This is a genomic window from Streptomyces sp. NPDC002092 (assembly GCF_053593775.1).
Map to the genome: position 1 here is coordinate 460,845 of NZ_JBSFDG010000002.1, position 113,354 is coordinate 574,198.

106 protein-coding genes, 3 tRNA genes and 2 pseudogenes (2 of these 111 cut by a window edge) are annotated in these 113,354 nt (G+C 70.0%); 54 read left to right on the forward strand and 57 right to left on the reverse strand.

The window, feature by feature from the left end; translation table 11 throughout:
• Positions 1-317, reverse strand: partial view of a threonine--tRNA ligase gene (gene thrS, locus ACWCRD_RS06190; RefSeq protein ID WP_450964761.1) — the 5' portion only. Its footprint begins 904 nt before the window's first position; the window shows 317 of its 1,221 coding nt (coding positions 1-317); it begins with the start codon at positions 315-317; its stop codon lies off the left edge, out of view.
• Between the two features lie 291 nt (positions 318-608).
• Between thrS and ACWCRD_RS06195 the strand changes: the two genes are divergently transcribed.
• On the forward strand, positions 609-1,412 hold the full coding sequence (locus tag ACWCRD_RS06195) for a hypothetical protein (protein ID WP_450964762.1): 804 nt from the start codon (positions 609-611) through the stop codon (positions 1,410-1,412).
• A gap of 26 nt (positions 1,413-1,438) precedes the next feature.
• Here ACWCRD_RS06195 and ACWCRD_RS06200 read toward each other — a convergent pair whose 3' ends face one another.
• The 3 genes from ACWCRD_RS06200 to ACWCRD_RS06210 all read right to left on the reverse strand — a co-directional run bounded on the left by ACWCRD_RS06200 (position 1,439) and on the right by ACWCRD_RS06210 (position 3,925).
• Positions 1,439-1,717, reverse strand: coding sequence for a ribosomal protein L7/L12 (locus ACWCRD_RS06200; protein ID WP_450964763.1), 279 nt, complete (start codon positions 1,715-1,717; stop codon positions 1,439-1,441).
• Between the two features lie 46 nt (positions 1,718-1,763).
• Positions 1,764-2,477 (reverse strand): GAF and ANTAR domain-containing protein, encoded by a 714-nt coding sequence (locus ACWCRD_RS06205; protein ID WP_450964764.1) that lies wholly within the window; start codon positions 2,475-2,477, stop codon positions 1,764-1,766.
• Positions 2,478-2,578: 101 nt separating this feature from the next.
• The gene (locus tag ACWCRD_RS06210; RefSeq protein ID WP_450964765.1) at positions 2,579-3,925 is read right to left on the reverse strand and encodes a tetratricopeptide repeat protein; all 1,347 of its coding nucleotides are present in this window, start codon (positions 3,923-3,925) and stop codon (positions 2,579-2,581) included.
• Positions 3,926-4,032: 107 nt separating this feature from the next.
• Here ACWCRD_RS06210 and ACWCRD_RS06215 point away from each other — a divergent pair, with 107 nt between their 5' ends.
• From ACWCRD_RS06215 to ACWCRD_RS06235, 5 genes are all read left to right on the forward strand, one after another.
• Complete coding sequence (locus tag ACWCRD_RS06215; protein WP_450964766.1) at positions 4,033-4,191, forward strand: hypothetical protein; 159 nt, start codon at positions 4,033-4,035, stop codon at positions 4,189-4,191.
• On the forward strand, positions 4,188-4,334 hold the full coding sequence (locus tag ACWCRD_RS06220; protein ID WP_450964767.1) for a hypothetical protein: 147 nt from the start codon (positions 4,188-4,190) through the stop codon (positions 4,332-4,334). The genes ACWCRD_RS06215 and ACWCRD_RS06220 overlap by 4 nt, the downstream gene beginning before the upstream one ends.
• A 174-nt stretch (positions 4,335-4,508) precedes the next feature.
• On the forward strand, positions 4,509-5,285 hold the full coding sequence (locus ACWCRD_RS06225) for an NPP1 family protein (RefSeq protein ID WP_450964768.1): 777 nt from the start codon (positions 4,509-4,511) through the stop codon (positions 5,283-5,285).
• Positions 5,286-5,509: 224 nt separating this feature from the next.
• The gene (locus ACWCRD_RS06230; protein ID WP_450964769.1) at positions 5,510-6,748 is read left to right on the forward strand and encodes an amidohydrolase; all 1,239 of its coding nucleotides are present in this window, start codon (positions 5,510-5,512) and stop codon (positions 6,746-6,748) included.
• A gap of 30 nt (positions 6,749-6,778) precedes the next feature.
• Positions 6,779-7,003: a hypothetical protein gene (locus ACWCRD_RS06235; RefSeq protein WP_450964770.1), complete on the forward strand. Its 225-nt coding sequence runs from the start codon at positions 6,779-6,781 to the stop codon at positions 7,001-7,003.
• Between the two features lie 7 nt (positions 7,004-7,010).
• On the opposite strand, the gene ACWCRD_RS06240 is transcribed toward ACWCRD_RS06235, so the two are convergent.
• Positions 7,011-8,213: a hypothetical protein gene (locus tag ACWCRD_RS06240; RefSeq protein WP_450964771.1), complete on the reverse strand. Its 1,203-nt coding sequence runs from the start codon at positions 8,211-8,213 to the stop codon at positions 7,011-7,013.
• A 193-nt stretch (positions 8,214-8,406) separates the two neighbouring features.
• On the opposite strand from ACWCRD_RS06240, the gene ACWCRD_RS06245 reads away from it, so the two are divergent.
• Both ACWCRD_RS06245 and ACWCRD_RS06250 read left to right on the forward strand, forming a co-directional pair.
• Complete coding sequence (locus tag ACWCRD_RS06245; RefSeq protein ID WP_450964772.1) at positions 8,407-8,871, forward strand: hypothetical protein; 465 nt, start codon at positions 8,407-8,409, stop codon at positions 8,869-8,871.
• Between the two features lie 87 nt (positions 8,872-8,958).
• Positions 8,959-9,945 carry a hypothetical protein gene (locus ACWCRD_RS06250; RefSeq protein WP_450964773.1) on the forward strand — a complete coding sequence of 329 codons (987 nt, stop codon included), beginning with the start codon at positions 8,959-8,961 and terminating at the stop codon, positions 9,943-9,945.
• Here ACWCRD_RS06250 and ACWCRD_RS06255 read toward each other — a convergent pair.
• The gene (locus ACWCRD_RS06255) at positions 9,928-11,265 is read right to left on the reverse strand and encodes an aminotransferase-like domain-containing protein (protein ID WP_450964774.1); all 1,338 of its coding nucleotides are present in this window, start codon (positions 11,263-11,265) and stop codon (positions 9,928-9,930) included. The two genes, ACWCRD_RS06250 and ACWCRD_RS06255, sit on opposite strands and share 18 nt — an antisense overlap.
• 91 nt (positions 11,266-11,356) lie before the next feature.
• On the opposite strand from ACWCRD_RS06255, the gene ACWCRD_RS06260 reads away from it, so the two are divergent.
• The 6 genes and pseudogenes from ACWCRD_RS06260 to ACWCRD_RS06285 all read left to right on the forward strand — a co-directional run bounded on the left by ACWCRD_RS06260 (position 11,357) and on the right by ACWCRD_RS06285 (position 18,635).
• Positions 11,357-12,103, forward strand: a complete 747-nt coding sequence (locus ACWCRD_RS06260) for an alpha/beta fold hydrolase (protein ID WP_450964775.1) — start codon at positions 11,357-11,359, stop codon at positions 12,101-12,103.
• A 35-nt stretch (positions 12,104-12,138) separates the two neighbouring features.
• A complete protein-coding gene (locus tag ACWCRD_RS06265) occupies positions 12,139-13,137 on the forward strand; it encodes an endonuclease/exonuclease/phosphatase family protein (protein ID WP_450964776.1) in 999 nt (332 codons plus the stop codon).
• Between the two features lie 81 nt (positions 13,138-13,218).
• Positions 13,219-13,984: pseudogene (locus ACWCRD_RS06270) on the forward strand (FUSC family protein); the annotation flags it as partial.
• Positions 13,985-14,507: 523 nt separating this feature from the next.
• Positions 14,508-16,148 (forward strand): VWA domain-containing protein, encoded by a 1,641-nt coding sequence (locus tag ACWCRD_RS06275; RefSeq protein WP_450964777.1) that lies wholly within the window; start codon positions 14,508-14,510, stop codon positions 16,146-16,148.
• A gap of 120 nt (positions 16,149-16,268) precedes the next feature.
• A complete protein-coding gene (metG, locus tag ACWCRD_RS06280; protein ID WP_450964778.1) occupies positions 16,269-17,984 on the forward strand; it encodes a methionine--tRNA ligase in 1,716 nt (571 codons plus the stop codon).
• A gap of 174 nt (positions 17,985-18,158) precedes the next feature.
• Positions 18,159-18,635: a hypothetical protein gene (locus tag ACWCRD_RS06285; protein WP_450964779.1), complete on the forward strand. Its 477-nt coding sequence runs from the start codon at positions 18,159-18,161 to the stop codon at positions 18,633-18,635.
• 127 nt (positions 18,636-18,762) lie between these two features.
• Here ACWCRD_RS06285 and aspS read toward each other — a convergent pair whose 3' ends face one another.
• Entirely contained in the window at positions 18,763-20,526 is a 1,764-nt protein-coding gene (gene aspS / locus ACWCRD_RS06290; protein ID WP_450964780.1) for an aspartate--tRNA ligase, read from the reverse strand.
• A gap of 155 nt (positions 20,527-20,681) precedes the next feature.
• Here aspS and ACWCRD_RS06295 point away from each other — a divergent pair, with 155 nt between their 5' ends.
• Positions 20,682-22,823, forward strand: a complete 2,142-nt coding sequence (locus ACWCRD_RS06295; protein WP_450964781.1) for a SpoIIE family protein phosphatase — start codon at positions 20,682-20,684, stop codon at positions 22,821-22,823.
• Here ACWCRD_RS06295 and ACWCRD_RS06300 read toward each other — a convergent pair.
• From ACWCRD_RS06300 to ACWCRD_RS06310, 3 genes are all read right to left on the reverse strand, one after another.
• The gene (locus ACWCRD_RS06300) at positions 22,796-23,842 is read right to left on the reverse strand and encodes an AI-2E family transporter (protein WP_450964782.1); all 1,047 of its coding nucleotides are present in this window, start codon (positions 23,840-23,842) and stop codon (positions 22,796-22,798) included. The genes ACWCRD_RS06295 and ACWCRD_RS06300 overlap by 28 nt on opposite strands.
• Before the next feature lie 97 nt (positions 23,843-23,939).
• Positions 23,940-24,911: a pirin family protein gene (locus tag ACWCRD_RS06305; RefSeq protein ID WP_450964783.1), complete on the reverse strand. Its 972-nt coding sequence runs from the start codon at positions 24,909-24,911 to the stop codon at positions 23,940-23,942.
• Positions 24,912-25,016: 105 nt separating this feature from the next.
• Entirely contained in the window at positions 25,017-25,484 is a 468-nt protein-coding gene (locus ACWCRD_RS06310) for an SseB family protein (protein WP_030939169.1), read from the reverse strand.
• Between the two features lie 149 nt (positions 25,485-25,633).
• On the opposite strand from ACWCRD_RS06310, the gene ACWCRD_RS06315 reads away from it, so the two are divergent.
• The 5 genes from ACWCRD_RS06315 to ACWCRD_RS06335 all read left to right on the forward strand — a co-directional run bounded on the left by ACWCRD_RS06315 (position 25,634) and on the right by ACWCRD_RS06335 (position 30,781).
• The gene (locus ACWCRD_RS06315; protein WP_450964784.1) at positions 25,634-27,460 is read left to right on the forward strand and encodes an acyl-CoA dehydrogenase; all 1,827 of its coding nucleotides are present in this window, start codon (positions 25,634-25,636) and stop codon (positions 27,458-27,460) included.
• Positions 27,461-27,559: 99 nt separating this feature from the next.
• On the forward strand, positions 27,560-28,858 hold the full coding sequence (locus ACWCRD_RS06320) for a M18 family aminopeptidase (RefSeq protein WP_450964785.1): 1,299 nt from the start codon (positions 27,560-27,562) through the stop codon (positions 28,856-28,858).
• Between the two features lie 81 nt (positions 28,859-28,939).
• The gene (locus tag ACWCRD_RS06325; RefSeq protein ID WP_232651033.1) at positions 28,940-29,191 is read left to right on the forward strand and encodes a DUF6458 family protein; all 252 of its coding nucleotides are present in this window, start codon (positions 28,940-28,942) and stop codon (positions 29,189-29,191) included.
• Positions 29,192-29,395: 204 nt separating this feature from the next.
• The gene (locus ACWCRD_RS06330; protein WP_450964786.1) at positions 29,396-30,556 is read left to right on the forward strand and encodes a glycosyltransferase family 2 protein; all 1,161 of its coding nucleotides are present in this window, start codon (positions 29,396-29,398) and stop codon (positions 30,554-30,556) included.
• 60 nt (positions 30,557-30,616) lie between these two features.
• A complete protein-coding gene (locus tag ACWCRD_RS06335) occupies positions 30,617-30,781 on the forward strand; it encodes a hypothetical protein (RefSeq protein ID WP_165954846.1) in 165 nt (54 codons plus the stop codon).
• A 6-nt stretch (positions 30,782-30,787) separates the two neighbouring features.
• Here ACWCRD_RS06335 and ACWCRD_RS06340 read toward each other — a convergent pair whose 3' ends face one another.
• Both ACWCRD_RS06340 and ACWCRD_RS06345 read right to left on the reverse strand, forming a co-directional pair.
• A complete protein-coding gene (locus ACWCRD_RS06340) occupies positions 30,788-32,644 on the reverse strand; it encodes an NHL domain-containing thioredoxin family protein (protein ID WP_450964787.1) in 1,857 nt (618 codons plus the stop codon).
• 29 nt (positions 32,645-32,673) lie between these two features.
• Positions 32,674-33,066, reverse strand: a complete 393-nt coding sequence (locus tag ACWCRD_RS06345) for a cupin domain-containing protein (protein WP_450964788.1) — start codon at positions 33,064-33,066, stop codon at positions 32,674-32,676.
• Between the two features lie 52 nt (positions 33,067-33,118).
• Here ACWCRD_RS06345 and ACWCRD_RS06350 point away from each other — a divergent pair, with 52 nt between their 5' ends.
• Entirely contained in the window at positions 33,119-34,120 is a 1,002-nt protein-coding gene (locus tag ACWCRD_RS06350; RefSeq protein ID WP_450964789.1) for a helix-turn-helix domain-containing protein, read from the forward strand.
• On the forward strand, positions 34,117-34,611 hold the full coding sequence (locus ACWCRD_RS06355; protein WP_450964790.1) for an LURP-one-related/scramblase family protein: 495 nt from the start codon (positions 34,117-34,119) through the stop codon (positions 34,609-34,611). The genes ACWCRD_RS06350 and ACWCRD_RS06355 overlap by 4 nt, the downstream gene beginning before the upstream one ends.
• A gap of 23 nt (positions 34,612-34,634) precedes the next feature.
• Here the strand turns inward: ACWCRD_RS06355 and ACWCRD_RS06360 are convergent, their stop codons facing one another.
• Positions 34,635-35,456, reverse strand: coding sequence for a carbon-nitrogen family hydrolase (locus tag ACWCRD_RS06360; protein WP_450964791.1), 822 nt, complete (start codon positions 35,454-35,456; stop codon positions 34,635-34,637).
• A gap of 179 nt (positions 35,457-35,635) precedes the next feature.
• Here ACWCRD_RS06360 and ACWCRD_RS06365 point away from each other — a divergent pair, with 179 nt between their 5' ends.
• Complete coding sequence (locus tag ACWCRD_RS06365; RefSeq protein ID WP_450964792.1) at positions 35,636-36,460, forward strand: maleylpyruvate isomerase family mycothiol-dependent enzyme; 825 nt, start codon at positions 35,636-35,638, stop codon at positions 36,458-36,460.
• Between the two features lie 19 nt (positions 36,461-36,479).
• On the opposite strand, the gene ACWCRD_RS06370 is transcribed toward ACWCRD_RS06365, so the two are convergent.
• The 3 genes from ACWCRD_RS06370 to ACWCRD_RS06380 form a co-directional block, all read right to left on the reverse strand.
• Positions 36,480-37,238: a hypothetical protein gene (locus ACWCRD_RS06370; protein ID WP_450964793.1), complete on the reverse strand. Its 759-nt coding sequence runs from the start codon at positions 37,236-37,238 to the stop codon at positions 36,480-36,482.
• A 176-nt stretch (positions 37,239-37,414) separates the two neighbouring features.
• On the reverse strand, positions 37,415-38,722 hold the full coding sequence (locus ACWCRD_RS06375; protein WP_450964794.1) for an MFS transporter: 1,308 nt from the start codon (positions 38,720-38,722) through the stop codon (positions 37,415-37,417).
• Positions 38,719-39,381, reverse strand: coding sequence for a GntR family transcriptional regulator (locus ACWCRD_RS06380; protein WP_450964795.1), 663 nt, complete (start codon positions 39,379-39,381; stop codon positions 38,719-38,721). The genes ACWCRD_RS06375 and ACWCRD_RS06380 overlap by 4 nt, the downstream gene beginning before the upstream one ends.
• A gap of 210 nt (positions 39,382-39,591) precedes the next feature.
• Here ACWCRD_RS06380 and ACWCRD_RS06385 point away from each other — a divergent pair, with 210 nt between their 5' ends.
• The 3 genes from ACWCRD_RS06385 to ACWCRD_RS06395 all read left to right on the forward strand — a co-directional run bounded on the left by ACWCRD_RS06385 (position 39,592) and on the right by ACWCRD_RS06395 (position 41,736).
• Positions 39,592-40,494 carry a D-alanyl-D-alanine carboxypeptidase family protein gene (locus tag ACWCRD_RS06385; protein WP_450964796.1) on the forward strand — a complete coding sequence of 301 codons (903 nt, stop codon included), beginning with the start codon at positions 39,592-39,594 and terminating at the stop codon, positions 40,492-40,494.
• A 76-nt stretch (positions 40,495-40,570) separates the two neighbouring features.
• Positions 40,571-41,224: a class I SAM-dependent methyltransferase gene (locus ACWCRD_RS06390; RefSeq protein ID WP_450964797.1), complete on the forward strand. Its 654-nt coding sequence runs from the start codon at positions 40,571-40,573 to the stop codon at positions 41,222-41,224.
• An 11-nt stretch (positions 41,225-41,235) separates the two neighbouring features.
• Positions 41,236-41,736 (forward strand): hypothetical protein, encoded by a 501-nt coding sequence (locus ACWCRD_RS06395; RefSeq protein WP_450964798.1) that lies wholly within the window; start codon positions 41,236-41,238, stop codon positions 41,734-41,736.
• A gap of 79 nt (positions 41,737-41,815) precedes the next feature.
• Here ACWCRD_RS06395 and ACWCRD_RS06400 read toward each other — a convergent pair whose 3' ends face one another.
• The 4 genes from ACWCRD_RS06400 to ACWCRD_RS06415 form a co-directional block, all read right to left on the reverse strand.
• Positions 41,816-43,219 (reverse strand): dihydrolipoamide acetyltransferase family protein, encoded by a 1,404-nt coding sequence (locus ACWCRD_RS06400; RefSeq protein WP_450964799.1) that lies wholly within the window; start codon positions 43,217-43,219, stop codon positions 41,816-41,818.
• Positions 43,220-43,229: 10 nt separating this feature from the next.
• Positions 43,230-44,207, reverse strand: coding sequence for an alpha-ketoacid dehydrogenase subunit beta (locus tag ACWCRD_RS06405; RefSeq protein WP_450964800.1), 978 nt, complete (start codon positions 44,205-44,207; stop codon positions 43,230-43,232).
• A gap of 1 nt (position 44,208) precedes the next feature.
• Positions 44,209-45,387 (reverse strand): pyruvate dehydrogenase (acetyl-transferring) E1 component subunit alpha, encoded by a 1,179-nt coding sequence (gene pdhA, locus ACWCRD_RS06410; RefSeq protein WP_450964801.1) that lies wholly within the window; start codon positions 45,385-45,387, stop codon positions 44,209-44,211.
• A gap of 330 nt (positions 45,388-45,717) precedes the next feature.
• Complete coding sequence (locus tag ACWCRD_RS06415; RefSeq protein ID WP_450964802.1) at positions 45,718-47,322, reverse strand: protein kinase domain-containing protein; 1,605 nt, start codon at positions 47,320-47,322, stop codon at positions 45,718-45,720.
• Positions 47,323-47,656: 334 nt separating this feature from the next.
• Between ACWCRD_RS06415 and ACWCRD_RS06420 the strand changes: the two genes are divergently transcribed.
• Positions 47,657-49,297: a protein kinase domain-containing protein gene (locus tag ACWCRD_RS06420; protein ID WP_450964803.1), complete on the forward strand. Its 1,641-nt coding sequence runs from the start codon at positions 47,657-47,659 to the stop codon at positions 49,295-49,297.
• Positions 49,298-49,388: 91 nt separating this feature from the next.
• Here ACWCRD_RS06420 and ACWCRD_RS06425 read toward each other — a convergent pair whose 3' ends face one another.
• Positions 49,389-49,925 carry a bacterial proteasome activator family protein gene (locus tag ACWCRD_RS06425; RefSeq protein WP_450964804.1) on the reverse strand — a complete coding sequence of 179 codons (537 nt, stop codon included), beginning with the start codon at positions 49,923-49,925 and terminating at the stop codon, positions 49,389-49,391.
• A 392-nt stretch (positions 49,926-50,317) separates the two neighbouring features.
• Here ACWCRD_RS06425 and ACWCRD_RS06430 point away from each other — a divergent pair, with 392 nt between their 5' ends.
• Positions 50,318-50,872: a hypothetical protein gene (locus ACWCRD_RS06430; protein WP_450964805.1), complete on the forward strand. Its 555-nt coding sequence runs from the start codon at positions 50,318-50,320 to the stop codon at positions 50,870-50,872.
• A 45-nt stretch (positions 50,873-50,917) separates the two neighbouring features.
• On the opposite strand, the gene ACWCRD_RS06435 is transcribed toward ACWCRD_RS06430, so the two are convergent.
• The 7 genes and pseudogenes from ACWCRD_RS06435 to pdhA (ACWCRD_RS06465) all read right to left on the reverse strand — a co-directional run bounded on the left by ACWCRD_RS06435 (position 50,918) and on the right by pdhA (ACWCRD_RS06465) (position 58,252).
• Positions 50,918-51,898 carry an NAD(P)H-quinone oxidoreductase gene (locus ACWCRD_RS06435; RefSeq protein WP_450964806.1) on the reverse strand — a complete coding sequence of 327 codons (981 nt, stop codon included), beginning with the start codon at positions 51,896-51,898 and terminating at the stop codon, positions 50,918-50,920.
• An 87-nt stretch (positions 51,899-51,985) separates the two neighbouring features.
• Positions 51,986-52,210: pseudogene (locus ACWCRD_RS06440) on the reverse strand (Ion channel protein); the annotation flags it as partial.
• Positions 52,211-52,396: 186 nt separating this feature from the next.
• Complete coding sequence (locus tag ACWCRD_RS06445) at positions 52,397-53,788, reverse strand: molybdopterin molybdotransferase MoeA (protein ID WP_450964807.1); 1,392 nt, start codon at positions 53,786-53,788, stop codon at positions 52,397-52,399.
• Complete coding sequence (locus tag ACWCRD_RS06450) at positions 53,785-54,735, reverse strand: NTP transferase domain-containing protein (RefSeq protein WP_450964808.1); 951 nt, start codon at positions 54,733-54,735, stop codon at positions 53,785-53,787. Before ACWCRD_RS06450 ends, ACWCRD_RS06445 begins: the two co-directional genes overlap by 4 nt.
• Positions 54,736-54,810: 75 nt before the next feature.
• Positions 54,811-56,115 (reverse strand): dihydrolipoamide acetyltransferase family protein, encoded by a 1,305-nt coding sequence (locus tag ACWCRD_RS06455; RefSeq protein ID WP_450964809.1) that lies wholly within the window; start codon positions 56,113-56,115, stop codon positions 54,811-54,813.
• Positions 56,115-57,119 (reverse strand): alpha-ketoacid dehydrogenase subunit beta, encoded by a 1,005-nt coding sequence (locus ACWCRD_RS06460; protein WP_344403137.1) that lies wholly within the window; start codon positions 57,117-57,119, stop codon positions 56,115-56,117. The genes ACWCRD_RS06455 and ACWCRD_RS06460 overlap by 1 nt, the downstream gene beginning before the upstream one ends.
• Complete coding sequence (gene pdhA / locus ACWCRD_RS06465; protein ID WP_450964810.1) at positions 57,119-58,252, reverse strand: pyruvate dehydrogenase (acetyl-transferring) E1 component subunit alpha; 1,134 nt, start codon at positions 58,250-58,252, stop codon at positions 57,119-57,121. The genes ACWCRD_RS06460 and pdhA (ACWCRD_RS06465) overlap by 1 nt, the downstream gene beginning before the upstream one ends.
• Positions 58,253-58,426: 174 nt before the next feature.
• On the opposite strand from pdhA (ACWCRD_RS06465), the gene ACWCRD_RS06470 reads away from it, so the two are divergent.
• Positions 58,427-58,927, forward strand: a complete 501-nt coding sequence (locus ACWCRD_RS06470; protein WP_450964811.1) for an Lrp/AsnC family transcriptional regulator — start codon at positions 58,427-58,429, stop codon at positions 58,925-58,927.
• A 15-nt stretch (positions 58,928-58,942) separates the two neighbouring features.
• On the opposite strand, the gene ACWCRD_RS06475 is transcribed toward ACWCRD_RS06470, so the two are convergent.
• The gene (locus tag ACWCRD_RS06475) at positions 58,943-59,533 is read right to left on the reverse strand and encodes a TetR/AcrR family transcriptional regulator (RefSeq protein WP_450964812.1); all 591 of its coding nucleotides are present in this window, start codon (positions 59,531-59,533) and stop codon (positions 58,943-58,945) included.
• A complete protein-coding gene (locus ACWCRD_RS06480) occupies positions 59,530-61,047 on the reverse strand; it encodes a 3-hydroxyacyl-CoA dehydrogenase (RefSeq protein WP_450964813.1) in 1,518 nt (505 codons plus the stop codon). The genes ACWCRD_RS06475 and ACWCRD_RS06480 overlap by 4 nt, the downstream gene beginning before the upstream one ends.
• 159 nt (positions 61,048-61,206) lie before the next feature.
• Between ACWCRD_RS06480 and paaN the strand changes: the two genes are divergently transcribed.
• Positions 61,207-62,898: a phenylacetic acid degradation protein PaaN gene (gene paaN / locus ACWCRD_RS06485; protein ID WP_450964814.1), complete on the forward strand. Its 1,692-nt coding sequence runs from the start codon at positions 61,207-61,209 to the stop codon at positions 62,896-62,898.
• On the opposite strand, the gene ACWCRD_RS06490 is transcribed toward paaN, so the two are convergent.
• Genes ACWCRD_RS06490 through ACWCRD_RS06500 form a run of 3 tightly spaced genes read right to left on the reverse strand, consistent with a single transcriptional unit; the run spans position 62,895 to position 65,814 of the window.
• The gene (locus ACWCRD_RS06490; RefSeq protein ID WP_450964815.1) at positions 62,895-63,659 is read right to left on the reverse strand and encodes a TrmH family RNA methyltransferase; all 765 of its coding nucleotides are present in this window, start codon (positions 63,657-63,659) and stop codon (positions 62,895-62,897) included. The two genes, paaN and ACWCRD_RS06490, sit on opposite strands and share 4 nt — an antisense overlap.
• Positions 63,660-63,718: 59 nt before the next feature.
• Positions 63,719-64,933, reverse strand: coding sequence for an HTTM domain-containing protein (locus tag ACWCRD_RS06495; protein ID WP_450964816.1), 1,215 nt, complete (start codon positions 64,931-64,933; stop codon positions 63,719-63,721).
• A complete protein-coding gene (locus ACWCRD_RS06500; protein WP_450964817.1) occupies positions 64,930-65,814 on the reverse strand; it encodes a DUF5819 family protein in 885 nt (294 codons plus the stop codon). Before ACWCRD_RS06500 ends, ACWCRD_RS06495 begins: the two co-directional genes overlap by 4 nt.
• Before the next feature lie 250 nt (positions 65,815-66,064).
• Between ACWCRD_RS06500 and paaA the strand changes: the two genes are divergently transcribed.
• The 6 genes from paaA to ACWCRD_RS06530 all read left to right on the forward strand — a co-directional run bounded on the left by paaA (position 66,065) and on the right by ACWCRD_RS06530 (position 70,909).
• Entirely contained in the window at positions 66,065-67,087 is a 1,023-nt protein-coding gene (gene paaA / locus ACWCRD_RS06505) for a 1,2-phenylacetyl-CoA epoxidase subunit PaaA (protein WP_450964818.1), read from the forward strand.
• Positions 67,084-67,371, forward strand: coding sequence for a 1,2-phenylacetyl-CoA epoxidase subunit PaaB (gene paaB, locus ACWCRD_RS06510; protein ID WP_450964819.1), 288 nt, complete (start codon positions 67,084-67,086; stop codon positions 67,369-67,371). The genes paaA and paaB overlap by 4 nt, the downstream gene beginning before the upstream one ends.
• Positions 67,368-68,099 (forward strand): 1,2-phenylacetyl-CoA epoxidase subunit PaaC, encoded by a 732-nt coding sequence (gene paaC / locus ACWCRD_RS06515; protein WP_450964820.1) that lies wholly within the window; start codon positions 67,368-67,370, stop codon positions 68,097-68,099. Before paaB ends, paaC begins: the two co-directional genes overlap by 4 nt.
• Positions 68,096-68,611: a 1,2-phenylacetyl-CoA epoxidase subunit PaaD gene (paaD, locus tag ACWCRD_RS06520; RefSeq protein ID WP_450964949.1), complete on the forward strand. Its 516-nt coding sequence runs from the start codon at positions 68,096-68,098 to the stop codon at positions 68,609-68,611. The genes paaC and paaD overlap by 4 nt, the downstream gene beginning before the upstream one ends.
• Positions 68,611-69,672 carry a 2Fe-2S iron-sulfur cluster-binding protein gene (locus ACWCRD_RS06525; RefSeq protein ID WP_450964821.1) on the forward strand — a complete coding sequence of 354 codons (1,062 nt, stop codon included), beginning with the start codon at positions 68,611-68,613 and terminating at the stop codon, positions 69,670-69,672. Before paaD ends, ACWCRD_RS06525 begins: the two co-directional genes overlap by 1 nt.
• A 103-nt stretch (positions 69,673-69,775) precedes the next feature.
• Entirely contained in the window at positions 69,776-70,909 is a 1,134-nt protein-coding gene (locus tag ACWCRD_RS06530) for an acyl-CoA dehydrogenase family protein (protein ID WP_450964822.1), read from the forward strand.
• Positions 70,910-70,928: 19 nt separating this feature from the next.
• On the opposite strand, the gene ACWCRD_RS06535 is transcribed toward ACWCRD_RS06530, so the two are convergent.
• The 4 genes from ACWCRD_RS06535 to ACWCRD_RS06550 all read right to left on the reverse strand — a co-directional run bounded on the left by ACWCRD_RS06535 (position 70,929) and on the right by ACWCRD_RS06550 (position 74,005).
• On the reverse strand, positions 70,929-71,258 hold the full coding sequence (locus ACWCRD_RS06535; RefSeq protein ID WP_450964950.1) for a rhodanese-like domain-containing protein: 330 nt from the start codon (positions 71,256-71,258) through the stop codon (positions 70,929-70,931).
• Positions 71,259-71,332: 74 nt separating this feature from the next.
• Positions 71,333-72,175: a J domain-containing protein gene (locus tag ACWCRD_RS06540; RefSeq protein WP_450964823.1), complete on the reverse strand. Its 843-nt coding sequence runs from the start codon at positions 72,173-72,175 to the stop codon at positions 71,333-71,335.
• A 105-nt stretch (positions 72,176-72,280) separates the two neighbouring features.
• Entirely contained in the window at positions 72,281-73,702 is a 1,422-nt protein-coding gene (locus ACWCRD_RS06545; protein ID WP_450964824.1) for a DUF2252 domain-containing protein, read from the reverse strand.
• A 216-nt stretch (positions 73,703-73,918) separates the two neighbouring features.
• A tRNA-Leu gene (locus ACWCRD_RS06550) sits at positions 73,919-74,005 on the reverse strand.
• A gap of 551 nt (positions 74,006-74,556) precedes the next feature.
• Here ACWCRD_RS06550 and ACWCRD_RS06555 point away from each other — a divergent pair.
• The 7 genes from ACWCRD_RS06555 to ACWCRD_RS06585 all read left to right on the forward strand — a co-directional run bounded on the left by ACWCRD_RS06555 (position 74,557) and on the right by ACWCRD_RS06585 (position 84,008).
• Complete coding sequence (locus tag ACWCRD_RS06555) at positions 74,557-75,408, forward strand: FhaA domain-containing protein (RefSeq protein ID WP_450964825.1); 852 nt, start codon at positions 74,557-74,559, stop codon at positions 75,406-75,408.
• A 10-nt stretch (positions 75,409-75,418) separates the two neighbouring features.
• Complete coding sequence (locus ACWCRD_RS06560) at positions 75,419-75,934, forward strand: FHA domain-containing protein FhaB/FipA (RefSeq protein ID WP_266957641.1); 516 nt, start codon at positions 75,419-75,421, stop codon at positions 75,932-75,934.
• A 90-nt stretch (positions 75,935-76,024) separates the two neighbouring features.
• Positions 76,025-77,581 (forward strand): Stp1/IreP family PP2C-type Ser/Thr phosphatase, encoded by a 1,557-nt coding sequence (locus ACWCRD_RS06565; RefSeq protein WP_450964951.1) that lies wholly within the window; start codon positions 76,025-76,027, stop codon positions 77,579-77,581.
• Between the two features lie 27 nt (positions 77,582-77,608).
• Entirely contained in the window at positions 77,609-79,057 is a 1,449-nt protein-coding gene (locus ACWCRD_RS06570) for an FtsW/RodA/SpoVE family cell cycle protein (RefSeq protein ID WP_450964826.1), read from the forward strand.
• Positions 79,054-80,544, forward strand: a complete 1,491-nt coding sequence (locus tag ACWCRD_RS06575) for a penicillin-binding transpeptidase domain-containing protein (protein WP_450964827.1) — start codon at positions 79,054-79,056, stop codon at positions 80,542-80,544. The genes ACWCRD_RS06570 and ACWCRD_RS06575 overlap by 4 nt, the downstream gene beginning before the upstream one ends.
• A 168-nt stretch (positions 80,545-80,712) precedes the next feature.
• A complete protein-coding gene (gene pknB, locus ACWCRD_RS06580; protein ID WP_450964828.1) occupies positions 80,713-82,698 on the forward strand; it encodes a Stk1 family PASTA domain-containing Ser/Thr kinase in 1,986 nt (661 codons plus the stop codon).
• 206 nt (positions 82,699-82,904) lie between these two features.
• Positions 82,905-84,008, forward strand: a complete 1,104-nt coding sequence (locus tag ACWCRD_RS06585; RefSeq protein WP_450964829.1) for a restriction endonuclease — start codon at positions 82,905-82,907, stop codon at positions 84,006-84,008.
• A gap of 27 nt (positions 84,009-84,035) precedes the next feature.
• On the opposite strand, the gene ACWCRD_RS06590 is transcribed toward ACWCRD_RS06585, so the two are convergent.
• Genes ACWCRD_RS06590 through ACWCRD_RS06615 form a run of 6 tightly spaced genes read right to left on the reverse strand, consistent with a single transcriptional unit; the run spans position 84,036 to position 88,355 of the window.
• Positions 84,036-84,794 (reverse strand): class E sortase, encoded by a 759-nt coding sequence (locus ACWCRD_RS06590; RefSeq protein ID WP_450964830.1) that lies wholly within the window; start codon positions 84,792-84,794, stop codon positions 84,036-84,038.
• Between the two features lie 6 nt (positions 84,795-84,800).
• The gene (locus ACWCRD_RS06595; RefSeq protein WP_450964831.1) at positions 84,801-86,012 is read right to left on the reverse strand and encodes a class E sortase; all 1,212 of its coding nucleotides are present in this window, start codon (positions 86,010-86,012) and stop codon (positions 84,801-84,803) included.
• Positions 86,009-86,647, reverse strand: a complete 639-nt coding sequence (locus tag ACWCRD_RS06600; RefSeq protein WP_450964832.1) for an aminodeoxychorismate/anthranilate synthase component II — start codon at positions 86,645-86,647, stop codon at positions 86,009-86,011. The genes ACWCRD_RS06595 and ACWCRD_RS06600 overlap by 4 nt, the downstream gene beginning before the upstream one ends.
• Entirely contained in the window at positions 86,644-86,832 is a 189-nt protein-coding gene (locus tag ACWCRD_RS06605) for a hypothetical protein (protein ID WP_450964952.1), read from the reverse strand. Before ACWCRD_RS06605 ends, ACWCRD_RS06600 begins: the two co-directional genes overlap by 4 nt.
• Before the next feature lie 26 nt (positions 86,833-86,858).
• On the reverse strand, positions 86,859-87,551 hold the full coding sequence (locus ACWCRD_RS06610; RefSeq protein ID WP_450964833.1) for a class E sortase: 693 nt from the start codon (positions 87,549-87,551) through the stop codon (positions 86,859-86,861).
• A 24-nt stretch (positions 87,552-87,575) separates the two neighbouring features.
• The gene (locus ACWCRD_RS06615) at positions 87,576-88,355 is read right to left on the reverse strand and encodes a DUF881 domain-containing protein (protein ID WP_450964834.1); all 780 of its coding nucleotides are present in this window, start codon (positions 88,353-88,355) and stop codon (positions 87,576-87,578) included.
• Between the two features lie 142 nt (positions 88,356-88,497).
• Here ACWCRD_RS06615 and crgA point away from each other — a divergent pair, with 142 nt between their 5' ends.
• Entirely contained in the window at positions 88,498-88,752 is a 255-nt protein-coding gene (gene crgA / locus ACWCRD_RS06620; RefSeq protein ID WP_389072781.1) for a cell division protein CrgA, read from the forward strand.
• Positions 88,753-89,019: 267 nt separating this feature from the next.
• On the opposite strand, the gene ACWCRD_RS06625 is transcribed toward crgA, so the two are convergent.
• Together ACWCRD_RS06625 and ACWCRD_RS06630 are read right to left on the reverse strand one after the other, a co-directional pair.
• On the reverse strand, positions 89,020-89,934 hold the full coding sequence (locus tag ACWCRD_RS06625) for a rhomboid family intramembrane serine protease (protein ID WP_450964835.1): 915 nt from the start codon (positions 89,932-89,934) through the stop codon (positions 89,020-89,022).
• A 128-nt stretch (positions 89,935-90,062) separates the two neighbouring features.
• A complete protein-coding gene (locus tag ACWCRD_RS06630; RefSeq protein ID WP_450964836.1) occupies positions 90,063-90,596 on the reverse strand; it encodes a peptidylprolyl isomerase in 534 nt (177 codons plus the stop codon).
• Positions 90,597-90,956: 360 nt separating this feature from the next.
• On the opposite strand from ACWCRD_RS06630, the gene ACWCRD_RS06635 reads away from it, so the two are divergent.
• Complete coding sequence (locus ACWCRD_RS06635) at positions 90,957-91,658, forward strand: DUF5324 family protein (protein ID WP_450964837.1); 702 nt, start codon at positions 90,957-90,959, stop codon at positions 91,656-91,658.
• A 282-nt stretch (positions 91,659-91,940) separates the two neighbouring features.
• On the opposite strand, the gene ACWCRD_RS06640 is transcribed toward ACWCRD_RS06635, so the two are convergent.
• Positions 91,941-92,013 (reverse strand) — tRNA-Ala (locus ACWCRD_RS06640).
• 181 nt (positions 92,014-92,194) lie between these two features.
• Between ACWCRD_RS06640 and ACWCRD_RS06645 the strand changes: the two genes are divergently transcribed.
• Both ACWCRD_RS06645 and ACWCRD_RS06650 read left to right on the forward strand, forming a co-directional pair.
• Entirely contained in the window at positions 92,195-92,743 is a 549-nt protein-coding gene (locus ACWCRD_RS06645; protein ID WP_030938997.1) for a helix-turn-helix domain-containing protein, read from the forward strand.
• A gap of 181 nt (positions 92,744-92,924) precedes the next feature.
• A complete protein-coding gene (locus ACWCRD_RS06650) occupies positions 92,925-94,463 on the forward strand; it encodes a protein kinase domain-containing protein (RefSeq protein WP_450964838.1) in 1,539 nt (512 codons plus the stop codon).
• A gap of 75 nt (positions 94,464-94,538) precedes the next feature.
• Here the strand turns inward: ACWCRD_RS06650 and ACWCRD_RS06655 are convergent, their stop codons facing one another.
• A complete protein-coding gene (locus ACWCRD_RS06655) occupies positions 94,539-95,810 on the reverse strand; it encodes a hypothetical protein (protein ID WP_450964839.1) in 1,272 nt (423 codons plus the stop codon).
• Between the two features lie 211 nt (positions 95,811-96,021).
• Positions 96,022-96,150: a DLW-39 family protein gene (locus ACWCRD_RS06660; protein ID WP_003999697.1), complete on the reverse strand. Its 129-nt coding sequence runs from the start codon at positions 96,148-96,150 to the stop codon at positions 96,022-96,024.
• Between the two features lie 327 nt (positions 96,151-96,477).
• Between ACWCRD_RS06660 and ACWCRD_RS06665 the strand changes: the two genes are divergently transcribed.
• Both ACWCRD_RS06665 and ACWCRD_RS06670 read left to right on the forward strand, forming a co-directional pair.
• Entirely contained in the window at positions 96,478-96,798 is a 321-nt protein-coding gene (locus ACWCRD_RS06665; protein ID WP_450964840.1) for a DUF6344 domain-containing protein, read from the forward strand.
• Positions 96,799-97,008: 210 nt separating this feature from the next.
• Positions 97,009-97,224 (forward strand): hypothetical protein, encoded by a 216-nt coding sequence (locus ACWCRD_RS06670; RefSeq protein WP_450964841.1) that lies wholly within the window; start codon positions 97,009-97,011, stop codon positions 97,222-97,224.
• Between the two features lie 151 nt (positions 97,225-97,375).
• Here ACWCRD_RS06670 and ACWCRD_RS06675 read toward each other — a convergent pair.
• The 9 genes from ACWCRD_RS06675 to dnaA form a co-directional block, all read right to left on the reverse strand.
• Positions 97,376-97,452, reverse strand: a tRNA-Ile gene (locus ACWCRD_RS06675).
• A gap of 136 nt (positions 97,453-97,588) precedes the next feature.
• Entirely contained in the window at positions 97,589-98,392 is an 804-nt protein-coding gene (locus ACWCRD_RS06680; protein WP_450964842.1) for a DUF3566 domain-containing protein, read from the reverse strand.
• An 18-nt stretch (positions 98,393-98,410) separates the two neighbouring features.
• Positions 98,411-101,005, reverse strand: a complete 2,595-nt coding sequence (gyrA, locus tag ACWCRD_RS06685) for a DNA gyrase subunit A (RefSeq protein WP_450964843.1) — start codon at positions 101,003-101,005, stop codon at positions 98,411-98,413.
• A gap of 42 nt (positions 101,006-101,047) precedes the next feature.
• Positions 101,048-103,132, reverse strand: a complete 2,085-nt coding sequence (gene gyrB, locus ACWCRD_RS06690) for a DNA topoisomerase (ATP-hydrolyzing) subunit B (RefSeq protein ID WP_365834075.1) — start codon at positions 103,130-103,132, stop codon at positions 101,048-101,050.
• A gap of 373 nt (positions 103,133-103,505) precedes the next feature.
• Positions 103,506-104,039 (reverse strand): DUF721 domain-containing protein, encoded by a 534-nt coding sequence (locus tag ACWCRD_RS06695; protein WP_450964844.1) that lies wholly within the window; start codon positions 104,037-104,039, stop codon positions 103,506-103,508.
• Positions 104,036-105,157 (reverse strand): DNA replication/repair protein RecF, encoded by a 1,122-nt coding sequence (gene recF, locus ACWCRD_RS06700; RefSeq protein ID WP_450964845.1) that lies wholly within the window; start codon positions 105,155-105,157, stop codon positions 104,036-104,038. The genes ACWCRD_RS06695 and recF overlap by 4 nt, the downstream gene beginning before the upstream one ends.
• A 55-nt stretch (positions 105,158-105,212) precedes the next feature.
• Positions 105,213-106,088 carry a phosphogluconate dehydrogenase (NAD(+)-dependent, decarboxylating) gene (gene gnd, locus ACWCRD_RS06705; protein ID WP_450964846.1) on the reverse strand — a complete coding sequence of 292 codons (876 nt, stop codon included), beginning with the start codon at positions 106,086-106,088 and terminating at the stop codon, positions 105,213-105,215.
• Positions 106,089-106,229: 141 nt separating this feature from the next.
• Positions 106,230-107,360, reverse strand: a complete 1,131-nt coding sequence (dnaN, locus tag ACWCRD_RS06710; protein WP_351473073.1) for a DNA polymerase III subunit beta — start codon at positions 107,358-107,360, stop codon at positions 106,230-106,232.
• A 1,308-nt stretch (positions 107,361-108,668) separates the two neighbouring features.
• Positions 108,669-110,582 (reverse strand): chromosomal replication initiator protein DnaA, encoded by a 1,914-nt coding sequence (gene dnaA, locus ACWCRD_RS06715; RefSeq protein WP_450964847.1) that lies wholly within the window; start codon positions 110,580-110,582, stop codon positions 108,669-108,671.
• 373 nt (positions 110,583-110,955) lie between these two features.
• Here dnaA and rpmH point away from each other — a divergent pair, with 373 nt between their 5' ends.
• The 5 genes in view from rpmH to ACWCRD_RS06740 are tightly spaced (at most 21 nt apart) and all read left to right on the forward strand, a layout consistent with a single transcriptional unit that may run on beyond the window.
• Entirely contained in the window at positions 110,956-111,093 is a 138-nt protein-coding gene (gene rpmH / locus ACWCRD_RS06720; protein ID WP_005482975.1) for a 50S ribosomal protein L34, read from the forward strand.
• A gap of 21 nt (positions 111,094-111,114) precedes the next feature.
• The gene (gene rnpA / locus ACWCRD_RS06725) at positions 111,115-111,486 is read left to right on the forward strand and encodes a ribonuclease P protein component (RefSeq protein WP_450964848.1); all 372 of its coding nucleotides are present in this window, start codon (positions 111,115-111,117) and stop codon (positions 111,484-111,486) included.
• Positions 111,483-111,836 carry a membrane protein insertion efficiency factor YidD gene (gene yidD / locus ACWCRD_RS06730; RefSeq protein WP_450964849.1) on the forward strand — a complete coding sequence of 118 codons (354 nt, stop codon included), beginning with the start codon at positions 111,483-111,485 and terminating at the stop codon, positions 111,834-111,836. The genes rnpA and yidD overlap by 4 nt, the downstream gene beginning before the upstream one ends.
• Before the next feature lie 3 nt (positions 111,837-111,839).
• On the forward strand, positions 111,840-113,123 hold the full coding sequence (yidC, locus tag ACWCRD_RS06735; protein WP_450964850.1) for a membrane protein insertase YidC: 1,284 nt from the start codon (positions 111,840-111,842) through the stop codon (positions 113,121-113,123).
• A gap of 15 nt (positions 113,124-113,138) precedes the next feature.
• A protein-coding gene (locus tag ACWCRD_RS06740; RefSeq protein ID WP_266957587.1) for a R3H domain-containing nucleic acid-binding protein crosses the window boundary here: on the forward strand, positions 113,139-113,354 show its beginning. It continues 297 nt past the right edge of the window; only the first 216 of its 513 coding nucleotides appear in the window; the start codon lies at positions 113,139-113,141; its stop codon lies beyond the right edge, outside the window.

Consider the following 113,354-nt stretch of genomic DNA (forward strand, 5'->3'; position numbering starts at 1 on the left):
CGGGACCGGTAGATGAGGGCGTGATGGGGACAGAGGCTCGGCCGCATGACGACCTCCTCACCGCCCAGATTCATCGGCGGGAACATGTCCTCGCTGTAATGGGACCAGTGCCCCGAGATCTCGTACAGCTCGCGCTTGCCGAGGACGGGCGAGTACACGTGCCGGTAGCCGGCCGCGCGTTCCTGGTCGCGGATGTACTCCTCCAGGGCGTGCCGCACGACCGCGCCGTCGGGCAGCCAGTACGGCAGCCCCGCGCCCATCAGCGGATCGGTGTCGAACAGTTCCAGCTCGCGGCCGAGCCGACGGTGGTCGTACATGGTCTCTCTCCTCGCGATGGGGAGGGCGAGCGACCCACGACGAAGCCCCGGGGCACTCGCCCCGGGGCTTCGGACATCCAGTCCATGGATCAGCGCGCCGGGACACTCTCCGGCGTCGTCGTGAGGAACGACCGTTCGCGCTGCATGGCAGGACGGTAACGCGGGGCCGGGGGCGGGGGCGACGGGTTTTTGCGCGGGGCGTAACCCGGACGGCCCGGCGCGCTGGTGGGGTGTCCTGGGCGGTGGTCCCTTGGAGGGGTAACCGATCTTGAGGTGGCCAGGAGGCGTCCGATGACCCGCACCCCGACCCGTGTCCTCGCCGCCGCCGTGCTGTCCGCGGGGGCGCTGGTGAGCGTGAGTGCGTGCGGCCTCATCGTGGGCGTGGACCCCGAGCCGGGGGCGAAAAAGAAGGCGCCCACTGCTTCGCACAGCGCGGTCCACCGTGCGAAGCCGTCCCCCACGGCCCCCGCCGCACCGCCGCCCCTCACCGAGGCGCAGGCTCAGGCCGCGCTGGTCACCCAGGCGGATCTGGGCGCGCCGTGGGCGCCCACGCAGGGGGCCGCGACCTGGCGGGACGGGGTGCTCAAGAGCCACGCCGACGTGCCCGAGTGCCGCAAGCTCCTCGAGGCGCTGTACACGGACGACCTGTTCGGTGCGGACGCCACCGGGACGCGGGCCGTGGTCGGGCTCGACGACGCCATGGACCAGACGCAGCTGCGGTACCAGGTGCTGTCGCTGAAGCCCGCCGCCGTGTCCCGGACGCTGGCCTGGCTGCGGACCTTGCCGAAGACCTGCGCCAAGTTCACGGCGGTGACCGAGCGCGGCACCCTCCAGAACGTCCGGGTCGACGAGGCCGTACTGCCGGTGGTCGGCGACGACCGGCAGGGGCTGCGGGTCACGATCACCGGTGCGACGGCGACCGGCGAACAGACCCTGCTCACCCTCGACGTCGCCGTGGTCCGCGTCGGCGAGGACACGATCGCCCTGTCCCACGGCGGGACGGGCGACGTGTCCGCCGACACCACGAAGGCCTTCGTGCAGGTGGGTGCGCAGCGGCTGGCCGATGTCAGGAAGCAGCCGCGGCTGCGCGTCTGAGCCGGGGGCCGGCCGACGACCGAGGTCTAGGCGAGCTTGTCCACGGCGTCCTTGGCCTCCTTCAGGCCCGCCCCGGTCGCCTCCCGGTACACCTTGATCGCCTGGATCTTCTTGCCGTCCCGCAGCAGCGCGTTCACCTCGTCCGACCACGGTTCGGCCTCGGTGAGTCCCAAGTGGCCGAGGATCAGGTCGAGTTTGTGCTCGATCCGGGCCGCTCGTCTGTCCGCGCGGGAGAGCCGGTTCTCGATGCTGCTAATACCGAAGAGCACCAGCAGGGTGAGCAGGGAGATACCGAGTATGTCCATGCCGTGATCATAGGGACCCGGGTCCGGGGTCCGGTCGCGCGGGCGCTCAGTCGCCGTCCAGTCGCTCCCGGTGCGAGATGACGTCGTGCGCCACCTCCAGGACGGTGCGGCCCTGCGCGAAGGCGCGGGCACGCAGCCGGGCCGAGGCTTCGTCGGCGTCGACGCCGAGCTGCGCCATGACCATGCCGATGGCCTGGTAGACCTCGTCGTGTTCGTCGGCCAGACCGGCCAGCCAGGCCTCCTCGCCGCCGCTGCCGCTCTCCTCCCGCGGCAGGGCGGTGAGGGCCAGCGTCATGACGGCGGCCACGAGCTGTGCACGGCGCAGCTCGTCCTCGGTCAGGTCGCCGGGGGTGTCGCGGTAGAGGTCCAGCGTGCCCACGGTCAGGCCCTCGTCGCTGCCCAGCGGCATGGAGTACACGGCCTGGACCCCGACGGCCGTCGCCTGCCGGGCGAACACCGGCCAGCGGTCCATGTCCCGGCCGCTGGTCAGGTTGCAGGCGAGCATGGGGGCGCCGGTCCGGTAGACGTACAGCCACGGGCCGTCACCGACGGTGGTCTGGGCATCCGCGAGATACGAGGCCAGCGAGTTGCTCGCGGCGAGCCGGATGAGCATGCCGCTGCTGCGCAGCGACACGCTCGCGCCGACGACCGGCAGCAGTTTCACCGCCACCGCGCACAGCCGGGCAGGTGTCTCCCCGGGCCGGGCATCGCGCACCACCTCGGCGATCACGTCGATGGCCCTTACTGCGTCCACGGCCATCGCCTCCTTCGATCGCAGTGGGGGGCCTGCATCTGGGGGCGCTGCCCGACTACCCCTGGCCCCAGGGCCGAAACGCCATCCGCCCGACGACCGCGGACCGGTCACAGAGGAGGCTGTGCCGGTGCGGGTCCAAGGGTGGTGGTGCCGGGGGCCGTACGGTGGCCGAGGCCTGTGCGGTACGCGTCCAGGGCCGCCTCGACCCGGCCGGTGCGGCGCAGCAGATCCCCGAGCAGCCGGCACAGGTCGGCCAGGTCACCGGCCGCGCCCGCCCGCTCCAGCATGCTCAGGGCGCGGACATAGTGCTCCTCGGCGGCCTCCGTGTCGCCGGCGTCCTCGGCGATGATGCCGAGCAGCCGGTGGGCCGCGGCGGAGTGCAGGGCGCCGCGCTCGGGGCCGAGATCATCGCTGAGCACGTCCTGCAGCAGGGCCGCGGCCTCGTCGGACTTGTCGCGCCGGTGCAGTACGTCGGCGAGCTCGACGGCGACCTGGCTGCTGTAGAGGGCGGCGCGCCCCGCCGAGAGCATGTCGAGGGCCTGCCTCAACTCGCTCTCCGCGCGGTCGAGTTCGCCGTTCTGGGCGCAGACGTAGCCGCGCATCCAGTGGCAGCCCGCGAGTTCGGTGCGGATCTGGAGGGTGCGGTACAGCTCGGCGGCCTTGGCCAGGGAGGCGTCCGCCTCGGCGATACGGCCCTCGGCGAGCAGGGTGCGGGCCACCGAGCGGTGCATACGGGCGACGAGCGCGGGGTCCCCGGACTGCGGGGCGAGGGCGAGCGCGAACTCGGCGGCCTGGGCGGCGCGCGCCTGGGCGCCCATGTCCATGTAGGGGCCGATGACGCTGGCGTAGAGGAGGAGCAGCGCGTCCGGGTCGTGCAGTCCGCTGCGGTTCAGCTCGTCGAGGGCGGACTCCAGCAGGTAGACGGCGTATCGGAGTTCACCGGCCAGGTAGTGGGAGACGGCACGCCCGCGCAGGGCGGGTACCCGGGCGGGCAGCGGTACGTCGGCGAGTGCGCGCTCGGAGCGCTCGAAGTACTGCCGGGCGTCCTCCAGCTCTCCGGTGTCCAGCGCGCATTCGCCGAGCCCGAGCAGGGCGATGGCCTGGACGTCGACGAGTGCGTGGCGCTCGGCCTCGGCGAGCAGCACGGCGTACTGCTCGGCCGCCTGCTCGGCCTCGCCGCCCGCGAGCGTGCGCTGTGCCTCGGTCAGCCTGAGCCGCAGGTCGGTTGCGAGGCGGGCCGGACGCCCGGTGACCAGCTCGTCGTAGGCGATGCCGAGGCGTTCGGCGATGTGCCTGAGCGCCTCGTCGGAGGGGCGGACCCGGCCGGCCTCCAGGGTGGAGATGTAGGCGGGGGTGTACGCCGGCTCAGCCAACTGCCGCTGGGTGAGCCCGCGTTCGGACCGCAACTGCTGGACTCTGCGACCGATGGTCACCGGATCATCACGGTCCGACACGACAACTCCCCCTGAACCTCTTGCTGTTACCCCCGGCAACCCCTAGGTTAAGCGGCGTCTTAAGCACGTTTAATACAACACAGTTGAGACGCTGTTGAGAGGTTGCCGTGCTCCGACACATCTCCGAGCGTTACGCCCGAGGGTTCGCAGCGGCGGTCATCGCGGTGGCGGCCCTGGTGCTGGCGGCGAATGCCGGTCCGGCGCGGGCGGCGGATCCGGCGCCGATGGGTCAGATGCAGCAGGTCCACCACCACGCGGGTGGGTGAACCGGGGGTCAGAACTCGGCCGTGTCCAGCTCGACCACGTCACCGCGCCCGCCGTCGTCCACATCTGTGGAAAACGGTGGGCACTACCCCGGATGAACCGGCTGCTGATCGCCCTGGGGAAGTATGTGCCCGAGAAGGGCTGAGACGAACCCGATACCGACGCCCGCCGGTCCACCCGGCGGGCGTTGATCAGTTCGGTGAAAAGCCGTCTCGAATTTGATGGAAAGCCCTTCCATCGAACTCTCGACTTGCCAGTCTTCGTTCCGACGCCCCGGATGTCATGTCCGGGACGAGCGGACCGTCGACTGGAGCCCCCCATGCCCCGAGCAGTCAGCACCGTCAGGCCCCACCGCCTCGCCAGGGCCGCCGCAGTGGCCGGCAGCGCCGCCGTTCTCGCCCTCGCCCTGCCGGGCAGCGCCTTTGCGGGTGTGCTGCAGAACCTGCCCGAGAACGCGACCTCGTTCGAGAAGAACTTCGAGCCGGTCTACGACTACGACACGGACAGCTGCTACCCGGCCGCCGCGATCGACCCGAGCGGCAACCTCAACGGCGGTCTGAAGCCGACCGGCCCGATCACCGGCGAGTGCCGCTCCGGCCACCTCGGCCACGCCAACACCTACTCGCGGTCCAAGTGCAACAACGGCTGGTGCGGGATCATCTACGCCAGCTACTGGGAGAAGGACGAGGCCTCCCCGGGCATCGGCCACCGCCACGACTGGGAGTGCATGGTCGTCTGGGTCAAGGACGGCGACGCCGACCCGTCGTATCTGTCGGCCTCCAGGCACGGAGGCTTCAGCACCCACCCCATCGCGGACGTCCCGATGAGCGGGCAGCGCGTCGAGGCCGTCTACCACAAGGACGGCGCGTCCACCCACGCCTTCCGCTTCGCCAAGTGGGGCGAGACCCCGGAGAACGACACCGGTGCCTGGCACCAGGAGAACCTGCTCAGCTGGTCCACCCTGGCGTCCGACCTGCGGGACAAGCTGAACGCCTCCGACTGGGGCAGCGCGAACTTCCCGCTCCAGGACTCCAAGTTCGCCGACCACCTGAACAAGGCCAAGCCGAGCGGCATCCCCTTCGACCCGTACGCCTGACCGGCCACCCGACCGGCAGACGACGGGCCGCGGAATTGATTACCCCCTGAACAGGGGTGTCGATCAACTCCGCGCCTGCCAGGCTCTTCACCGGGACCCCCCTCCCCAACGCGGCCGCCGACGCACACTCCCCCCTTCGCGTCGGCGGCCGCACTGCGTGCACGGGCCCTCGCGATGTGGGGCACCCCGCCCCGCCGGGGCCCGGAGCCGCCTACGCTGCCCCCATGCCGTCTCCCGCCGCCCGCACCGCGCTGGACCTCACCGCCGGTCTCCCGGTCTCCGACCTGGAGGACTTCTACCGGGACCTGCACCGCCACCCCGAGCTGTCGCTCCAGGAGCACCGCACGGCCGCCAAGCTGGCCGAGCGGCTCACCAAGGCGGGCTACGAGACCGCCGAGGGCATCGGCGGCACCGGAGTCGCGGGCGTCCTGCGCAACGGCGAGGGCCCGACGGTCCTGCTGCGCGCCGACATGGACGCGCTGCCGGTACCCGAGGAGACGGGGCTGCCGTACGCCTCCGCCACACCCGGCGTGATGCACGCCTGCGGCCACGACCTGCATGTGACCTGGCTGGCGGGCGCGGCCGCGGCGCTGGCCGCCGGACGGGACACCTGGTCCGGAACCCTGCTGGTGGTGGGCCAGCCCGCCGAGGAGACCGGCCAGGGCGCCCAGGGGATGATCGCGGACGGCCTGTACGAACGCTTCCCGCGCCCGGACGTCCTGCTCGGCCAGCACGCGGCGCCCGGACCCGTCGGCTTCTACGCCCACTCACCCGGCCTGATCATGTCGGCGTCGACGGACATCGACATCGTCCTGCACGGCCGCGGCGGCCACGGCTCCCGCCCCGAGACGACCGTGGACCCCGTCGTCACCGCCGCCTACCTCGTCACCCGTCTCCAGACGGTCGTCTCCCGGGAGATCGCCGCCCGCGAGTCCGCCGTACTGACCGTCGGCCGCATCGAGGGCGGCACCCGGCACAACATCATCCCGTCCGAGGCACGCATCGCCCTGAACCTGCGCACCCAGTCCGACGAGGTGCGCGAGCGGATGATCGCCGCGATCCGGCGCATCACGGCGGGCGAGGCCCTGGCCGCCGGCTGCCCGCGGGAGCCGGAGGTCACGGTGGGCGCGACCTTCCCCGTCACCACGAACGACGCCGACACCGACCGGCGGATCGCCGCCGTCCACGAGGAGGTGCTCGGGGCCGGGACGGTGCTGGACTTCGGCCCGGTGATGGGCAGCGAGGACTTCCCGCACCTGGCGCCCGGCGCAATCCCGTACTCGTACTGGTTCGTCACGACCACCCCGGCCGACGTGTGGGACGCGGCGCCCGGCACCGACCTGATGGAGAAGTTCCTGGCGGTCCCGAGCAACCACAGCCCGCACTTCGCACCGGATCTGTCGACGGTCACACCGGGCGTACGGACACTGGTGTCGGGGGCGCTCGCGTATCTCACGTCGTGATCGCGTGCGGCTGCTTCCTACACTCACCGCGTGAACAACTACAAGTGCACCTATTGCGGCACCGTCGGCCTGGTCGACGGCTTCATCGAGGACGAAGGCCAGGGCGCCCGCGGTTACGCGCGCTGGATCGAGGGCGCGTTGGAGCGGGGGCCCTTCGGGGGCGCCAGGCGGATGGGCCGGCCCAAGCGGCAGATAGAGGCGTACCGCTGCCCCCAGTGCGGGCACCTGGAGCTGTTCGCCACCGCCGAGACGTAGGGCCGGGTCAGCCCTGGGTCTGCAACTGCCGCAACTGCCGCTGCACATGGTCCAGCGCACCCTGCTTGCGGCCCGGCACCCGCGAGCGCAACCCGGCGAGCGACGCCCCGAGCTCCCGTGCCGCGGCCGGGTCCCGGACCTGCCCCCACTGGTGATGCGCCCGGTCCACGGCCGCCTCCACGGCGGGCGCGTCCGCCGCCTGCCCCGCCGCCAGCCGCGCGGCGGCCACCCCGAGCCAGGTCCGGCAGCTGCGCACCGGATCCCCGGCGAACATCGCCAGATCCGCCCGCACCTCGGCCCAGTGCAAGGCCTCCTCGGACCCGGGCCCGTGCGCGTGTACGGCGGCCTGCTCGTGACGGGCGGCGAGGGCGTCGGCGTCGGGGTGGCGGCCGGACCGGACGGCGGCGGAGATGGCGGAGTGGGGATCGGCGGCCTCACTGCGCTGCTGCCGGTCAGCATCTTTCAGCCCGTCATGGGGGTCCCCCCGCTCGAGCGAAGCCGAGAGTGGGGGAGTTTGAGGACGAGGCCGTTCAGGCCGATACGGGGGTCTGGGGGCGAAGCCCCCAGGGACGGGACCACCCACGCCGGGCACGCCCAGCACCAGGTCCGCACACCCCTCCACGCCCACCCGGGCCAAGGCCTGCTGATGCAGCTGCTCCGCAGGAGGCCGCAGCCCACTGCGCAGAATCGTCCCCACGGCCTTCATGTACGCGGGCACCGCCACCGCCCGCCGCGACGGCGGAGGTGCCACGCGGCCGTAAACGGCGTTGTCGGCCCCGCAGTCGAGCGGATTGCCCCGCAACCACTCCCAGGCCTCGGCGTCCGCATGCAGATCCAGGAAAAGCGTGGTGGAACCAACCCCCCGCAGCCGCAGTTCCTCCCGGATCCAGTGCCACGGCAGCCCGGTGTAGCGGACCGTCGCGGGCGTCGTACGGGCCAGCGCCAGGTGCGGCAGCCGCTGACGGCGGTCGAGTTGCAGCTGCCCGGTGACGAAGACGGTGAGCGGCCCGGGGGCCCCCGCGGCGGCCCGCAGCCGGGTGAGCACGGCCTGCGGTTCCAGCGGGTCGGCGAGTTCGACGACGTTCGCGGTGTCGGTGCCGGACAGGACGGCAGGCGGGACGGCCGCGAGGACGGGGAGCACGGACGCCGCGTCCACCAAGCACCCCTTGCCCGCCGGGGACGCGGCGAGCAACAGCACGGTTCCGGGCATCGTTCCCTCCCCATCCCCCGTCGATCACTTACGGCAGCACCGTAACCGCTGCGGGTGCAAAGGTGGGTGTCAGGACCGAAAACCGGGCGCCGGGCTGCCGGCCGCGAGGTATTGCCGTCCCCCACCGACTTGCCAGGCCCCTCCTCCAGGTGTGCTCTGGTAGGCAGGGGCGAGGAGAGAGAGGAGTGCTCTCATGGCTCAAGCGGCACCCACCGGCAAAATGATGGGCAAGGTGAGGCTGAATCGCGCGGCCCGGCCCACTCGCACACCCGACCTTTTCGACGAGCGGGTCCACACCCTGGGGCGGTACGGCATCCCCGTGGCCCTCGGGCTCGTGTACGGCTTCTGGGCCGCGGCCAACCGGCGCGGGGGTGGCGACATCACCGGCTGGAACATCCTGTTCGGCTTCGTCACGGCGGCCGTGTTCATCGTGCTGTGCATCGCCGTCGCGACGTTCGCACCGCTGCTCAAGCGTGAACTGCACTCACTGGTGAAGTCCGGCTTCGCGGGCGCCGCGGTCGCCTTCCTCTACAGCCAGGCCGGCGAGTCGGTCTACCGCTCGGTGGCCCTGGGCGTGGTCGTCACGGCGGGCATCTTCCTGGTGTTCTTCTACCGCTACTACACGCGCGAGGACGCCGTCGGCAACCGCATCCGCTGACCCGCCCGGGGGTGCGGCGCACCCGGACGGAACCCATATGGGGGCGCCCCGCTCGCGCGCCCCGCCCCCGGGCCGTTGCCTGGAGAGGTGGCCCCCAAGCAACCTGAGCGCCTGCGGCACGCCCTGTCGGCGGCACTGATCGCCCTGGCGTGTCTGCTCGCGCCGTGCGGCACGCTCGCGGCCTGGGCGGCGTACGACCTGACCGACACCGGTCGCTACGTCACGACGATGGCGCCGCTCGCCGGGGACCCCGCCGTGCGGGACGCGGTCGCGGACACCGTCGGCGCCGGGATCATGGAGCAGGTCGACGACCGGGGGGACGTGCGGCCGCTGCGGGGCACCGTGCGCCCCTTCGTGCACGACGCGGTGCACTCCTTCACCGGTACCCAGGCCTTCCGGCTGGCCTGGGACGCCGGGAACCGGGCGGTCCACGACGCGGTGCTGCGCGCCCTGCACGACGAGAGCGAGCGCGACGTCACCGTCGACCTCGCGCCCCTCACCGCCCAGGTCAAGCGTCAACTCGCCGTGGACCACGTCCCGTTGGCGAACCGCATCCCGGTCGAGCACACCGAGGTCGCGGTGCTCCCGGCCCAGGAACTGGACCGCCTCCGGAAGGGATTCCACGTGCTGGAAGTCGCCGGTTTCTGGCTGCCGGTGGCGGCGGTCGTCTTCGCCGTGACCGGGATCGCCGTCGCCGCCTGCCGCCGCCGCGCGGTCACCGCGACCGCCCTCGGCACGGCACTCGGCGGCGCCCTGCTCGCCCTCGCCGTCACCATCGGCCGCCACTTCACCCTGGCCGACCTCCCCGACGAAACCCAGCAGCCGGCCGCGGCAGCCGTCTACGACGCCCTGACGGCCACCCTCCGCCAGGCATGCTGGCTCCTGATCACCCTGGGCCTGACGGTAGCCCTGGCTGCTTGGCTCATGGGCCGCTTCCGGAGCAGCTCGACCGCGCCCCGAAGGGACGCGCCCCATAGGGGCGCGGGGCGACGTCGATCTGCGGCTCCGCCGCGGGGCGCGACCAGCCACAACGAACCCGCAGACGAATCCCCGGACCTACAACGGAGCCCCTAGCGCCACCCTGGCAAGCACTCCCAGAGCCCGCTCCAAATCGGGCAAAGCAGCAGACGCCAGACCGAGCCTGACCGCATCCGGGGTCCGCTTGGGGTCGACCACAAAAGCAGTCCCCGGCGTGACGGCAACCCCGTGCGCGGCCGCCGCCGCGGCAAACGTGTCCGCCCGCCACGGCGCAGGCAGCTCCCACCAGGCGAAATAGGCCCGCGGATCGCACCGCACCCGAAAGCCGTCGAGGTGCTCGGCGACCAGCCGCTGCCTGCGCGCCGCATCCTCCCGCTTCGCCGCCACCAGCCGCTCCACCGTGCCGTCCCCGATCCACCGCACACCCGCCTCCAGCGCGAACCGCCCGGCACTCCACCCCCCGGACCGCACCGCGGCCGCCACCGTCTCCACCCGATGCGCGGGTACGACGAGAAAGCCGGCCGTGAGCCCGGGCGCGACCCGCTTGGAGAGGCCGTCGACGACATGGGTGAGGTGGGGGGCGTACGCGGCGAGGGGGTCGGCGGCCTCGGCCGGGTCGGCGAGGAAGGACCAGATGCGGTCCTCGACGACGGGGAGGTCCAAGTCGGTGACGGCTTCGGCGAGTTGGCGTCGCCGTGCCTCGCGCGTCGTCACGGAGGTGGGGTTGTGCAGGGTCGGCTGGACGTACAGCGCCGAGAGGGGAGCGGCCCGGTGGGCGGCCGCGACGGACTCCGGACGCAGCCCGCCCTCGTCCGTGGCCAGCGGGACCAGCCGGACGCCCAGCCGCCCCGCGATCTCCTTGACCAGCGGATACGTCAGCTCCTCGACCCCGACGCGGCCGCCCGGCCTGACGAGCGAGGCGAGGGCGGAGGCGATGGCCTGGCGGGCGTTTCCGGTGAAGAGCAGCCGGTCGGGGGCCGGGCGCCAGCCGGGTGTGGCGAGCAGGGCGGCCACCGCCTCGCGGGCCTGCGCGGTGCCGGCGGCGGGGGCCGGGCGCAGGGCCTCGGTGAGGACGTCGGGGCGCAGCATCGGCGCGAGAACGGGGGCGAGCAGCTCCGACTGGCCGGGGGCGGAGGGGTAGTTGAGCTCCATGTTCACCGGGGCCGCGGTCGCCGGTTCGGTGAGCGCCCGCCCGACGGGTCCGGTACGGGCGGCCCGTACGAAGGTGCCCCGGCCGACTTCGCCGACGACCAGCCCCCGCCGCACCAGTTCGCCGTACGCCCGCTCCGCGGTGGAGGCCGCGATCCCGTGCCGGCGGGCGAACTTCCGCTGCGGAGGCAGCCGTTCGCCCGGCCGGAGCCGTCCGGCGGCGATGTCGTCGGCTATGCGGTCGGCTATCCGCCGGTACGCGTCCACTGGGCCCCCTGTTTGCTGCCGTCGTTCGGCATTGCACCGAGGGCAAAGATCTTATTGCACTGAGAAGTCGGGCCGTCCTAGGGTCGAAGCCATGCCGATCCCGCTGGTCCTCGTACATGGCCACCCCTTCGACCACACGATGTGGAACCCGCAGCTCGAGGCGTTCTCCGACTCCCGCCGGGTGATCGCCCCCGACCTGCGCGGCTACGGCGCCTCCCCCTCCTCTGGGCAGGTCACGCGCTTCGAGCAGTTCGCGCAGGACCTCGCGGCGCTGCTGGACGAGCTGGGCGTGGAGTCGTGCGTGCTCGCCGGGCTCTCCATGGGCGGCCAGATCGTCATGGACTTCTACCGGCAGTTCCCCGCCCGCGTCCGCGGCCTGGTCCTCGCCGACACCTTCCCCGCGCCGGAGACACCCGAGGGCGTCGAGGTGCGGCACGCCATGGCGGACCGCCTGCTGCGGGAGGGCATGCGCGGGTACGCCGACGAGGTGCTGGAGAAGATGGTCGCTCCGTACGCCTCCGCCGAGGTCAAGGCACATGTCCACCGCATGATGACGGCCACCCGCCCGGAGTCCGCCGCGGCGGCCCTGCGGGCCCGCGCCGCCCGCCCCGACTACCGCGCACTGCTCACCACCGTCACGGTCCCGGCGCTGGTGGTGGTCGGCGCCGACGACACCTACACCCCGGTCGCCGACGCCGAGGAGATGCACGCGGCGCTCCCCGACTCGACCCTCCACGTCATCGAGGGCACCGCCCACATGCCGAACCTGGAGCGGCCGAAGGAGTTCAACGAGGCCCTGGAGAGTTTCCTGGCGCGCATCGACTCCGCCGGGGGATGATTCGGGCATCCCACTCGTGAGCGGAGGGCCCGGACTTGGACACTGCGGCTGCCGAGTGGACCACTGCGCGCGGGGGCGAGCCGGCACGGCGGGCCGGGCGGCGTTTCGCGGTCTGGTGCGCGGGGCTGCTGCTGGCCGCGGTGAGCGTGGTCGTCGGCTGCCGGGCCGCCGACAGCGACGGCTTCACCCCGGTCCCCCAGGTCCTCGCCTTCCTGCCCTGGCTGCTCGCCCCCGCCGGGCTGGCCCTGCTCCTCGCACTGCTGGGCCGCTGGCGCCTCGGCATGGTCTGGGCGCTCGCCGTCCTCGGTCTGCTGGCGTGGTTCATCGAGCCGTACGGGAAGACGGACGAGCCCGGCGGCGCCGCCGTCGCCGAGTTCCGGGTGCTGGCATCGAACGTCGAGTTCGGGCGCGGGACCGGCTCCCTGGTCCCCGAGATCCGGCGCCACAAGCCGGATCTCGTGTTCGTGGAGGAGTGCGAGTACACCTGCCAGGCCCGGCTGAAGCAGGACTTCGGCGCCGACTACCCGTACCGGCAGGCCGTGGCGGCCGGGGGCTCCGCGGGGTCGATCATCCTCAGCCGTTTCCCGCTCAAGGGCACGGCGGGCGTCGTCGGGACCATGGGCATGCCGGGCGCCGTCGCCGAGGTGCGCGGACATGCCGTACGGCTCCAGCTGGCCCACCCCATGCCGCCGCTGCCCGGCCAGGTCGGCCTCTGGCAACGGGAGCTCGGGCGGCTGCGGAATGCTGCCGCCACCACCCGTACGCCCATGATCCTGGCCGGCGACTTCAACGCCTCCCAGGACCACGCCGCCTTCCGCCGCATCCTCGACACCGGCCTGCGCGACGCCGCCCGCCTCACGGGCCACGCCCGCACACCCAGCTGGCCCGCCCGCACGACCCCGACCTTCGGCACCCAGATCGACCACGTCCTCGTCTCCCGGGACTTCTCGGCGAACAGCGCCCACTTCCTGGACCTGACCGACACCGACCACCGCGCACTGCTCGTGGACATCACGCTTCACCGGCGAGGATGATCCGTACGGTGGCTCGGAGGGGGAGATCATCGGGGCGGAGATGATCGGAGCGGGCTGCTCATAATGGGCGCATGTCCCGACCTCGGCACGGTCCTGGTGATCGCGGCCGCGGTGCTGGCGGCGGTACCGCGCGGCTGGTGGGACGTACCGGTGATGCTGGTCCTCGCCCCGCTGGTCCCGGCGTTCACCCCGCGCGGCTACGGCTACCAGACGGCCGCCATCACACCCGTGATCCTGCTGCTCTCCGACGTCCTGAACCACCAGGGCACCGCCCTGCTCCTGCCCCGCCTGGTCGACTCCCTCATCGGCTGCGGCATCGCACTGGTCGCCGGCTATCTGCTGTGGCCGGAGAGCTGGCACACCCGCGTCGGCGACCGGCTCGCGGACGCGGTCGCCGACACGGCCCAGTACGTCGAGTCCGCCTTCGGCGACGGCACCGAACCGGCGGCCCGCGCCCGGATGCGACGCCGCCTCTACCGCGATCTGTCCGTCATCCGTACGGAGTTCCAGCGCGCCCTGACCGAACCGCCGCCCACCGCCCGCCGGGCCGCCGCCTGGTGGCCGCTGGTCGTCGCCGTGGTGGGGGTCCCCCAGGCCCTTAAGGCACTGGGGGAGGATCGTGGACGCCACCACGGCCGCGGCGGTACGGGTACGACACGGGGCGGCCACGCCGTCCGCCGCCGAGGTCCACCAAGTGACCATGCAGCTGGCCGAGTTGGCGGAGGGCCTGCGGGACACCGAGGTCCTGTACCCGGTCCGTTCGGACCTCACCGGTCCGGCGGACAGCGTGCTGGAGCCACTGCGGCAGGAGGCGGCGGCGGCACGGACGATCGCGTCACCGCACTGAGCCCAGAACGCAGGGGGGTGCGACCAACGCGTGCTCTTGTGCACCGAAGGGGCAATGCCGCGTAGGCGCACGTCAGCCCTGCGGCGCGACCGCCCCATCCGCCCCTGGAGGAAGAGCGACCGGGAGTTGCGCGCCCTCGTTTGGGCCCTCGACGGGAAGATTCTGGCAAGGGCCAAGGTCATCCCGGCGGTCTGACACCGCAGGAATCGTCACCGCCCCACCCCGGAGCAATTGAGAGAAGCACTCACCCGAAAGCTTTTCAGGACTACAGAGCGAGGGAGGAGGAACCTCCCTTGAAGTCCGGTCTCACTTGACTACCAGCGTCATGAAGCGAGCCTGGGTCGCGTACGACCAGCCGCTTCTGTGCTCAACTCACAACCCGCGGCGATCACACGAAGCGCGCAAGTACGGGAAGCGTTGAGACATACCCACCCTCCCGAAGATCGCCATCTGGGGCCGCTAACCTTACGTGTCCGTCCTGGCCAGGGATTGACGGGATCAACTCACGCGAAGGGTTGCGCACATGGGCATTCTCACTCTCCTGCGGAATGCGTTCGGCAGGTCACGCAAGGGGCGTGCCGCCGAAGCAGAGGGTGCGGACCTCACCCCTTCGCACACTCCGGAACCGACGGTTCCGGCACCGTCCCCCGAGCCGCTGCCGACGCCATCTGCCCAGGTCCCGGAGCCGCGCTCGTCGTCCACGGAGGACCAGGACGAGCACGAACTGGTAGCGGCAGCCTTCGACAACGTCACGGTGCCGAGGCCGTCGGAGCCGCTGGACCAGGTGACCGCAGAGCCGACGGCCGACGAGCCGTCTGAGCCGACGGCGCAGACGCAGCGCGAGCCTGAGGAGCAGCCGGAACCGGCCACGAAGGCCGCCCCGGAGCCGGCCCTGGCCGCTGAGGCTGAGGAGCCGGAGCAGACTTCTGAGCCGGTGGCTGAGCCTGAGGTGGAGGCCGAGCCGATCACGGAGGTCGCCCCCGAACCGGTCGCAGAACCCGAGCCGATCGCGGAGGTCGAACCGGAGCCGGAGCAGATCCCTGAGCCGGTGGCCGCCGAGGAGCCGGAGCCCACCGCGGCACCGGAGGAGACCGCGGAGCCGGTACGGGAAACCGAGCCGGAGACGGAGGTCGCCCCCGAACCGGAGCCCGAGCCGGTCGCGGAGGCCAAGGCCGAGGAGCCGAAGCAGGCCCCCGAGGCCCAGGCGGACGAGCCCGCGGCCGCCGACGGCGAGGACGCCCCGCAGGGGCCACCCGCAGCCGACATCGAGAGCAGCACGGGCGGTGCGGGTGGGAACGACCCCGCCGAAGGCGAAACCGAGGCGGAGCTGAAGCAGGCCTCCGAGCCGGCGCCCGAAGCGGACGAGCCCGCGGCCGCCGACGGCGAGGACGCCCCGCAGGGGCCACCCGCAGCCGACATCGAGAGCAGCACGGGCGGTGCGGGTGGGAACACCCCCGCCGAAGGCGAAACCGAGGCGGAGCTGGAGCCGGCGGCGGAAACCGCGCTGCCTGAGCCCGTGGCTGCCGCGGCCGCGCCGGAGGCCGACGCCCCCGCCGCCGCCCTGGCGAAAGCCGGCCTCACCACCGCCCGCGCCAAGGTCTACCTCGTACTCGACCGCTCCGCGAGCATGCGCCCGTACTACAAGGACGGCTCCGCCCAGGCCCTGGCCGACCAGACCCTCGCCCTCGCCGAGCACCTGGACCCCGCCGGCAGCGAGAACGCCTCCGTCCACGTCGTCTTCTTCTCCACCGAGGTCGACGGCACCACCGACCTCACCCCGGCCTCCCCCGAGACCGCCATCGACGACGCCCATGCCGGCCTCGGCCGTATGGGCCGTACGAGCTACCACGCCGCCGTGGAAGCGGTCCTCGCCCACTACGACGCCCACATCCCCGACGCGAAGACCCCCGCCCTGGTGATCTTCCAGACGGACGGCGCCCCGGACGCCAAGACCCCCGCCACCCAGGCCCTCACCGACGCCGCGAAGACCCACCCCTCGGTGTTCTTCTCCTTCGTCGCGTTCGGCGACCACGACAACAAGGCCTTCGACTACCTCCGCAAACTGAAGACCGACAACACGGCCTTCTTCCACGCGGGCCCGACCCCCCTGGAGCTCACGGACGCGGAGCTCTACGACGGCGTACTGATCGACTGGCGCCCGTAACGACTCGTCCCGGTGCCGCCCGCTTCTCGCCCGTAAAACGGGAGGCGGGCGGCACACCCATGTCGGCTACGATTTCAAGGTTCGCAAAGCCACAAGAAACCGACCTGGGAGCAGCCCCCGATGGCTCGACACCTCATCACCAGCGCCCTTCCGTACATCAACGGAATCAAGCACCTGGGCAACATGGTGGGGTCCATGCTCCCGGCGGACGTGTACTCCCGGTACCTCCGCCAGCGCGGCCACGACGTCCTGTACATCTGCGCGACGGACGAGCACGGCACCCCCGCCGAGCTGGCGGCGAAGGAGCAGGGCATCCCCGTAGCGGACTTCTGCGCGCAGGCGCACGACGCCCAGAAGGCGGTCTACGACGGCTTCGCGCTCGCCTTCGACTACTTCGGCCGCAGCTCCTCCCCGCAGAACGTCGAGATCACCCAGCACTTCGCCCGCCGCCTCAACGAGAACGGCTTCATCGAGGAGCGGGCGATCCGCCAGGTCTACAGCCCCGCCGACGGCCGCTTCCTGCCGGACCGCTATGTCGAGGGCACCTGCCCGCACTGCGGCTACGACAAGGCCCGCGGCGACCAGTGCGAGAACTGCACCCGCGTACTGGACCCGACCGACCTGATCAACCCGCGCTCGGCGATCTCCGGCTCCACGGACCTGGAGGTCCGTGAGACCAAGCACCTCTTCCTCCTCCAGTCCAAGCTGGAGAACGAGGTGCGCGAGTGGGTGGCGCGCCACGACAAGGACTGGCCGCAGCTGGCCTCCTCCATCGCGCACAAGTGGCTGACCGAGGGCCTGCACGACCGCGCGATCACCCGCGACCTGGACTGGGGCGTCCCGGTCCCGGCCGACACCTGGCCGGAGCTGGCCGCGGAGGGCAAGGTCTTCTACGTCTGGTTCGACGCCCCGATCGAGTACATCGGTGCGACGAAGGAGTGGTCGGACCAGGACCCGTCGACCCGCGACTGGAAGTCGTGGTGGTACGACGTCGACAACGACGTCCGCTACACGGAGTTCATGGCCAAGGACAACGTCCCCTTCCACACGGTGATGTTCCCGGCCACCGAACTCGGCGTCCGTGAGCCGTGGAAGAAGGTCGACTACGTCAAGGCCTTCAACTGGCTGACGTACTACGGCGGGAAGTTCTCCACGTCCCAGAAGCGGGGCGTCTTCACCGACCAGGCCCTGGACATCCTCCCGGCGGACTACTGGCGCTACTTCCTGATCGCCAACGCCCCCGAGTCGGACGACTCGTCCTTCACCTGGGAGCACTTCACGGCCACGGTGAACAAGGACCTGGCGGACACCCTCGGCAACTTCGTCAACCGCGTGCTGTCCTTCTCGAAGAAGCGCTTCGGCGACGAGGTCCCGGCGGGCGGCGAGCCCGGCGAGGCGGAGACGAAGCTCGGCGAGCAGATCGCCGAGCTCCTCGCGGAGTACGAGTCGCAGCTCGAGTCCCTCCAGTTCCGCAAGGCGGCCGCGGCCCTGCGCGCCCTGTGGTCGGCCGGCAACTCCTACCTGGAGGAGAAGGCCCCCTGGCTGGAGATCAAGACGAACCAGGACGGCGCGGCCCTGACCCTGCGCACGGCGATGAACCTGATCCACCTCTACGCGGTGGTCTCGGAACCCTTCATCCCGACGACCTCGGCCGCCATGCGCCAGGCCTTCGCCCTCCCGGAGGACACCGCGACCTGGGTCTCCCCGACCGACGCGAAGTCCCTCACCGCGGTCCCCGCCGGCACGCCCTTCACGGTCCCGCCCGTCCTGTTCGCCAAGCTGACGGACGAGGACCTGGAGACGTACAAGGAGCGCTTCGGCGGCGAGCCCGCGTAACCACAGAAACCCAGAAGGGCCCGGGACCGAACGCTTCCGGGCCTTTGCCGGTGGAACCGCTGATTCGCAGTTCTGTGGAGATCGACCGCCGTCTCGTGAATCTTCGGCGAGGCCAATGGTGTCCTCATCGACGACTGGGGGATATTGCCACGCCGCATACGTAGGGTGTGCGCCATGGCAGTCCCCGAGGTCATACCGATCTCCTACGAACCGCACGGCCGGGCCGAGGCCATCGGCCGCTATGCGGACGGCCAGTTCCTGGGAACGGTCACGTACGCCTTTCCGCGCGGGTACCGTCCGGACGACGGCTGGGAAAACGAGAAACGTCTCTTCGCGGTGCTCCACACCTTCGACGCCGAGGGCTACCACCGCGACTCGGAGATCTGGTGTGCCGGCACCTGGGCCGAGCAGCAGCGCAACCCGCACGGCGACGACTCGGTCCTCACCCGCGCCCGTGTGCACCTGGCGAAACTGCTGCGCAGCCTGCCCCGGCGCTCCTACACGGACATCGCGATACGTCCGTTCCAACTCACCGTGGACGGCGTGCTGTTCGGCCTGGTGACCGGCCAGGACGAGGAGGGCGGCTGGGCCGAGCTCCACCCGGACCGCCTGTTCTTCACCTCGCCCTGGGACGGCTCGTACGACACCTAGGACCAGGACTACGACTGGGAAAGCACTCCGGTGCCCGTCGCCGCTGACCAGCTTGGAGACCTTCCGGGAGCAGGCGAAAGGGCTCGAAACCGACGCCGGTTTCGAGCCCCTCGTATGCGCCTGTGACCTACTTCGGCTGCGGCTTGCGCACCGACAGGTGCAGTTCCTTCAGCCGCGCCTCCTCCAGCTCCGTCGGCGCGCCCATCATCAGGTCCTGGGCGTTGCCGTTGAGCGGGAAGGCGATCGTCTCTCGGATGTTCGGCTCGTCGGCCAGCAGCATGACGATTCGGTCGACGCCGGGGGCGATGCCGCCGTGCGGCGGGGCGCCGAAGCGGAAGGCGCGCAGCATGCCGGCGAACTTCTCCTCGACGGTGTCGCGGTCGTAGCCCGCGATCTCGAAGGCCTTCAGCATGATCTCGGGCTCGTGGTTCCGGATCGCGCCGGAGGACAGCTCCACGCCGTTGCAGACGATGTCGTACTGCCAGCCGAGGATGTCCAGCGGGTCCTGGGTCTGAAGGGCCTCCAGGCCGCCCTGCGGCATGGAGAACGGGTTGTGCGAGAAGTCGATCGCGCCGGTGTCCTCGTCCTTCTCGTACATCGGGAAGTCGACGATCCAGCAGAACCGGAACACGCCCTCCTCGAAGTGCCCGGCGCGCTTGGCGGCCTCGACGCGGACCGCGCCCATGATCTTGGAGACCTCGTCGAACTCGCCCGCGCCGAAGAACACCGCGTGACCGGCGGCCAGCGACAGGCGCTTGGTCAGCTCGGCGACGTTCTCCTCGGTGAGGAACTTCGCGATCGGCCCGGACAGCGAACCGTCCTCGGCCACCCGCACCCAGGCCAGGCCCTTGGCGCCCTGCGACACCGCGAAGTCGCCGAGCTGGTCGAAGAACTTCCGGGGCTGAGCGGACACGTCCGGCACCGGCAGCGCACGCACGTGCTTGCCGGCGAAGGCCTTGAACTCCGAGCCCTCGAAGATGTCGGTGATGTCGACGAGCTCCAGCTGGGCGCGCAGGTCCGGCTTGTCGGAGCCGTACTTCAGCATCGCCTCACGGAACGGGATCCGCGGGAAGGGAGACGTCACATGACGGCCGTTGCCGAACTCCTCGAACAGCTCGGTCATGAGCTGCTCGATCGGCTGGAACACGTCCTCCTGCTCGACGAAGCTCATCTCGACGTCGAGCTGGTAGAACTCGCCCGGCGAACGGTCCGCACGCGCGTCCTCGTCACGGAAGCAGGGCGCGATCTGGAAGTAGCGGTCGAAGCCGGAGATCATCAGCAGCTGCTTGAACTGCTGCGGCGCCTGCGGCAGGGCGTAGAACTTGCCCGGGTTGAGCCGGGAGGGCACCACGAAGTCACGCGCGCCCTCGGGGGAGGTGGCGGACAGGATCGGGGTCGCCATCTCGTTGAAGCCGAGGGCGACCATCTTCGAGCGGATCGAGGCGATCACCGACGACCGCAGCATGATGTTCTTGTGCATGCGCTCGCGGCGCAGGTCCAGGAAGCGGTACTCCAGGCGCCGCTCCTCGTTGACCCCGTCCTCGGTGTTGATCGTGAACGGGAGCGGGGCGGCCGCGCCGAGCAGTTCGACCTCGCCGACCTCGACCTCGACCTCACCGGTCGGCAGGTCCGGGTTGACGTTCTCGGTGCCCCGGGAGACGACCTTGCCGTCGACGCGGACCGTCGACTCCTTGGTCAGCTTGTCGAGGGCCTCGTAGGCCGGGGTGCCCGGACGGGCCACGAGCTGCGTGATGCCGTAGTGATCGCGCAGATCGATGAAGAGGATGCCGCCCAGGTCGCGCCGATTGTGCAGCCAGCCACTCAGCCGGACGTCGGTGCCGACGTCAGAGGAGCGGAGCTCGCCGCAGGTGTGGGACCTGTACCGATGCATCGTCGTTCATCCAGTCTTCGCGGATCGGGGGCTGTGTTTCAGGGTGTTTCACGTGAAACAACCCCCAGGGTACCGGGCACCCCAAGATCGGCTCCCCACCATTAAGAGTGCGCAATCGGTGGCACTCCTCGATCACCTCTCCATAAAGTGGGGCAATGCGCACTGGTGAGCCTCTGCCCGCCGTGGGGGAGGTTCTCGCCGCCCTCGCGACCGGCCTGTGGCACTGGGACACCGCCACCGAACTCGTCACGGTCGACGCCGAGGCGGCTCGGCTGCTGGGTCTGCCCGCCGAGCAGACCACCCTCACGGAGGCCAAGGCCCGGGCCCGGCTCCATCCGGTGGACTGGAACGAGATCATCGCCGTCGTCGGGCTCGCGGTCGCCGAGGGCACGCTGGCCGAGGTGCGGATCCGGATCATGGATGAGCACGGCCGGGTGATCCGTGTCGTGCGCTCCCGCTCCAAGCCGTCCTTCGACCCCGAGAAGAAGTCCTTCCAGCTGATCGGCACCCTTCAGGAGGTCACCGAACCGACCCCGGGCACACCCGCCGGGCGCAGCGCCGTCACCGGCGACTGGCGGCGTTCCAGGGAGGCGTTCCTGCTGGACGCGGGCCGGGCGCTGGCCGAGGCGCGGTCCACGGAAGAGGTGCTGCGGGTCGCGGCGGGCCTGTCGATGCCGGGGTTCTCGCCGGACGGGCTCGCCGTGTTCAGCGTGCAGGGCGACCGGCTGAGGATCATCGGCCACCACGGCCATCAGCCCGGTGACGAGGGCCCCTTCTCGCACATGTCGCTGGACACCGACTACCCGGCCGCCGAGGTGGTCCGCACGGGCCGCGCCGTCTATCTCTCCACGCCCCAGCAGTACAAGGCCCGTTACCCGGTCACCTGGCCGCTCGCCTCGGCCTTCGGCCGCCACTCCTGGGCGTTCCTGCCGCTGACGGTGGCGGGCCGCACGATGGGCGCCTGGATGGCGGCCTTCGCCTACCCCGTGACCTTCAATCCGGACGAGCGGTCGGTGCTGACGACGGTGGCGCGCATGCTCGCCCAGGCGCTGTCGCGGGCGGGCGCCGCCGAGACCGAGCGTGCGCTGACAGACGGCCTGCAGCGCTCGATGCTGCCGACCCTCGGTCCGCAGATACCGGGCATGAGCGTCGCCGCACGCTATGTCCCCACCGGCGGCGGCCTCCAGGTCGGCGGCGACTGGTACGACATGATCCCGCTGCCCAACGGCCGGATCGCCCTGGTCATCGGCGACGTCCAGGGCCATGACGTACGGGCGGCCGGCCTGATGGGCCAGCTCCGTATCGCCCTGCGCGCGTACGCCTCCGAGGGCCACCGCCCCGACGCGGTGCTCTCCCGCGCCTCCCGCTTCCTGCACGGACTGTCGGACGGCGCCACCCGTCCCGGCGCCCTCGAGGAGGACGCCCTCGCGGACCTGCGCTTCGCGACCTGTCTGTACGTCGAGGCCGACCCGGCCACCGGCACCCTCGACATCGCCCGCGCCGGGCACCCGGACCCGGCGATCCGGATGGCTGACGGCACGGTGCTGGCCCGTCCGACTGCGGGTGGTCTGCCGCTCGGCATCGACCCGGACGCCGACTACCCGACCACCCGGATCACCCTTGAACCCGGCGAGACCATGCTGATCTGCACCGACGGTCTGATCGAGACCGGCGGCCACGACCTGGACAGCGGCTGGCAGCGGATCCGCGCGATCCTCGAGGACCACAAGGGCGACCTTGAGGAACTGGCCGACGCCCTGGTCCAGGGGGTCCACGGCCCCTCCTCCCACCACACCACCGGGCCCCTCGCGGACCGGCGCGAGGACGACATAGCCGTACTGCTGCTGTCCCGGCCGGAGGAGGGCTTCGGCGAGACGGTGCTCGTGCCGCCGAAGGTCCGCCGCACCATGCTGTCCGTCGCGCAGGCGGAACCGGAGCGGGTGGCGGTGGCCCGTCAGCACCTGCGGGAGCTGCTGCACGACTGGCCCTCGCCGGACCAGGTCGACTCGGCGGTGCTGCTCGTCTCCGAGATGCTCACCAACGTCCTCGTGCACACCGACGCCGACGCGCTGCTGCTGGCGGAGGTGCGGGGCGAGCCCGGCGGCCGGCGGATGCGCGTCACCGTCACCGACACCAGCGACGCCCTCCCGCACAGGCGCCGCCCCGGCGAACTGGCCTCCTCGGGGCGGGGATTGATGCTCATCGAACTGCTCGCGGACGCGTGGGGCGTGGACCCGCAGGGCGAGGGCAAGAGCATCTGGTTCGAGCTCTACGAGTCCGACGGCTCGGGTATCTGATACCGCGCCCGCAGTTCGTGCACGACGCCGAAGACGGCGGCGGTGAGCGGCACGGCGAGCAGCATCCCGAGCACGCCGGCGACGGAGGCCCCCGCCGTGATGGCCACCATCACCACCGCCGGGTGCATCTGCACGGTCCGGCTCTGGATCATCGGCGTGAGCACATGCCCTTCCAGCACCTGGACCGCGAGGACCACCCCGAGCACCCACAGCGCGATCACGAACCCACGGTCGGCGAGCGCGACCAGTACGGCGACGGCACCGGAGATGAAGGCGCCGAGATAGGGGATGAACGCCCCGACGAAGACGAGCGCGCCGAGCCCGACGGCACCGGGCACATCCAGCACCAGCAGCCCCAGGGTGATGCAGACGGCGTCGATGAGCGCGATGAAGCTGGTGCCGCGCATGAAGCCCTCGACGGCCTCGTAGGCGCGTCGGGCCATGGCCTCGAGCGTGTCGCCGCTCTCCCCGGGAGCAATGCCCCTGATCAGGTCGGCGGCCTTGTGCGAGTCCCGCAGGAAGAAGAAGACGAGGAACAGCGCGAGGACCGCCATGGCGATGGTCTCGCCGACGACGCTGACCCCGCTGATGACATTGGAGGCGGCCGTGCCCCCGAACTTGGTGAGCAGGTCCTTCGCGTTGGTGGCGAGGTCGTCGAGGGAGGTCCCCGCGGCCCCGAAATGATCGGCGACGCCCTGAGCCGCGTCCTTCAGTGAGGCGACGATCTGGTCACCGGTGTCGATGAGCGCGGCCACGACGATGTACACGGCCCCGCCGACGACGGCCACGACCGCGACACAGGTGAGCCCGGCGGCGACGGACCGGTTGACCTTGGCCTTGACGAGCCGCCGGTGCAGGGGCCCCAGCAGGGCGGTCCCGAGCAGCGCGAGCAGCACCGGCGTCACGGCCGTGCGGAACTGCGAGCACAGCAGGACCCCGACGTACACGACCCCGGCGACCAGCAGGATCACGGCGCACCAGGCGGCGAGCCGCCGGACGGGGTCGGGGAGGAGCTGCACCCGTCCAGCGGATCACGCCCGCCCATGCCGTGTCCTGCGCGGACGGACCACCCGGGTGAGATCCCGGTGGTCCGCCCGCGCACGGTCGCAGCGAGCCTTACAGGCCGCCCTCGGTCATCCCGTGCACGGCCGGGATGGTCCCCAGCCGGCCCTTCTGGAAGTCCTCGAAGGCCTGCTGGAGTTCCTCGCGGGTGTTCATGACGAACGGGCCGTAGTGGGCCATGGGCTCCCGTATCGGCTGTCCGCCCAGGAGCACGACCTCCAGGTCCGGGGTGTGGGAGTCCTGCTTCTCGTCCGCGCGGACGGTCAGCGCGGAGCCCGCGCCGAACACGGCGGTCTGGCCCAGCTCGACCGGCCGGCGCTCGGCACCGACCGCGCCCCGGCCGGCGAGGACGTACGCGAGGCCGTTGAAGTCCTCGCGCCACGGCAGGGTGAGCTCCGCACCCGGCGCGAGCGTGGCGTGGATCATCGTGATCGGCGTGTGCGTGATGCCGGGGCCCTGGTGGCCGTCGAGCTCACCGGCGATGACCCGCAGCAGCGCGCCGCCGTCCGGGGTCGTCAGCAGCTGAACGTTTCCGCCGCGGATGTCCTGGTAGCGGGGGGCCATCATCTTGTCCCTGGCCGGGAGGTTCACCCACAGCTGCAGCCCGTGGAAGAGGCCGCCGGACATGACGAGGGACTCCGGCGGGGCCTCGATGTGCAGCAGGCCCGAGCCCGCGGTCATCCACTGGGTGTCGCCGTTGGTGATCGTGCCGCCACCACCCTGCGAGTCCTGGTGGTCGAAGATCCCGTCGATGATGTACGTGACGGTCTCGAAGCCGCGGTGCGGGTGCCAGGGGGTGCCCTTGGGCTCGCCCGGCGCGTACTCCACCTCGCCCATCTGATCCATCATGATGAACGGGTCGAGGTACTTGTAGTTGATCCCGGCGAACGCCCGGCGCACCGGGAAGCCCTCGCCCTCGAAACCGCTCGGCGCGGTCGTGACGGCGAGCACGGGACGCGCCACGGCGTCGGCCGGAGCAGCCACACGGGGCAGGGTCAGCGGGTTCTCGACGGTCACTGCAGGCATGTCGGTACCTCCTTGTGCGGCCAGTTTAGTTGAGCATTGAACTTTCTGCCACCCGTAACAGAGAAAGCCCGGAGGGCATTCCCTCCGGGCTCCCGCAGCCGGTCGTCAGCCGTACATCCGGCGCATCGCGAACTCGACCATCTGCTCCACGGCCTTCGCGTCGAAGACCATGCGGTGCTCGCCCTCCATGTCGAGGACGAAGCCGTAGCCGGTGGGGAGCAGATCGATGACCTCGGCGCCCGTGATCACGAAGTACTTGGACTCCTTGCCCGCGTACCGGCGCAGCTCCTTGAGCGAGGTGAACATCGGGATCACCGGCTGCTGGGTGTTGTGCAGGGCGAGGAAACCGGGGTTGTCGCCGCGCGGGCAGTAGACCTTCGACGTGGCGAAGACCTGCTGGAAGTCCTCCGCGGACAGCTGGCCGGTGGTGAAGGCCCGTACCGCGTCCGCGAGGGACGGCGGGGACGGCTCCGGATACAGCGGCTGCTGCTGCCCGTAACCGCCGGGGCCCTGCTGCGGCTGGGCATACTGCTGCTGAGCACCCGCACCCACGTTCTGGTCGTAGCCGTACATGAGCGCAAGAGTACTGAGTCACAGATGACCCATTCGGGGTTGCTTCTTATTACCGACGGGTAGCATCATCGTAGCTACTTGTTGGTACGTGAACTAGCGCGAGGAGCTACACCCGGTGCCTCGCCGATTTCTCTAACGGAGCCGTCGCCATGGGGCACTACAAGTCGAATCTGCGCGACATCGAGTTCAACCTCTTCGAAGTCCTCGGTCGGGACAAGCTGTACGGCACCGGCCCGTTCGAGGAGATGGACGTCGACACCGCCAAGAGCATCCTCGAGGAGCTGACCCGCCTCGCGGAGAACGAGCTGGCGGAGTCCTTCGCGGACGCGGACCGCAACCCGCCGGTCTTCGACCCGGAGACGAACACCGCCCCGGTCCCGGCGTCCTTCAAGAAGAGCTACAAGGCCTTCATGGACTCGGAGTACTGGCGCCTGGGCCTGCCCGAGGAGATCGGCGGCACCACCGCCCCGCGCTCCCTGATCTGGTCGTACGCGGAGCTGCTCCTCGGCTCGAACCCGGCCGTGTGGATGTACGCCTCCGGCCCGGCGTTCGCCGGCATCCTCTTCGACGAGGGCAACGAGGTCCAGAAGCACATAGCCAAGATCGCCGTGGAGAAGACCTGGGGCTCCACCATGGTGCTCACCGAGCCCGACGCGGGTTCGGACGTCGGCGCCGGCCGCACCAAGGCGATCCAGCAGGAGGACGGCTCCTGGCACATCGAGGGCGTGAAGCGCTTCATCACCTCCGGTGAGCACGACATGGAGGAGAACATCCTCCACTACGTCCTCGCCCGCCCCGAGGGCGCAGGCCCCGGCACCAAGGGCCTGTCCCTCTTCCTCGTCCCGAAGTACCTCTTCGACTTCGAGACCGGCGAGCTGGGCGAGCGCAACGGCGTGTACGCGACGAACGTCGAGCACAAGATGGGCCTGAAGGCCTCCAACACCTGCGAGATGACCTTCGGCGACCAGCACCCCGCCAAGGGCTGGCTGATCGGCGACAAGCACGACGGCATCCGCCAGATGTTCCGCATCATCGAGTTCGCCCGCATGATGGTCGGCACGAAGGCGATCTCCACGCTGTCGACCGGCTACCTGAACGCGCTGGAGTACGCCAAGGAGCGCGTCCAGGGCCCCGACCTGGCGAACTTCATGGACAAGACCGCCCCCAAGGTCACCATCACGCACCACCCGGACGTCCGCCGCTCGCTGATGACGCAGAAGGCGTACGCCGAGGGCATGCGCGCGCTGGTGCTCTACACGGCCTCCCTCCAGGACGAGATCCAGGTCAAGGAAGCCGCGGGCGAGGACACCAAGGCGCTGGAGGCCCTGAACGACCTGCTGCTGCCGATCGTCAAGGGCTACGGCTCCGAGAAGGGATACGAGCAGCTCGCGCAGTCCCTGCAGACCTTCGGCGGCTCCGGCTTCCTGCAGGAGTACCCGATCGAGCAGTACATCCGCGACGCCAAGATCGACACCCTGTACGAGGGCACCACCGCGATCCAGGGCCAGGACTACTTCTTCCGGAAGATCGTCCGCAACCAGGGCGCGGCGCTGAACTCCCTCGCGGAGGAGATCAAGAAGTTCCTGGCGCTCGGCGAGGGCGGCGAGGAGCTGGCCGGCGCCCGCGAGCACCTCGCGAAGGCCGCCGTCGAGCTGGAGGCCATCGTCGGCCTGATGCTGACCGACCTCGCGGCCACCGAGCAGGACGTCAAGAACATCTACAAGGTGGGCCTGAACACCACCCGTCTGCTGATGGCCTCCGGTGACGTGGTCGTCGGATACCTGCTGCTCAAGGGTGCCGCGGTCGCCGCCGAGAAGCTTCCGACGGCCTCCGCCAAGGACAAGGCGTTCTACACGGGCAAGATCGCGGCGGCGAAGTTCTTCGCGGCCAACGTCCTGCCGGGCGTCACCGGCGCCCGCAAGCTCGCCGAGAACGTCGAGCTGGACCTGATGGAGCTGGACGAGGCGGCGTTCTAAGCTCTTCCGTTCTGGGTAGCCAGAACTCCACATCGCCCTCACGAGGGCCCGCTCCTCATCACGAGGAGTGGGCCCTCGTACGTCGTTAAGGTGAACCCCATGAGCGAACCCCACCGCTTCGACCGCGGCCACACCGACGACCTCATGTCCTTCCTGACGGCGAGCCCGTCGCCGTACCACGCGGTGGCGAGCGCCGCCGAGCGGCTGGAGAAGGCAGGGTTCAGGCAGGTCGCGGAGACGGACGCCTGGGACGGGACGAGCGGCGGCAGGTATGTGCTGCGCGGCGGCGCGATCGTGGCCTGGTACGTCCCCGAGGGCGCGGCGCCCCACACGCCGTTCCGTATCGTCGGCGCACACACCGACTCCCCGAACCTGCGGGTCAAGCCGCTGCCCGACACCGGGGCGCACGGCTGGCGCCAGGTGGCGGTGGAGATCTACGGCGGGCCGCTGCTCAACTCCTGGCTGGACCGCGATCTGGGCCTGGCCGGGCGGCTGACCCTGCGCAACGGGTCGACGCGGCTGGTGAACGTCGACCGCCCGCTCCTGAGGGTGCCCCAACTCGCCATCCACCTGGACCGTTCGGTGTCGGCGGAGGGACTCAAGCTCGACAAGCAGCGCCATCTGACGCCCATCTGGGGCCTGGGCAGCGATGTGCGCGACGGTGACCTGATCGCCTTCCTGGAGGAGACCGCGGGGCTGCCGGCGGGTGAGGTCACCGGCTGGGACCTGATGACGCACTCCGTGGAGCCGTCGGCCTACCTGGGCCGCGACAAGGAGCTGCTCGCGGGACCGCGCATGGACAACCTGCTGTCCGTGCACGCGGCGGTGGCCGCGCTGACGGCGGTCTCCACCGGCGGCACGGACCTGCCGTACATCCCGGTGCTGGCCGCCTTCGACCACGAGGAGAACGGCTCGCAGTCGGACACGGGCGCGGACGGGCCGCTGCTCGGCAGCGTGCTGGAGCGTTCGGTGTTCGCGCGCGGCGGCTCGTTCGAGGACCGGGCGAGAGCCTTCGCGGGCACGGTGTGCCTGTCGTCGGACACCGGGCACGCGGTGCACCCCAACTACGCGGAGCGGCACGACCCCACCCACCACCCGCGTGTCAACGGCGGCCCGATCCTCAAGGTCAACGTCAACAACCGCTACGCCACGGACGGTTCGGGCCGCGCGGTCTTCGCCGCCGCCTGCGAGAAGGCGAACGTGCCCTTCCAGTCCTTCGTCTCCAACAACTCCATGCCCTGCGGCACCACGATCGGCCCGATCACCGCGGCCCGGCACGGCATCAAGACCGTCGACATCGGCGTGGCGATCCTGTCGATGCACAGCGCCCGCGAACTGTGCGGCGCGGATGACCCGTATCTGCTGGCGAATTCGCTGGTGGCGTTCCTGGAGGGATAGCCAACCGGGCCGCCGCGCATGGGTGATGTCCGTCCGGGTACCCGGGTCCTTCCACAACGACCGGACAGGGAGGCGACACTCATGGGCCTCGGCGGGTGCATCATCCTCATCGCCGTGGGAGCCATCCTCACGTTCGCGACCGACTGGCACATGCAAGGGGTCAACCTCGACCTGGTCGGCATCATCCTGATGATCGTCGGCCTGATCGGAGTCAGCACCTTCAGCAGCATCGCCCGGCGCCGGCGCGTCGTGGTACCGCCGACCACACCGGTGGTGGACGAGGAGGTTCGTCATCGCCGCACGGATGGATACTCCGACGGATACGGCGTGTAACGGACAGGACCAAACGGATACGTCATGTAAGGGACACCTCCCCTACTGACGGACGCACAGGGCAAGCAGCGACAACCGTGAGCATTCTGTGATCAGGGGCGTCTTGTTGACTTGTGTGAAAATAGTGAAGACTCCGGAGTGTTGTAGTGCCCGGGGGGTCGCACGTGCCGGGCGTGAACCATCAGCGCACCCGGAGGGCTCCCCGTGCTCCACTCGGCGGAGACGACCGCCGTGGCACCCGTCACGGGACCACGGCACCCACGACGGCACGCGGCCCGCCGCGCCCACGCCGCACCCGACGAACTCGACCGTCCGCTGCGGCTCGTGGTACTGATCCCGGCCCACAACGAAGAGGACCGCATCGCCGACGCCGTCCAGGGCCTGTGGCGGCAGACCCGGCGTCCCGACCTGATCGTCGTCGTGTGCGACAACTGCACCGACGCCACCGCCGAGATCGCCGCCGCACACGGCGCGCAGGTCTTCCACACCGAGGGCAACACGCACAAGAAGGCCGGTGCCCTCAACCAGGCCATCTCCTGGGTGCTGCCCCACCTCGAGGAACGCGACCTGCTGCTGGTGCAGGACGCCGACACCGTGCTCGACCCGTGGTTCAACGAGACCGCGATGGGCACCTTCAACCGCAAGGTCGGGGCCGTCGGCGGGGTCTTCTACGGCGAGGAGGGCGGCGGCTTCCTCGGACTGCTCCAGCGCATGGAGTTCCACCGCTACGCCTGGGAGCTGGAACGTTCCGGCGGCAAGGCGCAGGTGCTCACCGGCACCGGCACGATGTTCCGCGCGCGGGTGCTGCGCGAGGTCCGCGCCGCCCGTCGCGCCGGGATCATCGGCGGCGGCAACAGCTACTACAGCCTCGCCTCGTTGACCGAGGACGACGAGATGACGAAGGCCGTCAAGACCCTCGGCTACCGCGCCATGTCACCGGCTGGCTGCGCCGTCACCACCGAGGTCATGCCGACCCTGGGCAAGCTGTGGCACCAGCGGCTGCGCTGGCAGCGGGGCGCGCTGGAGAACCTGCGCGACTACGGCTGGACCCGGGTGACCGCACGCTACTTCCTGCAGCAGTTCATGATGGGCTTCGGCGCCCTGTGCTTCCTGGTCTATCTGACCTACATGACCACCTATACGACGCTGTACGGCTGGCCCGGTTTCTCCCCGTTCTGGACGGCGATCGGGCTGCTCTTCGTGGTCGAGAAGACGGTCTCCGTACGGCGGGCCGGGCCCCGGGCGGTGCTCGTCGCCGCGCTGATGGTCCCCGAGATGCTCTACGACCTCTTCCAGCATGCCGTCTACTTCACCTCGCTGTGGGGGCTGGTGCGCCGCAGCGAGGAGAAGTGGGTGGCGACCTGACACCCCTTGACCCACCCCCCGCGAACCAACCCCCCGCACACCCTCTAGGAGAAGCACGACATGTACGGAAGAGTGATCGGCGCCGGGACCACGGGCGCCGGCGGCGCCACGCTGGCCGCCACGGGCATGTGGATGAACAGCATGGCGCTGCTCGTCACGGCCACCACCCTGATGGCCGCAGGGGTCGCCCTGTTCAAGCTGGCGCCGCGCCCGCGCCGCCGCTGACCCCGGTCAGCCGGCCGGGTCGTCCATCCCGGCCAGCACCAACGGCAGCCGGTCCGCCCCGCCTTCGGTGAGGCGGACCGGAACACCCCAGTCCTGCTGGTGGACATGGCAGGCCGGGTAGGGGTTGTCCGTGTCGTCGTCGCACGACGCGGCCATCGCGGAGACGTGCAGGACGCCTTCCGTGATCCCGGGGTCGAGCTCCAGGGTGCGGGAGAGGCCGGTGCCGGCGCCCTCGCCCTTCAGCAGCAGTCCGGGGGGCGTCGACGACACCAGCAGGCGGGTCGAGGGGCCGTACCGGGTGTCCAGTTTCTGGCCCGCGGGAGCCTGGAAGATCACGTCCAACAGGAGCCTGCCGGGGGCGACTTCGGTGACGGCTCGCCGGGTGCGGTGGGCCACCGCCTCCACCCGGACCGCCTCCTGGGGCAGACGCAGCCGGGTCAGCCTGTGCCGCGCCGACTCGACCACCACGATGTCCTCGCCCACCAGCACCGCGTCGCTCGGTTCGCGCAGGTCGGTCGCGAGGGTGGTGACCTCGCCGGTCGAGGGGTCGTAGCGGCGCAGGGCGTTGTTGTAGGTGTCGCTCACGGCCACCGAGCCGTCGGGGAGGGCCGTCACGCCCAACGGGTGCTGGAACAGGGCCTGTCCGGCGGGCCCGTCGCGGTGACCGAAGTCGAGCAGGCCCGTGCCGACGGCGGTGCGGACCGTGCCGTCGAGGTCCACCCAGCGCAGGGCCGAGGTCTCGGAGTCGGCCAGCCAGAGCCGGTCGGCCGTCGCCGCGAGGCCGGAGGGCTGGGCGAACCAGGCCTGAAGGCCCGGGCCGTCGACCAGCCCCTCGTTGGTGGTGCCGGCCGTGACGGCGACCGTCCCTCCCCCAGAGCCGAAAGCCTGGGCGGTGCCCCCAGCCGGGTCGTACGCCCACAGCTGGTGGACGCCGGCCATGGCGATCCAGACCTTGCCGCCGAAGAGGGCCACGTCCCACGGGGAGGAGAGGTCGATCTCGCGGGCCGGACCCGAGGTGGGCGAGCCCTGCCACCACTGGCGTCCGGTGCCGGCCAGGGTGGTGACCTCACCGGTCGCCAGGTCGAGGCGGCGCAGGGCGTGGTTGACGGTGTCGGCGACGACGACCGCGGTGTCGTCGAGGAGGGCCAGGCCCTGCGGCTCGTTGAAGGCCGCCATCCGCGCCGTGCCGTCGGCGAACCCCCGTGCGCCGGAGCCGATGCGCCGCACCACCGTCTCCCCGTCCGCCGCCAGCTCCACCAACTGGTGCCGGGTGGTGTCGCTGACCAGGAAGGTGCCGCCGGGCAGGACGAGCGCCTTGCCCGGGAAGCGCAGGGTGGTCGGCTCCGGCTCGGGCGCCACGTACGGCCCGTCGCCGCGGCGCAGCGTCCCCTTCGCCTCGTGCTCCGCCTCCAGCTCCGTCACCAGCCGCTCGATCGCGTGCACATGCCCCTCACCGGCGTGCTGCGCGACGACATACCCCTCGGGGTCGATCACCACCAACGTCGGCCAGGCCCGCACCGCGTACTGCTTCCAGGTCGCGAGCTCCGGGTCGTCCAGCACCGGATGCTCGACCCCGTACCGCTCCACGGCGTCGACCACCGCCGCGTGCTCCGCCTCGTGCGCGAACTTCGGAGAGTGCACGCCGATGACGACGACGGTGTCCGCGTGCTTCTCCTCCAGCTCCCGCAGCTCGTCCAGGACGTGCAGACAGTTGATGCAGCAGAACGTCCAGAAGTCGAGCACGACGATGCGTCCACGCAGGTCGGACAGCGTGTACTGCCGATCGCCCGTGTTCAGCCAGCCGCCCTTGCCCACCGGCTCGGGGGCTCGGACGCGCACGCGTCGGGGAGTGGAGTCGGTCATGGCTCAAGAGTGCCACCCGCCACTGACAGTCACGAAAGCGCGTGCCCCGTCGTCGCGTCGACGTGGCCGGGGATCTCCTCGTGCTGGTCGCCGACCGTGAGGGTGCCGGTGGGTTCGAGCATGAGGATCTGCGCGGGGGCCGGGGCGTAGGGCTTGTGGTGGGTGCCGCGGGGGACCGTGAAGACGGAGCCCTTCGCAAGGACGACCGTGCGTTCGCCGGAGGGTTCGCGCAGGGCGATGTGGAGTTCGCCGTCCAGGACCAGGAAGAACTCGTCGGTGTGGTCGTGGACGTGCCAGACGTGCTCGCCCTCGACCTTGGCGACGCGGACGTCGTAGTCGTTGACGGTGGTGACGATGCGCGGGCTCCAGCGGTCCGTGAAGGACGCGAGGGCGGCGGACAGGGAGACGGGTTCCGTGGTCATGGGTCCATCGTGGGGGTGGTACCGGAGGGAGCGTGAGTGCTAGAAATCGCATATGGCGCAAGGATCCTCTCAGCCTCCTCCGCACCGGGTCGCGGTGATCGTCGACGAGGGCACGAACCCGTTCGAGGTGGGCGTGGCGACCGAGCTGTTCGGGCTGCCGCGGCCCGAACTGGGGCTCGCGGGGCCGCTGTACGAGGTGACGGTGTGCGCGCCCGCGCGTGAGGTGCGGATGAACCACGGGTTCTTCACGCTGACCGGGGTGCCGGGGCTGGACGCCGTGGACGGCGCGGACACCCTCGTCGTCCCGGGGCGGCCCGACAACGTCGTTCCGCGCGGGGAGGCCGTACTGGACGCGATCCGCCGCACGCACGCGCGTGGGGCCCGCGTCGTCAGCTTCTGCACCGGGACCTTCGCGCTCGCCGAGGCCGGGCTGCTGGACGGACGCCGGGCCACCACCCACTGGCGCTGGGCGGACCTGTTCCGACAGCTGCATCCGAAGGTGCTGCTGGAGCCGGACGTGCTGTTCGTCGACGAGGGCGATCTGCTCACGGCGTCGGGCAGCGCGGCCGCGCTCGACCTCGGGCTGCACATCTGGCGCCGGGACCACGGGGCGGAGCTCGCGAACGCCGTCTCCCGGCGGCTGGTCTTCGCCTCCCACCGGGACGGCGGGCAGCGGCAGTTCGTGGAGCGGCCCGTGCCGGACGTGCCCGACGAGTCACTGGGACCACTGCTGGCCTGGGCGCAGGAGCGGCTGGGCGAGCCGCTGACGGTGGCGGACCTGGCGGCCCGCGCGGCGGTGTCCCCGGCGACCCTGCACCGTCGTTTCCGCGTCCAGCTGGGCACGACCCCGCTCGGCTGGCTGACCGGGGAACGCGTCGCCCTCGCCTGCCGTCTCATCGAGCGCGGGGAGGAACGGCTGGAGGTCGTCGCGGCGAGGAGCGGCCTGGGCAGCGCGGCCAACCTACGCGCGCGCGTGCGGCGCGAGACGGGGCTCAGCCCGTCGGCCTACCGGCGGCGTTTCGGGCCGACGCCCGGGGAAGAGGTGGGGACATGAGATTCCAGGTACGCGACCGGCTCCTCGGCTTCGGCGAGGACTACTGGATCGAGGACGAGCACGGCGGCAAGGTCTTCCTCGTCGACGGCAAGGCGATGCGCCTCAGGGACACGTTCGAACTCAAGGACACCCAGGGGCGGGTCCTGATCGACATCCACCAGAAGATGTTCGCCCTGCGCGACACCATGGTGATCGAACGGGACGGCGAGGCCCTCGCCAAGATCAAGCGCAAGCGCCTGTCGCTGCTGCGCCACCACTACCGGGTGACGCTCGTCGACGGCACCGAACTCGACGTCAGCGGCAAGATCCTCGACCGGGAGTTCGCCATCGAGTACGACGGTGAGCTGCTCGCCGTCATCTCACGCCGCTGGCTGCACATCCGGGACACGTACGGCGTCGACGTCGTCCGCGACGACGCGGACCCGGCGCTGCTGATCGCGGTGACGGTGTGCGTGATCCATCTGGCGGAGAAGGAACGCGAGGAGGACTGACGCCTCGCGCCTTCGGGCCGGCCTCAGAACGTGTGCGGGGGCTCCAGGCCCAGGACCCGGTCCTTCAGGGCCGGGAACTGCTCCCGGGTCGTCGCCACCTTCGCCGGGTCGAAGTCGACGGTGAGGACCTCCTCGCCGGCCCCCGCCTCGGCGAGCACCTCGCCCCACGGGTCCACCACGATCGAGTGACCCGCCTGCGGAACTCCCGCATGGGTCCCGGCCGTTCCACAGGCGAGCACGAACGCCTGGTTCTCGACCGCCCGCGCCTGGGCCAGCAGCGTCCAGTGCGCCCGGCGGCGCTCCGGCCAGCCCGCCGGGACGACCAGGGTCTCGGCCCCGGCGTCGACGAGACCGCGGAAGAGCTCGGGGAAACGGAGGTCGTAGCAGGTGGCGACGCCCACGGTCGTCCCGGGCAGACGGACCGTCACCAGTTCACGCCCCGCGCCCATCAGCACGGCCTCGCCCTTGTCGAAGCCGAAGCGGTGGATCTTGCGGTAGGCGGCGGCCAGATCACCGGAGGGGGAGAAGACGAGAGACGTGTTGTAGAGCGGCCCTGAACCCGCGGCGGAGCCGCTTTCGGATGCAGCCCGCTCGGGGATCGAGCCCGCGTGCAGCCACACGCCCGCGTCGCTCGCGGCCTTCGCCATCGCCTCGTACGTCGGCCCCTCCAGCGGCTCGGCCTCGGTGCCGAACGCCTCGTAGGCGAAGGCGCCGGTCGTCCACAGCTCGGGCAGCACGACCAGATCGGCCCCGGCCTGCTCCCGTACCAGCGAGGCCACCCGCCGTCGACGCGATTCGACCGATTCGCCCTCGTCTACGGCGATCTGGATCAGAGAAGCGCGCACACTACCACCGTCCTGGCATTCGAGCCGTCCACTCGGGCCTACGATCGTCACACGAAAGCACTGCCGGGGTGCCTCACAGCAGCGTAACTTAGCGTTTCAAGACACCCGCCGAGTGCAGCCACCTCCCGCTGGCAACGCTGCCACCAACCGCCCGTGTACCGACCGAGGGGTCCCGTTCCGTGAGTCTGCATCCCACCCTCCAGCCCTACGCCGACGCCTGGACCCACTCCATCGAAGCGATATCCGAGCTGGTGGGACCGCTCGTGGAGGGAGAGTGGAACCGGCGGACGCCGTGCCCCGGATGGTCGGTCCGTGACGTCGTCTCCCATGTCATCGGCCTGGACTGCGAGATGCTCGGCGACCCGCGCCCCATCCACACGCTGCCGCGTGACCTCTTCCACGTCACCAACGACCACCAGCGCTACATGGAGATGCAGGTCGACGTCCGCCGTCACCACACGGCACCGGAGATGACGTCCGAGCTGGAGTACGTGATCATCCGCCGCAACCGCCAGCTGCGCAACGAGTCGCGCGACCCGGGCACCAAGGTGCGCGGTCCCCACGGCACCGAGCTCACTCTCGAAGAGTCCATGCGCGCCCATGCGTTCAACGTCTGGGTGCACGAACAGGACCTGCGGGCGGCCCTGGGCCGCCCCGGCAACCTCGACTCCCCCGGCGCGCACATCGCCCGTGACGTGCTCCTCGCCGAGCTGCCCGCTGTCGTGGCGGAGAAGTCGGACGCGCCGCGCAGTTCGGCGATCGTCTTCGACGTGCACGGCCCGGTCGAGTTCCTGCGCACCATCCGCGTCGACATCCAGGGCCGCGGCACCCTCGAAACCGCCCCCGCCCTCGGCCCCGCCGCCACCCTCACCCTCGACTGGGAGACGTACGTACGCCTCGCCTGCGGCCGGGTGACCCCGCAGGGCGTCGCGGACCGGGTGAAGGCGGAGGGGGACCCGGAGCTCACTGCGGCGATCCTGCGGAACTTCACGGTGACGCCGTAGCGCCTGCGGAATCCGCTGATCAGCGGTCCTCGGTGACGGTCGTGGCGACACCGCCGCTGATCACGACCTTCGCGGAGACACCCTTCTTGGCGGCGGCCTCCATCTGGTCCAGGGTGCAGCGGGAGGTCCCCGAGGACCCCGGGGTGCCGCAGATGGTGCCCGCGCCGTACACCTTGGTGCTGTCGGCGACGAAGAACGCCTGCTCGACGCCCTTCATGTCGGACACGGTGAACTTGCCCGGCGCCAGATAGCCGACGTTGCCGAGCCAGGTGCCGCTGACGCCCTTGGAGCCGGTGCCACTGCCCGCGCCGTGGCGTTCGCGGACGACCGTGGCGACGCCCTTCCTGATCGTCACATCGGCGGGGACGGCCGCCTTCCTGGTGGCCGTCTCCAGCTGGTCCAGCGTGCAGTGCGAGCCGCCGCAGATCGTGCCGGCGCCATGGACCTGGGTGTCGTCGGCGACGAAGAACGCCCGGTCGGTCTTTCCGGGTACGGACACGAGGTACTTGCCCGGGGCGAGATAGCTGACCGTTCCCCCGGTGATGGTTGCCGTCACGCCCTGCTGGGACTTCGACGTGTTCCCGGCGGAGGTGCCCGAGGAGCCGGAGGTCCTGGACGTCCCCGAGGTCTTCGAGCTCCCCTGCGACGTGGCCGTCGTGGACGCCGAGCTGTCCGGGGCGCTGCCCTTGTCGGTGGAACCGTTCTGACAAGCCGTCATCAGCAGGCCGGCCGTGATCGCGGCGGTGACGAGGGCGGTCTTGCGCAGGCGGCGGTTCATCAGGAGGTTCCCTTCAGGAGCGAGGACTGCGTTCGAGGCGTTCGATGCACTCGCCGACTATGAGGGGCCGCCGGTCCCCCGGGTCACGTCCGTCCTCGCTTCACGACACCGCTGTCACACGCCCATGACACGGCAACACCTGGGCTGTGAACGTCCCTCGCAGTGAACCGCCCGCTTCACACGGGCACGTGCACCGTCTCCACCCGGCTCGCCACCAGCCGCTCCCGCTCCCGCCGGGCGACCCGCCTCCGCAGCCGCAGGATCTGGCTGACCCCGAGCGCCTGGAGCACGAACACCGCGGAGAAGGCGACGGTGTAGTCGTCCCCGGTGGCGTCCAGCAGCACGCCGATCGCGAACAGCGTCGTCATCGAGGCGACGAAGCCGCCCATGTTGGTGATCCCGGAAGCCGTGCCCTGCCGCTCCGCCGGGTTGGCCGGCCGCGCGAAGTCGAAGCCGATCATCGACGCCGGACCGCAGGAGCCGAGCACCGTGCACAGCACGATCAGCAGCCACATCGGCGCCCGGTCGGCCGGGTAGGCCAGCGTCGCCGCCCACACCACCGCCGTCGCCGCCACGGTCCCCAGCGCCAGCGGCAGCCGCGCCGCGTGGTGCCGGGCGATGATCTGGCCGTAGACGAGCCCCACGACCATGTTCGACAGGACGACCAGGGTGAGGAGTTCACCGGCCGTGGCCCGTGACAGGCCCTGCGCCTGCACCAGGAACGGCAGCCCCCACAGCAGCAGGAACACCATCGCCGGGAACTGGGTCGTGAAGTGCACCCACAGCCCGAGCCGCGTCCCCGGCTCCCGCCAGGAGGCCGCGATCTGCCGCCGTACGTACGCGGCGCCCTGGTGCGGGAACGGCTCCGGCTCGTACCCCTCGGGGTGGTCCTTCAGGAACAGCAGGAGCAGGACGAGGACGACGACTCCGGCCAGCGCGCTGCCCGCGAAGGCGGCCGTCCAGCCGACGCCGTGCAGCAGCCGGGCCAGCACCAGCGTGGAGACCAGGTTGCCCGCCATCCCGGCCAGCCCCGCGAACTGCGCGATCAGTGGCCCGCGCCGCGCCGGGAACCAGCGGGTGCCCAGCCGCAGCACACTGATGAACGTCATCGCGTCACCGCAGCCGAGCAGCGCACGCGAGGCGAGGGCCATGCCGTACGAGGGCGAGAACGCGAAGCCGAGCTGACCTGCCGTGAAGAGCACGACCCCGATGGTCAGCACCTTCTTGGTGCCGAGCCGGTCCACCAGCAGGCCGACGGGTATCTGCATGCCGGCGTAGACGAGGAGCTGCAGGATCGAGAAGGTCGACAGGGCCGAGGCGTTGACGTGGAAGCGGTCGGCGGCGTCGAGGCCCGCGACCCCGAGGGACGTACGGAAGATGACGGCGACGAAGTAGACGGAGACGCCGATGCCCCAGACGGCCATCGCACGCCGGCCGCCCGGAGGGTCACCCGGCAGGGTGGTCGTGGCGGACGACGGCCTCATCGGACCTCACCCCGCGCCAGGTGCGAGAACCAGCTGACGTGCCGGTGCACGACCCCGACCGCCTCCTCCGGGTCCCCCGAGCGCAGGGCCTGGAGGATCTCCTCGTGCTCGGCGAGGGTCTTGGCGATCCGGTCGGGGTGGGAGTGCATGATGGCGACGCCCATGCGCAACTGCCGGTCCCTGAGCTGGTCGTAGAGCCGGGAGAGGATCTCGTTGCCCCCGCTGCGGACGATCTCGGCGTGGAAGCACCGGTCGGTGACGGCGGCCCCGGCGAGGTCACCGGCGGCGGCCTGCGCCTTCTGCTTCGCAAGCAGTTCCTCCAGCCGCTCGACGAGTCCGGCGGGGGCGGGCACGGCCTTGCGCGCCGCATGCGTCTCGACCAGCAGCCGGGTCTCCACCACGTCCGCGATCTCCTGCGCGGACACGGGCAGGACCAGGGCGCCCTTCTTCGGGTAGAGCTTGATCAGCCCTTCCACCTCGAGCCGCAGCAGCGCCTCGCGCACCGGGGTGCGGGAAACCCCTACGGCCTCGGCGAGTTCACCCTCGGTGAGGAGGATCCCGCCCTCGTAGCGGCGCTCCAGGACGCCCTGCTTGACGTGGGCGTAGACGCGGTCGGCGGCGGGCGGTTGCTTGGCGGTCAGGGTCCCCGGGCTGTTCATGCGAACAGGATAGATACAACGCGTACCCATGAGGGGGTTCGTCCACCATGCGGACGGATCACCCTCGGCGGATCAGTGCTTACGGGAACCCGCCTCTGCAGCCGCACAACCTTCTGTGCTACTTACGTGTCACACACGTGCGGCCCCAGCTTCTTTGCACGCTCAACTCGGCCGCATGCCAGGGGCATTCGACACAATCGGGGTAAACACTTGATTACCGCCATTCCGGGCAGCCGTGTCCGCAGAGCCGCCGCCGTCACCGTGACGGCCGGCGCCATGCTCGCGACCGCCGCCCTCACCGCTGCGCCCGCGCAGGCCGTCTCCGCGCCCACGATCGTCGCCAAGGGCGGCTACGTGATGAACGACGCGAACGCCAAGACGCTGTACACGAAGGCAGCGGACACCAAGCGGTCCACCGGCTCCACCACCAAGATCATGACCGCGAAGGTCGTGCTCGCGCAGCCGAACCTGAACCTCGACGCCAAGGTCACCATCCAGAAGGCGTACAGCGACTACGTCGTCGCCAACAACGCCTCGCAGGCCCACCTGATCGTCGGCGACAAGGTGACCGTCCGTCAGCTGCTGTACGGGCTGATGCTGCCGTCCGGCTGCGACGCCGCGTACGCGCTGGCCGACAAGTTCGGCTCGGGCACCACCCGGGCCGCGCGCGTGAAGTCGTTCATCGGCAAGATGAACGCCGCCGCGCAGAGCCTGCACCTGACGAACACGCACTTCGACTCGTTCGACGGCATAGGGAATGGCAACAACTACTCGACGCCGCGCGATCTGACGAAGATCGCCAGCAGTGCGATGAAGAACTCCACGTTCCGCACGGTCGTGAAGACGAAGTCGTACACCGCGAAGACCGTCACCAAGACGGGCAGCATCCGCACGATGAACCCGTGGACCAACACCAACGGGCTCCTCAGCAGCTACAGCGGCACCATCGGCGTGAAGACCGGCTCCGGCCCCGAGGCGGGGTACTGCCTCGTCTTCGCCGCCACCCGGGGCGGCAAGACGGTCATCGGCACCGTCCTCTCCTCCACGTCCATCCCGCAGCGCGAGGCGGACGCGAAGAAGCTGATGACCTACGGGTTCGCGCAGCTCGGCTGAGCCGGATCAGGACCAGAACAGGGAAGGGCCCCTCGCCGACGGCGAGGGGCCCTTCGTCTCGTCTAAGGTCTCCGGGGTGACCGAGCCCTCCTACCTCACCGCGGTCCGGGAGTCCTACGACACCGTCGCCGCCGACTACCTGAAGCAGGTCAAGCGACCGGCCGAACTGGATCCGCTGTCACGGGCGTTGCTGACCGCGTTCGCGGACGCCGTGCGGGAGGGCGGCGGCGGCCCCGTCGCGGACCTGGGCTGCGGCCCGGGCCTGGTGACGGCGTACCTCGCCGGGCTGGGGCTGTCCGCCTTCGGCGTCGACCTGTCCCCGCGGATGATCGAACTGGCCCGCCGCACCCACCCCGGCCTGACCTTCACGGTGGGCTCGATGACCGCCCTGGACATCGAGAACGACACCCTCGCCGGCATCCTCGCCTACTACTCCACCCACCACACCCCGCCGGAACAACTGCCGCTGATCTACGCCGAGTTCCATCGCACCCTCGCGCCCGGCGGCCGCCTGATGCTGGCCGGCCATACGGGAGACGGCGAACGCCTCCGCCCGACACAGGCGTACGGCGGCCATCCGGTCTCGTACGAGTCCCACCTGCTTCCGCCGGAACAGGTCGCGGAGCTGCTGGAACAGACCGGCCTGGTGATCACCGACCGCATCGTGCAGGAGCCCGGAGAGGGAAGACGCAGGCGTTACGCCACACTGCTCGCACGGAAGCCGGCGTGAGGAGTGCCGACATGACCCGGCGTGGCGACGAGTTGTCCGACCTGCTGAAGCGGCTCTCGCACCAGGGGCGCGTGTACGTCCGCTCCGGCCGGCTGCGGCCGACGAGCGGCGGCGCCAGCGGCGTCGTGGCCGCCACGGCAGCCGAAGTGCACACCCTGCTACGGCAGTTGTACCGGAAGGACTGGCAGGGGTACGCCTCGAGTTCGGTGGGCCCCGAGGACGTTCAGCAGGTCGAGGCGGCGCTGGAGGCCATCGACGCCGAGAAGGCCGCGTCTCTCATGGGGCGCTTCGCCTCACAGTGCCTCGTGTGGTCGGACTTCGCGTTCATGGACCGCGCCGAGGCCGACTCCGTCGCAGGCCAGGTCGTGGAAATCCTCGGGGCTCGGGCGCAGTGGTGGTCCAACTGGGACGACGGCAGTTGGACGGACGTCTCCGGCTGCACCTTCGACGGCCTCGTGGCCGGGACCGACGGCCACCGGTTCGCGGTACTGATCCAGGTCGGCGAGGACTGAACATCGGCATGGTCGAAGGGGCGGCCGCAGTCGGAATCCGCAGCCGCCCTTCGGGTTTCAACTCATACCGCCCGGGCCGTCATGCCCAGGTGATCAGCCGCTTGGGCTGCTCCAGGATCGCCGCCACGTCCGCCAGCACCTTCGAGCCCAACTCCCCGTCCACCAGGCGGTGGTCGAAGCTCAGCGCCAGCGTGGTGACCTGGCGGGGCTTCACCTTGCCCTTGTGGACCCAGGGCTGGAGCTTGATCGCGCCGACGGCGAGGATCGCGGATTCGCCGGGGTTGAGGATGGGGGTGCCGGTGTCGACGCCGAAGACGCCGACGTTGGTGATCGTCACCGTGCCGCCCTGCATGGCCGCCGGGGAGGTCTTGCCCTCCCTCGCCGTCGACACCAGCTCGCCGAGCGCCTCGGCCAGCTGCGGGAGCGTCTTGTCGTGGGCGTCCTTGATGTTCGGGACGATGAGACCGCGCGGGGTGGCCGCGGCGATGCCCAGGTTGACATAGTGCTTGAGCACGATCTCCTGGTTCGCCTCGTCCCAGGACGCGTTGATCCCCGGGTTGCGCCTGATGGCGACCAGGAGGGCCTTGGCGATCAGAAGCAGCGGGTTGACGCGCAGCCCCTCCAGGTCCTTGTCCTGTTTGAGCTCCTCGACCAGCTTCATCGTGCGGGTCACGTCGATCGTCACGAACTCCGTGACATGCGGCGCCGTGAACGCCGAGCCCACCATCGCCGCCGCCGTCGCCTTGCGCACGCCCTTGACCGGGACACGCGTCTCACGGGCCGTGTCGTACGCCGCAACCGGCGCCGGAGGTGCGGCCACAGCGGGAGCCGTCACCGGCTCCGCGGCCGGCGGTGCCACCGCCGCGTGGACGTCCTCGCGCGTGATGATGCCGTCCGGCCCGGACGGGACCACGGTCGCGAGGTCGACGCCCAGGTCCTTCGCCAGCTTGCGCACCGGCGGCTTGGCCAGGGGGCGCGCCCTCTCTGCCGTACCCGCCGAAGCGGTCGCGGCGACCGGCCCGTGGCCGTTGAGCTCCTTCTGGACCGCCGTCGAGGCCTCCTGGAGCACCACCTCGGGGCCCTTGCGCGGACGGCGCTTGGTGGAGGACGCGGCGACGCCGTAACCCACCAGCACCGGCTGGCGGCCGGAGCCCTCCGGCTTCTTCTCCTCGACGGGGGCAGCAGGAGCGGCGGCCTCCGCCGGTGCGTGCGCCGCGGCCCCGCCCGACACGTCGACCGCGATGATCGGCGTGCCCACGTCCACCGTGGACCCCTCGGGGAAGTGCAGGTCGCGGACCACCCCGTCGTACGGGATGGGCAGCTCCACCGCCGCCTTCGCGGTCTCGACCTCGCACACCACCTGCCCGTCGGTGACCTGGTCGCCGGGCTGGACGTACCACTTGAGGATCTCGGCCTCGGTGAGGCCCTCGCCGACGTCCGGCATCTTGAACTCGCGTACGGACGCTTCCGTCATCGTCGTCACGACCCTCTCCTCAGTACGCCAGGGCGCGGTCGACGGCGTCGAGCACCCGGTCCAGGCCCGGCAGGTACTCCTCCTCCAGGCGGGCCGGCGGGTACGGGGCGTGATAGCCGCCGACCCTGAGGACCGGTGCCTCCAGGTGGTAGAAGCAGCGCTCCGTGATGCGGGCGGCGATCTCCGCGCCCGAACCGAGGAACACCGGCGCCTCGTGGACGACGACCAGGCGGCGCGTCTTCTCCACGGACGTCTGGATCGAGTCGAAGTCCAGCGGGGAGATCGAGCGCAGGTCCAGGACCTCCAGGGACTTGCCCTCCTCGGCGGCCGCGGCGGCGGCCTCCAGGCAGAGCTTCACCATCGGGCCGTACGCGACGAGGGTCAGGTCCGTGCCCTCACGGACGACCTGGGCCTTGTGCAGCGGGCCGGGGATGGCCTCGGTGTTGACCTCGGCCTTGTCCCAGTAGCGCCGCTTGGGCTCGAAGAAGATCACCGGGTCGTCGCTCTGGATGGCCTGCTGCATCATCCAGTAGGCGTCCGACGCATTCCCGGGGCTGACCACCTTCAGGCCCGCCACATGCGCGAACAGCGCCTCAGGGGACTCGGAGTGGTGCTCGACCGCGCCGATGCCGCCGCCGTAGGGGATGCGGACGACCACCGGGAGCTTGACCTTGCCGAGCGAGCGCGCGTGCATCTTCGCGAGCTGCGTGACGATCTGGTCGTAGGCGGGGAAGACGAAGCCGTCGAACTGGATCTCCACGACCGGGCGGTAGCCGCGCAGGGCCAGGCCGATGGCCGTACCGACGATTCCGGACTCGGCGAGCGGGGTGTCGATGACCCGGCTCTCGCCGAAGTCCTTCTGCAGGCCGTCCGTCACCCGGAAGACACCGCCGAGCTTGCCGACGTCCTCACCCATGATCAGGACCTTGGGGTCGGATTCCAGGGCGCGGCGCAGCGACTCGTTGATCGCCTTGGCGAGAGCCATCTTCTCGGCCATCTCAGTTGCCCCCCTCATCCGCGAACGACGCCTGGTAGGCGGCGAACTGGGCCCGCTCCTCGTCGACGAGCGCGTGCCCGTCCGCGTACACGTTCTCGAAGATGGCGAAGTGGTCCGGGTCCGGCATGGCGCGGACCGCCTCACGCACTCGTTTGCCCAACGCCTCGCTCTCGGCCTCGAGTTCCGCGAAGAATCCCTCGTCCGCGTGGTTTGAGGCCTCCAGGTACCGGCGAAGGCGCAGGATCGGGTCCTTCGCCTCCCAGGCCTCGCGCTCCTCGTCGGCCCGGTACTTCGTCGGGTCGTCGGAGGTGGTGTGGGCGCCCATGCGGTACGTGTACGCCTCGACGAGCGTGGGGCCCTCGCCGCGGCGGGCCCGCTCCAGGGCCCACTTCGTCACCGCGAGGCAGGCCAGCACGTCGTTTCCGTCGACCCGGACGCCGGGGAAGCCGTAGCCCTGCGCACGCTGGTAGAGCGGGACGCGGGTCTGCTTCTCGGTCGGCTCGGAGATCGCCCACTGGTTGTTCTGGCAGAAGAACACCACGGGGGCGTTGTAGACCGCGGAGAAGGTGAAGGACTCGGCCACGTCGCCCTGGCTGGAGGCGCCGTCGCCGAAGTAGGCGATGACCGCGCTGTCCGCGCCGTCCTTGGCGATGCCCATCGCATAGCCGGTGGCGTGCAGCGTCTGGGAGCCGATGACGATCGTGTACAGGTGGAAGTTGTTGCCGCCCGGGTCCCAGCCGCCGTTGTTCACGCCGCGGAACATCCCGAGCAGATTGGTCGGGTCGACCCCGCGGCACCAGGCGACGCCGTGCTCGCGGTAGGTCGGGAAGACGTAGTCGTCCTCGCGGGTGGCCCGGCCCGAGCCGATCTGGGCGGCCTCCTGGCCGAGCAGCGAGGCCCACAGACCCAGCTCGCCCTGGCGCTGCAGGGAGGTGGCCTCGGCGTCGAAGCGGCGGGTGAGCACCATGTCGCGGTACAGACCGCGGAGCTCATCGGGGGTGATGCCGGCGACGTACTCGTCGTACTCGGCGTTCTTGACGCGCTCGCCCTCGGGCGTCAGCAGCTGTACGAGCTCGGGGTCGGTGCTCGGCGATTTCCTTGCGGTGGTCGTCTTGCCGGCCGTGCTCTTGGTACCGGCGCTGCGTCGCGGCTTGCGCGCGGCAGTGCTCTCCACGGTCACGTGTGCTCCTCCGTCGGTCCGGCATCCCGGGTTCGCCGGGATGCCAGTGCGGCTCGCCTGAAGCCCTACGGACGCACAGGGTGGGTGCGGCCCGGTCGGGGACAGGCGTGACAGGTGCCCCGGCGAGCGCCCTGCAAAAAGCACGTTACCCAGTGCTCCACATTTCTGTGAAACCCCTCCTGACCTGCGATTTTGCTTGGATTTCCAAGTAAATCGCGAAAGTCGGGAACATCTCCTGGTCACAGCCTTGCAGGGGGCCGGAACAACGGCACGTTATCCCGGTGACCCACGTCACGGGAAGAGTTCACCTCGGGCGAGCCCGGCGACCGATCAGCCGCCGACGCCCGACGTGACACCCGTGGTACCGCCGTTGCCGCCGCCCGCGTCCGTCCCCGGGTCCGTCGAGTCGCCCGAGGACGGCGTCGGCGGGGTGGGGTCGTCCGTCGGCTGCTCGGTGGTCGCCGGGTCCGTCGGCTGGGTGCTCGGCCGGCTGCTGGGGGTGTGGGACGGGGTGTACGACGGCGTGCGCGACGGCGTGTAGTTCCCGGTCCCGGAGTTCGTGCCGGTGCCGTTGTCCGTGGACGTGTCCGTCGGCTGGTCGGTCGACTGGTCGGTCGGGGACTCGGTGGCCGTGTCGTCCTTGGTGCTCTGCGAGGTGGTCGGCGAGTGCGTGGTACCGCCGCCGCCACTGCCGTTGCCGGTCTTGTGCAGCGCCAGCGCCACGCCCGCCGCGATGGCGATGATCGCAAGCACCGCGAGGATCCACAGCTTGCCGCGGCCGCTGCCCTTGTTGCCGTGCCCCTCGAAGCCGCCGTCGTCCCCGCCGCCGTAGCCGGTGGGCAGGATCGGCTGCGGGATCTGCGTCGTGCCGGAGGCGGCGCCGGGGTGCGGCAGCACCGCCGTGCCGGCGAAGCCCGCCGCCGGGGTGTGCCGGCCCTCGTGCACGGTGACCGGGCCGGTGTTCCAGGTGCCGGTGTGGCCGCCCTGGTCGTACAGCATCTGCAGCGCGTACTGGACGAGGCCGCGCATCTCCTCGGCGGTCTGGAAGCGGTCGTCCGGTTCCTTGGCGAGCGAGCGCATGACGAGGCCGTCGAGCTCCGGCGGCACGGTGTCGGAGATCTCGGACGGCGGCGTGGGGATGTCCTGGACGTGCTGGTAGACCACCGACAGCGGGGTCTCACCCGTGAACGGGGGCCGCAGCGCGAGGAGTTCGTAGAGCAGGCAGCCCGTGGCGTACAGGTCGGAGCGGTGGTCGACGGCCTTGCCGAGCGCCTGCTCAGGGGAGAGGTACTGCGGCGTGCCCATGACCATGCCGGTCTGCGTCATCGTCGACTGCGCGCCGTGCAGGGCACGGGCGATGCCGAAGTCCATCACCTTCACCGCGCCGGTGTGCGTGATGATCACGTTCGCCGGCTTGATGTCGCGGTGCACGATGCCGTGCTGGTGCGAGTAGGCGAGCGCCTCCAGCACTCCGGAGACGATGATCAGGGCCTGCTCGGGACCGGGCGCCTCGGCGTTGATCAGCAGGTCACGGATGGTGCGGCCCTCGACGATCTCCATCACGATGTACGGGACGCTCTGGGCGCCCCCCGTGCCGTAGCCGCCCGGCACCGTGTCCTCGCCGGAGTCGTACACGGCGACGATCGCGTGGTGGTTGAGGCCGGCCACCGACTGGGCCTCGCGTGTGAAGCGGGCCTTGGAGACCGGATCCTCGGCGAGGTCGGCTCGGAGCAGCTTGACCGCGACGGTGCGCCCGAGGCGCACGTCCTCCGCGGCGAAAACCTCCGCCATGCCGCCCCGGCCGAGTCTGCGGGTCAGCCGGTACCGGCCGTCCCCGACCAATCCGCCGTTCCCCCACATTTCCGGCGCATCTGACATACCGCCGCCAGTCGCCTCGGGGTCGGACGGGCCCTGGGCGCGCTGCTGCTGTGCCATCAGTCCTCGCCGTCGTTTCTGCCCGCGGTGCGCGCGGTGTTGTTACGGTCTCCGTCGGCCACGCTACAGCCTCAATGCAAGCCGCCGGTCCGAGAAGGGGGCCGGAACCGGCACAGGACGGACCGGCCATCAAACCGTCACTCCGTCAGTCCGTGCAAGTTCTGTGTACCGCCCGTACAGCCTCTGTAACGCTCGCGCGACGCTTCTATCGCGTACGGTCACGGATCGGGCACCGAGCTTGACGTGTCAGTGCCCTGGGGCAGACTTGGCCGGGAATAGCACTTTGGATCATCGGCAGTCAACGGCGCCTCAAGGCCCACGGGGGAAGCGGAACATGAGCCAGGACGGCGCACAGGGCCGGTATGCGGGGCGGGCGCTCGCCGGCGGCCGCTATCAACTGCGCGACCTGCTCGGCGAGGGCGGCATGGCCTCCGTGCACCTGGCCTACGACTCCGTGCTCGACCGCCAGGTCGCGATCAAGACGCTGCACACCGAGCTCGGCCGCGAGCAGGCCTTCCGCGAGCGCTTCCGCCGCGAGGCGCAGGCCGTGGCGAAGCTCACGCACACCAACATCGTCTCGGTCTTCGACACCGGCGAGGACAGCCTGGACGGCATGACCACGCCGTACATCGTGATGGAGTACGTCGAGGGCCGCCCGCTGGGCTCGGTGCTCGACGAGGACGTACGGCAGTTCGGCGCGATGCCCGCCGACAAGGCGCTGAAGATCACCGCGGACGTTCTCGCGGCGCTGGAGATCAGCCACGAGATGGGCCTGGTCCACCGGGACATCAAGCCGGGCAACGTGATGGTCACCAAGCGCGGCGTCGTCAAGGTGATGGACTTCGGCATCGCGCGCGCCATGCAGTCCGGTGTGACGTCCATGACACAGACCGGCATGGTCGTCGGCACCCCGCAGTATCTGTCGCCGGAGCAGGCGCTGGGGCGGGGCGTGGACGCCCGGTCCGATCTCTACTCGGTCGGCATCATGCTGTTCCAACTCGTCACCGGACGGCTGCCGTTCGAGGCGGACTCACCGCTGGCGATCGCGTACGCGCATGTGCAGGAGGAGCCGGTGGCTCCTTCGTCGATCAACCGGGCGCTGCCTCCCGCGGTGGACGCGCTGGTCGCCCGCGCGCTGAAGAAGAACCCGAACGAGCGTTTCCCGAGCTCCGAGTCGATGCGCGACGAGTGCCTGCGGGTGGCCGCCTCCGTGCAGGGCGCCCCGCCGAGCATCGTGCCGGGCACCCGCCCCCAGAGCGGCACCGGCGTCGGCTCGGCGGTGTTCCCGCCGGTCCCGCAGGCGCCCCAGGCACCGCCGGGCCCCGTGCAGACGCCGTACCAGGCGCCCCAGCCGCCGACCCCGAACCCGAATCCGTACGGCGTGCCGACGCCGCCTCCTTCTCCGGCGTACGGCTATCCGCAGCAGGGCGGCTACCGGACGCCGTCGCCGTACGCACAGCCGCAGACCCCGCCGCCGTACAACCTCACGCCCCAGCAGCGGCCCGCCGGGCCCCCGGGGGGCGGCAAGAACAACAAGTCGGTGGTCATCGGCACGATCGTCGTCTCGATCATCGCCGTCGGCGGCCTGATCGCGGCCCTGGCGCTCAACGGAGGTGGGGGCGGCGGAGGCGGCGGCGAGGACGGCGGCGGCAGCAGCCCGGACCCCACGACGACGCACGCGGCGGACTGGCGCGGGCCGGACACCACCAAGGTGATCGACTCGACGGAGTGCACGGAGCCGCAGGAGTCGTACACCGACGAGAACAAGATCCGGGTGCCCGACTTCCGGTTCAAGTACATCGACTCGGTCAAGGAGTGCGCGAAGGCCGCCGGTTGGTCGCTGGTGGTCAACGACTACAACGAGAACACGTTCGGCGAGGGCGCGGTGATCGACCAGACCCCCGAGGCCGGCTCGGACGTCGACCCGGACAAGGTCAAGATCACGCTCGACGTCTCGACGGGCAACCCGTCCTGATCCCGGGCAGGCAGACGCTCGCATGACGAAGGGCCCGGCGGCTTCGGCTGCCGGGCCCTTTCGCCCACGTCGATACTGGTCGCCCAGGTGACTACAGGTACGGCCCGCCCGAGCGGCCGGCCGTGGGTCCGTCCTCGCCCATCTCGTGGCCGATGCCCGGCGGCAGGGCGCGCCGCATCTGCTCCAACTGGGCCCGCGCGGCCATCTGCTGGGCGAACAGCGTGGTCTGGATGCCGTGGAAGAGGCCCTCCAGCCAGCCCACCAACTGGGCCTGCGCGATGCGCAGTTCGGCGTCGCTGGGCGTGCCGTCGTCCGTGAAGGGCAGCGAGAGCCGCTCCAGCTCCTCGACCAGCTCCGGCGCCAGCCCGTCCTCCAGCTCCTTCACCGAGCTGCGGTGGATCTCCTTGAGCCGGGCCCGGCTCGCCTCGTCCAGGGGAGCGGCGCGCACCTCCTCCAGGAGCTGCTTGATCATGCTTCCGATCCGCATCACCTTGGCCGGCTGCTCGACCTGCTCCGTCACCGGGATCTCGCGGGAGTCCTCGTCCCCGCCGCCGATCGCCATGCCGTCCTGGCCCACGACCAGGATCTGGGGGTTCTCCGGTGACCTGTCGTTCCTCGGCATCTCCATGCCGCCATTCTCTCGCACGTGTGCATCTCATCACCGTGGTGCCCCCTGTGGAGGGTGATCCACCGTTTACGGTGCGGGAGTTTCCGTCCTCAGCCGCAGCAGCCGGACCTCGGTGGGGGGTCCCCGGTTCGAGCGAAGTCGAGAACTGGGGGAGGTCCAGCGAGCGGATCTGGGGCGGGCGCTGCGCCTCGACGACGCTCCGCACCTCGACGCCGGGTGCCCCGACCGCCGGCACCAGCTTGATCGCCAGTTCGTCGCGCGGTGCGGCCGAGGGCACCCGGATTGTGCAGCGGGTTCGGTTTTTTGGCGGAACCCGGAATGCCGGAAGTAGTGGCGAATGTGACGCTTGGGGCGTGAATCCATGGTTGCGTGCTTTGAAGGGGGCCGGACTCGTGGTGGGTGTGGGGGCGGGCGTACTGGTGTTTCCGTACGGCGGTGGTGCGTCGTACGGGGCTGTTGCGTCCTACGGCGGTGTGGCGACACCCGTGAGCGTGTCGACGCACGGGGCGGTATCGACGCACGGGACGCACGACGCCGGCCGCACGGCTGCTGAAGGAGCCCCGGCGGCTGCTTCCCGAACTGCCTCCCCGTCTGCCTCCCCCTCCTCCACCGCCTCCCCGGAGCCGTCCCGGGCCGGGAGCCGGGCGGGTGAGGGCCGGGAGCGGCCGGGGCGACGGGAGACGGCGGACGAGTCCGGGGCCGTCCCCTCGGACGAGGGGGACGAGGACTCCTCCCAGGAGGAGGCGGACGCGGGGCAGGCCGCCTCTGCGTCGCCGCCCGCGGAAGCGGGCCTGGTGCCTTCCAAGCCCGCACAGCGTCCCCGCGCGCAAGCCGCGGAGCAGCCCGCCGAGCCCGTCCTGCGCATCCTGCCCCTGGGCAGCGGCCTGGTCCTGATCGGCCTCGGCCTGGGACTGGCCTTCATCGGCCTGCGGATGCGGCGGGCGTAGAGCCCTGTCTTCTGGATGACGACGGGCCCGGGGGAGGCGCGGAATTCAGGGCACCACCAGCAGCACCTTGCCCACGTGGCCGCTCTCCTCGACGACCCGGTGGGCCGTCGGCGCGTCGTCCATCGGGAGTTCGCGATCGACGACGGGGCGGACGTGGCCGGCATCGAGCAGGGGCCAGACATGCTCGCGTACGGCCGCGACGATGGCCGCCTTCTCGGTGAGCGGGCGGGCCCGCAGCGAGGTGGCGCTGACGGCGGCCCGCTTGTTCAGGAGCATGGCGATGTTCAGTTCGCCCTTGATGCCGCCCTGCATGCCGATGATCGCGAGACGGCCGTTGACGGCGAGGGCCTGGACGTTGCGGTCCAGGTACTTGGCGCCCATGTTGTCGAGGATGACGTCGGCGCCCGCGCCGTCGGTGGCCTTCTTGACCTCGGCGACGAAGTCCTGCTCCCGGTAGTTGATCAGGATGTCGGCGCCCAGTGCGGCGCACTGCTGCAGCTTCTCCTCGGTGCCCGCCGTGACGGCGACCTTGGCTCCGACGGCCTTGGCGAGCTGGATCGCCATCGTGCCGATGCCGCTGGAGCCGCCGTGCACGAGCAGCGTCTCGCCGGGGCGCAGATGGGCGACCATGAAGACGTTGGACCAGACCGTGCAGACCACCTCGGGCAGCGCGGCCGCCTGCTTCAGGTCGATGCCCTTGGGGACGGGCAGCAGCTGTCCGGCCGGGACCGCGACCTTCTCGGCGTAGCCGCCGCCCGCGAGCAGCGCGCACACCTCGTCGCCGACCGACCAGCCGGAGACTCCGGGACCGAGCGCGGCGACCCGGCCGGAGCACTCCAGACCGGGGTGGCGGGACGCGCCGGGCGGCGGGTCGTAGAAGCCCTGCCGCTGCAGGATGTCGGCGCGGTTGACGGCGCTGGCCACCACCTCGACCAGGACCTCGCCCTCGCCGGCCACCGGATCCGGGACCTCGTCCCACACCAGCGCCTCGGGCCCACCAGGTTCGGGAATCGTGATCGCATGCATGAAGGGGACGCTACTCCCTGCCGTCGGCGGTGCACGGACGTGCCGGTCCTCGGGCCGTTCACGAAGGGGCGCCGCGCCCCCCGGTGATCACTCCGAACGCAGGGGCCGGACGTCGGGTGCGACCTGTGCCCCCGGCGACGCCCGCACGATGGTGATCAGCCGGTCCGTCAACTGCAGTGTCCCGACGGCCTGATCGTCGTATTCGAGCACCCGGTGCCCGCGCACGACGCTCACGACCAGGTCCTCGGTCTCCCGCGGTGTCCTGCCCACCTCGGCCTTCACGACCGGCCGCTCGATCATGTCGAGCCCGCCTGCACCGCTCACCAGCGGAAATGCCCCTCACGCTGTGGGCGGTCGCGACCAGGACCGCCAGGGCCAGTAACAGCCGCTTGGCGACCTGGCGGATCGGCCGTTCGACCACTTTCCTCGGCAGTCTCACCCGATGGGTCACGAGATGTTCGTCCGCTTGGCGGGCGATCGCGTCATGGCCCGGAAGTTTCACGTGAAACACACCCCGATTCCGGCGGACGCCCAGGGCAGGTCGAGGAGCTCCAGCTCCTGACCCGGGCGGGCGCCGCCCGGTGGTACGACGGCGAGGGCGTCGGCCGCGGCGATGCCGCGCAGCATGGCCGGACCGTTGTAGTGCAGCGGTACGGCGCTGTCGCCGCGCAGCACGACGGGGATGAGCCGGGTGTCGTACGGATGCCCGTGGACGCCGTCCTGGAGCGGCAGGGCATACGGCTCCGGGGCGGGGCGTGCGGCGAGGGTGCGCAGCAGGGGTTCGGCGAGGGTGAGCAGGCCGGAGACGGCGGCGAGCGGGTTGCCGGGCAGGCCGACGAGGTGCTGGTTCTCCTTGGTGCGGGCCAGCAGCATGGGATGGCCGGGCCGCACCTTCACGCCGTCCACGAGGAGTTCGGCGCCGATGCGCTGCAGGGTCGGGTGGACGTGGTCGACGGGGCCGGAGGCGGTGCCGCCGGTGGTGACGATCAGGTCGGCCTCGGAGCCCGTGACGGCCTTGCGCAGGGCCTTCGCGTCGTCGCCGAGCCTTCGTACGGAGGTCACCTCGGCGCCCAGCGCGCGCAGCCAGGGCGGCAGCATCGGGCCGAGGGCGTCCCGGATCAGGCCGTCGTGCGGCCGTCCCTCGGTGAGCAGTTCGTCGCCCAGCACGAGGACGTCGACGCGGGGACGGGGGACGGCGGTGAGGGTGTCGTAGCCGCTGGCCGCGGCGAGGCCGAGGACGGCGGGGGTCACGAGGGCGCCGACGGGCAGGAGCTGGTCGCCGGTGCGGCACTCCTGGCCGCGGGGGCGGATGTCCTGGCCGTGCTGCACCTCTCGGATGGCGTGCAGGCGGCCCTTGTCGTCGGTGCGGCCGTGTTCGCTGCGGATCACGGCGGTGGTGTCCGGGGGGATGCGGGCGCCGGTGGCGATACGGACGGCCTCGCCGTCGGTGAGGGCATCGGGCTCGGCGTGCCCGGCGAGGACGCCCGCGTCCCGTACGTTCCAGGGGCCGGGTCCCGCGACCGCCCAGCCGTCCATCGCCGAGGTATCGAAGGAGGGCAGGTCGGTGAGGGCGGTGAGGGGGGCGGCCAGGGTGAGGCCGAGGGAGGCTTCGAGGGGGACGGAGACGAGGGGGCGGCGGGCGCCGGACCGGGCGGCGCGGGCGGCGATCGACCGGGCCTCGGGCCAGGGGGTGGCCCGGTGGTGGGCGTCGGGCCTGTGCGGCGCGGCGGGGTCGGCAGTCTGCGGGGCGGGCACAGGCGCGGAGTCACCGGGGGCGCGGTGGTCGGAGGTGCGGTGGTCGGGTTCCTTCACCAGGGCGAGCACCTCCTCGACGTCGAGGTCCTCAGTGTCCTCGGCGGTCTCGCCGGGCCGGGTGGAGCGGGCGGTCATCCGGCGTCCGGGCGGGTGTCCGGGGTGGCATCGGGAGCGACGTCGGGCTTGTCGCCCGCGGTCTTGTCCGTCTCGTCGGCCTCCTCGGCCCAGCGCAGGGCGAGGGCCTCGGCCTTTCGGGCGGCTTCGGCGACGGCTTCGGGACCGCCGCCTGCCCGGGCGGCCGCGTAGCCGACGAGGAAGGTGGTCAGCGGGGCCGCGGGCCTGGCCACCCCGTGGGCGGCGTCGCGGGCGAGGTCGAGCAGGACACCGGTGTCGACGTCGAGGTCGATGCCGAGCTCGTCCTTGGCTGCGGAAATCCATTCATCCAACACGTGCCCATGCTCCCTGATGCGTGCCCTGGCGGTGGCGATGTCGTCCCAGGTGTCGCAGTCGAAGGAGGCGACGGGGTCCGGGACGCGGGTGAGGTGGAGGGCGGCGGTCAGCCGGCGCAGCGGCAGGCCCGTGAGGCTGCCGTGCTCGGTGGCGAGCGCGGCCAGTTCGCGGCGCAGCGCGGGCGTGCGGTAGGCGGCCACGAGGGGCTGGTCGCGGCCGTCGGCGTCGGTGAGCAGGACGCCTTCGGTGCCGCTCGCGTGCAGTGCGCTCAGCAGTCGTCGCACGGTGGCCGCCCCGAGGAACGGCAGGTCGGCGGAGAGGACCACGGTCTGCTCGGCGGTGGTGCGGTGCAGCCCGGCGCCGAGCGCGGCGAGGGGTCCCCCGCCGGGCGGGTCCTCGCGGGCCCACAGCACGGGCCGGGCGGTGGGCCTGGAGCCGGCGACGACGACGGTCGTGCGGGCGTCGGCGCAGGCGGTGAGCACCCGGTCGAGCAGCGCCCGGCCGCCGATGTGCACGCCGGGCTTGTCGGCGCCGCCGAGCCGCCGGGCGGCGCCCCCGGCGAGCACGACGGCGTCGTACGCGTCGTGCGCCGGGGTGGCGCCGAGGTCGCCCGGGGGCTCGTGCGAGGTCATCCCCCGAGTATGCGTGCCCTCCACGATCACAGGGAACGCGTGGGCGTCACCCGGACCGTGCGGGCGTCCTCGTCGTCACAGTGTGCGCAGCAGGACCGCCGGCTGTTCCACGCAGTCCGCCACGTACCGCAGGAAGCCGCCTGCCGTGCCGCCGTCGCACACCCGGTGGTCGAAGGTGAGCGAGAGCTGGACGACCTGCCGTACGGCGAGCTCGCCCTCGTGCACCCAGGGCTTGGGGACGATGCGGCCGACGCCGAGCATGGCCGCCTCGGGGTGGTTGATGATCGGCGTGGACCCGTCGACACCGAAGACGCCGTAGTTGTTCAACGTGAAGGTTCCGCCGGTGAGTTCCCCGGGTGTGAGGCTGCCCGTGCGGGCCGCCTCGGTCAGTCGGGCGAACTCCGCGGTGAGCGCTTCGGCGTCCCGCGCGTGTGCGTCCCGTACGACCGGCACGACGAGGCCGCGCTCGGTCTGCGCGGCGAAGCCGAGGTGCACCTGGTCGAGCTGGACGACCTCCCGGGCCTCCATGTCGACCGTGGAGTTGAGCTCGGGGAACCGGGCGAGAGCAGCCGTGCAGATGCGGGCCAGCAGGGCCAGGAGGGAGATCTTCGATCCGCCCGCCGCGTTCATGGCGGCACGGGCGCGCATGAGCTCGGTCGCGTCGGCGTCCACCCAGCAGGTCGCGTCGGGTATCTCGCGGCGGCTGCGGGAGAGCTTGTCGGCGACGGCACCCCGGATGCCCTTGAGGGGAACGCGGAGACCGGTGCCGGGTGCCGCGGTGGGCGTCGGCGCGGGCGCCTGGGTGGCGGCAGCGGGTTCCGCCGTCCGCGCCTGTGCCTCGGCGGCACGCAGCGCGTACTCGACGTCGGCGCGCAGGATCAGCCCGTCGGGGCCGGAGCCCGTCATCTCCTTCAGGTCCAGGCCGTTCTGCCGGGCGAGCCTGCGCACGAGCGGCGAGATCACGGGAACGGGGCCGTCCGCCGTCCCGCGCGCGCCGGGGCTTCCGTTCGCCTCCCGGGGCGCGGCGGGTGCCGGCTGCCCCGGCCGTACCCTGCGGCGTCGCGCGGGCGCCTGCGAAGTGCCGTATCCCACCAGCACGTTGCCCGAGCCCTCGGTCTCACCCCCTGAAGCCGCCGGTCCGACCGCGACCGTCAGCAGGGGTGCGCCGACAGGCAGTTCGGTGCCCTCCTCGCCGAAGCGGGCGGTGACCACACCGCCGTAGGGGCAGGGCACGTCGACCAGCGCCTTGGCCGTCTCGACCTCGACGACCGGCTGGTCGACCGCGACGACGTCGCCGACCTCCACCAGCCAGCGGACGATCTCCGCCTCGGTGAGCCCCTCCCCGAGGTCGGGGAGCCTGAACTCCAACACCTGTGCCATCAGCTCTCGGCCTCCCACTGCAGACGCCCCACGGCGTCCAGGATCCGGTCCACGCCGGGCAGATGGTGGCGCTCCAGCATCGGCGGCGGGTAGGGGATGTCGAAGCCGGCCACGCGCAGCACCGGCGCCTCCAGGTGGTGGAAGCAGCGCTCCGTGACACGGGCCGCGATCTCCCCGCCCGGGCCGCCGAACCCGCCCGACTCGTGCACGACGACCGCGCGGCCGGTCCGCCGTACCGAGGCGCAGACCGTCTCGTCGTCGAACGGCACCAGGGAGCGCAGGTCGACGACTTCGAGGTCCCAGCCCTCGGCCCGCGCGGCCTCGGCGGCTTCGAGGCAGACGGGAACCGACGGTCCGTACGTGATGAGCGTGGCGCTGCGGCCCGAGCGCCGCACCACCGCACGGCCTATCGGTTCAACGTCCGTCGGGTGCTCCGGGTTCCAGGAGTCCTTGGACCAGTACAGGCGCTTGGGTTCGAGGAAGACGACCGGGTCGTCGGAGGCGATGGCGGCGCGCAGCAGGCCGTAGGCGTCGGCGACGGTGGCGGGCGTGACGACATGGAGCCCCGGAGTCGCCATGTAGTACGCCTCGGAGGAGTCGCTGTGGTGCTCGACGCCGCCGATTCCGCCGCCGTAGGGGACGCGGATGGTGAGCGGGAGGGGCATGGCGCCGCGGGTGCGGTTGCGCATCCGGGACACGTGCGAGATCAGCTGCTCGAACGCCGGGTAGGCGAACGCGTCGAACTGCATCTCCACGACCGGGCGCAGGCCGTACATCGCCATGCCGACCGCGGTGCCGAGGATGCCCGCCTCGGCCAGCGGGGTGTCCGTGCAGCGGTCCTCGCCGAACTCCTTGGCGAGGCCGTCGGTGACGCGGAAGACACCGCCGAGGGTGCCGACGTCCTCACCCATGACGTGCACGGTGGGGTCGGCTGCCATGGCGTCGCGCAGCGCGCGCGTGAGCGCCTGCGCCATGGTGGCCGGCTTGAGGGCGACGGTGGTCATCAGTGCCCGCCTTCCTGTTCCGCGTGCAGCTCCGCCTGCAACTGGGCCCGCTGTTCGCGCAGTTGCCCGGTGGGTTCGGCGTACACATGGGCGAACAGGTCCATCGGGTCGAGGACCGGGTCCTGGTTCATGCGCTCGCGCAGGTCGGCGGCCATGGTCTCGGCGTCGTCACGCGCGGCCCGTATGCCGTCGTCGTCGAGGAAGCCGCGCTCGGTCAGCTCGTGCTCCAGGAGCGCGATGGGGTCGTGGGCGCGCCAGGCCTCGACCTCGGTGTCGCCGCGGTAGCGGGTCGCGTCGTCGGCGTTGGTGTGGGCGTCGATGCGGTAGGTGATCGCCTCGATCAGCGTGGGGCCGCCGCCCTCGCGGGCGCGGCGGACGGCATCGGTGAGCACCTCGTGCACGGCGGCCGCGTCGTTGCCGTCGACCAGGCGGCCGGGCATGCCGTAGCCGACGGCCTTGTGGGCCAGCGACGGGGCCGCGGTCTGCTTGGCGAGCGGGACGGAGATCGCGAAGCCGTTGTTCTGGACCAGGAAGACCACGGGGGCCTGCCAGACGGCGGCGAAGTTCAGCGCCTCGTGGAAGTCGCCCTCGCTTGAGCCGCCGTCGCCGACCATGGCGAGCGCGACCACGTCGTCGCCCTTGAGGCGGGCGGCGTGCGCGAGGCCGACGGCGTGCGGGAGCTGGGTGGCGAGGGGGGTGCACAGGGGGGCCACGCGGTGCTCGTGCGGGTCGTAGCCGGTGTGCCAGTCACCGCGCAGCAGGGTGAGCGCCTGGACGGGGTCCAGGCCGCGGGCGACGGCGGCGAGCGTGTCGCGGTAGCTGGGGAAGAGCCAGTCGCGGTCCTGGAGGGCGAGCGCGGCGGCGACCTGGCAGGCCTCCTGGCCGGTGCTGGAGGGGTAGACGGCGAGGCGGCCCTGCTTGGTGAGGGCGGTCGCCTGCACGTTGTACCTGCGGCCGCGCACCAGCTCGGCGTACAGGCGGCGCAGCAGGGCCGGGTCGGCCTTCGCGGCGGCCTCGGTGCCGAGGACGCGGTAGGGCTCGGCGTCGGGCAGCAGCGGCGCGGGGTCCGTGCGGGGCTGCCAGGCGGGGGGCGGCGATGGCCGATACCCGCCCCGCTGCTCCATGACCGTCATGACGGCACCTCCTCGTGGGAGCGGCTTCAGGCGCGCCACGGGGGTGATGCGCCTCACCTACCGATTGTTCGGTCGTCGGCACATTTTGGCTACAGGCACCTCCAGGCTGTGGACAAACGGTTCTCCACAACCTGGAATGAACGCAGTACGTCCATGGTAGGGAGGCGGGGGGACATGGCACCTGAACAAATGGCTGAAGCAGCGGAAGGCGGAAGTCCCCTGCCGTCGCCGCGGCCCCTCGACGCCATCGATCTGGACATCCTGCAGATGCTCCAGGCGGACGGCCGCGCGTCCATAAGGTCGGTCGCGGAACGGGTGCATGTCTCACGCGCCAACGCCTACGCGCGTATCAACCGCCTCATCGAGGACGGTGTCATCCGCGGCTTCGGGGCCCGCGTGAACCATGAGCGCGCAGGTCAGGGCACCTCGGCGTACATCACCCTGAAGATCGTCCAGAACTCCTGGCGCACGGTGCGCGAGCAGCTCACACGGCTGCCCGGGGCCTCCCACATCGCGCTGGTGGGCGGCGACTTCGACGTACTGCTGCTGGTGCACACACCGGACAACAAGGCGCTGCGCGAGCTGGTGCTCACCCGGCTGCAGGCGATGCCCGAAGTGCTCAGCACACGCACGCTGCTGGTGTTCGAGGAGGAGGACCTCGAGCCGCAGGGCTGAGCCCTGCGAAGCCGCTCAGGCCTCCTTGCGGAGCCCTCCGAAGACCAACTGCACGACCGCGTCGGCCACTTCGCGCTCGCTCATGCCCCGCCCGTCGGGCCGGTACCACTCGACGATCGAGTTGATCATCCCGAAGACGAGCCGGGTGGCGAGCCGCACCTCCACGTCACCGCGTACGTCCCCGTCGGCGGCCGCCGCCTTCAGCAGTTCGGCCACCTGGTGGTCGAAGTCCCGGCGCCGCTCCAGGGCCCACCGCTCGGTGGCCGTGTTGCCGCGCACCCGCAGCAGCAGCGTCACATACGGCAGTTCGCCGATCAGCACCTCGACCATGCGCCGCACGACGTACTCGAGGCGCTCGGCGGCGCGCCCCACGCGCGCGTGCTCCTCGTCGAGGATCCCGAAGAGGCCGTCGAGCGCCCGGCTGACGGCCCGGCGCAGCAGCTCCTCCTTGCCGGCCACATGGTGGTAGATCGACGACTTGGAGATGCCGGCCGCCTTGGAGAGGTGCTCCATGGAGGTGCCGTCGTAGCCGCGCTCGTTGAAGACCTGGACGGCGACGGACAGCAGCGTCTCCGGGGTGTACGTGTCGCGCTTGGCGGTGGTCATGACTGGCTGCCCTCCCGCTTGTCGGAGGCGTACGCGTGCCGGTACAGCGCGAGGGAGGGCGCATAGCGCCCGGAGGGGTCGCGCAGGTGCAGGTCGTCGAGGAGGGCGTATGCCCAGTTGCGGCCGAGTCTGCGGCTCCACTCGAAGGGCCCGAGCGGGTAGTTGACGCCCAGGCGCATCGCGGTGTCGATGTCCTCCTCGGTGGCCACGCCCTTGGCGACGGCGTCGTGCGCGAGGTCGACGATCCGGGCGACCGTGCGGGCGACGATCATGCCGGGGACGTCACCGATGACGCTGACGTCCTTGCCGAGCGCCTGGAAGAGGCCGGTGGCCTCGGCGAGGGTCCCCGGCGAGGTGTCCTGGGAGGCGGACAGGGCGATACGGGTGGCCCTGCGGTAGTCCAGGGCGAGGTCGAAGTAGACGACGTCGCGGAACTCGACGGAGGTCTGGCCGTCGGCGAGCGCCAGCTGGCCGCCGCTCGGCAGCACCAAGCGGGTGCCGTGGTCCTCTTCCTCCTCACGCACGGCGATGCCCGCCTCGCGGATCAGCGGGAGCAGCTCGGAGGCAGGGCCCAGGTCGCCCTCGACGACGACGTACGCGGGCTGCTGCGCGGGCTCCGCGGTGTGCGGCTCGGGGCGCTCGGCGTCGTCCCCGTACTCGTACCAGCCCTGACCGCTCTTGCGGCCGAGCCGGCCCGACTCGACCAGGCGCCGCTGGGCGAGCGAGGGCGTGAAGCGCACGTCCTGGAAGAAGGACCGCCACACGGAGTGGGTGACGGACTCGTTGACGTCCTGCCCGATGAGGTCGGTCAGTTCGAAGGCGCCCATCCTGAAGCCGCCGGACTCGCGCAGGACCGCGTCGATGGTGGCGGGGTCGGCGCCCTGGGCCTCGTACACGGCGAAGGCCTCGGCGTAGAAGGGCCGGGCGATCCGGTTGACGATGAAGCCGGGCGTGTCGGCGCAGGCGACCGGTGTCTTGCCCCAGGCGCGCGCCATCTCGTACGCGCGCGTGGCCGACGAGACGTCGGTGGCGAACCCGGAGACGACCTCGACGAGGGGGAGCAGCGGCGCGGGGTTGAAGAAGTGCAGGCCGACGAAGCGCCCGGGGTGGCGCAGGGCGCCGCCGATCGCGGTGACGGACAGCGAGGAGGTGTTGGTCGCGAGCAGGCAGTCCTCGGCGACGATGTCCTCCAGCTCACGCAGCAGGGCCTGCTTGGCGTCCAGCTGCTCCAGGACGGCCTCGACGACCAGGGAGCAGTCCGCGAGTTCGGTCAGGCTCTCGGCGGGCAGCAGCCGCTCGCGTGCCGCGTCCCGGTCGGCGGCCGCGAGCCGGTCCTTCTCGACGAGCCGGTCGAGGCGGGCGCCGATCGCTGCGGCCGCTTGCGCGGCGCGTCCGGCGGCGGCGTCGTACAGCCGTACGCGGTGGCCTGCGACCAGCGCGACCTGGGCGATGCCCTGGCCCATGGTGCCGGTGCCGACGACGGCCACGGGGCTGCTGAGGACGAGTGCTGTCATGTGCGCGATCCTCCCGCACGGGGTTTTCCACAGATGCGGCAGGCCCCCTTGTCCCGACCGATCGTTCGGTTACTCTAACTCTGACCGGCTGTTCCTGCCCATGTTTCTGCCAGGTCATGAGCTCGACGAAGAGTTCTCAAGACGAGGAGTTGGTCCCGCATGGCCGCCGAACTGACCACCCGCGACCTGATCGCCAAGCACCGGCCCACCCTCGACCAGGCGCTGGAAGCGATCCGCACGCGCGCGTACTGGTCCCCGCACCCCGAACACCCCAAGGCCTACGGCGAGAGGGGCAGCCTGGACGCGGCCGCGGGCAAGGCCGCCTTCGACGCCCTGCTGGGCACCCGCCTCGACCTCGGCCAGCCCGGCACGGACGACTGGGTGGGCGCCGAGGTCTCGCCGTACGGCATCGAGCTGGGCGTGACCTACCCGCATGCGGACGTCGACGAGCTGCTGCCCGCCATGAAGGCCGGACAGCGCGCGTGGCGCGACGCCGGCGCGGAGGCGCGCGCGGTGGTGTGTCTGGAGATCCTGAAGCGGATCAGCGACCGGACGCACGAGTTCGCGCACGCGGTCATGCACACCTCCGGCCAGGCCTTCATGATGGCGTTCCAGGCGGGCGGCCCGCACGCCCAGGACCGCGGTCTGGAGGCGGTGGCGTACGCGTACGTGGAGCAGGTCCGCACCCCCGACACCGCGGAGTGGACCAAGCCCCAGGGCAAGCGTGACCCGTTGGCGCTCACCAAGCAGTTCACCGCCGTTCCGCGCGGGATCGCGCTGGTGATCGGCTGCAACACCTTCCCGACGTGGAACGGCTATCCGGGCCTGTTCGCGTCCCTGGCCACCGGCAACGCGGTCCTGGTGAAGCCCCACCCGCGCGCGGTGCTGCCGCTCGCGCTCACCGTGCAGGTCGCGCGGCAGGTCCTCGCCGAGGCGGGCTTCGACCCGAACCTGGTGGCGCTGGCCGCCGAGCGCCCCGGCGAGGGCATCGCGAAGACGCTGGCCACCCGCCCTGAGATCCGGATCATCGACTACACGGGCTCGACGGCGTTCGGCGACTGGCTGGAGGCCAACGCCCGCCAGGCGCAGGTCTACACGGAGAAGGCCGGCGTCAACACGGTGCTGGTCGAGTCCACCGCGAACTACAAGGGCATGCTCTCCAACCTGGCCTTCTCGCTGTCCCTGTACAGCGGCCAGATGTGCACGACCCCGCAGAACCTGCTGATCCCCCGCGACGGCATCCGCACCGACGAGGGCCCCAAGACCTTCGACGAGGTGGTCGCCGACCTCGCCCGCTCGGTCGACGGCCTCCTCGGCGACGACACGCGCGCGAACGCCCTGCTCGGCGCGATCGTCAACCCGGACGTGAAGGCCCGCCTGGAAGCGGCCGCCGGTCTCGGCGAAGTCGCCCTGGCCTCCAGGGAGATCAGCAACCCGGAGTTCCCGGGCGCGGTGGTGCGCACGCCGGTGATCGTGAAGCTGGACGGAGCCAAGCCCGACGACGAGGCCGCCTACATGAGCGAGTGCTTCGGCCCGGTCTCCTTCGCCGTCGCGGTCGACTCGGCCGCGGAGGGCGCGGAGCTGCTGCGCCGCACCATCCGGGAGAAGGGCGCGATGACGGTCGGCGCGTACACGACCGACGAGGAGGTCGAGCAGACGGTCCAGGAGGTCTGCCTGGAGGAGGCCGCCCAGCTGTCGCTGAACCTCACGGGCGGGGTGTACGTCAACCAGACGGCCGCGTTCTCGGACTTCCACGGCTCCGGGGGCAACCCGGCGGCCAACTCGGCGCTGTGCGACGGGGCGTTCGTCGCGAACCGCTTCCGGGTGGTCGAGGTGCGCCGCGAGGCCTAGGAACTGAACGCGCCGCCGGTGACGCTCCAGTGGTACAGCGTCATGGCCACACTGGTCGCGAGGTTGTAACTGGAGACCTGGGGGCGCATCGGCAGCGACAGCAAGTGGTCGGTACGCGCGCGTAGCGGGGCGGACAGGCCGCTGCGCTCGGAGCCGAACGCGAGGACGGCGTCGTCCGGGAGCTTGACGCCCCGGACGTCGTCGCCCTCCGGGTCCAGGGCGAACAGCGGTCCCGCCGGCAGTTCGTCGACGGCCAGTCGTTCCACGGCGGTCGCGAAGTGCAGCCCCGCGCCGCCGCGCACCACCGTGGGGTGCCATGGGTCGAGGGTGCCGGTGGTGACCACACCGGTCGCGCCGAAACCGGCGGCCAGGCGGATCACGGCGCCCGCGTTGCCGAGGTTGCGCGGGTTGTCGAGGACCACGACGGGGGCCGTGCGCGGGGTGTGCGCGAGCTTCTCCAGATGGGCCGCACGGGACGGTCGTACGGCCAAGGCGGCGACGGCGGTGGGATGCGGACGCGGCACCAGGCTCCGGTACGTCGGCTCCGGCACCTCGGTGAGGAGGTCCGCCAGCGCGTCCCGCACATCGGGGGCGAGCTCGTCGGCGAGGGCGAGCGCCGCCCGCCGGTCGACGGTGACCGCCACCGGGACCTCGGCTCCGAAACGCACGGCGTGCTTGAGGGCATGGAAACCGTCGAGCAGCACGCAGGCGCCGGCGATCCGGCGCCAGGCGGTCACGGGGTCGGGGGCGGGTTCGGTCATGGCGTGCAGCCTACGTGCGCGCGGGACCGCGACTCACGCCCTGTGGCACGGGCGCAGCCTCACGCCGTGGAGCTCACCTGCGCGGGCTCGGGGCTCTCCGGGGCGCGCGGCCCGGACGGCGTCGTACGGCCGGTGCGGGCGAGGACGCGGCCACGTGCGCGTGCCGCCCAGCCGCCGAGGCGGTGCAGCAGCGACGTCGGCAGGAAGATCGCATCCGTGGCGATCATCGCCAGCGAGAAGAACGGCAGCCCGAGGACGACGGCGATCACGGCGTGCTCGGTCATCATGACCGCCAGCAGGACGTTCTTGACCCGCCGGTTGAACAGCGTGAACGGGAACGCGACCTGCACGATGACCGTCCCGTACGTCACGAGCATCACCATCGTGCCGCTGGACGACAGCAGGTCGGCGAGCCCGGGCCAGGGCGAGAAGTAGTCGAGGTGGAGGGGGTAGTAGACCGCGGTGCCGTCCTGCCAGCGCGTGCCCTGGATCTTGTACCAGCCGGCCGTCGCGTAGATCAGACAGGCCTCCGTCATGATCACGAAGAGAGCGCCGTTGTGCACGATGTTGGCGACGACGTCCAGCAGGATCCTCGGCTCCCCGCTCTTCGCCCGGCGCCCGACCAGCCACCACACGGCCTGCGCGAGCCAGACCCCCCACAGGATCACGGGCACGGTCCAGTCCGCGCCGTCGAACCGCCCGCCGGCCGTCACCGCGATCAGCGCGCACCCGAGCACGGCCCACAGCGCCGGGCCGACCCGGTCGGAGACCTGCTCTCCACGCGCGCGTGCCCGACGCGCACGCTCCGCCCGCCGTGCGTCCAGGGACCAGACCTGGCCGCAGCGCGTGAACACGAGGTACACGGACATCAGGTGCAGGACGTTGTCGCCGCCGTCCCCCATGAACACGCTGCGGTTCTGCAGCGAGAGCACACCGATCATGAACAGCACGGACATGGTGCGGGTGCGCCAGCCGAGCAGCAGCAGGACGCTCGACAGCACGGCGAGCACGTAGACGAACTCGAACCAGCCCCGGCTGTCCGACCACATCAGGGCCGTGAAGGCACTGTTGGACGCGATCAGCTGCTGGGCGAGATCCCAGCTCCACGGGCTGCCGGGGCCGTACAGCTCCTCGCGATGGGGGAACTCGCGCAGCAGGAACAGCAGCCAGGTCGTGCTGAAGCCGATGCGGATCACGGCGGACTGGTAGGGGCCGAGCGCCGATTCGGTGATGCGGGCGATGGCGGAGGAGACCGAGAGGGCGAAGCGGTTCACCGGACGCCTCCGTCGGTGTCGGCGGCCGTGACCGGCCACCAGGGCAGCATGCGGTCCATGGGTTTGTCGGAGACCTTTTCAGTGCTCCACTTCGGCGGGGGCACATTGGAGGTTCGGGAACGGACCTGGACCTGCTCGATGACCCCGCCCTTCCCGGCAGCGTCGTCGCGGCCCAGGCGGAGCACCACTATGCGCCGCAGATACGACTCGGACAGGGTGCCGCGCAGGCCCACCGGACGGTTGTTGCCGTCGTGCGTGGAGACGAAGAAGTCCCAGGCCCGGCGCAGCTCGTTCTGCTGGGTGTGGCTGGGCACCAGATTGCCGTCGATGGCCTGCCCGTCCTCGGCGGACAGGTCGTACCAGCCGGTGGTCCGCACACCACCGTTCTTCTCCTGCACCTCGGCGCGCACCTGGACCGCGATGTTCTGCTGCAGCGGGTTCGGCGCGAACAGCTTCCAGTTCTGCTCGAACTCCGGGTAGATCCAGTCGTCGATCGCCTTGCCGTGCGCCTTGGTCAGCGTGTTCGACGGCGCGACGTGCAGAAAGACCATCCCGACATGCACACAGACAAGGACGGCGACGACGGCGAGCGTCAGCGCGGCGCCGACCTGGTAGCGCAGGGAGAGTGCGGCCACCCCGGTGCGCGGTTCGGCGTACGGGCCGGGCGCGGGAGCCTCCGAGAAGTCCGTGGCGCCGGAATCGAGCACGGCAGCGTCCGGTGAGGCGTCCTGCCCATCGTCCGCCCGGCCCGGCCGGGCCGGCCGGGGCGGGCTGTCCTGCGCAGGCGATCTGTCCGGTTCGGGCGGCTCAACCGGCCCGGGCGCACCGCCCGGCCAGTCCGGCCCCTGCCGGGCGTCCGAGTCTATGCCGTACGCGTCCATTCCGCCCCGTCTTCCGATCCGCCACCGCATTCGCAGGGGGCACGGTACTCAGGCCCGCCCGCCCGGCACAGCCCCCATCGGTCCGAGCTCGCCGCGGCATACGCGAGGTCGCCCCACTTGTCCACAGGACAGCGCCCAACTTATCCACAGCGGTTGACACCTTACTGCGCCCGTCCCACCATGGAATCGCACGAACCGAACGATCGGTCGGGAGCCAGCTCCGGACAGAGCCCAGGTCGAGGGGGACCGCATGGCGACAGCAGCCGCGCACCAGGCGTACGGCACCGCGGAAGACACCGACGGCACCGGTGCGTACGAGCGCGCCTTCGACGCCGCAGTGGCCGCCGACGAGCGCATCGAGCCGCGTGACTGGATGCCCGACGCCTATCGCGCGACGCTGGTCCGGCAGATGGCCCAGCACGCGCACTCCGAGATCATCGGCATGCAGCCGGAGGCCAACTGGATCACCCGCGCGCCCTCCCTGCGCCGCAAGGCGATCCTGATGGCCAAGGTCCAGGACGAGGCCGGACACGGGCTCTACCTGTACAGCGCGGCCGAGACCCTCGGAACCAGCCGTGACGAGCTGCTCGACAAGCTTCACTCCGGCCGTCAGAAGTACTCGTCGATCTTCAACTACCCGACGCTGACCTGGGCGGACGTCGGCGCGATCGGCTGGCTGGTGGACGGCGCCGCGATCACCAACCAGGTCCCGCTGTGCCGCTGCTCCTACGGCCCGTACGCACGCGCGATGGTCCGCATCTGCAAGGAGGAGTCCTTCCACCAACGCCAGGGGTACGAGCTGCTGCTGGCCCTCGGCCGCGGCACCCCCGAGCAGCGGGAGATGGCGCAGGACGCCGTGAACCGCTGGTGGTGGCCGTCCCTGATGATGTTCGGCCCGCCCGACGACGAGTCGGCGCACTCCGCGCAGTCGATGACGTGGAAGATCAAGCGGCATTCGAACGACGAGCTGCGCCAGCGCTTCGTCGACATCTGCGTCCCCCAGGCCGAGTCGCTGGGCCTCACCCTCCCCGACCCCGACCTGAAGTGGAACGAGGAGCGGGGCCACTACGACTTCGGGCCGATCGACTGGACGGAGTTCAAGGAAGTCCTCAAGGGCAACGGCCCGTGCAACGAGCAGCGGCTCACCCAGCGCAGGCGCGCGCACGAAGAAGGCGCGTGGGTACGGGAGTCGGCCGCGGCCTACGCGGCCAAGCACACGAGCGGGACCGGTGGGAGCAACAGGCCCGGTGAGATGGGAGCGACGCGAGCATGACGAACACCGACTGGCCCCTGTGGGAGGTCTTCGTGCGCTCCCGCCGCGGCCTCTCACACACCCACGCCGGCAGCCTGCACGCGCCGGACGCGGAGTTCGCCCTGCGCAACGCCCGCGACCTGTACACCCGCCGCGGGGAGGGCGTCTCGATCTGGGTCGTCCCGTCGTCGGCGATCACCGCGTCCTCCCCGGACGAGAAGGACCCGTTCTTCGAGCCGGCCACCGACAAGCCGTACCGGCACCCGACGTTCTACGAGATCCCGGAGGGGGTGAAGCACCTGTGACAGCTCCTGAAACGGCCGCGGTTCCCACGACCGCCGCCCTCACCCTCGGCGACGACGCCCTGGTGCTCTCGCACCGCCTCGGCGAATGGGCGGGCCATGCCCCCGTCCTGGAGGAGGAGGTCGCCCTCGCCAACATCGCGCTGGACCTGCTGGGCCAGGCCCGCGTGCTGCTGGCGACCGTGGGCGACGAGGACGAACTGGCGTATCTGCGCGAGGAGCGCGCCTTCCGCAACCTCCAGCTGGTGGAACAGCCGAACGGCGACTTCGCCCACACCATCGCCCGCCAGCTCTACTTCTCCACCTACCAGCACCTGCTGTACGCCGAACTGGCCGGCGCGGACGGTCCGTTCGCAGGTCTCGCCGCAAAGGCCGTCAAGGAGGTCGCCTACCACCGCGACCACGCCGAGCAGTGGACCCTGCGGCTCGGCGACGGGACAGAGACGGGCCACGAGCGCATGCAGCGCGCGTGCACGGCCCTGTGGCGGTTCACCGGCGAGATGTTCCAGCCGGTGGACGGCCTGGACGTCGACCTGGCGGGAATGGAGACGGCCTGGCTGGAGTCCGTCCGGGCCGTGCTGCACCGCGCGACCCTGACGGTCCCCGAGGGGCCGCGCGCCGGGGCGTGGACGGCCGGCGCGGGCCGGCAGGGCGTGCACACCGAGTCCTTCGGGCGGATGCTCGCCGAGATGCAGCACCTGCACCGCAGCCACCCGGGGGCGTCATGGTGACGACGACCACCGCCCTGGAGTCCGAACTCCTCGAGATCGCCGGTTCGGTGCCCGACCCCGAACTGCCCGTGCTCACCCTCCAGGAGCTCGGCGTCCTGCGCGCGGTGCATGTGCGCGGCGCGGACTCGGTCGAGGTCGAACTGACGCCGACCTACACCGGCTGCCCCGCCATCGAGGCGATGTCCCTGGACATCGAGCAAGTCCTGCACGCGCACGGCATACGGGACGTCACCGTCCGCACGGTGCTGCGGCCCGCCTGGTCGACGGACGACATCACCGCCGAAGGGCGGCGCAAGCTGCGGGAGTTCGGGATAGCTCCCCCGCGCGCAGCAGAGGCTTCGGGGCCGGTCCCCGTGTCGCTCGGCCCGACCCGCACGCTGGAGCCGGTGCACTGCCCGCACTGCGGCAGCACCGACACCGAACTGCTCAGCCGCTTCTCCTCCACCGCCTGCAAGGCGCTGCGGCGCTGTCTGTCCTGCCGGGAACCCTTCGACCACTTCAAGGAGCTGTGATGGCCCGCTTCCACACGCTCCGGGTGGCGGCGGTCGACCGGCTCACCGACGACTCCGTGGCCCTCACCCTCACCGTGCCCGAGGAACTGCGCGAGGAGTACCGGCACGCCCCGGGCCAGCACCTCGCCCTGCGGCGCCTGGTCGACGGCAAGGAGATACGGCGCACGTACTCGATCTGCTCCCCGGCCCCGGCCCCCGGCGGCGCGGGCCCCGGCACCCTGCGGGTCGGCGTGCGGCTGGTGGAGGACGGGGCATTCTCGACGTACGCGCTCAAGGAGATCAATGCCGGCGACGAGCTGGAGGTGATGACCCCGGCCGGCCGCTTCACCCTCGACCCGGCGCCCGGCCTGTACGCGGCGGTCGTCGGCGGCAGCGGCATCACCCCGGTGCTGTCGATCGTCTCGACGCTGCTGGCGCGCGAGCCGCAGGCCCGGTTCTGTCTGATACGCAGCGACCGCACGGCCGCCTCGACGATGTTCCTGGACGAGGTCGCCGATCTGAAGGACCGCTATCCGGGGCGGCTGCAGCTGGTGACGGTGCTGTCCCGGGAGGAACAGCAGGCGGGGCTGCCGTCCGGACGCCTCGACCAGGAGCGGCTGACGGAGCTGCTTCCGGCGCTGCTGCCGGTGGGGCAGGTGGCGGGATGGTTCCTGTGCGGGCCGTTCGGGCTGGTCCAAGGGGCCGAGCGGGCACTGCGCGGGCTCGGTGTGCTGCGCACGCGCATCCACGAGGAGATCTTCCACGTGGACGCCGCCGCCCCCGCGCCGGCCGCGACCGCCCCCGCGCACAGCACGGTCACCGCGCGGCTCGACGGCCGCGGCGGGACCTGGGCCGTGCAGGACGGCGAGTCGCTGCTGGAGACGGTCCTGCGCAACCGGCCCGACGCGCCCTATGCCTGCAAGGGCGGAGTGTGCGGCACCTGCCGGGCCTTCCTGGTGACCGGCGAGGTGCGCATGGACCGCAACTTCGCGCTGGAACCGGAGGAGACGGAGGCGGGATACGTACTGGCGTGCCAGTCGCATCCGGTGACGGAGAAGGTGGAGCTGGACTTCGACCGCTGAACCGGCGGCCACGGTTCCGGAGTCGGCGCACCGTTCCCTTCTCCTAGAACCTGTTCTATCTTGACGGTCCGTCAGATCAGCGGACCCTCCGGAGGGCAGGACCGTGGACTTCACCTTCACCGAGGAGCAGCAGGCGGCGGCCGAGGCGGCGCGGGGGGTGTTCGCCGGGGTCGCGCCGGACGCGGTGCCCAGCCCCTCCCTCGTCCCCGGCGCCGTGGCCGACGACTTCGACCGCGCGCTGTGGACCAGGCTCGCCGAGGCGGATCTGCTGAGCCTGCTGCTGGGCGAGGAGTTCGGCGGGGCGGGCCTGGACGCCATCGCCCTGTGCCTGGTGTTGCGGGAGTCGGCCAAGGTGCTGGCGCGCGTTCCGCTGCTGGAGACCAGCGCTGCCGCAGCCGCCGTACAGGCATACGGCGGCGAGGAGTTGAAGTCGTCGCTGCTCACCCGCGCGGGGCGGGGCCAGGCGGTGCTGACCGTCGCCGTGAACGGCCGCACCGGCCACGACCCGGCCGAACTCGCCGTGACCGCACGGCAGGAGGGCGACCAGTGGATCCTGGACGGGGTGCAGACGGCCGTGCCGTGGGCGCACACCGCCGACTTCGTCGTCGTACCCGCCCATACGGCCGCCGACCGCACCCTCCTCGCCGTGATCCCCCGCATCCACCAAGGCGTCGGGCTGGGCGAGCAGGTCTCCACCACCGGCGAGCGGCTCGGCGAACTGCGTCTGGAGGCCGCACGGATCCCCGCCCGTGACGTCATCGACGCCGACGGCGCCTGGGAGTGGCTGCGCGAACTGCTGACCACCGGGACCTGCGCGCTGGCCCTCGGCCTCGGCGAACGCGTGCTCGCGATGACCAGTGAATACACCGGCAAACGAGAGCAGTTCGGATACCCCGTCGCCACGTTCCAGGCCGTCGCCGTGCAGGCCGCCGACCGGTACATCGACCTGCGTGCGATGGAGGCCACGCTGTGGCAGGCCGCGTGGCGGATCGCCTCTGGGGCACCGGGCGTGCTGCCTGCCTCCGGTGACGTCGCCGTCGCCAAGATCTGGGCGTCGGAGGGTGTACGGCGGGTCGTGCAGACGGCACAGCATCTGCACGGCGGTTTCGGGGCGGACGTCGAGTACCCGCTGCACCGCTACCACGCCTGGGCCAAGCACCTGGAGCTGCAGCTCGGCCCGTCGGCAGCGCACGAGGAGGCCCTCGGCGACCTGCTGGCGGCGCACCCGCTGGGCTGACCGCCCCGGCCGCCGCGAGCTACAGGACGAACCCGGGCTGCCCCTCGTCCGTCACGACCGGGCGGCCCGCGGCCGCCCACACCTGCATGCCGCCGTCGACGTTCACGGCGTCGATGCCCTGCTGCACGAGGTACATCGCGACCTGCGCCGAGCGGCCGCCGGAACGGCAGAGCACGTTGACGCGGCCGTCCTGCGGCGCGGCCTCGGTCAGCTCACCGTAACGGGCGACGAAATCACTGATGGGGATGTGCAGTGCCCCTTCGGCGTGACCCGCCTGCCACTCGTCGTCCTCGCGGACGTCCAGCAGGAAGTCGCCGTCCTTGAGGTCCGAGACCTCGACCGTGGGCACACCAGCTCCGAAATGCATGCCCAAGACGCTACCCGACGCATCCGGGCACGGAACCGTCCGCCCGAGCCGCGGGACTACCCCAGCAGCTCGGCCAGCTCCGCCTCGCGCCGGGAGACATCCGCCAGGAGCTTCTCGGCGATCTCCTCCAGGAGCCGGTCGGGATCGTCCGGTGCCAGCCGCAGCATGGCGCCGATCGCGCTCTCCTCCAGTTCCTTGGCGACCAGCGAGAGCAGTTCCTTGCGCTGGGCGAGCCATTCGAGGCGGGCGTAGAGCTCCTCGGCGCGGCTCGGACCGCGCTCCTGCGGCGCCGGGCCCTTGGCCCACTCCTCGGCCAGCTCCCGCAGCAGGGTCTCGTCACCGCGGGCGTAGGCGGCGTTGACCCGGGTGATGAATTCCTCACGGCGGGCCCGCTCGGTGTCGTCCTGGGCCAGGTCGGGGTGGGCCTTGCGGGCCAGTTCGCGGTAGAGCTTGCGGGCCTCGTCGCTGGGGCGCACGCGCTGCGGGGGCCGCACGGGCTGGTCCGTGAGCATCGCCTCGGCCTCCGGGAAGAGCCCCTCCCCGTCCATCCAGCCGTGGAACAGCTCCTCGACGCCGGGCATCGGCAGCACCCGGGCCCGGGCCTCGTCCGCCTTGCGACGGTCCTCGGGGTCGCCGGTGCGGGCGGCCCGGGCCTCGGCGATCTCCGCGTCCAGCTCATCCAGGCGGGCGTACATCGGGCCGAGCTTCTGGTGGTGCAGCCGGGAGAAGTTCTCGACCTCCACACGGAAGGTCTCGACAGCGATCTCGTACTCGATCAGCGCCTGCTCGGCGGCCCGCACGGCCCGCTCCAGCCGCTCCTCGGGACGCGGCGCATCGTCCTGGGGCGTCGCCTGCGCCTCGCCGGCGACACCACCCTGCTCAGCTTCCGGGCTCGTCACCCGCCCAGCGTAGGCCACGGCGGAGGCGGCCAGTGCGGCGCAAGGTCCTCGGGTCGGGCCCCTGCGAGCACGCTCCTCACCGGCCGCCTCCGGCAGACACCCAGCTCACACCCCCAGCTCCGACGCGATCCGCCCCGCCCGCACCGCCGCCACCAGATCGGCGTGGTCGGCCTCCGTGCGGTCGGCATAGGCGACGGCGAAGCCGGCGATCGCCTCGTCCAGTTCCTCGCTCTTGCCGCAGTACCCGGCGACCAGGCGCGGGTCGGCGCTGTGGGAGTGGGCGCGGGCCAGGAGGGCGCCGGTCATCCGGCCGTAGTCGTCTATCTGGTCGGCGGCCAGCGCCGCCGGGTCGACGCTGCCCTTGCGGTTGCGGAACTGCCGTACCTGGAAGGGCCGTCCCTCCACCGAGGTCCAGCCCAGCAGGATGTCGCTGACCACCTGCATGCGCTTCTGCCCGAGAACCACCCGGCGGCCCTCGTGCTCCACCTGCGGCGCCTCGAAGCCCGCCGTCACCAGGTGTGGCACCAGTGCCGAGGGGCGGGCCTCCTTCACCTGGAGGACGAGCGGCTCCCCCCGGTGATCCAGCAGCAGCACGACGTACGAGCGGGTGCCGACGCTGCCCGTGCCGACGACCCGGAAGGCGACATCGTGCACCGCGTGGCGGGCCAGCAGCGGGAGCCGGTCCTCGGAGAGCGTCGTCACATACTGCTCTAGGGCAGCGGCCACCGCCGCGGCCTCCGCGTCAGGAACCCGCCGCAGCACCGGCAGCGCCTCGACGAAGCGGCGCCCGCCGTCCTCGGCCTGCTCCGTCGACTTCGCCGCGAAGCGCCCGCTCGTGTTGGCCCGCGCCTTCTCCGAGACCCGCTCCAGCGTGCCGAGCAGGTCGTGGGCGTCGGTGTGGGAGACGAGTTCCTCGTCCGCGATGGCGTTCCACGCGTCCAGCACCGGCAGCTTGGCGAGCAGCCGCATGGTGCGGCGGTAGGCGCCGGTCGCGTCGTAGGCCGCCTTGCGGCACTGGTCCTCGTCGGCACCGGCCTCCCGGCCCGCGAGCACGAGCGAGGCGGCGAGCCGCTTGAGGTCCCACTCCCAGGGGCCGTGGACGGTCTCGTCGAAGTCGTTGAGGTCGATGACCAGGTCGCCGCGCGCATCGCCGTACAGGCCGAAGTTGGCGGCATGGGCGTCGCCGCAGATCTGCGCGCGGATCCGGGTCATGGGGGTGCGCGCCAGGTCGTAAGCCATGAGGCCGGCGGAGCCGCGCAGGAAGGCGAAGGGCGTGGCCGCCATCCGGCCCGCGCGTATCGGAGTGAGCTCGGGGATCCGGCCGCGGTGGGACTCCTCGACCGCGTCGGCCGCGTGCGGGCGGGAGCCGTCCAGGTCGAGCGCGCAGTGCGCACTGCGCGGCACCCGCTTGCGCAGCGCCTTGCCCTCGGCCTTGGGCGACCCCTCGACGGGCCACTCGGCGAAGCCCCGCACCCGCGGAAGGCGTCGCACGCCCGACTCCGCCGTCGCCTCTCCGATTCCGGTCACGCCAACCGCCTCCCCCGCACGCCGATGAACATCAACTCGTGCCGACCGTACAGCCGGTGGGCGGGACGCGTCAGACCCTGTGGACAACTCCGCGCCTGTGGAAAACGCCGCCCGGAACCGGACCTGCGGGCCATGTGATTGTCCTCACCGGGTAACGCGCCTCACACTGGCCGGGACAACGCGAAAGCCCCAGGTCAAAGACCTGGGGCTTTCGGCTGGTGCGCGAGGGGGGAGTTGAACCCCCACGCCCTTGCGGGCACTGGAACCTGAATCCAGCGCGTCTGCCTATTCCGCCACCCGCGCATTGGGTGTGTCCTCCGGCTTCGGCCCTTTGGGCTGGCGCCTTCCGACACGCAGAACATTAGCACGCTGGCCGGGGTGGGTTCACATCCCTTATCCCTGGGCAGCCGCCCACCAGCACGGACGTGCCGTCCGGCCGTGGACCGGCCACCCCGCGCCCGTCCCGCCACGCGACCCGCGAACCACCGGCACGCCGACGCCCCGCCCGCGAAGCTCTCCGCTCCGTATCAACACGCACCGGTTCACGTATCAACCTCGTACCGGTCCTGCCCGTCTCCCCTGGAGCCGGGCCGGGTCCACAGCCAGGTGCGGGACACTGGTCTGCGGCCGCCTCTACGATCCTGGGCAGAAGGAGTGCGTGGGAGGAGTTCGAAGGGCAGCTTCGGAGGGAACTTCCGGAGGGAACTTCGTCCAGGGTCGACACCCGTCGACCGGGCCGACAGGGGGAACCAGCTGATTCACCCGCGCGTGGATACGATCAGTAAGCAGTACCAGGCAAGGCAGCGCCCGCCAGCCGGGACACTGGACGGAAGCGACATCGGAGGAGGTGCCTCATGGGAGTCCTGAAGAAGTTCGAGCAGCGTCTCGAAGGTCTGGTCAACGGCACCTTTGCCAAGGTGTTCAAGTCCGAGGTCCAGCCCGTGGAGATCGCCGGAGCGCTCCAGCGTGAGTGCGACAACAACGCCACCATCTGGAACCGCGACCGCACGGTCGTCCCCAACGACTTCATCGTGGAGCTGAGCACGCCGGACTTCGAGCGGCTCAGCCCCTACTCCGGCCAGCTCGGCGACGAGCTCGCCGGCATGGTGCGCGACTACGCCAAGCAGCAGCGCTACACGTTCATGGGCCCCATCAAGGTCCACCTGGAGAAGGCGGACGACCTCGACACCGGCCTGTACCGGGTGCGCAGCCGTACGCTCGCCTCCTCCAGCAGCCAGCAGGCTCCCGGATCCGCCGCTCCGCCGGCCGGGTCCGCGGGCCGCCCCGGCGGAGGGTACGGCTACCCGCCGGCCGCCGCACCCGCGGGCGCCCCTCCGATGCCCGCCGCGCCGCCGCCCGGCGCCGCGGCCTACGGCCAGCGTCCCGGCGCGGGCGGCCCGGTCGGCGCACCGCAGCCCGGCTCACGCACCCGCCACTGGATCGAGATCAACGGCACCCGCCATCAGATCTCCCGCCCGACGCTGGTGCTGGGCCGCAGCACCGAAGCCGACGTGCGGATCGACGACCCCGGCGTCTCCCGCCGGCACTGCGAGATCCGGACCGGAACGCCCTCGACGATCCAGGATCTCGGGTCCACCAACGGCATCGTGGTGGACGGGCAGCACACCACCCGCGCTACGCTCCGCGACGGCTCGCGGATCGTCGTGGGCAGCACCACCATCATTTACCGGCAAGCCGAAGGGTGAAGCGGGGGCAATGTCAGAGCTGACCCTCACGGTCATGCGGCTGGGTTTCCTGGCCGTACTGTGGCTGTTCGTGATCGTGGCCGTGCAGGTCATCCGCAGCGACCTGTTCGGTACGCGCGTCACCCAGCGCGGCTCCAGGCGCGAGGCCGCACGGCCCCAGCAGGCCGCCCGCCAGCAGGCCGCGCCCCCGCCCCAGCGTCAGCAGGCCGGCGGCGGCCGCCAGCGCCGTAACGCCCCCACCAAACTCGTCGTGTCCGAGGGCACCCTCACCGGCACGACCGTCGCGCTCCAGGGCCAGACCATCACCCTGGGCCGGGCGCACGACAGCACGATCGTGCTGGACGACGACTACGCCTCCAGCCGCCATGCCAGGATCTACCCGGACCGCGACGGCCAGTGGATCGTCGAGGACCTGGGCTCCACCAACGGCACATACCTCGACCGGAGCCGGCTGACGACCCCCACGCCGATTCCGCTGGGCGCGCCGATCCGCATCGGCAAGACAGTCATCGAGCTGCGGAAGTAGTACGACAATGAGCGAGCGGAGCGAGCACGCAGCGGCGGCCCCGACCACGGGCTCCGGCGCGCTCCCGACCGGAGGGTGGGCACCGTGCGGATGTACCCGGAGCCGACGGGCGAGGTGCGCATGAGTCTGTCACTGCGCTTTGCCGCCGGATCGCACAAAGGCATGATCCGTGAGGGCAACGAGGACTCCGGATACGCCGGTCCGCGCCTGCTCGCGATCGCCGACGGCATGGGCGGCGCCGCCGCCGGCGAGGTCGCCTCCTCCGAGGCCATCTCCACCATCGTCGCCCTCGACGACGACGTGCCGGGCTCCGACATCCTCACCTCCCTCGGCACCGCCGTACAGCGCGCCAACGACCAGCTGCGCTCCATGGTCGAGGAGGACCCCCAGCTCGAGGGCATGGGCACCACGCTCACCGCCCTGCTGTGGACCGGCCAGCGCCTCGGCCTCGTCCACGTCGGCGACTCCCGCGCCTATCTGCTGCGCGACGGCGTCCTCACCCAGATCACCCAGGACCACACCTGGGTGCAGCGCCTCGTCGACGAGGGCCGCATCACCGAGGAAGAAGCCACCACCCACCCCCAACGCTCCCTGCTGATGCGGGCGTTGGGCAGCGGCGAGCACGTCGAACCGGACCTGTCCATCCGTGAGGTCCGCGCCGGCGACCGCTACCTGATCTGCTCCGACGGCCTGTCCGGCGTCGTCTCCCACCAGACGCTCGAGGACACCCTCGCCAGCTACCAGGGCCCGCAGGAGACCGTGCAGGAGCTGATCCAGCTCGCCCTGCGCGGCGGCGGCCCCGACAACATCACCGTCATCGTCGCCGACGTACTGGACCTGGACACCGGGGACACCCTCGCCGGGCAGCTCTCCGACACCCCGGTCGTGGTCGGCGCGGTCGCCGAGAACCAGAACCACCTGCACGACCCCGGCTTCATGGAGACCCCGGCCGGCCGCGCCTCCGGCCTCGGCCGCCAGGGCCACGGACACGGCGGGGGCGGCGAGTTCGGCCCGCCCGGCTCCGGCGACACCACCGGCTACATCCCCGCGGGCAGCTTCGGCGACTACACCGACGACGACTTCGTCAAACCCCGCACGGGCCGCAAGTGGGCGAAGAGATCCTTCTACATCGTGCTCGCCCTCGCCGTCGTCGGCGGCGGCCTCTACGGCGGCTGGCGCTGGACCCAGACCCAGTACTACGTCGGCACCAAGGACGAGCACGTCGCGCTGTACCGGGGCATCAGCCAGGACCTGGCGTGGGTCTCCCTCTCCAAGGTGGAGAAGGACCACCCCGAGATCGAACTCAAGTACCTGCCTCCGTACCAGCAGAAGCAGGTCAGGTCCACGATCGCCGAAGGCAGCCTGACCGGCGCCCAGTCGAAGATCAACGAGCTTTCCGTGCAGGCCTCCGCATGCAAGAAGGAGTCCGAGCGTCAGGCGGCCGAGAGCAAGAACAACTCGAAGACCGGCACGGGCCAGGCGGGCGGCACCACGGGAACCAGCAAGACCTCCCTCACGTCCAAGGCATCACCGAGCCCCTCGACCTCACCGACCCCGTCCACAACAGCGACCGCACCCACCCCCAGCCCCGGCCCCACTCTCTCGGAGGATGAGCAGAAGGTCGTCTCGCTGTGCGGTAAGCAGTAGGCAAGCCGTGAGAGGCCCTGTCACACGATGAGCAGTACTACCAACACACCGACGCACCATACGTCCACGATCGGCGCGATCGGCGCACCTAGCCGGCGCAACACCGAGCTCGCGCTCCTGCTGTTCGCCGTCGTCATCCCGGTCTTCGCCTACGCCAACGTGGGCCTCGCCATCAACGACAAGGTGCCCGCCGGTCTTCTCGGCTACGGCCTGGGCCTCGGTCTGCTGGCCGGCGTCGGCCACCTCGCCGTACGGAAGTTCGCCCCGTACGCCGACCCGCTGCTGCTGCCTCTGGCCACGCTCCTCAACGGACTCGGCCTCGTCGCGATCTGGCGCCTCGACCAGTCCAAACTGCTGCAGTCCATCGGAGTCGCCGGCGGCAAGGCGACCAACCAGCTGATCTACACCGCGCTGGGCATCGCCCTGTTCGTCGTCGCGCTGATCTTCCTCAAGGACCACCGCGTCCTGCAGCGGTACACGTACATCTCCATGGCGGGCGCGCTGGTCCTGCTGCTGCTCCCGCTGGTCCCGGGCCTCGGCGCCGACCTCACCTACGGCGCCAAGATCTGGATCAAGGTCGGCAGTTTCACCATCCAGCCCGGTGAGTTCGCCAAGATCGTGCTGGCCATCTTCTTCGCCGGCTACCTGATGGTGAAGCGTGACGCGCTCGCCCTCGCCAGCCGCCGCTTCATGGGCCTGTACCTGCCACGCGGCCGCGACCTCGGCCCGATCATCGTCGTCTGGATGATCTCGATCCTCATCCTGGTGTTCGAGACCGACCTCGGTACGTCACTGCTGTTCTTCGGAATGTTCGTCATCATGCTGTACGTCGCCACCGAGCGGACCAGCTGGATCGTCTTCGGTCTGCTGATGTCGGCGGCCGGCGCCGTGGGCGTGGCGAGCTTCGAGCCGCACGTCCAGACCCGTGTCCAGGCCTGGCTCAACCCGATGCACGAGTACAAGCTCAGCCGCACCCCGGGCGTCACCGGAGTCCACTCCGACCAGTTGCAGCAAGCCCTGTGGGCCTTCGGCTCGGGCGGCACCCTCGGCACCGGCTGGGGCCAGGGCCACTCCGAGCTGATCCGCTTCGCCGCCAACTCCGACTTCATCCTCGCCACCTTCGGCGAGGAGCTGGGCCTGGCCGGCCTCATGGCGATCCTGCTGATCTACGGCCTGATCGTGGAGCGGGGTATCCGCACCGCCCTCGCCGCCCGCGACCCCTTCGGCAAGCTGCTCGCCGTCGGCCTCTCCGGCGCCTTCGCCCTCCAGGTCTTCGTCGTCGCAGGCGGCGTCATGGGCCTCATCCCGCTGACCGGTATGACGATGCCGTTCCTGGCCTACGGAGGGTCCTCCGTCATCGCCAACTGGGCCCTCATCGGCATCCTCATCAGAATCAGCGACACCGCCCGCCGCCCGGCGCCCGCGCCCGCCGGCAACCCCGACGCCGAGATGACCCAGGTGGTCCGCCCGTCATGAACAAGCCCCTGCGCCGGATCGCGATCTTCTGCGGCCTGCTCGTCCTCGCCCTGCTCGTCCGGGACAACTGGCTCCAGTACGTCAAGGCCGACAGCCTGAAGAACGACAAGTTGAACCGCCGTGTCACCATCGCCCGCTACTCCACCCCGCGCGGCGACATCATCGTCGACGGCGACCCCGTCACCGGGTCCACCACGACCAGCACCAGCGGCCTCAACGACCTGAAGTACAAGCGCACCTACAAGAACGGTCCCATGTGGGCGCCGGTCACCGGGTTCGCCTCGCAGGCCTTCGGCGCCACCCAGTTGGAGAGCATCGACGACGGCATCCTCACCGGCACCGACGACCGGCTCTTCTTCCGCAACACCCTCGACATGATCACGGGCAAGGAGAAGGCGGGCGGCAACGTCGTCACCACCCTCAACGCCGCCGCGCAGAAGGCCGCCTACAACGGACTGAAGTCCCAGGGCGGCAAGGGCGCCGTCGTCGCGCTCGACCCGTCCACCGGGAAGATCCTGGCGCTGGCGTCCTACCCGTCGTACGACCCCTCGTCGTTCGCCGGGAACTCCACATCGACGGACACCAAGAACTGGCTCGCGCTCCAGAAGGCGAACAACAAGGCCGACCCGATGCTCAACCGGGCGCTGCGCGAGACCTACCCGCCGGGCTCCACCTTCAAGGTGGTCACGGCCGCGGCCGCGCTGGAGAACGGGCTGTACACCTCCGCCGACGAGAACACGAACTCGCCACTGCCCTACATCATGAAGGGCACGACGACCGAGCTGAAGAACGAGGGCAACATCCCCTGCAAGAACGCCACCATGCGGACGGCGCTGCGGGTGTCCTGCAACACGGTCTTCGGCAAGATCGGCGCCGACCTCGGCAACGACAAGATGCTCGCCGAGGCGAAGAAGTTCGGCTTCGACGCCGAGCAGTTCACCCCGGTCCGCTCCAGCGCCTCGGTGTTCTCCGACAACATGAACTCCTCGCAGACCGCGCTGTCCTCGATCGGCCAGTTCAACACCGCCGCGACCCCCCTGCAGATGGCCATGGTCGCCTCCGCCGTCGCCAACAACGGCAAGCTGATGAAGCCGTACATGGTCGACAAGCTGCAGTCGTCCAACCTCGACACCATCGCGCAGACCGACCCGCAGGAGCTCAGCCAGCCCCTGTCGGCGAAGAACGCGCAGATCCTGCAGTCGATGATGGAGACGGTCGTCAAGGACGGCACCGGCCAGAAGGCCCAGATCGGCGGCGGCGTCACCGTCGGCGGCAAGACCGGCACCGCCCAGCACGGCGTCGCCAACAGCGCGAACCCCTACGCCTGGTTCATCTCCTACGCCAAGCTGTCCGACGGCAGCTCGCCGGTCGCCGTGGCCGTGGTCATCGAGGACGAGAACGCCAACCGCGACGACATCTCCGGCGGCGGCCTCGCCGCCCCGATCGCGAAGAGCGTGATGGAGGCGGTCATCAACGCCAAGAAGTGACCCCGCTCACGTCCCCTTCACAACGGTGCACGTTGCGATACCGGTCCTGTATCGGGTGACGCACTTAGCCAGGTCACACAAAGCTAGCCGGGTACGGTAGGCCCGGACGGCAGCCTCCGGCCGCACACACGTGTGAGTCGGGACCGACGGAGAGGGCTGGTAGGAGCTATGGAAGAGCCGCGTCGCCTCGGCGGCCGGTACGAACTGGGCCAGGTGCTCGGTCGTGGTGGCATGGCGGAGGTCTACCTCGCGCATGACACCCGCCTCGGGCGCCAGGTGGCGGTGAAGACACTGCGCGCGGACCTCGCACGCGACCCTTCCTTCCAGGCCCGGTTCCGCCGGGAGGCCCAGTCGGCCGCCTCGCTCAACCATCCCGCGATCGTCGCGGTCTACGACACGGGCGAGGACTACATCGACGGGGTCTCGATCCCGTACATCGTCATGGAGTACGTGGACGGCTCAACCCTGCGTGAGCTTCTTCATAGTGGCCGCAAGCTGCTGCCGGAGCGCGCGATGGAGATGACCATCGGCATCCTCCAGGGCCTGGAGTACGCCCACCGCAGCGGCATCGTCCACCGCGACATCAAACCGGCCAACGTCATGCTGACGCGCAACGGCCAGGTCAAGGTCATGGACTTCGGCATCGCCCGCGCCATGGGCGACTCCGGCATGACCATGACGCAGACGGCCGCCGTCATCGGCACCGCGCAGTACCTCTCACCGGAGCAGGCGAAGGGCGAGCAGGTCGACGCCCGCTCCGACCTGTACTCGACCGGCTGCCTCCTCTACGAACTCCTGACGGTACGCCCACCCTTCGTCGGCGACTCCCCGGTCGCCGTCGCGTACCAGCACGTACGTGAGGAAGCCCAGCCGCCCTCCGTCTTCGACCCCGAGATCACGCCCGAAATGGACGCCATCGTCCTCAGGGCCCTGGTCAAGGACCCGAACTACCGCTACCAGTCCGCCGACGAGATGCGCGCCGACATCGAGGCCTGCCTCGACGGCCAGCCCGTCGCGGCCACCGCGGCCATGGGATCCGTCGGCTACGGCGGCTACCCCGACGACCAGCCGACCACGGCCCTGCGCGCCACGGACGCCGGCGCCACGTCGATGCTCCCCCCGATGAACCCGGACGACGGCGGCTACGGCTACGACGACCGCTCCCGCCGCCGCCAGCCCCAGAAGAAGTCCAACACCTCGACGATCCTGTTGGTCGTCGCGGGCATCCTCGTCCTGGTGGGCGCCATCCTGATCGGGAAGTACGCGTTCAGCGGGAACGGAGGCGTCGGCAACGACAAGGTGGACGTACCCAACCTCGTCAGCCTGAGCGAGAGCGACGCCAAGAGCCAGCTGGACAACATCGGCCTCAAGGTCGGAACGATCAAGAGGCAGCCCTGCGACAACCAGAGCAAGGGCAATGTCTGCGACCAAGACCCGGGCAAGGGCACCAGCCTGAAGAAGGGGGAGGCGGTCAACCTCGTGGTGTCCACGGGCGCTCCGAAGGTGCTCGTCCCGGACGTCACGCGCCTGCAGTACGACCAGGCGAAGACCCAGCTCGAGAACAAGGGCTTCAAGGTCGACCAGAAGACCCAGGAGTCCGACCAGAACCCCGGCCTCGTCCTCTCCCAGAACCCGACGGGCGGCACGGAGAAGGAGAAGGGCAGCACGGTCACCCTCACCGTGGCCAAGGCCGCGGAGACCGTCCCCGTGCCCGACGTCACCGGCAAGAGCTGTGACGACGCCAAGTCCGCGCTGCAGGCCGTCGGCCTCAACGGCAACTGCGTCAACACGCCCACCAACGACGACAACCAGGTCAACAAGGTCATCTCGACCAACCCGACGATCGGCACCCCGGTCAAGAAGAACACCGCGGTGCAGATCAACATCGGCCAGAAGCAGAACAACCAGGTCCAGGTGCCGAACATCCAGGGCCAGAAGCTGAAGGACGTCAAGAACGCCCTTCAGCAGGCGGGCCTCCAGGTCGGCAACATCAACGGCTCCCAGGACGACAACGCCATCGTCATCAACTCGGACCCGCCCCCGGGCAGCACGGTCAACCAGGGCACGCCGGTCAACCTGCAGACCTTCGGCGGAGGCGGCAACAACGGCGGGAACAACGGCGGCACCAACCTCTTCGGCGGTGCGACCGGCTGACACACCCGCCCCCATCGATGGGCCCCTGCCGGGCTTCCCGGCAGGGGCCCATTTGTCTGCCGCCCGGGCAGGCGGCGGTAAGCCTCGTACAACGTTTGTTCCTGCGTCGATCGTGTCTTCATATGTGCCGACTCGTTGATCGGGTGGGGCGGGGTGTCGGAGCTCTGCCCTGGCCATACGGCCACACCGCGAACGAAGGGCAGAACGTGATCAACGAATCGGCGCTGCTGGAGTCCAAGTCCCTGCGGGACAGCGTCCTGGAGCGCACGGACGTACTCGACAGAGTCAAGGCACTGTCGCTGCTGCCGGACGGGATGCATGTGACGACGGCGATGGTGGCTGCCTACTTCGAGGTAGGTCTCGAAGCGATCAAGTCACTGGTCAAAGACCACCGAGCAGAGCTGGAAACCAACGGATACCGCCTGTTGACCGGCGAAGAACTGAGGTCCTTCAAGAACCTCAGTGGGATCCAGTCGCGAACACGATCCCTCGCTCTGTTCTCCCGCCGAGCCGTCCTCAACATCGCCATGCTGCTCAGGGACAGCGAAGTCGCACGTCAGGTGCGTGTGTACCTCCTGGACATGGAGTACCTGGCGCGCACCCAGCCTGTGGATAACCCTGTCCGCACAGCCGACGTCTCCCTCGACGACCGCATCGACCAACGCATCACCCACATCCTCGGCAAGACGGTCGTACCGATGTTCAACGCCCTGATCGAGACCTCCGGCGAGCACCGCAAGGAGCTGATCGCCCTGCGGGCCGGAGTCCAGCGCATCGAGCGACGGCTCCACCAGCACCACGCCCGGCTGCAACGGCTCGAAGGAGTACGAGACGATCGTCCCGCCGTCGGGGTCATGGCTGCCATGGACGCCATGAACAGCAAAACGTTCGAGCGCCACATCGCCAAACTGCTGATCCGCGACGGATGCACCGACGTCTTCGTCGTCGGCGGCCATGGAGACCGAGGCGTCGACATCATCGGGCGCACCCCCGACGGACGTCGCCTCGTCGCCCAATGCAAGAGGTACGCGCCCTACCTGACCATCACCAGCCCCGCCGTCCAGAAGTTTGTCGGCTCGGCGAAGGTTCTCTACAGCGCGCAGGTGGCACTCTTCGTGGCAACGTGCCCCTTCACCCCCGACGCCCTGCAGCTCGCCGCCGAGACCAACATCACAGCCGTACACCGCGGGATGCTGGAGGAGTGGAGTGCCGGGGAGCCGCTGAAGGCCTGGAGTAGACACTGTCCGCCGACCGAAAGGAGGCTCGAAGCCGCAAAAGGAAGTTGCGGCTTCGAGCCTCCGCCATGCTAGGGGACTGAGTTCCTGCAAGGAGCTCAGTCAGCCCAGTTCCTCCGGCGGCGTCCTCTTGCTGTCCACCTTGTCCACCCGCACCAGCTCCCCCCACACCACATACCGATACCGGCTCGTGTACACCGGCGTGCACGTCGTCAGCGTGATGTAGTGGCCCGCCTTCTTCTTCCCCGACTCCTTGGGGATCTGCGAGATGACCTTCACGTTGTACTTCGAGGTCTCGTCGAGGATGTCGTAGACCTTGTAGATGTACCACTTGTCCCGGGTCTCGAAGACGATCGGGTCGCCGACCTTCAGCTTGTCGATGTTGTGGAACTTCGCGCCGTGGCCGTCCCGGTGGGCGGCCAGTGTGAAGTTGCCCTTCTTGCCCGTCGTCGGGAGGGTGGCCTTGACCGGGTCCGTGTAGTAGCCGGCCACGCCCTCGTTGAGGACCTCCGTCGACGTGCCCTTCTCGACCAGGACCTCGCCGTTCTTCATGGCGGGGACATGCAGGAAGCCGATGCCGTTCTTGGTGTCCAGCGCACCGGGACCAGTGCTCTTGCCCTCGTGGGCCCATGCGTCGCGGACCTTCTCGCCCTGCTTGTCCGCCGCCCGGTCGGCTATGACGTTCGTCCACCAGAGCGAGTAGAGGACGAACAGGCCCAGCACCAGGCCCGCCGTGATGAGGAGTTCACCGAAGACGCTCACCGCCGCCGCGATACGGCCCGTGCCGCGGCGGCGGGCCGGTGGCGCCGCCGGCGCGTCCGTGTCCTCTTGAGTGTCGTCGGTGGTCGCTGCCACGTTCATCTGCCCCTACTCGACGAGCGCATCCGGCTTGCCCTTGCTGCGCGGCCGTTCCTCGACCATCTTGCCCCAGACGATCAACCGGTACTTGCTGGTGAACTCCGGAGTACAGGTCGTCAGCGTGATGTACCGGCCGGGCTTGGTGAAACCCGACTGGGGCGGCACGGGACTGATCACGCTCGTATTGCTCGGTGATGTCACCGGCAGCGTCGACGTCACCTTGTAGACGAAGTACTCGTCCTGCGTCTCGACGACGACCTCGTCGCCCTTCTTCAGCTTGTTGATGTACCGGAAGGGCTCGCCGTGCGTATTGCGGTGACCCGCAAGCGCGAAGTTGCCGGTCTTCGCGTCGGGCATCGCCGTCTTCAGCCTGCCCTCGCTGTAGTGCCCGACCATGCCCTTGTCCAGCACCTGCTTGTTGCTGACGCCCTGGGCGATCGGCACGACCACGTCCAGCTCGGGGATGTGGAGGATCGCGAAACCCTGGCCCGGCTCGAACTCGCCCGGCGCACGCTTGCCGCTCGCCCAGTCGTTCTGCAGGGTGCTGGTCTCCTGGTCCGCCGCCGCATGTGCCCGGACGTTCGTCCACCACAGCTGGTAGGTGACGAACAGCAGCATCAGCACGCCGGTGGTGATGAACACCTCACCGATCGCCCGGCTCGCGACGACACCAGGACTGGGCTTGCGTGCGCGGGCCTGCCGACGTGCCTCAACCCGCGAAAGCGGGGCCTGGGAAGCATCGGCGGACGTCTCCTCGTCGCCTTCCGCGGCCTCCACAGCCGCACGAGCGCCCCCATGGCGCCCATGACGGCCCTTGGCGGCCTTCCTACGGGCCGCTCGGCCACCCGGAGTGGTTCCAGTGGCAGGCGTGGCTGTTGAGGCGTCAGAGGGCGATATGGAACCGCCCGACGGCGGCTCCGGTATCCGCAGAGCCACCGTCTCCTCGTCCACGGGCGGAAGATACGGCTCCGGCTCCTCCACCGGCGGCGCTACATACGGCTCCTCGGCCGCCGCATACCCCCCGTGCCGCCCCTGCTGCCCCGCCGACTCACCGTTCCACTCATCGAACGCCCCGGAGGCCTCGAATCCACCGGATGCCTCGAACGAACCCGACGCCTCGAACGAACCCGACGCCTCGTACCCCTCAAACGAGGCGTACCCCTCGTACGGCTCCTGCCCGTACGAGGAGGCGGACTCACGCTCGGGGCGCAGCGCGGTCACGCCGTGGCCCTGCCCACCACCGGGGCGAGCCCCGCCGACCTCGCCACAGCACCCTGGTCGCCGCACTCCACCAGCCAGTTGGCCAGCATCCGGTGACCGTGCTCCGTCAGCACCGACTCCGGGTGGAACTGCACACCCTCGACCGGGAGTTCACGGTGCCTGAGCCCCATGATGATCCCGTCGTGCGTCCGCGCGGTCACCTCCAGCTCGGCCGGCACCGTCTCCGGCTCCGCGGCCAGCGAGTGGTAGCGCGTCGCCGTGAACGGCGAGGGCAGCCCGGCGAAGACGCCCCTGCCCCCGTGCTCCACCAGCGAGGTCTTGCCGTGCAGCAACTCGGGCGCACGGTCCACCACACCCCCGTACGCCACCTGCATCGACTGCATCCCCAGGCAGACACCGAACACCGGGACACCGGTCGCCGCACAGTGCCGCACCATCTCGATGCAGACGCCCGCCTCCTCCGGCGTCCCCGGACCCGGCGACAGCAGCACACCGTCGAAACCGTCCTGGGCATGCGCCGTGGACACCTCGTCGTTGCGCAGCACCTCGCACTCGGCGCCCAGCTGGTACAGGTACTGCACCAGGTTGAAGACGAAGCTGTCGTAGTTGTCGACGACGAGAATCCGCGCACTCACTGGTTGTCCACCGTCACATCGTTGAAGGGCAGCAGCGGTTCGGCCCACGGGAAGACGTACTGGAACAGGACATAGACCACAGCCAGGACCAGCAGGAGTGAGATCAGCGCCTTCACCCACACGTTTCCCGGCAGATGCCGCCAGATCCAGCCGTACATGCCGTCCCTTCCGTTCCACCACGGCATCAGACTCACGCCGTACCCGCACCAGACTAACGGCGCAGCGCCTCTGGTTTCCCGGCCTCCACAGGCTGTGTGGAATCCAGGTGCCCCCACACGATCAGCCGATGGCTGTGCCCCCACTCCGGATCGCACGTGGTGAGCGTCAGATAACGGCCCTCACGCGTGTACCCCGACTTACGTGGCACAGGATCGATCACCTCAACGTCCGTCGGAACAGTTTTGTAGGGCCCTTTGTCGATCCGATACGTGAACCAAGTGGTCCCGTCGGTCAGCACCACCGCGTCACCCGGCCTCAGCTCGGGGAAGTCCACGAACGGATCTCCGTACGTCCGCCGGTGCCCCGCCACCGCGAAGTTGCCCTCCTGCCCCAGCTGCGCGGTGTTCGCGTAGTGACCCAGCCCCTTCTTCAACGTGCTCACCGCAGTGTCCTCGAGCACCGGCTTGTTCCACGTGAAACCAAGCCGCGGGATGTACATGATCGCGAAGGGCTTGCCCGCGACATACGGCGCCGGCTTCCGGGGTCCGGCCGAGGCCCCGGATGCGACAGGGACCGTCGGATGCGCCGTCTGCTTCGCCCACTGGTCGTGCAGCACATCGATCTGGTGGCTCATCGCACCGTCCGCCCGCACACCCGTCCAGAACAGCACATACACAACGAAAAGCACGATCAGGCTGCCCACGGTGATACAGAGCTCACTGACGGTCCTGACGACGACGCGCACCGGCAGCTCCCGAAACGGCTCAGTTCACTCCACGGGCTGGGCGTAGTGCAGATCCACTGTGCCCGAGTAGCCGGGCAGAGTCACCGTCCCGTCATGGGTCACTTTCCAGCCGAGGCCATACACATTCACGTAGACCATGTAGTTCTGGATCGCCGTGGAATCCGACAGTGCCTTGTTCAGCTTGTCGGGATCCCCGATCGCCGTGATCTTGTACGGCGGCGAGTAGACGCGCCCCTGAAGGATCAGCGTGTTGCCCACGCAGCGCACGGCACTGGTGGAGATCAGCCGCTGGTCCATAACCTTGATGCCCTTGGCACCGCCCTGCCACAGCGCGTTCACCACCGCCTGCAGATCCTGCTGGTGGATCACCAGGTAGTCCGGCTGCGGCTCGGGATAGCCGGGGAGCTTGGCGGTGGCGTCCGGCGGGGCGTCATTCAGCGTGACGGTGATCGCCTCACCCTTCAGCTTCTGCGTGCCCGCACCCTTCTCCAGACCCGCGAGCTTCTCGTCCTGCGCCTTGGTGCTGCCGTCGTCACGCTCGGCGAAGGACTCGACCTCCCGGCGCAAAGAGCCGTTGGACTCGTCCAGTTCGCCGTTCTTGCGGCTGCGCTCCTGGATCAGGTCGGAAAGCTTCAGCAAGGACGTATCCGTACGGATATTGGTGCCCTTGGCCGTATTGAAACTGGTGAAGAAAATGAGCCCCGCGAGGGCGAAGACGGCCACCGTGAGCACCCGCACCGGCCGGAAACGGCGTCCGCGGGCAGGACTGGATCCGTCCTGGGGGGAGTCGGCAGAATTGCTCAACGTACCCTTATCTCCTTCGGCGCCGCGGAAGCACTACGCTAACGGACGCCCGGGGGAGCGCTAAGAGTCCCCTTGTACGCTGCTCCGGAGCCAGCCACAGTTCCCTGCGCGGCCACGCAGCGCATCGACAGGAGAGACCCTCGTGCCGAAGTCACGTATCCGCAAGAAGGCCGACTACACGCCGCCGCCGGCGAAGCAGGCGACCAGCATCAAGCTGAACAGCCACGCATGGGTCGCGCCCGTCATGCTGGCCATGTTCCTCATCGGCCTGGCCTGGATCGTCGTCTTCTACGTGACCGACGGTTCGCTGCCCATCGATGCGCTGGACAACTGGAACATCGTGGTGGGCTTCGGCTTCATCGCCGCCGGATTCGGCGTCTCCACGCAGTGGAAGTAACGGCCACCTCTCGGTGAACATAGCCCTGCCCAGGGCTATCCGCTGAGTTATCCACAGCCCGCAGAAAAATCCACAGCTCCTGGGGAAAAGAACGACCATCTGTGGATAACCAGCTGGCCATTGACGCCGATACGACCATCCCACCCAGCTTCGCAAATCTGTTCGCCCCCTGCCTGACCTGCGGAAACACTGGTCGGTGACAGGGGGCACAGCTGTTCCCGCACGCTATGCACAAGACTGGCAACCCGCTGTGGACAAGTGGGCACGTCAGGTGAGCTGAGCCGTCCTGAGCAGGGTCAGGACCACTACGACGACCAGGACCAGGGCGCAGGTGCCGTACTGGACGAGGGCGCGGTGTTCGCGTGGGGCATGGACCATGGCGTAGCCGGTGATGACGCCGGCGACGAGGCCGCCGATGTGGGCCTGCCAGGCGATGTTGAAGCCCGGGCTGAAGGTGATGATGAGGTTGATCACCAGCAGGGCGATCAAGGGGCGCAAGTCGTAGTTGAGTCGGCGCAGGAGGACGGCGGTGGCGCCGAGGAGCCCGAAGATTGCACCGGAGGCGCCCAGAGACGACTGGTTGGACGCTGCGAGGAGATAGGTCAGTGCGCTGCCGGCCAGTCCGGAGACAAAGTACAGGGAGAGGTAGCGGGCGCGGCCGAGGGCTGCTTCGAGGGGGCCGCCGATCCACCAGAGGCTGAGCATGTTGAACAGGATGTGGACGTAGCTGCCGTGCAGGAACATGGCGGTCAGCAGCCGGTAGTACTGGCCCTGTGCGACGCCTTCGACGCCGCCGAGCTGAGGGACGTAGGCCTGGCCGATGAGTTCGAACCGGTTGGTGAAGCTGTCTCCGACGGCCAGCTGGACGAGGAAGACGGCCAGGTTGATCCCGATGAGCAGCTTGGTGAGCAGCCGGGGGTCGGCCGTGACGGTGCCGCCGGCGATGGTGCGGGGGCGGGTGGCGGCCGGGTGGTGTCCGGTGCCGGAGTTGCCGCGGGCGCATTCGGGGCATTGGAAGCCGACGGAGGCGTTGACCATGCATTCGGGGCAGATCGGGCGTTCGCAGCGGGTGCAGCGGATGCCGGTCTCGCGGTCGGGGTGGCGGTAGCAGCCGGGCAGGCTCTGGGCGTGCTGGGGTCCCTGGTCGTCCGGGCCTTGTGGGCTGCCTGGCGCCTGGTCCATGAGATCCCCTAGGTCGTCGTTCGGGTGGTGTGCACAAATGCACCGCCCCGCCCATCTTTACGGATGGGCGGGGCGTTTGGTTCCTGCTGTGCGGGGACTCGACCTTGCGGGTGGGGTCCTCGTGGGTCTCAGCCCTCGCGGGTTTCGACGACGACGGACTCGATGACGACGTCGTTGACCGGGCGGTCGGTGCGGGGGTTGGTCTGGGTGGTGGCGATGGCGTCGATCACCTTCTGGCTGGCGGGGTCGGTGACCTCGCCGAAGATGGTGTGCTTGCGGTTCAGCCACGTCGTGGGAGAGACGGTGATGAAGAACTGCGAGCCGTTGGTGCCCGGACCGGCGTTGGCCATGGCCAGCAGGTAGGGCTTGTTGAAGGAGAGGTCGGGGTGGAATTCGTCCTCGAATTGGTAGCCGGGCCCACCGGTGCCGTTGCCCAGCGGGTCTCCGCCCTGGATCATGAACCCGCTGATCACCCGGTGGAAGACCGTGCCGTCGTAGAGCTTGTCCGTGGTCTTCTGGCCCGTTTCAGGGTTGACCCACTCCCGCTCGCCCGTGGCGAGCTCGACAAAGTTCCGGACCGTCTTGGGCGCGTGGTTCGGCAGGAGCCGGACTTCGATGTCGCCGTTGTTGGTCTTCAGGGTGGCGTAAAGCTGCTCAGCCACGATCTGCCTTCCGTTGTCTTCCTGTGACTCCCTGATCCTCGCACGGTCTGCGTCGTGCGTCGCCCGGCGCCCGTCTGCGGGGCTTGTCAGGGGTGTTGCTTGCAGAAATCCGGTCGAGTGTGTCCGGGCCGGGGGCGCTCGGCTGCGATCCGTGGCATTGTCGACGACAAGCGCCTGTTGCCCCGTATTCATCCTCTATTGGACTTGATCGGCTCTCGATCGGCTCTTGCTGGAGATGGTCCTGAGTCGGTGTGCATGACCCGGATGCCCGCCCTCACATGCCCCGGTGTCTGTTGACAGGCATGATCCGTAAAAGGGTGGAAAGTCGAAATACCGTACGCCACCGAGGAGGAGGAACCCGTGACCCGCATCGACAGCGTGCGCGCCGCGACCGGTTCGGCGAAGGACAGCGTGCTGCACGCCGCGGAAGTGGTGGCGCCCTACGCCGACACGGCCAAGGACAGGGCCGCACACTACGCACACGAGGCACGCGTACGGCTCGCGCCGAAGGTGTCCCAAGCCGCGGATCAGGCCCGCGTCCAGTACGACGCGTATGTCGCGCCGCGTCTGGAGCAGGCCCGTACGCATGTGCCGCCGAAGGTCGACCAGGCCGCCCATGAGGCTGCCGTCCGTACCCGACAGGCGGCCCGGCAGGCCGCCGACTATTCCCGGCCGAGGCTGGAGCAGGCGGTGGCCGTGGCCGGGCCTGTGAGGGACGAGGCCGCCGCGCGCGGTGCTGCCGCATTGGCTGCGCTGCGCGGTCAGGTCTCGCCGAAGGAGATTCAGAAGCTGGTTCGTCGGCATGAGCGTCGGGCGAGGGCCGGGCGTGCCGCGAAGGTTTTGCTGGTGTTCGGTGCTCTCGCGGGCGGTGCTTTTGCTGCCTGGAAGTGGTGGGACAAGCAGGCCAACCCTGACTGGCTGGTCGAGCCGCCTGCTGCGACGGAGGTTCCGGAGCCGAGCCGGTTGTCGTCGGTGGACGGCAGTGGTCAGTCCTTGCTCGACCCTGAGGTGCAGGCCAAGGAGGCCGAGGAGGAGGCTGCTCAGCGCGACGACGGCCGGTGACGTGCTGTGGGCTGAACTATGGCGTGGGGCGGGAGACTTGAGGGTCTTCCGCCCCACGGCTGTGTTTCACGTGAAACACGTCCGGCGGCGCAATCACCTCGCGGATGGCGTCCGCGGTGTCGGCGTCTTCGGTACCGGGGGGCTGCCTCGCTCGGCCTGGTCCCGTGTCCGTGTCCGGGCGGCCGCTGCGTCCGGCAGCGGTGAGCCGGCCAGGTGGGGGCGGTCGCGGTGGCGAAAAATCCCCTCCGCACTGCGTTTCCGCAGGTCGGAGGGGATCCGGAGTGGAGCCTAGGGGAGTCGAACCCCTGACATCTGCCATGCAAAGACAGCGCTCTACCAACTGAGCTAAGGCCCCGGAAAGGGGACATCCCCCGGTAGAACCGCGTACCGGTGGGTGCCGCAGACCAGAGTACCGGGTCACCCCCGGGATCTCGCAAAAAGATTGGGGGTCCCCGTGGACGACCACTCTCCGTAAGATGCTCGGCGTGGTTCGCTACAGCGAACCACAGTACTTGGGGAAGCGATGGGGAGACGCAATGGACGCCGCACAGCAGGAAGCGACCGCAAGAGCGCGGGAACTGCAGCGGAACTGGTACGGGGAGCCGTTGGGGGCGCTCTTCCGTAAGCTCATAGAAGATCTCGGGCTCAACCAGGCCCGTCTCGCGGGGGTGCTGGGGCTGTCCGCTCCGATGCTGTCGCAGTTGATGAGCGGGCAGCGGGCGAAGATCGGCAACCCGGCTGTCGTGCAGCGGGTGCAGCTGCTTCAGGACCTGGCGGGGCAGGTCGCGGACGGCAGCGTGAGTGCGGCCGAGGCCACGGAGCGCATGGAAGAGATCAAGAAGTCGCAGGGGGGCTCGGTGCTCAGCAACACCACGACCACGACGAGCAGTTCGGGGGCGCCCACGGTCAAGCGGGTGGTCCGCGAGATTCAGTCGCTGCTGCGCTCGGTGGCGGCCGCGGGGGACATCATCGACGCCGCGGACACTCTCGCCCCCAGTCATCCGGAGCTGGCGGAGTTCCTCCGGGTGTACGGCGCCGGCCGCACTTCCGATGCGGTCACGCATTACCAGTCGCACCAGAGCTGAGTCCGTGGCCCGGTCGCCGAAGGGGGTTCGGCGGCCGGGCCGACGGTCGAGGAGGGGCGCGGGGGCGCGGGGGCTCGTATCACTCATCACACTCGTCGAGGAACGGCGCTGGGGGGAGTCGTACCACTCGTCGAGGGGCAAGCAAGGGGGGTAGCCGAAGGGGGAGGAGCGACGCAGAGCCATGGGTGAGGTCTTCGCCGGCCGGTACGAACTGGTCGACCCGATCGGGCGCGGAGGGGTCGGCGCTGTCTGGCGCGCCTGGGATCACCGCCGCCGTCGTTATGTGGCCGCCAAGGTGCTGCAGCAGCGCGACGCGCACTCTCTGCTGCGTTTCGTCCGCGAGCAGGCTCTGCGGATCGATCACCCCCATGTGCTGGCGCCGGCCAGCTGGGCCGCCGACGACGACAAGGTCCTGTTCACGATGGATCTCGTCGCCGGCGGTTCGCTGGTTCATCTGGTCGGGGACTACGGTCCGCTGCCGCCGGCCTTCGTGTGCACCTTGCTGGACCAGTTGCTTTCGGGGCTGGCCGCGGTGCATGCGGAGGGTGTGGTGCACCGCGACGTCAAGCCGGCGAATGTCCTGTTGGAAGCCACGGGCACGGGTCGGCCGCGGCTGCGGTTGTCCGATTTCGGCATTGCGATGCGGCTGGGTGAACCGCGTCTGACGGAGACCAATCTCGTGGTGGGGACGCCGGGTTATCTGGCGCCGGAGCAGATGATGGGCTCGGAACCGGACTTCCCCGCCGATCTGTTCGCGGTGGGCCTGGTCGCGTTGTATCTGCTGGAGGGTGCCAAGCCGGACGCCAAGGCGCTCATCCAGTACTTCGCGGCGCACGGGACGCCGAGCGCGCCCAAGGGCATTCCCGAGCCGCTGTGGCAGGTTGTGGCGACGCTGCTGCAGCCCGACCCGCAGGCCCGGTTCCGTACCGCCACAGGGGCGCGCAAGGCGCTCGCCTCTGCCAGGGAGTTGTTGCCGGAACCCGGCCCCGACGACGAGTTGATCGAGGTCTTCGACCAACTCGGCCCGCTCCCACCGGGGTTCGCCCCCTCGGGACCGCTCAAGGCCGCACCGGGAGTGGAGGCGAGGAAGGAGGCTGACACTGACGGAACCGGTGTAAGTGGAGCCTTTTCGCGGCCCGTTGAGCGGTCTGTTGAGGCAGAGGCGTCCTCGGTGTCGTCCGCTTCGGACGCCGAGGCGGTGGCGTCCTCGGCCGTGACACCGCTGCCCGACCCGCGTCAGGGGCCGGGGCACCAGCCGGAGCCGTCCGTCCCCACCCAGCCGCCGAGCATGTCGGACACCGGCAGCTTCCATCTGCCGCCCCCGCAGGCCACCGCCTCCTCCGCCCGGACTCCCGCTCCACAGCCGCCGCCCCCCGCGCAGGCGCACCCCGGCCAGGGCAGCCGGCACGAGCCCGCCTACGTCTCCCCTCATGACCCCACGCATGTACTGCCCTCCCCCCAGTCGTACAGGCCGCTGCACCCGGCCCAGGCCCAGGCCCCGACGCCGTACCAGCGCGCTGATGTCTCTACTGTTTCGTACACCGCCCAGGCCCCTCAGGTTCCGCCTCCCGTGCAGGCAATCCCGCAGGAGACGACGCGCCGCAGCCATCGCGCCCGTCCCGCGCGGCGTCCCGGCCCGCCCGCCAAGGTGGCGATCCCGCTCCTGCTTATCGCGCTGGCCTGCTACGCCGTGGGGTTCTGGGCGCTGACCCGTATCTGAAGAACTGTCCGCCGTCTCCCGAGCCGAGGGCCGCAGGACCTCACCGGGTCTCTGCCACGCGCCGGGCCGTGGGCCTCACCAGGCCCGTGTTCTCCGCCGGGCCGCGACCGTCCACACCCCGAGCACCACGAGCACGAGCGTGCCCGCTCCGATCCCGCCAGCGGCGAGGGCCTTCATCGTGGCGTGGGTGTCTGGGGTCGCGCCCTCGGGGGCTGCCTGCCGGTCCTGCGCGGTGACCTCGAAGACGTTCTGCGGCACGGACTGCCCCTCGTAGCCGGGGCCGTCCTGCGCCGCGCCGTCGATCCCGATGCGCAGCGTCAGCCTGAAGGGCCCGTCGCCGAACTTCTGGGCCACTCCCGCGGCGAGGTGCACCACCAGGTAGTACGAGCCGGCGAACCGCATTCCGTTCACGCGGGCGGGGATGGCGTAGCGGTTGCTGTAGTCGACGGCGGGCACCGCGGCGAGGGAGGCCGGCTTCTGCTTGCCGTCGTAGCCGACGCTCGCGTCCTCCACGTCGGCGCGGACGGGGTTGTAGAGGGTGAGGGCCAGGGCGTCGATGGCGTAGCCGTGGCCGTCGCCGTTCACGCTGCCGAGTTCGGCCGTGGCGGACGGCTGCTGGCCCCAGCCGACCGGGACCTTGTAGAAGAGCGTCTGCCCGGGCGTGATGTCGGCGCTCCAGACGCCTTGTCCCACGGAGGTCGCCCGGGAGAAGCCCGCGCCGCCCTGGCTGTGCTCGGCCGCGCCCGAGACAGGGGTGGGTGAGGTGGAGTTCCACACCTTGGGCGGGCTCGTCGCACCGGCCTGCTTCAGGCGCGGTTCGGTGGTGGTGGTGATCTCCAGGTCCCAGGCGCCGGGCGAGGAGTCCGTCGTACCGGTGCGTTCGACGACGACGTAGTAGGTGCCGGCGCCCTGGCAGAGGGGGGCGGCCGGGGAGGTGGTTCGTGCGCCCCATGCCGTGATGGGGTGCGGGCTCTTGGCGGCGCCGAAGCGGGCGCGTTCGTTGGAGCAGGAGTGGTTGTCGGCGTCCTGCACCGACACCCTGATGCCGTCGGTGATGGAGAGCGTGGCGTCCGCGCGGGGGATGGCGGTGACGGAGACGTACGCGTTGGACGCGGCGTCGAGATGAAGGCGGTAGTAGAGCTCCGCGTCTTTGGGGAGGGAGCTGCGGTAGGTGCTGCCGGCTTCGAGCAGCTCGGCGCCCGTGGTTCCTTTCGCGCCGTCCACAGGCTGTGCGTCCTGTGCAAAGGCGTAGGAGGACGCGGCGGAGATGCCGGTGCCCGGGGTTTCGGCTGCCGCCGCGGCGGCCGGCCAGGGCGCCCCGGCTGCCGTACACAGCACCGCTGCCACGGCCGCCACGCGCGCGCGTGCCGAGGGACGCCCGCGCCATGCTCTCGCGCGCCACCACGCCGTACGCCGCCCCATCACGCGCCACCCCTCGTCGTCGTCCGGACCGCAGGACCGTCGCCCATCCTGCCCCGTGGGGCCGGGCCTCATCCGGGCAACACAAAACCCCGACCGCAAGGACGGCCGGGGTCTGTTCAGATTCGGTTGTCGATACTCACGAACCCGTGGGCACGGAGTCGGTCGCCTCCGTCCACAGATCCTGCTCGGCGCGATCCGCCTGGATCTGGCGGTACACGAGGAGCCCGCCGATGGCGGCCAGTGCGACCAGGAGAAGCTTCTTCACCGCGCGACCTCGTCTTTCCTTGACGTAGGGGACTTCTGGCGCCCGACTATACACACCGACCGATACCGATCGGTGACCTGCGTGGGCCCTCAACTCCCCTCCGGCACACCGCAGTAGAACCGGAGGTCACCGCTCCGATCTGAGGGTGATCACATCCCCACGGACGGTGACTTTGTTCTTCATTCTCCTATTTACGAGCGGTTTGCGCCCATCCGGGTGTTGTTCATCTGAACATCGCCGCGCCACGGGCGTCGGTCCACCACTTCGCGGCCCCGATACACATCATGAGGAAAGTACGCAAATCGCCCGACCCGAAAGTGAGGGGCCATGGCCCAGAACCAGGTCATGAAGCTGTGGAACGTCCTCGTCACCGCCTTCCTGGCGCTGTGCACGACGCTCGGACTCATCACGACGACCGCCGCCGCGGCGGTACCGCAGACCGAGGCGACCGGCAACTGCAGCGCGCCGGTGACGATCCCGACGGCATCCCACTGGTCCTGGACCTACGCCAGGGCCCTGCCCCCCACGATGAAGCAGCGCATCCGCGCCGAGGCTCACGGAAAGTCCCCCAGCTGCCGCCACCGCCCCCTCACGGAGGCGGAGGCGGGCACGGACCTCTCCGAGCCGGCCACTCCCCTCCAGCTGTGAGGCACCACCCCTGCAACCCGGCGTAACGGCGAACTTGCGTACCCGAACCGCCCACGCAGAAGACCCCCGACCGATTCCGGTCGGGGGTCTTCTGCGTGGGCGGGGCCGCTGCGTCGACCGCCGCATTGTCTTCGGTGTCTCCTGCGACAATGCCGCGGACAGGGAGGCTGGTCATCAGGCAGGGGGAGGATCGGCGTGTTTCTCCGAGGGGTGCTCGCACTCATCGCGGGCGGCGCTTTCATCGTGGTGGCCTGTGGCTGTCGCGGCGTGGACGTCTGGGTATGGGACTGGGCAGACCTCACCTTTGCGGCGCATTCCAGGACGCGATGGGGGTCGCCCTGGAAGAGCCTTGAACGCATGAGACTGCAGTTCGGCTTCATGGGCGTCGCGTTGGTGGTCCTCGGACTGGTGACCGTGACGCGCTGAGAGCGCGGTGGGAGGCGATCCTCTGCGTTACGTCCGCGCATCAGGCGGGCCGGCGACCTGCCCGCCGACTCCTGGGAGATCCGCTCATCGGCTGGTGTCAACCGGTGGTGCCAAAAGACCCCCGGTCCGTGTGGACCAGGGGTCTTTTCGCTGGTGGGGCTAACAGGATTTGAACCTGTGGCCTCATCCTTATCAGGGATGCGCTCTAACCAACTGAGCTATAGCCCCGCCGCGCTCTGCGGTGTGTGTCCCGCGCGCTGACCCCTGAAGATTAGCGCACGACGTGGGCAGTCCCAAAATCGGTTGTCTCAGGGACGGGGGGCAGGGCCGGCGGCGGAGGTTTGAGCGATGTTCGCGGTTGGTGTCACTCGTCCTCGGCGAGCGTCAGCTCGATGCCGCCGACGAAGCCCGCGGAGAGGTTGTAGATGAACGCGCCGAGGGTCGCGAGAGCCGTCGCGAGGACGACGTCGATGACCGCGATGATCGAGGTGAACATCAGGACATGCGGGAGCGACAGGAACGACTGCAGGTCGAAGCCGTTCGACTCGTTGGAGCCGGTGGCTTCCGAGATCGTGCCGCCGACCGTAGAGAAGACGCCCATCGCGTCCATGACCATCCACAGGACCGCGGACGCGACGATCGTGCAGATGCCCAGCGCGATGGAGAGCAGGAAGCTCACCTTCATGACCGACCACGGATCGGCCTTCGCCACGCGCAGACGTGCCTTGCGGATGCGGGGCGTGGTGCGCGCGCCGGTGCGCGGCCGCCGTACGGCGCCGGCCGGTGACTGGGCGGGCGACTGGGCCTGGTTCTGGTAGGCCTGCGGCGGATGGTAGGGCCCGGCGGGCTGCTGCGGCTGCCGCTCACCGGGGAGCGGGGAGGCCGCCTGGGGCGGTGCGGGCTGGGCCGGAGGCTGCTGCGGCTGCGGCTGGACGGCGGGAGCGGGCCCGGCCTTCTGCTGCTGCGTCTGCGGGCCTCGGGGTTCCGTCACAGTTCCCCCCTGGGATCCATGAGTCTCCGACGAGGGCGAGTCGGTCTCGGCTGCGTCGATCTTGCGCAGTTGGGTCGTGTGCGAATCCGTCGCACGCGCGGCGGAGCCACGGCCGCCTCCGTCCGATTCCGTACCCGTGGGGGTAGCGGCCGATCCGGCGCCCGTGGCTCCGCTCACGATGACTCACTCCTCGTGCTACTCGGCCGAGGGCGCCTCACCCTCGTCCGTGCCGGTGGTCGCGGCACCTTCGGCGGTCTCGTCGACGGCCACATCGCCGTCGACCTCCTCCGCCTCGCGTCCCGCCTCGGCGTTACGAGCGATACCGACGACGGCATCGCGCTTGCCCAGGTTGATCAGTTGGACGCCCATGGTGTCACGGCCCGTCTCCCTGACCTCGTTGACTCGCGTACGAATCACACCGCCCGACAGCGTGATGGCGAGGATCTCGTCGTTCTCCTCGACCACCAGCGCGCCGACCAGCGAACCGCGGTCCTCCACGATCTTGGCAGCCTTGATACCGAGGCCGCCGCGACCCTGGACGCGGTACTCGTCGACGGCAGTCCGCTTCGCGTACCCACCGTCCGTAGCAGTGAACACGAACGTACCGGGTCGAACAACATTCATCGACAGAAGTTCATCGCCCTCACGGAAACTCATGCCCTTGACACCGGAGGTGGCACGGCCCATGGGCCGCAGGCTCTCGTCCGTGGCGGTGAACCTGATCGACTGTGCCTTCTTGCTGATCAGAAGCAGATCATCGTCGGGCGAAACGAGTTCGGCGCCGATCAGTTCGTCGTCCGAACCGTCCTCCGTCTCCCGGAGGTTGATCGCGATCACACCGCCGGAGCGGGGTGAATCGTAATCCTTCAGCGGCGTCTTCTTGACCAGGCCGCCCTTGGTGGCGAGGACCAGGTACGGCGCCGCCTCGTAGTCGCGGATCGCGAGGATCTCGGCGATCGCCTCGTCCGGCTGGAAGGCGAGCAGGTTCGCCACGTGCTGGCCGCGCGCCTCACGGCCGGCGTCCGGAAGCTCGTAGGCCTTCGCGCGGTAGACGCGGCCCTTGTTGGTGAAGAACAGCAGCCAGTGGTGCGTGGTCGACACGAAGAAGTGGTCGACGATGTCGTCCTGCTTCAGCTTCGTGCCGCGTACGCCCTTGCCGCCCCGCTTCTGCGAGCGGTAGTCCTCCGTCTTGGTGCGCTTGATGTAGCCGCCGCGCGTGATGGTGACGACGATGTCCTCTTCGGCGATCAGGTCCTCCATGGACATGTCGCCGTCGAAGGGCACCAGCATCGTCTTGCGGTCGTCGCCGAACTTCTCGACGATCGCGGCGAGTTCCTCGCTGACGATGCCGCGCTGGCGGACCGGGGAGGCGAGGATCTCGTTGTATTCGGTGATCTTCGCCTGGAGCTCGTCGTGCTCCTGGATGATCTTCCGGCGCTCCAGGGCGGCCAGTCGGCGCAGCTGCATCTCGAGGATGGCGTTCGCCTGGATCTCGTCGATCTCCAGGAGCTCCATCAGCCCCGCGCGCGCGATGTCGACGGTGTCGCTGCGCCGGATCAGCGCGATGACCTCGTCGATGGCGTCCAGGGCCTTCAGCAGGCCGCGCAGGATGTGCGCCCGCTCCTCGGCCTTGCGCAGCCGGAAGCGCGTACGGCGGACGATGACCTCGATCTGGTGCGTCACCCAGTGGCGGATGAACGCGTCCAGGGAGAGCGTGCGCGGGACGCCGTCGACCAGCGCCAGCATGTTGGCGCCGAAGTTCGTCTGCAGGTCCGTGTGCTTGTACAGGTTGTTCAGGACGACCTTGGCGACCGCGTCCCGCTTGAGGACGATGACGAGGCGCTGACCGGTACGGGAGCTGGTCTCGTCGCGGACGTCCGCGATGCCGCCGATCTTGCCGTCCTTCACCAGGTCGGCGATCTTCTGGGCGAGGTTGTCGGGGTTGGTCTGGTACGGCAGCTCCGTGACCACCAGGCACTGGCGGTTCTGGATCTCCTCGACCTCGACGACCGCACGCATGGTGATGGAGCCACGGCCCGTGCGGTAGGCCTCCTCGATGCCCTTACGGCCCACGACCAGGGCGCCCGTCGGGAAGTCCGGGCCCTTGATGCGCTCGATGAGGGCGTCCAGGAGCTCCTCGTGCGAGGCGTCCGGGTTCTCCAGGTACCACTGGGCGCCGGCCGCGACCTCGCGCAGGTTGTGCGGCGGGATGTTGGTGGCCATGCCGACCGCGATACCGGCCGAACCGTTGATCAGCAGGTTCGGGAAGCGGGCCGGCAGGACGGTCGGCTCCTGGGAGCGCCCGTCGTAGTTGTCCGTGAAGTCGACGGTCTCCTCGTCGATGTCACGGACCATCTCCATCGACAGCGGCGCCATCTTGCACTCGGTGTAGCGCATGGCCGCCGCCGGGTCGTTGCCCGGAGAGCCGAAGTTGCCGTTGGAGTCCACCAGCGGCATCCGCATCGACCACGGCTGCGCGAGGCGGACCAGCGCGTCGTAGATCGAGGAGTCGCCGTGCGGGTGGTAGTTGCCCATGACGTCGCCGACGACACGGGCGCACTTGTAGAAGCCGCGCTCGGGGCGGTAGCCGCCGTCGTACATGGCGTACAGGACGCGGCGGTGGACGGGCTTGAGGCCGTCCCGGACGTCGGGCAGCGCACGCGAGACGATGACGGACATCGCGTAGTCGAGGTACGAGCGCTGCATCTCCGTCTCGAGCCCGACGGGCTCGACACGCTGGGCGATGTCGCCGCCCTCTTCAGGCGTGAGGGGGGTGTTCTCGTCGGCCATTGCTGGTGAAGATCCTTCCTGGTGCGGTCAGCTGAGACCGACTCAGATGTCGAGGAAGCGGACGTCCTTGGCGTTGCGCTGGATGAACTGGCGGCGCGCCTCGACGTCCTCGCCCATCAGGACCGAGAACAGGTCGTCGGCCTGCGCGGCGTCGTCCAGGGTGACCTGGCCGAGCACCCGGTGCTCCTGGTCCATCGTCGTGATGCGCAGCTCCTCGGCGTTCATCTCGCCGAGGCCCTTGAAGCGCTGGATGGAGTCCTCACGCACCCGCTTGCCGCGCTGGCGGCCCAGCTCGAGCAGCGCGTCGCGCTCGCGGTCCGAGTACGCGTACTCGGTGTCGTCCCGGCCCCACTTGATCTTGTAGAGCGGGGGACGCGACAGGAACACGTGCCCGGCCTCGACCAGCGGCCGCATGAAGCGGAACAGGAAGGTCAGCAGCAGGGTGTTGATGTGCTGGCCGTCGACGTCGGCGTCCGCCATCAGGATGATCTTGTGATAGCGGAGCTTCTCGATGTCGAAGTCCTCGTGCACGCCCGTACCGAAGGCGGAGATCAGCGCCTGGATCTCCTGGTTCTGCAGGATCTTGTCGATCCTGGCCTTCTCGACGTTGAGGATCTTGCCTCGGATCGGGAGGATCGCCTGGTACTGCGGGTTGCGGCCGGACTTGGCCGAGCCGCCGGCGGAGTCACCCTCGACGATGAAGATCTCGCACTTGGTCGGGTCGTTCGACTGGCAGTCGGAGAGCTTGCCCGGCAAGGACGCCGACTCCAGCAGGCCCTTACGACGCGTCAGGTCACGGGCCTTGCGGGCCGCCACGCGCGCGGTGGCCGCCTGGATGCCCTTGCGGATGATGTCCGCCGCCTCGTTCGGGTTGCGGTCCAGCCAGTCGTTGAGGTGCTCGTAGACCGCTTTCTGGACGAAGGTCTTCGCCTCCGTGTTGCCCAGCTTGGTCTTGGTCTGGCCCTCGAACTGCGGCTCGCTCAGCTTCACCGAGATGATCGCCGTCAGACCCTCGCGGATGTCGTCACCCGTGAGGTTGTCGTCCTTCTCGCGCAGCAGCTTCTTGTCGCGCGCGTACTTGTTGATCAGGTTGGTGAGCGCCGCGCGGAAGCCCTCTTCGTGCGTGCCGCCCTCATGCGTGTGGATGATGTTGGCGAAGGAGTACACGCCCTCGCTGTAACCGCTGTTCCACTGCATGGCGACTTCGAGGGAGAGGCTCTTCTCCTTGTCCTCCGCCTCGAGGTCGATCACGGTCGGGTGCACCACGTCGCCCTTGCGGGAGTTGAGGTACTTCACGAAGTCGACGATGCCGCCCTCGTAGTGGTACGTGACGTGCTTGACCTCGGCGGTCTCGTCGGCACCCGCCTCGTCCGCCCCGGACGTGGCCTTCGCCGACTCGCGCTCATCGGTGAGTTTGATCGTCAAACCCTTGTTGAGGAACGCCATCTCCTGGAAGCGCCGCGAGAGCGTCTCGAAGGAGTAGTCGGTGGTCTCGAAGATGTCGGCGTCGGCCCAGAAGGTGACCGACGTGCCGGTCTCCTCGATGGCCTCGTGCTTGGCGAGCGGCGCCGTGGGGACGCCCATCTTGTAGTCCTGCGTCCAGCGGTGACCGTCGGTCCTGACCTCGACCGCGACCTTCGAGGACAGCGCGTTCACCACGGAGACGCCGACGCCGTGCAGACCACCGGAGACCGCGTAGCCGCCACCGCCGAACTTGCCGCCCGCGTGCAGCACGGTCAGCACGACCTCGAGCGCCGGCTTGCCCTCCGAGGGCACGATGCCCACCGGGATGCCGCGGCCGTTGTCGACCACGCGCACGCCGCCGTCGGCGAGGATCGTCACGTCGATGGTGTCCGCGTGGCCGGCCAGTGCCTCGTCGACGGAGTTGTCGACGACCTCGTACACGAGGTGGTGCAGCCCTCGCTCACCGGTCGAGCCGATGTACATACCGGGGCGCTTGCGGACCGCGTCCAGGCCCTCGAGGACGGTGATGGCGCTGGCGTCGTACGAGGCGGTGACCTCGCCGTTCGACGAGGTCACCGCGCCGTTCTCGCCGGCGTCGGTGGACGGGATGTTCTCGTTGGGGTTGCCGGAATCGGCCACGAAGCGCCCTTTCTGGCACAGCACGAGCCGGGCTCGTCGGCGGGTTGCCGGAGCGGCTGCGGCATGTTGCGTTGGTAAGCCTTGTTCAGCGTTGCTCAGCTTTTCCCGGACGTCCCCACGACTGGGGCGGGATTGGCTTCCAGTCTACCGGTAGCGCCGACAGTGATGGGGGTTTGCCGGTACCTGAGTCCTCATGTGGCGCCCTGAACCGGCGTCTTCCGGGTCCCCATATACGGAGCAGGGCTCCAAGAGGCTCACAGAGGCACTCAGCGCTTCCGACTGTCAACCCTTGGCTACTTGGGAGTCAGGTCGCAATTCGCAACCGTGTGCGGTGGCACGACGCAGAGGCCGCCGACGCCACTACGGGACCGCCGACGGCCTGCAGATGTGAGGTCTGTCACCCATACGTGTCGCCGGGGCCCGTGCTGCCAGGGGCACGCAAGGGGCCGTAGCGACGGGGGGGACCACTGGGCCCGTTCACCTTGATCATCTTCACCGCGCCGTGGCCGAGATCCTCATTGAGCCGGGCCACGAGCGTGGGGGCGAGCAGGCGCAGATTCGTCGCCCAGGCCGTCGAATCGCAGCGCACCACCAGAACGCGCTCGTCCTCGTCGTACTTCTCCGGCTCGCAGTGCTTGGCCACGTCCTCGCCGACGATCTGCGGCCAGCGGCCCATCACCCCGCCCACCGCCGCCGGGGTCTCCCAGCCGCGCTCGGTGATGAGCCGGTTGATCGCAGCACCGAGCGCCATGGGGTCGCGCCCGTCAGCGCGTGCGCCGGAGCGCAGACCGCCGCGCCGCGCCTGCTTCTTCTGCTGCGCCGCGTCCCCACGCGCGCGTGCCTGCTCCTTCGCCGCCCTCAGCGCCACGCGCGCGAGGTCGACGCCGGACGGCTCGGGGGCCTTCTTGGGCGCGGGCTGTTCGTCCGTCATGCGCGCTCCACCGTCCCGTCCGACACGGAGTACCGCGTCCCCGTCAGTACGTGCGGTACGTCGTCGTCGACCGCCGCGGTCACCAGCACCTGCTCACCGGGCGCGACCAGCTCCGCCAGGCGCTCCCGGCGCCGGGTGTCGAGCTCCGCGAAGACATCGTCGAGGACGAGCACCGGCTCGTTGCCCTCGGCCCGCAGCAGGTCGTACGAGGCGAGGCGCAACGCCAGCGCATACGACCACGACTCCCCGTGGGAGGCGTACCCCTTGGCGGGCAGCTGACCGAGTTTGAGAAGCAGATCGTCCCGATGAGGTCCTACGAGGGTGACGCCCCGCTCGATCTCCTGCTTGCGCGCCTCGGCGAGCGCCCCCATCAGCTGCTCGTAGAGATCCTCCCGGGTATGGGCCTCACCGGGCGCGGACGGCTTGTACTCCAGGCCGACCGGTCCACCCCCCGGCGCCAGCTGCTCGTACGCCTTGTCGGCCAGCGGCTGGATCGCCGCGACCAGGTCCAGGCGCTGGGCGAGCAACTCGGCGCCCGCGCGCGCGAGATGCTGGTCCCAGACGTCGAGCGTGGACAGGTCCATGGAACGGCCGCCGTGCCGACGCGCCAGCGCGGCCGACTTCAGGAGCGTGTTGCGCTGCTTCAGCACCCGCTCGTAGTCGGAGCGCACGCCGGCCATCCGCGGGGAACGCGCGGTGATCAGCTCGTCGAGGAAACGACGCCGCTCACCGGGATCGCCCTTGACCAGGGAAAGATCCTCGGGCGCGAACAGCACGGTCCGTACGATGCCCAGCACATCACGCGGCCTGACCTGCGAGGACCTGTTGATGCGGGCCCGGTTGGCCCTGCCGGGGTTCAGCTCCAGCTCGACCAGCTGCTGCCGCTCGCCCTGTTTGACCTGCGCCCGGATGACCGCGCGATCCGCGCCCATGCGCACCAGCGGGGCGTCGGAGGCCACCCGGTGGCTGCCGAGGGTGGCGAGATATCCGACGGCCTCGACGAGGTTCGTCTTGCCCTGCCCGTTCGGGCCGACGAAGGCGGTGACGCCCGGGTCGAGCGGGACTTCGACCCGGGCGTACGAGCGGAAGTCGGCCAGCGACAGGTGCGTGACGTGCATGGTCGGTCGCCGACCTCCCCCAGGTTGCGGGCTGACTTTTCAACAGCCCTGTGGATTACTTTTTCTCGACCGCATGGCCGCCGAACTGGTTCCGCAGCGCCGCGATCATCTTCATCTGCGGAGAGTCCTCCTGACGCGACGCGAACCGCGCGAAGAGGGAGGCCGTGATCGCGGGCAGCGGCACGGCGTTGTCGATGGCGGCTTCCACAGTCCAGCGTCCCTCGCCGGAGTCCTGTGCAAAACCTTTCAGCCTGTCCAGGTGCTCGTCCTCGTCGAGGGCGTTCACCGCGAGGTCCAGCAGCCAGGAACGGATGACCGTGCCCTCCTGCCAGGACCGGAAGACCTCGCGCACATCCGTGACCGAGTCGACCTTCTCCAGCAGCTCCCAGCCCTCGGCATAGGCCTGCATCATCGCGTACTCGATGCCGTTGTGGACCATCTTCGCGAAGTGCCCCGCACCGACCTTGCCGGCGTGCACCGAGCCGAAGTTCCCCTCGGGCTTCAGCGCGTCGAAGACCGGCCGCACCTTGGCGACGTTCTCCGCGTCACCGCCGTACATCAGCGCATAGCCGTTCTCCAGGCCCCAGACGCCGCCGGAGACACCGCAGTCGACGAAGCCGATGCCCTTGGCCGCCAGCTCCTCGGCGTGCCTCTCGTCATCCGTCCAGCGTGAGTTGCCGCCGTCCACGACGACGTCTCCCGGCTCCAGGAGCTCGGCCAGCTCGTCGATCGTCGACTGGGTGGCGGCACCGGCCGGGACCATCACCCAGACCACGCGGGGCCCGCTGAGCTTGCCCACAAGTTCTTCCAGGCTGTGGACATCGGCAAGGTCCGGGTTGCGGTCGAATCCGATCACGGTGTGGCCTGCGCGGCGTATCCGCTCACGCATGTTGCCGCCCATCTTGCCGAGGCCGACGAGACCGAGCTCCATCAGTTGATCCTTAGGTTGCTTGTGTGGCGAGTGGGGCACGTTCGTACCTGCGTCCGAGCCTAAACCCGGACGCTCGCGCACACCTGTGGGCATACCCGCTCATAAGTACGCCCCGACCTGCGGATTCTCTGAGGAGAGCGATCAGCCGCTGAGCCGCACAGGCATGATCAGGTACTTGTAGGCCTCGTCCGCCTCGGCATCAAGCGCCGGCTTGCCGCTGAGCAGCGCCGGCTTGGTGGACGTCGTGAACGACAGCTGCGCCACCGGCGAGTCGATGGCGCTCAGACCGTCCAGGAGGAACGTCGGGTTGAAGGCGATCGAGATGTCATCGCCCTCCAGCTGCGCATCCACACGTTCCACAGCCTGTGCATCGTCACTGGAGCCGGCCTCCAGGATCAGCACGCCCTGCTCGAAGCTCAGCCGCACCGGGGTGTTGCGCTCGGCGACCAGGGCCACACGCTTGACGGCCTCCACGAAGGGGGCGGTCTCGATGACGGCGACCGTGTTGAACTCCGTCGGGAACAGCGTGCGGTACTTCGGCAGATCGCCCTCGAGGAGGCGGGTGGTGGTGCGCCGCCCGGCGCCCTCGAAACCGATCAGCCCCTCGCCCGCACCCGAGCCGGACAGCGCCAGGATCACGCTGTCGCCGCTCGTGAGGGCCTTGGCGGTGTCCAGGAGCGTCTTGGCGGGCACCAGGGCGACCGCGGAGGCGTCGGGGTTCTCCGGCTTCCACAGGAACTCACGGACCGCGAAGCGGTAGCGGTCGGTGGAGGCCAGGGTGACGGTGTCGCCCTCGATCTCGATGCGCACACCGGTGAGAACGGGCAGCGTGTCGTCACGGCCGGCCGCGATGGCCACCTGGGCGGCGGCGGAGGCGAAGACCTCACCGGGGACGGTGCCCGTGGCGTTCGGCATCTGCGGCAGCGCCGGGTACTCCTCCACAGGCAGGGTGTGGAGTGTGAATCGGGAGGACCCGCAGACCACGGTCGCCCGTACACCGTCTGTGGAAATCTCCACGGGCCGGTTGGGCAGGGCGCGGGAGATGTCGGCGAGCAGCCGGCCGGAGACGAGGACGGTGCCCTCCTCCTCGACCTCCGCCTCCACGGACACACGCGCGGAGACCTCGTAGTCGAAGCTGGAGAGGCTCAGAGCACCGTCCTCGGCCTTCAGCAGAAGGCCGGCGAGGACAGGCGCCGGCGGACGGGCCGGGAGGCTGCGCGCCGCCCAGGCAACTGCCTCCGCGAGTACGTCGCGTTCCACCCGGATCTTCACTGTTGCCGCCTCCTGCTGTTGCCGGCGCTTCTCGCCCTGCCTGGCTTCGTCGTCTGTCTCGGTGTCGTCGGTCCCTTTGGTGGGAAGGACACCGGGGAACAGTCTGACGCACGGCACTGACAGTAGGTGCCTCTCGGGGTCAAGTCGTGACGAGGGGCAGCCGGGAGCCGGACGGCAAGTTGTGCACAGGACCCCCTTCGAAACGAACTTCTCGCTCTCTCTAGTCGGGAGTAGTAGTAGGGGCTGTGGAAACCGTGGATAACCTCGTTTTCCCAGCTCAGAGGCGAGATTTTGTCCACTGGCCCTGTGGGCGGAGACAGTGGACAACTTTGCAGATCTGTGGAGAACGGAAAGTTCTGCACACCCCGTGCACAGCCTGAGGTGAGTTCTCCCCAGCGCCGTCCCCAGGTTTTCCCCCGTTGCCCACAGCCCAACCCGGCACCCTCGTGTGACGCCTTTCACTCGACGCGGTGATCAGGCGCGTCACGTTGCCGAACAGTGGACAGCGCTGTGGAGAAGGTGGTGTTTGCTGGGGACAAGCAAGCCCAGCCTGTGGGTTGCCGGTGGACAACTTCGTGCACAGCTTGTGGATCATCTCGTCGTCCACAGTCTGTGGAGAGTCTTCATCCACTGTTCCACAGCCACCTGAGCTGCCTTGATGCCGTTTCAACCCCCAGCCTGTGGACGAGGGTTGGGACAACTTCGAAGTCCCCAGGGTGTGGACCCAAGAAAGTGGGCAAATCTGTGGAGGAGGGCCGTAACCCGCCCGGTATTCGAACAGCGGGAGCGGTTGCTCGCGACCCCGACCAGGGCACGCGCCGCGTGAGGCGGCGCGTGCCAGGCTTCTTGTCCGGGTGGCGGTAGCCGGGACCGGCGTTCTCGTGACCCAGGTCGGCCGCCGACCGACTCGACGCCACCGGCAGCCGATGGAGCGTCGGCTGCGCTGACGCTGACCTCACCTCCGCTGCCGCCTCCACCGGAGACTTCCCGCAGCATTTGAGCTTCCACACGACTACGGACTCGGGGACGTCTGACCAGTGGGCTGCTGGAGGAACCCGGCCTCGCTCGCAGCCAAGAAGGCCGCGACGGGCGGGGCTGGCGCGGGGCCTTGAAGGTGACTTCCAAACCCAGGGCGGTCAGGGGCGGAATGGCCAGGGCTGTGGCGAGGTGATCGAGCGCGTCGACCAGTCCCCTCCGCCCCACAGCGGAATCGACCGAAGCCACCCCGGGATGCCGAAAGGCGTCCTGGGGATCTCTCCCCAGGACGCCCTGAACACCCCGAACGCCCCAGAATCGTCGCCCGGGCCGTTACCCGTTCTTGATGCGGTTCGTCAGCTCCGTCACCTGGTTGTAGATCGACCGCCGCTCCGCCATCAGCGCCCGGATCTTCCTGTCGGCGTGCATCACGGTCGTGTGGTCCCGGTTGCCGAACTGCGCCCCGATCTTCGGCAGCGACAGATCCGTCAGCTCCCGGCACAGGTACATGGCGATCTGGCGTGCCGTGACCAGCTGTCGCCCGCGGGAGCTCCCGCACAGGTCCTCGACGGTGAGCCCGAAGTAGTCCGCGGTCGCCGCCATGATCGCTGTCGCGCTGATCTCCGGCGTGGAGTCCTGACCCCCGGGGATCAGATCCTTCAGCACGATCTCGGTCAGTCCGAGATCGACCGGCTGCCGGTTGAGTGACGCGAACGCCGTCACGCGGATCAGCGCGCCCTCCAGTTCGCGGATGTTGCGCGAGATGCGGGAGGCGATGAACTCCAGTACTTCCGGCGGGGCGTTGAGCTGTTCCTGGACCGCCTTCTTGCGCAGGATCGCGATGCGGGTCTCCAGCTCGGGCGGCTGGACGTCGGTGATCAGACCCCACTCGAAACGGTTCCGCAGCCGGTCCTCCAGCGTCACCAGCTGCTTGGGCGGCCGGTCGCTGGAGAGCACGATCTGCTTGTTGGCGTTGTGGAGCGTGTTGAAGGTGTGGAAGAACTCCTCCTGCGTCGACTCCTTGTCCGCGAGGAACTGGATGTCGTCGACGAGCAGGATGTCCATCTCGCGGTAGCGCTTGCGGAAGCTGTCGCCCTTGCCGTCTCGGATGGAGTTGATGAACTCGTTGGTGAACTCCTCCGAGCTCACATATCGCACGCGCGTGCCGGGGTAGAGGCTGCGCGCGTAGTGCCCGATGGCGTGCAGCAGGTGCGTCTTGCCGAGCCCCGATTCCCCGTAGATGAACAGGGGGTTGTACGCCTTTGCCGGTGCCTCGGCGACGGCGACCGCGGCGGCGTGCGCGAAGCGGTTCGAGGCGCCGATGACGAACGTGTCGAAGAGGTACTTCGGGTTCAGGCGGGCGGTGGGCTCGCCGGGGCCGGTGGCCGGCGCGGGCTTCGCGGCCAGGGGGCCGGGGGCGCCGCTGGAGGCGGGCAGCGAGGAGCCGACCGGGCCGCCGCGATGGACGCGCCCGGAGCCGGACGGCTGGTCGGGCAGCTCACGGCGGGCGTTGCGCTGGTCGTAGTCCGGGCGGGCCTGGTCGTAGTCGGAGCGGGGCTGGTCGTAGTCGGGCCGCTGCGCGTCGTACGGCGGGCGCTCCATCGACTGCGGGCGGTAGTCCTGGGAGGGCGGGGCGTACGAGTCCTGGGCAGGAGGGCCGTAGGAGTCCTGGGGCGGCGATGCGTAGGGGTCCCGCTCGGGGAAGCCGAGGCGCTGCTGCTGCCAGCTGTACTCGTCCTGCGAGGGGCGCGGCCAGGCGCCGGGCTCGGGGCGCTGGTACTCCGAGGGGTAGGCCGGGCGGGCGGTGGGGAGCTGGTCGCCCGGGTCGCCGGGGAGTTGCTCGGGGCGGTTGGCCCGGTGGTCGTCGGCGCGGTGGCGGCCGTAGCCGTCGTACTGCCCGGAGGGGAGCTCGGGCTCCTCGTAGCGCGGCTGGGGGCGGGCGGAGGGTGCCGGCGGGGCGGGGGGTTCGCCCGCGGAGTCGTCGACGGTGATCGCGATACGGATCGGGCGGCCGCACTCGCGGCTGAGGGTTTCGCTGACGACGGGGGCGAGGCGGCCTTCGAGCACGCCCTTGGCGAACTCGTTGGGTACGGCGAGCAGGGCGGTGTCGGCGACCAGCGCGAGCGGCTGGCAGCGCCGGATCCAGTGCTCGTCCTTTGTCTCTACGCCCTGCCCTCGAGCGTCGCCGAGAAGTTGTTCCAATACTCGTGGCCACACTGCGGCAAGATCGGCAGGTACGTCAGCCACAGGGCACGCTCTCTCACGGGTCCCACGAACGTGTGATTGTGGGACGGGTCGGGATTCAAATGGGGTGGGGCAGGTACAAGGGAACGAATCGGAGTTCAGCCACGGTAGTCAGGGCGACGGGTGCGGTTCAAGTTGTTGTCCCCAGGCTGTGGATAGTGTCTCCCAGTGACCGCTGGTTTGACCGGATGGCGTAGCCCCGCGTACCGTAACCAGGTCGAGTTGTCGATGGCTGCTGCCGCCTGCCTCCGATGGGCACAGATCACTTGGGTGATCGGGAAGCGGTGCAATCGGGCGTGACTGCGAGCTACTCGTGGGCGCACGGTGACAGCCAGGACGGCACCCGCCACCACCGATTGATTTCTGGAGCCCCCGAGTGAGCAAGCGCACCTTCCAGCCGAACAACCGTCGTCGCGCCAAGACCCACGGCTTCCGCCTGCGGATGCGTACCCGTGCCGGCCGCGCGATTCTGGCGAACCGCCGCAGCAAGGGTCGCGCCAGCCTGTCCGCCTGATCCCGGTCAGGTCATGCCGTCGTGCTGCCCACCGAGAACCGGCTGAGGCGGCGCGAGGACTTCGCGACCGCGGTACGACGAGGGCGCCGGGCCGGACGCCCGTCCCTCGTCGTCCATCTTCGTAGCGGTGCCACGGACCCGCACGCGCCTGGGGAGAGCGCTCCCCCGACGCGTGCGGGTTTCGTCGTGAGCAAAGCCGTGGGTGGTGCGGTGGTACGCAACAAGGTCAAGCGCAGACTGCGCCACCTGATGCGTGACCGAGTCTCCCTGTTGCCCCCCGGTAGCCTGGTAGTCGTACGAGCGCTGCCCGGTGCGGGCGACGCCGACCATGCACAACTGGCCCGAGACCTGGATGCCGCCATCGAGCGGCTGCTGGGAGGGGGCGCGCGATGAAGTACCCGCTGCTGGCTCTGATCAAGCTGTACCAGTGGACGATCAGTCCGCTGCTCGGGCCGGTGTGCAAGTACTACCCGTCGTGTTCCCACTACGGCTACACGGCCATCGACCGGCATGGTGCGATCAAGGGCACTGCGCTGACCGCGTGGCGCATCCTGCGGTGCAATCCGTGGTCGCTGGGCGGTGTGGATCATGTGCCGCCGCGCAAGCGTCCGCGGTGGCACGAAATGCTGCGTGGCGCCTGGCGTGCACGCAAGGGCGGGCCCTCCGCCGGCGAACCGGCCACTGAGGAGAAACTTCCTTCGAGCCCGGCCGCAGAGACCTCGTCCCATGCCCAAGGAGCATGATTAGTGGACACGATTGCCAGCCTCTTCAGTTTCATCACAACACCCGTTTCCTGGGTCATCGTCCAGTTCCACACGGTGTACGGGAAGATCTTCGGCCCCGACACCGGATGGGCCTGGGGCCTGTCGATCGTGTCCCTGGTGATCCTGATCCGCATCTGCTTGATCCCGCTCTTCGTGAAGCAGATCAAGGCGACCCGGGCGATGCAGACGCTGCAGCCCGAGATGAAGAAGATCCAGGAGCGCTACAAGAGCGACAAGCAGCGCCAGTCCGAAGAGATGATGAAGCTGTACAAGGAGACGGGTACCAACCCGCTCTCCTCGTGCCTTCCCATCCTGGCGCAGTCCCCGTTCTTCTTCGCCCTGTACCACGTGCTCAACGGCATCGCGTCGAACAAGACCATCGGCGTAATCGACCAGGGCCTGTTGCAGAGTGCGCAGAAGGCGCACATCTTCGGCGCCCCGCTGGCCGCTAAGTTCTTCAGCAGCGAGAGCCAGATCACCGCGCTCGGCGCCTCGCAGACCAACGTCCGCGTCGTGACCGCGATCATGATCGTGCTGATGTCGGCGTCGCAGTTCTACACGCAGCGCCAGCTGATGACGAAGAACGTCGACACCACGGTGAAGACGCCGTTCATGCAGCAGCAGAAGATGCTGATGTACGTCTTCCCGGTCATGTTCGCCGTCTTCGGTGTGAACTTCCCGGTCGGTGTCCTCGTCTACTGGCTGACCACCAACGTGTGGACCATGGGCCAGCAGATGTACGTCATCCACAACAACCCGACCCCGGGTTCCAAGGCTCAGGCCGCCTACCTGGAGCGCCTGACCAAGCACGTCACGCAGCACGGCAAGACCCGCAAGCGGAGCGAGAAGACCATCGTCAAGGCGATCGTCGCCAAGGGCCGTGACCGCAACGAGTTCGAGCGCAAGTTCATCAACGCCCTGAACAAGGCGGGTCTCGTTGCCCAGACCGACGGCACCGTGATGAAGAGCGAGAGCGCTGCCATCGCCCAGTCCGAGGACGGGACGGCGACCAGCGGTGGCGCCGCCGTTCCCAAGCGCCAGCAGCCCAAGCGGCAGAGCAAGTCCCAGCGTCAGTCCGGCGCTGCGAAGGCGGCCGGTGAGTCCGAGCCGAAGACGTCGCTGAGCAAGTCCGACGAGCCGGAGGACGCCAAGCCCTCCGCCGCTGCTAAGAAGACCGAGCCGAAGCCCGGCGGCGGTACCCGCAGCAAGGCCCAGTCCGGGCAGCGCAAGGGCCCGCAGCGCCCCAAGTCCCCGTCCAAGAAGTAAGAAGGAGCCCATCCCGTGACGGAAGGCACCACCTCCGCCGCTGCCGAGGGTGCAGACACCCTTACCCGCCTGGAGCAGGAGGGCGAGATCGCGGCGGACTACCTCGAGGGTCTGCTGGACATTGCCGATCTCGACGGCGACATCGACATGGACGTCGAGGCCGACCGCGCCGCTGTCTCGATCATCAGCGACGCGGGCAGCCGAGACCTGCAGAAGCTGGTCGGCCGTGAC

Coding starts and splice junctions, on each gene's coding strand:
- ACWCRD_RS06195 (WP_450964762.1), top strand. CDS start 609: ATGACCCGCACCCCGACCCGTGTCCTCGCCGCCGCCGTGCTGTCCGCG.
- ACWCRD_RS06200 (WP_450964763.1), bottom strand. CDS start 1,717: ATGGACATACTCGGTATCTCCCTGCTCACCCTGCTGGTGCTCTTCGGT.
- ACWCRD_RS06205 (WP_450964764.1), bottom strand. CDS start 2,477: ATGGCCGTGGACGCAGTAAGGGCCATCGACGTGATCGCCGAGGTGGTG.
- ACWCRD_RS06225 (WP_450964768.1), top strand. CDS start 4,509: ATGCCCCGAGCAGTCAGCACCGTCAGGCCCCACCGCCTCGCCAGGGCC.
- ACWCRD_RS06230 (WP_450964769.1), top strand. CDS start 5,510: ATGCCGTCTCCCGCCGCCCGCACCGCGCTGGACCTCACCGCCGGTCTC.
- ACWCRD_RS06240 (WP_450964771.1), bottom strand. CDS start 8,213: ATGCCCGGAACCGTGCTGTTGCTCGCCGCGTCCCCGGCGGGCAAGGGG.
- ACWCRD_RS06245 (WP_450964772.1), top strand. CDS start 8,407: ATGGCTCAAGCGGCACCCACCGGCAAAATGATGGGCAAGGTGAGGCTG.
- ACWCRD_RS06260 (WP_450964775.1), top strand. CDS start 11,357: ATGCCGATCCCGCTGGTCCTCGTACATGGCCACCCCTTCGACCACACG.
- ACWCRD_RS06275 (WP_450964777.1), top strand. CDS start 14,508: ATGGGCATTCTCACTCTCCTGCGGAATGCGTTCGGCAGGTCACGCAAG.
- metG (WP_450964778.1), top strand. CDS start 16,269: ATGGCTCGACACCTCATCACCAGCGCCCTTCCGTACATCAACGGAATC.
- ACWCRD_RS06285 (WP_450964779.1), top strand. CDS start 18,159: ATGGCAGTCCCCGAGGTCATACCGATCTCCTACGAACCGCACGGCCGG.
- aspS (WP_450964780.1), bottom strand. CDS start 20,526: ATGCATCGGTACAGGTCCCACACCTGCGGCGAGCTCCGCTCCTCTGAC.
- ACWCRD_RS06295 (WP_450964781.1), top strand. CDS start 20,682: ATGCGCACTGGTGAGCCTCTGCCCGCCGTGGGGGAGGTTCTCGCCGCC.
- ACWCRD_RS06305 (WP_450964783.1), bottom strand. CDS start 24,911: ATGCCTGCAGTGACCGTCGAGAACCCGCTGACCCTGCCCCGTGTGGCT.
- ACWCRD_RS06310 (WP_030939169.1), bottom strand. CDS start 25,484: ATGTACGGCTACGACCAGAACGTGGGTGCGGGTGCTCAGCAGCAGTAT.
- ACWCRD_RS06315 (WP_450964784.1), top strand. CDS start 25,634: ATGGGGCACTACAAGTCGAATCTGCGCGACATCGAGTTCAACCTCTTC.
- ACWCRD_RS06320 (WP_450964785.1), top strand. CDS start 27,560: ATGAGCGAACCCCACCGCTTCGACCGCGGCCACACCGACGACCTCATG.
- ACWCRD_RS06325 (WP_232651033.1), top strand. CDS start 28,940: ATGGGCCTCGGCGGGTGCATCATCCTCATCGCCGTGGGAGCCATCCTC.
- ACWCRD_RS06335 (WP_165954846.1), top strand. CDS start 30,617: ATGTACGGAAGAGTGATCGGCGCCGGGACCACGGGCGCCGGCGGCGCC.
- ACWCRD_RS06340 (WP_450964787.1), bottom strand. CDS start 32,644: ATGACCGACTCCACTCCCCGACGCGTGCGCGTCCGAGCCCCCGAGCCG.
- ACWCRD_RS06345 (WP_450964788.1), bottom strand. CDS start 33,066: ATGACCACGGAACCCGTCTCCCTGTCCGCCGCCCTCGCGTCCTTCACG.
- ACWCRD_RS06350 (WP_450964789.1), top strand. CDS start 33,119: ATGGCGCAAGGATCCTCTCAGCCTCCTCCGCACCGGGTCGCGGTGATC.
- ACWCRD_RS06355 (WP_450964790.1), top strand. CDS start 34,117: ATGAGATTCCAGGTACGCGACCGGCTCCTCGGCTTCGGCGAGGACTAC.
- ACWCRD_RS06370 (WP_450964793.1), bottom strand. CDS start 37,238: ATGAACCGCCGCCTGCGCAAGACCGCCCTCGTCACCGCCGCGATCACG.
- ACWCRD_RS06375 (WP_450964794.1), bottom strand. CDS start 38,722: ATGAGGCCGTCGTCCGCCACGACCACCCTGCCGGGTGACCCTCCGGGC.
- ACWCRD_RS06380 (WP_450964795.1), bottom strand. CDS start 39,381: ATGAACAGCCCGGGGACCCTGACCGCCAAGCAACCGCCCGCCGCCGAC.
- ACWCRD_RS06395 (WP_450964798.1), top strand. CDS start 41,236: ATGACCCGGCGTGGCGACGAGTTGTCCGACCTGCTGAAGCGGCTCTCG.
- ACWCRD_RS06405 (WP_450964800.1), bottom strand. CDS start 44,207: ATGGCCGAGAAGATGGCTCTCGCCAAGGCGATCAACGAGTCGCTGCGC.
- ACWCRD_RS06415 (WP_450964802.1), bottom strand. CDS start 47,322: ATGGCACAGCAGCAGCGCGCCCAGGGCCCGTCCGACCCCGAGGCGACT.
- ACWCRD_RS06420 (WP_450964803.1), top strand. CDS start 47,657: ATGAGCCAGGACGGCGCACAGGGCCGGTATGCGGGGCGGGCGCTCGCC.
- ACWCRD_RS06425 (WP_450964804.1), bottom strand. CDS start 49,925: ATGGAGATGCCGAGGAACGACAGGTCACCGGAGAACCCCCAGATCCTG.
- ACWCRD_RS06435 (WP_450964806.1), bottom strand. CDS start 51,898: ATGCATGCGATCACGATTCCCGAACCTGGTGGGCCCGAGGCGCTGGTG.
- ACWCRD_RS06445 (WP_450964807.1), bottom strand. CDS start 53,788: ATGACCGCCCGCTCCACCCGGCCCGGCGAGACCGCCGAGGACACTGAG.
- ACWCRD_RS06450 (WP_450964808.1), bottom strand. CDS start 54,735: ATGACCTCGCACGAGCCCCCGGGCGACCTCGGCGCCACCCCGGCGCAC.
- ACWCRD_RS06455 (WP_450964809.1), bottom strand. CDS start 56,115: ATGGCACAGGTGTTGGAGTTCAGGCTCCCCGACCTCGGGGAGGGGCTC.
- ACWCRD_RS06460 (WP_344403137.1), bottom strand. CDS start 57,119: ATGACCACCGTCGCCCTCAAGCCGGCCACCATGGCGCAGGCGCTCACG.
- pdhA (WP_450964810.1), bottom strand. CDS start 58,252: ATGACGGTCATGGAGCAGCGGGGCGGGTATCGGCCATCGCCGCCCCCC.
- ACWCRD_RS06470 (WP_450964811.1), top strand. CDS start 58,427: ATGGCACCTGAACAAATGGCTGAAGCAGCGGAAGGCGGAAGTCCCCTG.
- ACWCRD_RS06475 (WP_450964812.1), bottom strand. CDS start 59,533: ATGACCACCGCCAAGCGCGACACGTACACCCCGGAGACGCTGCTGTCC.
- ACWCRD_RS06480 (WP_450964813.1), bottom strand. CDS start 61,047: ATGACAGCACTCGTCCTCAGCAGCCCCGTGGCCGTCGTCGGCACCGGC.
- paaN (WP_450964814.1), top strand. CDS start 61,207: ATGGCCGCCGAACTGACCACCCGCGACCTGATCGCCAAGCACCGGCCC.
- ACWCRD_RS06490 (WP_450964815.1), bottom strand. CDS start 63,659: ATGACCGAACCCGCCCCCGACCCCGTGACCGCCTGGCGCCGGATCGCC.
- ACWCRD_RS06500 (WP_450964817.1), bottom strand. CDS start 65,814: ATGGACGCGTACGGCATAGACTCGGACGCCCGGCAGGGGCCGGACTGG.
- paaA (WP_450964818.1), top strand. CDS start 66,065: ATGGCGACAGCAGCCGCGCACCAGGCGTACGGCACCGCGGAAGACACC.
- paaB (WP_450964819.1), top strand. CDS start 67,084: ATGACGAACACCGACTGGCCCCTGTGGGAGGTCTTCGTGCGCTCCCGC.
- ACWCRD_RS06525 (WP_450964821.1), top strand. CDS start 68,611: ATGGCCCGCTTCCACACGCTCCGGGTGGCGGCGGTCGACCGGCTCACC.
- ACWCRD_RS06555 (WP_450964825.1), top strand. CDS start 74,557: ATGGGAGTCCTGAAGAAGTTCGAGCAGCGTCTCGAAGGTCTGGTCAAC.
- ACWCRD_RS06560 (WP_266957641.1), top strand. CDS start 75,419: ATGTCAGAGCTGACCCTCACGGTCATGCGGCTGGGTTTCCTGGCCGTA.
- ACWCRD_RS06565 (WP_450964951.1), top strand. CDS start 76,025: ATGTACCCGGAGCCGACGGGCGAGGTGCGCATGAGTCTGTCACTGCGC.
- ACWCRD_RS06570 (WP_450964826.1), top strand. CDS start 77,609: ATGAGCAGTACTACCAACACACCGACGCACCATACGTCCACGATCGGC.
- ACWCRD_RS06575 (WP_450964827.1), top strand. CDS start 79,054: ATGAACAAGCCCCTGCGCCGGATCGCGATCTTCTGCGGCCTGCTCGTC.
- pknB (WP_450964828.1), top strand. CDS start 80,713: ATGGAAGAGCCGCGTCGCCTCGGCGGCCGGTACGAACTGGGCCAGGTG.
- ACWCRD_RS06590 (WP_450964830.1), bottom strand. CDS start 84,794: ATGAACGTGGCAGCGACCACCGACGACACTCAAGAGGACACGGACGCG.
- ACWCRD_RS06605 (WP_450964952.1), bottom strand. CDS start 86,832: ATGCCGTGGTGGAACGGAAGGGACGGCATGTACGGCTGGATCTGGCGG.
- ACWCRD_RS06625 (WP_450964835.1), bottom strand. CDS start 89,934: ATGGACCAGGCGCCAGGCAGCCCACAAGGCCCGGACGACCAGGGACCC.
- ACWCRD_RS06645 (WP_030938997.1), top strand. CDS start 92,195: ATGGACGCCGCACAGCAGGAAGCGACCGCAAGAGCGCGGGAACTGCAG.
- ACWCRD_RS06650 (WP_450964838.1), top strand. CDS start 92,925: ATGGGTGAGGTCTTCGCCGGCCGGTACGAACTGGTCGACCCGATCGGG.
- ACWCRD_RS06665 (WP_450964840.1), top strand. CDS start 96,478: ATGGCCCAGAACCAGGTCATGAAGCTGTGGAACGTCCTCGTCACCGCC.
- gyrA (WP_450964843.1), bottom strand. CDS start 101,005: ATGGCCGACGAGAACACCCCCCTCACGCCTGAAGAGGGCGGCGACATC.
- ACWCRD_RS06695 (WP_450964844.1), bottom strand. CDS start 104,039: ATGACGGACGAACAGCCCGCGCCCAAGAAGGCCCCCGAGCCGTCCGGC.
- recF (WP_450964845.1), bottom strand. CDS start 105,157: ATGCACGTCACGCACCTGTCGCTGGCCGACTTCCGCTCGTACGCCCGG.
- gnd (WP_450964846.1), bottom strand. CDS start 106,088: ATGGAGCTCGGTCTCGTCGGCCTCGGCAAGATGGGCGGCAACATGCGT.
- yidD (WP_450964849.1), top strand. CDS start 111,483: ATGAAGTACCCGCTGCTGGCTCTGATCAAGCTGTACCAGTGGACGATC.